Source organism: Caballeronia sordidicola (genome assembly GCF_001544455.2).
Classification (GTDB): domain Bacteria; phylum Pseudomonadota; class Gammaproteobacteria; order Burkholderiales; family Burkholderiaceae; genus Caballeronia; species Caballeronia sordidicola.
Genome location: NZ_FCOC02000002.1, coordinates 459044 through 574386 on the forward strand (window position 1 = coordinate 459044; position 115343 = coordinate 574386).

Consider the following 115343-nt stretch of genomic DNA (forward strand, 5'->3'; position numbering starts at 1 on the left):
TCATGGAAGGCGTCCAGTAGTCGTACCCATGTGTCGGACCGCGATACGCTGCCCGGCGAACACCGCGCACGCTCTTCACCAGTTCCACGATGTTCTCCGGCACCCACATGTCCACGGTTGCGCCCATTTGCTCAAGCACCGTCACATAACGTGCGAACTGGATCATGTCGCCATGTCCCTGCTCTCCCACAACCAGCAGCGTCTTGCCTTGCAGCGGTTCTCCGTGCCACTCCGGAACGCCTGGAACGCTTATCGGCTGATATTTGCTCGAGCGCCAGCGCACTTCATGAAGCGCCCAGCCTTCCTTGAAATTGCCGCGTCTTAGCTCTAGCAACGCCAAGTTGTGCTGTGCATCGGCGTGATCGGGTGCGAGTTCAAGCGCGCGCCGATAGTGTGGTTCCTCTTCCTCGAACAGGCCTTGCGAACCGCGAGCCGCGCCCACGCACACGTGAATCTGCGGGTCATCGCGTAGGGTCAGCGCTTGGCGGTATGCCGCTTCCGCCTCTACGAACCGGCCATGAAGCCCAAGCGTTGTGCCAAGGTTCACACGCGCCTCGAAGTGATTCGGCTTTAAAGCCAATGCACGATTCAGGCTCGCCACCGCCTCGTCGAAACGCTTGAGCTCACGCAACGCATTGCCTTTGCCAAAATGCGCCTCGAAGCTGTCCGGATTGCGGCGAAGCGCTTCCTGATAAGTCTCCAGCGCTTCTTCGTAGCGCTTTGCCGCTGCGAAGGCGCCGCCGAGATTTAGCCGGCTATCGAATAAATCGGGGTCTTGAACGAGCAGTGTCTTGTGCTGCTCAATGGATTCGTTGAAGAGACCTTGTTTTTGCAGCGCCACGCCAAGGTTATTGCGTGCGTTCGTGAAATCGGGATCGATGACAAGCGCGCGCTCATGGCATTCCACGGCATAAGGGAGATCACCCAGCGCCGCTGCCACCAACCCGCGATTGCTCCAGCATGCCGATGCATCCAGTGCGAGGCCAAGGGCACGATCCATCAGCTTCGCCGCCTCTTCGTTTTCGCCACGTTGATGCAGCAAAACGCCCAGGTAATGCAACGCGTCCACGTGATCCGGGCGCGCTTCAAGAACTGTCCGATAACCGCTTTCGGCGTCGGCCATAAGACCGGCCTGATGGTGACTGAACGCGACGGCAAACGGCTCGGAAAGTTGATTCATGGCAGGCGTATTCAGCGAAGTGGATAACCTGTTCATGCTAAATCGCGCCTTACCCGCCAGCTATCGGATCAGTCCGATCCCTTGTTACCCGATTTGAAGTTATGCATTTCTGCAGGCGCAGGTCATTCTTTCTCACCGGGCGAGTGGAAACCCGGTTTGCCGATCTGATCCGGCGTTTGCGGCACGCGGCGAAACCGCGATATGTCGTAACCCATCTCATCCAGCCGGCCGAGAAGTTCGCGATATTTTGCATCGCTGATGGTCGGAGAACGCGCGAAGATCCAGCCGAGCTTGCGATCCGGATATCCAATGATCGTGTATTCATAATCCGGATCAACATAAAGCGTCTTTTGAGTCGCGTAGATAGGCCAGAAAACCCGTACGCTCCATTGCGCGTTGTTTGTGCCGGGAACAATTGAATCTGTGAATTGATAATGCTTCAGCGGGCTGTCAAACGTATTTTCGTGCGCGTAATACGAATCGTCGATCTTGCCGTCATCGCGCAATTTCCATTCGGCGTAACTGCCTACGAAATTCTTCTCGGCAAAGTACGGAATATTCGCAACGATGTACCAGCGGCCCATATAACGCGGCAAATCAACCGAAGGCGCGAGCGTCTCTTCGCTCGTGGCGCGCGGATTCGGATTCGGCGGGGAAGAAATGCATGCGCTCAAGCCAAACATCAGCGCGGACAAAAGAATGACAATGCGAGCAGGACGGACCATATGCGCACCAAGGTATAAAGGCGGATATGCATTGATACGCATATCCGCTCTGACCGGTTTCACGGAATCAACCGTCGCGCAAAATGCGGACCCGGCGCTTCAGATCCGGCGCACCTTTACCTTCTTGCCTTTCACCTTTCCAGCGGACAACCGGTTCACCGCCTTGTCCGCAATATGCCGCGATACAGCCACGTACGTGACCATATCCGTCACGTTGATCTTGCCGATCTGCGAGCCTTCGAAACCGGCGTCGCCTGTGAGCGCGCCGAGGACATCGCCGGGACGGATCTTTTCCTTACGGCCGCCAAGGATTTGCAGCGTCGCCATGGGCGGTTGCAAATGGCCTGGTTTCGCTGGCGTCAACTCGCTCAGCTTGTGCCATTCCACTTCCTTTTTCTGCGCCTGTTCAATCGTACCGACGCGTCCCATTTCGTCCATGCTGGCAAGGCTCAGCGCCCAGCCTTCCTGATCCGCGCGGCCCGTTCGGCCAATGCGATGGACGTGGATCTCGGGATCGGGCGTGACATCCACGTTGATCACCGCTTCCAGTTGCGCGATGTCGAGACCGCGCGCCGCCACGTCGGTTGCGACCAGCACCGAGCAGCTTCGATTGGCGAACTGCACGAGCACCTGATCGCGTTCGCGTTGTTCGAGTTCACCGTGCAGCGCGAGCGCATGAAAACCCTGCGCCACCAGCACATCGAGCAGATCGCGGCATTGCTGCTTCGTGTTGCAGAACGCAAGTGTGCTGACCGGCTGATAATGATCAAGCAACAGGCCTACCGCGTGGAGACGCTCGTTGTCGTCGACTTCGTAGAAACGCTGCTTGATCTTCGAATTCGTGTGCTGTTCCGTGAGCTTGATTTCCTGCGGCTTGCGCAGGAATTGCTGGCTCAGCTTGGCGATGCCTTCAGGATAAGTTGCAGAGAACAGCAAGGTCTGGCGTTCCTTCGGACATTGCTTCGCAACCGCGACAATGTCGTCGAAGAAACCCATGTCCAGCATGCGGTCGGCTTCGTCGAGTACGAGCGTTTTCAGCGCGCTCAATGCCAGCGTGCCGCGCTCCAGATGATCCATCAGGCGGCCCGGCGTGCCCACGGCAATATGGCAGCCATGCTCAAGGCTCGCGATCTGCGGGCGCATGGGCGAGCCGCCACACAGCGTCAGGATCTTGATGTTGTCCTCCGCGCGCGCGATCCGGCGGATTTCCTGCGTCACCTGATCGGCGAGTTCGCGCGTCGGGCACAAAACGAGCGCCTGCACGGAAAAAAGCTTCGGGTCGATCTTCGCCAGCAGCGGCAACGCGAACGCGGCGGTCTTGCCGCTACCCGTCTTGGCCTGCGCGATGAGATCGTGACCCGCAAGCGCGAGCGGCAGGCTTGCGGCCTGGATCGGGGTCATCGTGAGATAACCGAGCTGCTCGAGATTCGTCAGCATTGCTGGCGAGAGCGGCAAGGCGCTGAATGAAGTTGGCGTGGTCATGAGCTTGTGTTGTTACTTGTTCTTACTTCGCCGCAGGTTTCGGCGGGACCGAATTGTCCTGCTCGTAGGTGATGGTGCCGTCGGGTGCGTCGTGGCGCAGCACCTTGTTGCGCGCGCCGCACATGGGGCAACGGAACATCAGGCCCTGGCCTTCGTTCTTGATGAGCACGTCGGCGAGTTGCCATTCGGCGCCGCACGGCTGGTTTCGGCAGATAAACATGATTGAATTGAGCGTAATGAATGGGGTTGCAGCCTGAAAAAGGGCGCCGGACCGGCCGGCGCGCGCTGTTTTCGCGCAATAGAAGCCGAAGTGTACGCGTACACGGTGCGATTGCATCGTTTTACGGCGCTTCACGATTCTTCGCCCCTTGCGGGGCAAATCGATCCGTTAAACTGGCATTCACTAAAACAATGTCCAACCCGTCCTATCGATGCGAATCCTGCACACCTCGGACTGGCACCTCGGCCAGTATTTTCTCGGGCATTCACGGCAAGCCGAACATCAGAAGCTGATTGCGTGGTTGATCGAGCAGACGCGGCTGAATGCGGTGGATTCGGTGCTGATAGCCGGCGATATCTTCGATACCGGCGCGCCGCCAAGTTACGCACGCGAACTGTATTACTCGCTGATTCTGGCGCTTCGTGACGCGGGCGTGGGTTTGACGCTGCTTGCGGGCAATCACGATTCAGTCGCCGTGCTTGAAGAATCCCGCAATTTGCTGACGGCGCTGAATACCGTGGTGATTCCGTCCGTGCAGGACGATCCGAACGAGCAGGTTCGCGTGCTCAATACGCGCGACGGCCATCCCGGCGCGATTGTCTGCGCAATCCCATTCATCCGTCCGCGCGATGTTCTGCAAAGCATCGCGGGGCAAAGTGCACGCGATAAACAGCAGTCGCTGCAAGACGCGATTCATGCGCATTATCAGGCGTTGTTTGCGTTAGCGGAACAGAAGCGTGCGGACCTCGGCGCGCATTTGCCGATCATCGCGACGGGACATTTGACAACGGTCGGCGCGAGTGCGAGCGAATCGGTGCGCGAAATATATGTCGGCTCGCTGGAAGCATTTCCGACCGCGGCTTTTCCAGCGGCGGATTACATTGCGCTCGGGCATATTCATCGGCCGCAAAAAGTTGGCGGGTTTGAGCACATCCGTTATAGCGGATCGCCGATTGCACTGAGCTTCGATGAAGCGCGGCAGCAGAAAGAAATGTTGCTCGTGGATGTTTCCAGCGAAGGGCTCAAGAGCGTCACCACGCTTCACGTTCCATGCTTTCAGCAGCTTTTGTCGGTGAGAGGATCGTTGAAAGAGCTTGAGGCTGCGGTTTCGGCAGCTGCGTCCCAAGCGGTTGCGGGCGAAACGATATGGCTGGAAATCGTCGTCCGCGCCGACGACTATCTCAGCGATCTGCAAACACGCATCCAGAAGATGACGGAGAACATGCCCGTTGAAGTGTTGCGCGTTCGGCGTGAGCGCTCGTCCGCTGCGAACGCGTTTCAATCGCAGGCGAAAGAAACGTTGAACGAGCTGACGCCTGACGACGTTTTAGCTCGCCGCCTGCAATCGGAAACTATTGATGACAACACGCGCTCGCAGCTTTTATCGATGTATCGCGAAGTGGTCGCACAGATTGGCGCGGCGGATGCAGCATGAAGATCTTATCGTTGCGTTTGCGCAATCTGAATTCGCTGAAGGGTGAGTGGAAAATCGATTTCAGCCAGCCGCCGTTTCGCGATAACGGCCTGTTTGCTATCACCGGCCCGACCGGCGCGGGCAAGACAACCTTGCTCGACGCCATCTGTCTCGCGCTCTATCACCGCACGCCGCGCATGGACACGGTTTCGCAAGGCACGAACGAGCTGATGACGCGGCACACGTTCGAATGTCTCGCGGAAGTCGAATTCGAGGTGAAGGGCGAGGGGTATCGCGCGTTCTGGAGCCAGCGTCGCGCGCGCGACAAAGCCGATGGCAATTTGCAAGCGCCCAAGGTCGAACTCGCGCGGCTCGACGGGACGATCCTGACCGAGCGGATTGCCGACAAGTTACGCAAGGTCGAAGAAATCACGGGCCTGGATTTCGGCCGCTTCACCAAATCGATGATGCTCGCGCAAGGCGGCTTCGCCGCGTTCCTCGAAGCGAAAGCGAACGAACGCGCAGAGCTTCTGGAAGAGCTTACCGGCACGGATATCTACGGCACGATCTCGCGGAATGTCTTCGAGCGCACGCGCGAAGAAAAACTCGCGCTTGATACGCTGCTGGTCCGCGCCGATGGCGTTCAATTGCTGACTGAAGAGCAGCGCGATGGTTTGCGGCAGGAATGCAGCGCGCTGGCCGTTCAGGAAACCGCGCTCGGCGAGCGCGCCAATGAAACACGCGCGATGCTCGCGTGGAGAGTGGCGCTATCGGATGCCGAAAAGCAGCTTGAGCAGGCGCTGCTGAACCAGCAGCAAGCCGAGACAAAGATCGCCAGCGCCAAACCTTCGCTTGATCGTCTCGCCACGAGTGAGCCTGCGGAAAAGCTTCGTGCCGATCATGTAGCGATGGTATCGGCACGTGATCGGCATGCGGAAACATTGCGTTTATCCGCGATTGCGAAAGACCAAAAGCATGTCGCTTCGCTTGATGCCGCGCGTGGTTTGCTATCGGCGTCCGTGTTGGGCGCGCGTGTTGCGGAGCTTCGTCAGCATGCGTTGAACACGATTTTGTCGGAGGTCAAAACCGTTCAATTCGCGCTCGATCTGCATCCACATCGAAGCAAACTTGGCGAGCAGATCGTGCTTTGGCAGCATAAATTCGATGCACGCCAGCAGACGTTGAATGACATCGAGGCGACCGATAGGAAGCGCATTGGTTTGCGCTCGCTGATCGATACACGGGCCAGTGAAATCAATGCAAAGCGCATCGCCTTAACTAACGCTTTGGCGACGGCGGAACTCGCTCGCAAGACCGAACGCGAGCAGCGTGAAAAAATCTTACGCACGCTCAACGGCGAAAACGAAGCCGACTTGAAGGCGCGTTGCCAGCGGCTTCAAGACCAGCAGCATCTGTTCCGAAAGCTGGTTGATACGGGTGAGGCAATCGCGCGCGGGGCGCGGCAACTGGGGTTGGATCGTGAAGAACTGGCGCGGAAAAGTGCGTCTGGCCTATTGCTGGCCGAGCAACATGATCGCCTCACGAAAGACATCGAGACACTGACTGAGCAAGTCCACGACAAACGCAAGTTGCTCGATCAGGAGCGGCGCATTCTCGACCTTGCTGGACACCGCGCGGCGTTGCAGCCCGACGAAGCGTGTCCCTTGTGCGGATCGACGGAGCACCCGTCCATTGGCGCGTATCAAACGCTCGATGCTTCCGCGACCGAACATGCGTTGAAGGAAAAGGAGTTCGCGCTGCGTGGAAAAAGCAAGGAGCTTCTTGCCGCGAATGTGGCGATCGCTGAATCGAATGCTGCGGTAAGCGCGCTTAAAAAGCGCATTGATACATGGCTCGAAGATGAGGCGCGACACGCCGACAGTTGGCGAACGATATGCACGCAACTTGAACTTGAATCGGTTGATCGCAACACGCTCGACGCGCTTGTTCAGGAACATGCGTCCGGGCTGAAGTTGGCGCAGGACACGCTCGACGCAGTGGATCAACAGAAGACCATGCTCCAGCAGCACGCGAATGCGGCGAATGTGGCTGAGCGCAATGCAGTTGAACAACAACACGCGCTGAAGATAAGTGAAGAGCGGCAGAACGCGGATGAAAAGTCGCTGAAGGAAATGTCCGATCAAGTCGAGGCGTTAAAAAACGTGTTGCGCGAACGAGAACAAGCGCTTGATACATCCGTACTTGCCGCTGGTTACACACGACTCGATTCGTGGACTCAATGGCAATCCTGGCTTGCCGAACGCGATGATGAATGGAAAGCGTGGCAGAAGGAATCGGAACGTGTTCGCGCGTTGAACCAGCAAGCCGACCGCGCACGGCAGGCGCTTGAAACCGCATCGGCTGAAGCTGGAAAATGGTCGGTGCGCTGGACAGCTTGCGAAAAGGATTTCACCGGATTAGAAGCCGAAGTCATTTCCCCCAATCGCGATCCGGCTGAAGCGTTTTTATTGGCAATACAACGCTACGATATCGCCCGCGATAAGACCGTTTTGCTGGAAGGCACCGAGCGCACGCTCACGACGCGCTTGAACGAAGAAAAAGCATATGCTGAGAAAACAGCGCTTGCATGGTTGAATGCGTTCAGTGGCAGCGTGTTTATCGATGAACAATCGTTTTACGCTGCGCTGATATCGCACGAGGAACGCGGCGAGTTGCAAACGCTGAAACGTCAACTCGATGAACTATCGACTACAGTGCGCACGCTGCGAACGAATGCTGAAAACCGCCGCGCCGAATTATTGAAAGAGCCGAAAACCGAGCAGGATGGCGAAACGATTCAACGGGTGCTCGATGAAATCCTCTTTTCCATGAAGACGCTGAGCGAACAACAAGGCGGCCTTCGCGCGAAGCTTCAAAGCGACGATACGTTACGCGTGGAAAAGCAGGCGCTATACAAGCAAATCGATACGCAGCGCACGCAATACGACCTGTGGCAACGCTTGAGCAGCCTGATCGGTTCCGCCGATGGCGCGAAGTATCGGAAATTTGCGCAAGGCCTCACGCTCGATCATTTGATCTATCTCGCGAACCGGCAACTCATGCAGTTGCATGGACGTTATCAGCTTAACCGGAAGCTTGCGGGCGAACTGGAAATGGAAGTGCTCGATATGTGGCAAGGCGATGCCGCCCGCGATACCCGCACGTTATCGGGCGGAGAAAGTTTCCTTGTGAGCCTCGCGCTCGCGCTGGCTTTATCGGATCTCGTGAGTTTCAAGACGTCCATCGATTCTCTGTTTCTCGATGAAGGATTCGGCACGCTCGACGGCGAGACATTGGAGATTGCGCTCAACGCGCTCGATTCACTGAATGCAAGCGGCAAGATGATTGGCGTGATCAGTCACGTGGAAGCGCTCAAGGAGCGCATTCCATTGCAGATCAAAGTGGCGAAAAGCGTGGGAGTCGGTTTTTCAACGGTGGAGGTCGTGGGCGCTTAAGGCTCCACGACACGCACCGCAATTTGTTTCGCGGCCAGCTTTTCCACGATAAAAAACGGCACGTCCAATCGCCATTCTCCGTTTTTTACTAACGTCTCGTAGTCGAATATAGCCTGGCCGTCTGCGGAACTGAAAACGAGCTTTTGCGTGGCGTTATCGGCGAATGCGCTAGCGCCGCCTATGGCCTGGTAACTCGTATTGCTGCCCACGTGAAACTTCTCGATTTTCCATCGGTTCGGCGCGTGTGGCGGGAACGGTTTTGCGTCGTGGAAACCGAATATATCGTCGTGAGTCAGTACACTTTTACGCAGCGTCGGCCATACGTTCGTACGCAAATAATGCTGGTCGATAAACCGTCCGCTCGCAGCGTTTGCGGCGGCGAATCGTTGCATCGATTGAACGGCGTTCTTTAATATCCCGGCGCACCCGCCCCAAAGGCCCGCGAGAATCAGTTCGATATGCGTGAAATAATCGCGAATGAGGTGGAAGTAATACGGACTTTCGACCCATTCCTGAACCGCGGCCGCTTCACGCTCGGAGAGTAATGCGTCGGCATCGCGAAGAAGGAAGCGCTTGATGGCGGGGTCATCGATAACCTGAAAACGCCACATCAGCGGATGAACACCCGAATCCGGACTCATGAAAACGACGTCCGCACCCGCGTCCTTTAACCTTTGCTGCACGTGTGCGGGAACGGTCGCGTCAAGATACACACGGCACGTCCAGCCTTTGAACAGCTCACGCGTCAATTCGGCATTCAGCACGGCCGGTTCGCAATATCGCGGGTTCGCGCCAAACAATGAATACGCGATGACGTTTTCAGCAGGGTTAGCCGCGTTGAATGCGGGCGGCGCATGATCGGGAATCGGTTCGCTCGGATTGGCGCTGCATTTGGCGTCGGACGCGCGCAGCGAACGCAGCCCGTATTCGCGCATCTCCTCGGTCTTGCCTAGCCAGCCGCATACTTCCACCAGACCATCGAGCCACGTCGGCGCGGCGAGCTTGCGCTGGCTCGCCGGCGCATCGTGAATGCTTTTATAGACTTTATACGCCTGGTCGAACGCATCAATTCGCATCAGGCACAACGCGTAGTCCGGCAGGATTGTCATGTTCCCGGGCGTAAGGGTAAGCGCCTCAGCCGCGAAATTTGCGCCGCTTTGATAATCGCCGGCGGCACATGCCGCACGAAATGCTTCCGCGATTTTGCCGAGGCGTGCTTGAGCCGCCGCGCTTGGCTGCCGCATTCCTCCTGTCTGTCGAGCTGGATGCAAGTTGGGTCGATTCATGAGTTTTTATAAGCTGGCCGGTGGTCGGGCATCGTTTGTGCGCGCCGGACATCAAGCAATGCCGAGACGTTCCAAAGAACCAGCCACTTTAAACGCGCCAACATACATTGCCGACAAGAAGGATCGATTTTCACAATTTCACGTTGCGTAACCAGGCATCGGAGAGATAAAGCATGACCACGCTTCGATTGATTCTTGGCGACCAATTGAACCCGCTGCACGGCTGGTTTTCGGAAACGGACGCCAATGTCATCTACGTGCTGATGGAAGTGCGTCAGGAAACGGATTATGTTTTGCATCACGCGCAGAAGATCCTCGCAATATTCGCCGCAATGCGCGACTTCGCGCACCGGCTGAGAATGGCGGGACATCGCGTACATTATCTCGGCATTGATGATCCAGACAACGAGCAAAGCTTGCCTGCGAATCTCGATTGGCTGATCGGTCATTACCAGGCAAACGTGTTCGAATGGCAAGCGCCGGATGAATGGCGTGTCGACCAGCAAATGGCTAAATATGCGGAGCAATTAGACGTTCCGTGTCAAATGACAGATACGGAGCATTTTTATACGCGACGCAAGGAAGCCGCCGAATATTTCGCCGACAAGAAACAGTGGCTAATGGAAAATTTTTATCGGCGGATGCGAATGAAATATCGAGTTCTAATGAACGCGGACGACAGCCCTTGCGGCGGTCAGTGGAACTTCGACCACGACAATCGAAAATCGTGGCGTGGGATACCGCGCCAGCCGTGCGATCCACGCATCGCGCATGATCATTCGGCACTGTGGAAAACGATTATTGATGCCGGTGTTAAAAGTTTTGGAGAGCCGTGTGAAGATCGATTGCCGTGGCCTTTGAATCGCGAAGAAGCGTTGGCGCAGCTCGATTCGTTTATCGAATTTGCGCTTCCTGATTTCGGCGATTATCAGGACGCGATGAACACGCAAGCACCGCGTCTGTTTCACTCGCTGCTGTCGTTTTCGCTCAATGTGAAGATGCTGAATCCACGTGAGGTCGTCGCGCGTGCGGAGCGAGCGTATCGCGATGGACATGCTTCTCTGCCGGCAGTCGAGGGGTTTATCCGGCAGATCATCGGCTGGCGCGAGTTTATGCGCGGCGTGTACTGGGCGCGGATGCCCGAGTATCGTGAATCGAATGGTTTTGGAAATGTGCTCAAGTTGCCTGTTTGGTTCTGGAACGGTGAAACCAACATGCGATGCCTGAAACATTCGATTGGGCAATCACTCGAAAGCGCGCATGCGCACCACATTCAGCGATTGATGGTTATCGGCAACTTTGCGTTGATTGCCGGGATCAATCCGTTTGAGGTGCACGAATGGTATCTAGGCGTGTATGTCGATGCATTCGAATGGGTCGAGATGCCGAACGTGCTTGGTATGAGCCAATTCGCGGACGGCGGCGGACTGGCGACGAAGCCGTATGCTTCGAGCGCGGCTTATATCGACAAGATGAGCGACTACTGCAAAGAATGTCACTACGACCGGAAAGCGAGATTAGGGGAAACGGCATGTCCGTTTAACGCACTATATTGGGATTTCTTTGAGCGCAATGCCGGGCGGTTAAAGGGGAATTCGCGGCTGGTTATGGTTTATAAACAGTTGGAGAGGATGGATGGTGACGCGAAGGCTGGGATTGACGCGAGGGCTCGTGAGCTTCGGGGGGGATTGGATGAGTTGTGAATCACAAACAAAAAAGCCAGCCACATAAAACGTGACTGGCTTTTCATCATCAATCGATAACGCAAACCCTCAAACGTCGATATTCCCCGCCCGCAGCGCATTCGATTCAATGAACGCCCGGCGCGGTTCAACATCGTCGCCCATCAGCGTAGTAAAAATGCCATCGGCGGCAATCGCATCTTCAATCTGAACGCGCAACAAACGCCGCACTGTCGGGTCCATCGTCGTTTCCCACAACTGCGACGGATTCATTTCACCCAAGCCCTTATAGCGCTGCTTGGTGACATTGCGTTCAGCATCGGCGATCAGCCACTTCATCGCGCTCTTGAAATCGCCAACAGCCATCGACCGTTCCCCGCGCTTGATCAACGCGCCCGGCCCGATGAGCCCCTTGAACGTATTCGCTGTCGTCTGCAATTGCTTGTAATCGGCGGTCAACTGGAAGTCTTCATCGATAACCGAAACCTTCACATTCCCATGATGCCGGCGATTGATATGCAGCGACCGGATCTCGCGCACTGCGTCATAAGCCGGCTCAACCGTCACTTCCGGCTTCAACGGATCGGCACGCAACGCCTCTTGCAACGCCGCGGCCGAAGCCACAGTGGATTCTTGCGTCGACAAATCCAGCACGATGCCGTCCATTACCGCTTCGAGCGCGTTCACGTCATAGAACCGGCTGACGCGATCAACCACAGCCTGCGCCAACAGATAAGCACGCGCGAGCTCGCCCAACGCATCGCCGGTAATCGGCGTAGCGCCTTCGCTCGGAATCAGTTCCGAACCCTGCAACGCGAGCTTCAGCATATGCTGGTTCAGCTCGTGCGTATCCTTCAAATACCGCTCGTCCTTGCCGGCCTTGATCTTGTAGAGCGGCGGCTGCGCAATGTAGATAAACCCGCGCTCCACGATCTCCGGCATCTGCCTGTAGAAGAACGTCAGCAACAGCGTGCGGATATGCGCTCCGTCCACGTCAGCATCGGTCATGATGATGATGCGGTGATAGCGCAGCTTGTCGAGGTTGTAGTCGTCCTTGCCAAGCCCGGTTCCAAGCGCGGTCACGAGCGTCACGATCTGCTCCGACGAAATCAGCTTGTCGAAACGCGCGCGCTCCACGTTCAAGACCTTCCCGCGCAGCGGCAAGATGGCCTGGAACTTCCGGTCACGTCCTTGCTTCGCCGACCCGCCTGCCGAGTCACCCTCCACAATATAAATCTCGGACTTCGCCGGATCCTTCTCCTGGCAATCGGCAAGCTTACCCGGCAAGCCGACGCCATCGAGCACGCCTTTCCGGCGCGTCATTTCACGCGCCTTGCGGGCGGCATCGCGCGCACGCGCTGCATCGATAATCTTGTTCGTGATGATCTTCGCGTCGTTCGGCGTTTCCTGCAGGAACTCCTCGAGCGCCTTTGCCACGACCTCTTCAACCGGCGCGCGTACTTCCGACGACACCAGCTTGTCCTTCGTCTGTGAACTGAATTTCGGTTCGGGCACTTTCACCGACAACACGCACGACAGACCTTCGCGCATGTCGTCGCCGCTTGTTTCGATCTTCGCTTTCTTCGCGATATCGTGATCCGTGATGTACTTGTTCAGCACGCGCGTCATCGCGGCGCGCAGGCCGGTCAGGTGAGTACCGCCGTCGCGCTGCGGAATGTTGTTCGTAAAGCACAACACGCTTTCGTTGTAGCTGTCGTTCCACTGCATGGCCACTTCGACCGTGACGTTGTCCTTCTCGCCGGTCGCGTGGAACACGGTCGGATGCAGCACCTGCTTGGTCTTGTTGATGTAATCCACAAAGCCCTTCACGCCGCCGACAAACGCAAAATCGTCTTCCTTGCCGCTGCGCTGGTCGGTCAAGCGAATCCGCACCCCGTTATTGAGGAACGACAATTCGCGCATGCGCTTGGCGAGAATGTCGTAATGGAATTCCACGTTGCCGAAGATGGTGACATCGGGCATGAAGTGCACTTCGGTGCCGCGGTTTTCGGTGTCGCCCACAACGGGCATGGGCGAATATGTAATGCCGTTTTCGGCCACGAGTTCGCGGTTCTGCACCACGCCCTGGCGGAACTCCATGAAGTGCTTCTTGCCATCGCGGCGCACAGTCAACCGCAGCCATTCGGACAAGCCGTTCACGCACGACACACCTACGCCGTGCAAGCCGCCCGAGACCTTGTAGCTGTTCTGGTCGAACTTGCCGCCCGCGTGCAGTTCGGTCATCACGATCTCGGCGGCGCTGCGCCGGGGATCGTGCTTGTCGTCGAGCTTGAGCCCGGTTGGGACGCCACGGCCGTTGTCGGTCACGGAGATGGAGTTATCGGCGTGAATGGTGACGTGGATGTCGTTGCAATGGCCGGCCAGCGCTTCGTCAATGGAGTTGTCCAGCACTTCGAAAACGAGGTGGTGCAGACCCGTGCCGTCCGACGTATCGCCGATATACATACCCGGCCTCTTGCGAACCGCCTCCAGACCCTCGAGGATCTGAATGGAGGAGGCGCCATAAGCGTTGTCGGGTTGCGAAATTGGGTTTTCAGTCATGAGGTTTTTTCCGGTTCTGCGTCACTACTGGGTCAATACGCGGTCGCTGAGCGATCACTGCGGGGGTGGTGCGCGGCGCTGATCGAGACTTTTCGAAACACCTTAAAAATGCCAAAGGGGCAATGCGCCCCTTGGAAAGTTTTTTGGTTTTGGCCGCATCAGATGCGCATTGGCATCACCACATATTTGAATTCGTCGTTCTCGGGAATCGTGATCAGGGCGCTCGAACTCGCGTCACCAAGACTCACTTGCAGCATGTCGATCTTCAGGTTCGCGAGCACGTCGAGCAAATACGTGACGTTGAAGCCGATGTCCACGCTGTCGCCCTGGTAAGCAATCTCCAGCTCTTCCTGCGCTTCTTCCTGGTCGGCGTTGGTCGACATGATCTTCAACTGGCCCGGCTCGATCAGGCAGCGCACGCCCTTGAACTTGTCCGACGTCAAAATAGCCGCGCGCTGCAGCGAGCGCTGCAATTCCTCGCGGCCAATCAGGAACGTGTTCTTGTGCGACTTGGGGATCACGCGCTGGAAGTCGGGGAACTTGCCTTCCACGAGTTTCGATACGAGTTCGACCTGGCCGAACGTGAACTTGACCTGGCTCGCGGCAATGTCGATGACCAGCGCGTCGTCAATGTCTTCCAGAAGGCGCTGCAATTCCAGAATGGTCTTGCGCGGAATGATCACTTCCTGGCGGGCATACGTGCCGCCCTCGATTTTCATCGATGAAAACGCAAGCCGGTGGCCGTCCGTTGCAACCGCCATCAACTGGTCGCCGTCGACGACCAGCAGCATGCCATTCAGGTAATAGCGAATGTCCTGCTGCGCCATGGCGAAGTGGACCATGCCGAGCAACTGCCGGAATGTCTTTTGCGCAACGGAGAGGCTCGCGCCGAATTCGGTTGCCTGATTGACGGTCGGGAACTCGTCGGCAGCAAGCGTCTGGAGCGCGAAGCGGCTTTTGCCGGAGCGCACGGTCAGCTTCTTGTCGGTGAGATCCAGCGACACTTCGCCCGGCGGCATGGCGCGCAGGATGTCGAGCAGCTTGCGCGCGGCGACGGTGGTCGCGACCTGGTCGCTGCCGGTGCCGAAGTCGGCACGCGTGGTGATCTGCAGTTCGAGATCGGTCGAGAGGAACGACACGTCGGCGCCAGTCTTGGTGATCAGCAAATTGGCGAGGATCGGCAACGTATGACGGCGCTCGACGATTCCGCTCACGGTTTGCAGCGGCCTTAGGAGATTATCTCGTTCGGTCTTGACCAGTTGCATAGAGTTCCTTCGTTGATGTGACGGCCGCCCGCCGCTTTTGCCGCCACTTTCATGGAGGCCTTGCCACCGCATGGATTGCTTTGGGACGGTCTCGTGTCACGTGCCTGCGGTCACTGCCGCCCGCACGTGCCAGGCTTGCGCCAAAACGCCGCCCAGCGCCGCTGGACGGTTAAACCCATATTGTGCCTCAAAACCCGCCCTTACCCCGAAAATGGGGGCAATTTCGTCAATAAACAAGCCCGTTTTCCGACCCGCCGACATGCCCGCGCAGCTAGCCCTTGAGCGTCTGTTCGAGCACGTGCAGTTCGTGGTTTAACTGCGCGTCCGTGCCGCGCTCGGCGGAGATTTTTCGCACGGCGTGAAGCACCGTGGTGTGATCGCGGCCGCCAAACAGTTCGCCGATTTCGGGCAGGCTTTTCTGGGTGAGTTCCTTGGCCAGGTACATGGCGATCTGGCGCGGCCGTGCAATGTTCGCCGGGCGCTTCTTGGAGTACATGTCGGCGACCTTGATGTTGTAGAAGTCCGCCGCCGTCTTCTGGATGTTTTCCACCGAAATCTGCCGGTTCTGGACCGTCAGCAAGTCCTTCAGTGCTTCCTTCGTCAATTCGATGGAAATCTCGCGCCCATGGAACCGCGAGAACGCCAGAATCTTGCGCAGCGCGCCTTCCAGTTCGCGCACGTTCGAACGCAAGTGCTTTGCGACAAAAAACGCAACATCTTCCGACAAACTCACGCCTTCCGACTGCGCCTTGCGCATCAGGATGGCCACGCGCATTTCGAGTTCCGGCGGCTCGATAGCGACCGTCAAGCCCGAGTCGAAGCGCGAGATCAGCCTGTCGTCGATACCCGAAATTTCCTTCGGATAGGTATCGCTGGTAATGATCACCTGCGCCTTGTTCGCCACCAGCGCCTCGAACGCGTAGAAAAACTCTTCCTGCGTGCGCGATTTGCCCGAAAAGAACTGGATATCGTCGATCAGCAGCAGGTCGAGCGAATGGTAGTAACGCTTGAAGTCGTCGAAAGCCTTGCGCTGGTAAGCCTTGACCACGTCCGACACGTATTGCTCGGCATGGATGTAGCGAATCCGCGCGCCGGCCTTGTCCTGCAGCAACTGATTGCCGATGGCGTGAATCAGGTGCGTCTTGCCCAGCCCCACGCCGCCGTAGAGGAAGAGCGGGTTGTACGAAATGCCGGGGTTATCGGCGACCTGGATCGCGGCTGCGCGGGCGAGCTGGTTCGCCTTACCCGTCACGAAGTTGTCGAACGTGAGAACGGGGTTGAGCTTCGAGCGCTCGTAGGCCGAATCGTTTTCGCCGGACGAGGCCGTGCCGCCCGGCCGCCATGTGCGGCGCGCGACGGCGGCTTCGTTGGCGTCGAGGCTCGGCAAGTCGAGGTCGCCGGCGTCGGACTGATCGTTGAGTTGCCGCGATTGCGCGTCCTGAGCCGCTTCCGCGGCGAGCGCGTTGATATGGGCGCTGGCGTTCGCGTGGCCACCATTTGGCCGTTCCGCGGCAGCGTCCGCCTGGGCGCGCGGCTGGAACGCGGGCGAAGGCGAAGGTGACGATGGCACCGGAATGGGCGCGGGCGCGCCGCCCATCGCCTTTCGCGCGGTGGCTTTGGGATCCAGGACGAACTGGATATCGACAGGCGCCTTCCAGAAATCCCGGGCCAGGTCAGCGATACGGCCCGAAAACTGGCTTTTCACCCAGTCGAGCTTGAACCGGTTGGGTGCGGCAATGCGCAGCGTGCTCGCATCGGCATCGAAATCGACGAGGGCCAGCGGTTTAATCCACGTGACGTACTGCTGCGGCGTGAGTTCGCGCTCCAGCAATGCGGAACAGTGTTGCCAAAAATCGGTCATCGAGTGCAGTCGTTAGGGTTTACCGCGAGTCCTGCCGCGGCCCGCGCCGCTATCAGGCGCGAAAGCCGGATGCGTGCGGACAAGCGCGCCCCGAAGTCTTGTCCAGCCTGATTTTGCAGGCGGTACAGCGGACCGGGACTACGTGCGGTTGCTTCGGATTGAGGGGTGATTCTAACGCCAAATGGAATCACGGCGCGAGTTATCCACAGGGACGGACCATCTTGCGAAGCGAATCCGCTGACCTGTGGACTTCGCCCGAAAACGGCCCTCATGCACCGTAACCTATTGACGGTCAATAGGAAAACGGTTTAAATAGCGGGTTCCGCAAAACCCGAATTCCTGTACCACCGGCCGGTGCGTCACTTTTTATGTCGCTTCGTCATGCCGCGCGGTCCGTTTTTACCCAAGTGAGACCAACATGAAACGCACTTACCAACCTTCCGTAACCCGTCGCAAGCGCACCCACGGCTTTCGTGTCCGCATGAAGACCGCCGGTGGCCGCAAGGTCATCAACGCTCGCCGTGCGAAGGGCCGCAAGCGCCTGGCAGTTTAAGGTCGCCGGGTCCAGGTCGCCAAGGTCGCTATTGATATCGACAGCGCCCACCGGCACACGCCCCGACGCGAGCGATGGCCAGGAGGCGCAGCGTACGACGGACTCCGGACAGGAAATCGGTCAGTTGCAAGCACGTGCCGCGTTCCCCAAGGCCGCAAGGCTGCTGAAAACGGATGAGTATTCATCCGTTTTTCGTTTGCGCCCTTGGCGCCGATCCCCGCATTTCGTCCTGTACGGCAAGCCGACGGGCAACGAAGCACGGCTCGGACTGGTTATCGGCAAGAAGTTTGCGCCGCGCGCCGTGACGCGTAACCTGATCAAACGGCTCGCGCGCGAAGCGTTCAGGCTTCGGCGCGCGGAACTCGGCGGCTGGGACATCCTGTTGCGCATGCACGCGAAGATCGACCGCAAGGCCATGCCGAGCGCAAAATCACCGCCACTGCGCGCGTTGTGTCGCGAGGAAATCGACGGTCTGCTCGAGCGTGCCGTGCGCGAAGCCGCGCGACGCGCGTCCGGGCCGGATGCGCCGGTTACTGTCAACGATCCACCCACGCCCGCGGGCTCTTGAGCAGCGCCAGACGGAAAACCGGTCCGGACCTGGGTCCAGGCGTGAATCCTATGCAAACGGCACACATTGCAAAAACGGCGTTGATCGCCTTATTGCGCTTTTACAAGGTTGCGGTGAGCCCCATGCTCGGCGACCGGTGCCGCTTTTACCCATCGTGTTCTGACTACGCGCGCGAAGCAATCCAGTATCATGGCGCCGCGCGTGGATCATTCCTCGCAGCAAAACGTCTGTGCCGCTGCCATCCGTTTTCGGCTGGCGGCATCGATCTGGTTCCCGTGCCACCGTGCGCCGCCGGCTGCGTTCCGCAGGATGGCGTGCCGGCGGCGGGCCCAGTCGCCGACTCTGCCCCGAATCCAGCACATTCGCCTGATCCGTCCTTATCGACGGACAAGGTGGACGTGGTGAGTTCAAACCCAAACGGCGCCCATAACGCGCTTTTCGATCGACACTGAGACAACGCATGGATATCAAACGTACCGTCCTATGGGTCATCTTTTTCATGTCGGCTGTCATGCTGTTCGACAACTGGCAACGTGACCATGGGCGTCAGTCGATGTTCTTCCCGAGCGCCGTTCCGACCAAGACGGCGGCCACGGCAGCACCGGGAACCACGACGCCGGGCACGCACGCCTCCGACCTGCCCGCCACTGCCGGCGCTCCGGGTTCGCCCGCGGCGCCCGGCGGCGCCGCGGTTCCTGGCGCCAACGCGCCGGCCGCCGACGCCGCGCAACTGGTGAAGTTCACCACCGACGTGTATTCCGGCGACATCGACACACGCGGCGGCACGCTCTCGAAGCTGTCGCTCGTGAAAGAAGGCGACGGCAAGCAGCCCGACCTGTACATCACGCTTTTCGACCACACCGCCACGCACACGTACCTCGCGCGCACGGGCTTGCTCGGCGGCGACTTCCCGAACCACAACGACGTGTTCACGCTGGTTCCGGGTGGCCAGACGTCGATGGGTAACGGCAACACGCTGTCGCTTGCATTCGAGTCGGCGGCCAAGGGTGGCGTGAAGGTCGTCAAGACCTACACGTTCACGCGCGGCAGCTACGTGATCAACGTCGACACCAAGGTGCAGAACGTCGGCACCACGCCGGTCACGCCGCGTCTTTATATGGAACTGGTGCGCGACAACTCGCCGGTGGAAACGCCGCGTTTCTCGCACACGTTCATTGGGCCGGCTGTTTATTCCGACCAGCATCACTTCCAGAAAATCGACTTCAGCGATATCGACAAGGACAAGGCAACGTTTACGCCGTCCGCCGATAACGGCTGGATCGCGATGGTGCAGCACTATTTCGCATCGGCGTGGATTCCGCAGCAGGGCGTGAAGCGCGATATCTATGTGCAGAAAATCGATCCGGCGTTGTATCGCGTGGGCGTGCAGCAGCCGTTGCAAACCATTGCGCCTGGACAAACCATCGACGTGAAGGCGCGCCTCTTCGCAGGTCCAGAAGAAGAGCGCATGCTCGAAGGCATCGCGCCGGGTCTCGAGCTGGTGAAAGACTACGGCATGGTGACGATCATTGCGAAGCCGCTGTTCTGGCTGCTCGAGAAGATCCATAGCTATGTTGGCAACTGGGGCTGGGCGATCATCCTGCTCACGCTGCTGATCAAGGCGGTGTTCTTCCCGTTGTCGGCGGCGAGCTACAAGTCGATGGCGCGCATGAAGACCATCACGCCGCGCATGACGCAGATTCGCGAGCGATATAAGGGCGATCCGCAGAAGATGAACGCGGAACTGATGGCGCTCTATAAGACCGAGAAGGTGAATCCGTTCGGCGGTTGTCTGCCTGTGGTGGTGCAGATTCCGGTGTTTATTTCGCTGTATTGGGTGTTGCTGTCGTCGGTGGAAATGCGCGGTGCACCGTGGATCTTGTGGATCCACGATTTGTCGCAAGCCGATCCGTTCTTCATTTTGCCGGTGCTGATGGCTGTATCCATGTTCCTGCAAACGCGGTTGAATCCCACGCCGCCGGATCCGGTTCAGGCAAAGATGATGATGTTCATGCCGCTGGCTTTCTCGGTCATGTTCTTCTTCTTCCCGTCAGGGCTGGTTTTGTATTACGTGGTGAACAACGTGCTTTCCATCGCGCAGCAGTATTACATTACGCGAATGATGGGACAGAAGAAGGTAGCGAAGGCTTGAGGTTCGGTCTTTGACTGCGAACAGTTGAATGAAAACGCCCGGTTTATGCCGGGCGTTTTTTTGTTTATGAGGGGTTTAAAGAGCTTTCCCACATCCGCTTGAAAGGTCGATAAAGCTTGCGAAAGCTCCCCAGCATTCCATTGATTCAGATTTTGAACGAGAGCACTTCACCGTTTACTCCCCGCCCCATAGAACTGGTCAACAAGTTCTTCAAGCAAATACCGGTGATGCGGTGATAGCGCTTCAATCTTCGAAGCGAGTTCGAGCGTTTCTTCGGACGCTGGATACTTCTCATCGTGGGCAATCGGTTTGGGCGTGCTTTGTGGATTGCCGCTTGGCGGCGGTCCGTAATGCAACCAATGTTGCTCAACCTTGAACCACGCTGCGAGCGTAGCCAATTTGTCCGCAGTGGGAATCGAACGCGCAGTCAGCCATTTGTGAGTTGTCTGAGCTGAAACAGGTTCGCCGTGATATCGCAAATTGAAATGCAAGGCGAGATCAGTTGCGCCGCGCATCTTCTCGGGCGCGCGGGTCATCGAAAATTTGAGCCGATCCGAAAAATCGGCTTTCTCTTGGGGCGTTGGCATAGGTCGCGATTGTGCGAGGCAAACGCACTGGCTAAGTCAACCGTCTGCGCTAGATATGGCGCAAGTTTCCGCTTTTTTATCGTGTGCGAGGAAAACAAACAAAATTTCGGGGTTGAATTGCCAGTCCATGCAAAGCCCTTACCCGTGACATTTGCGTACACCGAAATGATGCACATCTCCGACCCATCCTCCAGACCATCATAGCCCACATAAGATAGATTAAGAATTGTCTTAACGTCGTTGGTTAGCTAAGCGAAATCAACTCGCCGCGCTACAATGCCGCGACTCATTTATCGCCGGTTTATTCGAGAAAATCATGTGCAATAACGACTCCGATCCGATCGTCGCGATCGCTACTGCGCCGGGTCGCGGCGGTATTGGCGTGGTGCGGCTTTCGTTCGGGCGAGCGGGCGAAGCGGCCGCGAAACACGCCATGCTCGCGCTGTGCGGCCAGTTGCTCGAAGCGCGTCACGCGACGTATGCGCCATTTGTCGATGCACACGGTGAAGCACTTGATCGCGGTATCGCCATGTACTTTCCCGCGCCTCATTCCTACACCGGCGAGCATGTGCTCGAACTGCAGGGACATGGCGGACCTGTCGTCATGCAACTGCTGCTACAGCGCGCCATAGATGCCGGGCGCGAGTTCGGCCTGCGCCTCGCCGAGCCGGGTGAGTTTACGCGTCGCGCGTTCCTCAATGACAAGCTCGATCTAGCGCAAGCCGAGGCCGTTGCCGATTTGATCGAAGCAAGCACGGAGGCTGCCGCGCGTTCGGCCGGCCGTTCACTCGATGGCGCGTTTTCCCGCCAGATCCATGCGCTCGTGGAAGACGTGATCACGTTGCGGATGCTGGTCGAAGCAACGCTTGATTTCCCCGAGGAAGAGATCGATTTCCTCGAAGCCGCCGATGCCCGCGGCAAGCTCGCACGCATCCGGGCGTTGCTCGACAAAGTGCTCGCCGATGCGCGGCAAGGCGCGTTGTTGCGCGAGGGTTTGTCGGTGGTGCTCGCGGGGCAGCCGAATGTCGGCAAGTCTTCGTTGCTCAATGCGCTGGCAGGTGCGGAACTCGCCATCGTCACGCCAATTGCCGGCACGACGCGCGACAAGGTTACGCAGACCATTCAGATTGAAGGCATTCCGATTCATGTCATCGATACCGCCGGTTTGCGCGACACGCAGGACGAGGTTGAGCGGATTGGAATTGAAAGGACATGGGGCGAGATCGACCGCGCGGATGTGGTGTTGCATCTGCTCGATGCACGCGAAACGCTGAGCGTGGACGACACCGCCATCGCCGCACGTTTTCCTGTTGGCGTGCCGGTCGTGCGCGTGTTGAACAAGGCGGATCTGGCGGGTGTGAAGGCGGCCGCCTCGATCGCCCGCAATGATGTGCGCGAGGTTCGTTTATCGGCGAAAACGGGAGATGGGATTGCGCTGCTGCGCGAGGAATTGCTGAAGATCGCAGGATGGCAAGCGGGCGCTGAGAGCATCTACCTGGCGCGCGAGCGGCATTTGATTGCGCTGCGGGCGGCGCGCGAGCATTTGGCCACAGCGGCGGATCACGCTGATCAAAACGCCCAGGCGCTCGACCTGTTCGCCGAAGAGCTGAGGCTTGCGCAGGATCAGTTGAATTCGATTACTGGCGAGTTCAGTTCGGACGACTTGTTGGGCGTGATTTTTAGCCGGTTTTGTATCGGGAAATGATGGTTCGAGTTGATCGGCACTTCACCCTCGCCAATGAAGTGCCCTGACGCACGCAAGCCTATATCACCCCGCCTTCTTCCAAACCGCCGCAAACACTCCCGCACCCATCAGCAAGACACCGCCCGTCCGGTTCACCGTCCGCTGCACGCTCGGGCGCCTGATCGCTCGCCGCGCCACCGATGCCAACATCGCGTAGCCAAACGCATTCGCCGCCGCCAGCCCGACAAACGTCGCCTCCATGATCGCGATCTGCGAAATGCCGGCCGCGTGTGGATCGATGAATTGCGGCAGGAACGCCACGAAGAAAATGATGCTCTTCGGGTTCAATGTCGTCACAGCATAAGCATGCGCGACGATCCGTCCCGTGCGCAATTCGGCGGGTGGCCGGACCGCGTCGGCATCCATCACGGGTGCACGCCAGAGCTTGATACCCAGATAGACGAGATACACCGCGCCGACCCATTTGAGTATCATGAACAATTCCGCCGATGCCGCGAGCAGCACGCCAAGTCCGAGCATGGAAGCTGTCATTGAAGTGAGGTCGCCCAGAGCAACGCCGGCAGTAGTCGCGAGAGCGTATTTGCGGCCGTGTCCGAGTGCGTACGACACCACGAGCAGCACGGTCGGTCCGGGGATTGCAACAAGTATTGCCGATGCGATCGCGAACGGCAGCCATTGGGCGAGTGTCATATGAGCTCCTGGGAAGAAGCTTCGATTAATCCATGCCGGCGCGTTTCTGACAACAATTTGTGCACAAATAGCGCGCTAGGGCCTTGTTCGGTCCAAGCGTTCCTGGCACACAAGCTGCTCATTGTTCGGCGGACTTCGACCAGCGATCAAGTCCGGTAATGCGAAGTGTCTCCTCCCTCACTCGTGAGGTTTAATGCCCGGTTCTAATGAGCCGGGCATTTTTTATAGCGAACGCGGATTGCGCTGCATCAATTACTTGATTTCATTTAGCCGGTCCACCAATAAGGCGCTTTAATAAATCCACCAAGGTGCGGCAATCTGTCGTGTTGCAAACGCACACAACTCGTGCTTGCTCTTTCAAATTCGTGGTCTACGATAAACGCTGCATATTAATAACTAGCCACTGAATACATAGCTACTTCCCCAGAGACGGTTGCATGGAGGCTATAAATGAAAAAGAGCGCTGCCGCTGCTTTCGCGGTGATCTGCGTGCTTGCCGCAATCACTTCTGTCAAGGCACAAGACAAGCTCATCCAGCCGCAACAAACATTCAGTTTCCTGCCTAATTCGTATGGATGTTTATCGAAGGATAAATTCGATTCCGCCGATCAACACGCTCAAGCCGGCGAACATCAGAAAGTGCAGGAATTCTTTTCCGGGTTTCAATGCCTAGCTACTCCAGAAGACGCGGATTTTCGCGTGGTACGGGTTATTGGCCATGATGTCGAATTCGTGAATGCCGCAAATAGCGATACCCAAGGCATGTGGACCGCGGATCGATTTATCAAGCAATAAGCTCAAAAAACGCTACGCAAAAGCCACAAACAAACCGGCGGCGTTTGCCGCCCGTTTGCATTCAGGCGTACAACCTCAAGCAACAACGTGTGCCAGTTCTGACGCAATCCTTTTGCGTCAACGCCAGTCCTCGCGTCAATCTGCGCAATCAACGAACGCGTTCGGTATCATCACGCGTCGGCGCACGCCAAAAGCGGCGTTCCTCGTCCAAATTCTCTTCCAAATCCCTTTTACGGCCTCCCACCCGAGGCCTTCCGGTGCTGCATGGCCCTTAAATCCACAATCTACAAAGCTGAGCTGCAAATCGCCGACATGGATCGGCATTACTACGGCGACCACGCGCTGACCATTGCCCGGCATCCGTCCGAAACCGACGACCGGATGATGGTGCGCGTCGCCGCCTTCGCCTTGTTCGCGAGCGAGCGCCTGGAATTTACCAAAGGCCTGTCGGACACCGACGAGCCCGATCTCTGGCAAAAGGATCCGACGGGGCAAATCGAAACCTGGATCGAGGTGGGACAGCCGGAAGAACGGCGCATCGCAAAGGCGAGCGGGCGGGCGGATCGGGTCATGGTGATCGCGTACGGCGGCCGGACATCCGAGATCTGGTGGCAGGGCGTGAAGTCGAAAGTCGAACGGATGCAAAACGTCACCGTCTGGTCGCTCACCGACGGCGTTGCCGCGGCGCTCGGCGCGCTGGCGGAACGGACAATGCGGCTGCAATGCACGGTGCAGGACGGCGAGGCATCGCTTGGCAGCGCGAGCGTGGATCCGGTTGCCATCGACTGGACTGTGTTCAAGGGCGCGCCGCGCTAGGCCCAGCCGCGCGTTTCAAACCTCCGGCGGCCCTTTCAATTCAATGAGATTGCCTTCCGGATCGAAGAAATACAGCGATGGGCCAAAACCCTCCGCGCCGTATCGGCGAGCTTCTTCGCCCAGGCGCACGCCGTTTTCCACCAGATGCGACCGCAGCGCGGCGGCGTCGAATGGCTCTACGCGCAGGCAAACGTGATCCACGTTGCACCCCGTGCCCGGCGCGCCGCTTTCTGGCCGGTCAATTCTGGCGCCCACCGCCAGCAGATCGATCAGCGACCGCCCGGCGCGCATTTGTATCAGCCCGAGTTCGCGCTGTTCTTTCTCCACCGGACAGCCGAGCACTGTGGCGTAAAACTGGACCATGGCGTCGAGGTTCGCGCATCGAATCACGACGTGATCAATCTCGCGGATGTGGATTTGCATCGAATGTCTCCGTTTTGCTGGAAATTTTATTCCACAGCGCCGATACAGCGCTTCTGCAAAACCCATGGACGAAAAAAAGCCCGCTCGGTTTGGAGCGGGCTGAATCCATATCAGGAGGAGACATGGAGGAGACAGTTCCAATATTACACAGTGGGTTCGTACGTTGCAACACTTATCGTAGTAAAAACCCCTATGGTGCCGAAGTGTGGCATCTGCGCGTCATTTCTCCATGCGGTCATACGCGTGTCAATGGCTCCGGAATGACAGCGCAAGAACCGGCGCGACCCGGAAAACGCCCGTCATTACAGTAATCACGTACCCTTCGAATATTGAGGAATGTGATGAAACCCAATCAAGCCCCCCTTGCGTTCGCCGATCCCGAATCCCGCTGGAACGCCCTGTCCACCCGGGACGCCAGCGCCGACGGCAGCTTTTTCTATGCAGTGCGCACGACCGGCGTGTTTTGCCGGCCGTCGTGCGCTTCGCGGCCGCCGCGCCGTGAGAACGTCGAATTCTTCGAAAGCACCCAGCAAGCCGAAGCGGCCGGTTATCGGGCGTGCAAAAGGTGTCAGCCCGGCAGTTTGTCGCGGGAACTCGCTATTGTGGAACGCGCATGCAAGGCGCTCGATGCCGATCCGCAGGAGCGTCTCACGCTTGCGCAATTGAGCAGCGTCGTGCATGTCAGCCCGTTCCACCTTCAGCGGCTGTTTTCGCGCGTAGTGGGCGTTTCACCGCGCCAATATCAGGCCGCACGTCGCGCGGACGCTTTGCGCGGGGCTTTGCAACGCGGTGACGATGTCACGCGCGCCACGCAGGACGCCGGTTTTGGTTCGACATCGCGTATGTATGGCGCCGCGCCTGCCGAGTTGGGAATGACGCCGTCGGTTTATCGGCGCAAGGGAGCCGGGCTTGTCGTGTATTTCGCGACCGCGCAGTCCGCGCTTGGCACGGTGCTGGTCGCCGCGACGGCCAAGGGAATCTGCAAGATTGCGTTCGGCGATGAACCCGCGGCGCTCGAAGCCGATCTCGCGCTGGAATTATCGGAAGCCCGGCGGATCGAGGATACGCCGCGCCTGGCGCCGTTTATCGCGCAAATCGATGCCTATTTACGCGGCACCCGCGAGCACTTCGACCTGCCGCTCGATATCAGTGCGACCGCGTTCCAGCAGCGCGTGTGGGACGCACTGCGGCGGATTCCGTACGGCCAGACGCGGAGCTATTCGGATATCGCGGAAGCTGTCGGCTCGCCGCGCGCGGTGCGGGCGGTGGCGAGCGCGTGTGCATCGAACCCTGTGGCGTTGGCGATTCCATGTCACCGTGTGGTGCATAAGGACGGGGCGCTCGCGGGGTATCGGTGGGGAACGGCGCGAAAAGTGGCGTTGTTATCGGCGGAAAAGGAGCACCGGCCGGAAACCGCGCGCGAGACGGCGGAGACTTCCTGATTGAAAACCGCGCTCGAATTGCCGGCGGCGGCATCCAAAGCCGTTCGCCTGCAGCTTCCGTTTGTCGAACCGTATGACTGGCCGCGCGTCCTGCGTTTTTTCGCGGGACGCGCGACGTTGGGCGTGGAAACGGTGGAGAACGGCGCCTATAAACGCGCGATTGAATGGCTGGGCGAACCAGGCACGCTCAGCGTCATACGGCACACGACCAAACCGTGCCTTGTCGCCACGGTGGGCGGACCGGCGGGCCGGCACGCAAAGCTCATCGGCAAGCATTTGACGCGCATGTTCGATCTTCAGGCCGATGCACCCGCCATCGCCGCCCATCTCGCGCGCGATCCGTGGTTTGCGCCACTTACGCAAGCTGCACCCGGCTTACGCGTTCCGGGCGCATGGTCCGGCTTCGAGCTGGTCGTGCGCGCCATCGTCGGGCAGCAGGTCAGCGTAAAGGCGGCGTCCACCATCATTGGCCGGCTTGTCCAGCGCGCCGGCACGCCGCTCCCGGATCATCCTCACCCCGATACCGCCTGGCGCTTCCCCACGCCGGCCGCGCTGGCGACGGCCGATCTCGACAAGATCGGCATGCCGGGCAAGCGCGTGGCCGCGTTGCAGGGCTTCGCGCGCGAGGTCGCGACAGGCGCGCTGCCGCTCGATGACCCTCGCGCTGATCGCGGCGAACTCCGCGCGGCGTTGCTGGCAATGCCGGGCATCGGTCCGTGGACGGTCGAATATGTCGCAATGCGCGCGCTGCGCGACGCCGACGCGTGGCCCGGCACCGACCTGATCCTGATGCAGTCGCTTGCGGCGCGTGATCCATCGATGGCGAAAGCGGCTGTGCTTCGCGCCCGGGCAGAAGCGTGGCGGCCTTATCGCGCGTATGCCGCGCTGCATGTATGGAACGAGATTGCCGATCGCTCGGGATCGGCCAAGGGCGGCTGAGGCGTACGCTCAACATCCACGAACATCCCATAACCCCTCGTAACCCCTCCCATCTCGCGCGGCGACAGCTTCCATGCTCGTGCAGCCGAACCGCAAACGCGACGTCGGTTCGATAAAAATCGCCCCTTGGCAGGTTCTAGCGAGATGCGGCGAAATTCGCGCAAACCCTTACCCGGCAAGGCTTCAAGCACGGCTTACACTGAGATGTTAAAGTGCCCGCTACCCGAAAAATCCGATTTGGCGCGTGCTGTTTTCGCGCCGAGCGCAAACGTCGCAGCAATGGCAAATACGAATTCCGCATCCTCCCCCCGCAGCACTTTCCTGGAACGCCTCTCGGCGCTGACAACGGGCGCGCCCGGCGCCGCTTTGCGGCAGGGATTGCGCGGTATCGAAAAGGAGAGCTTGCGCGTCACACGTGACGGCGCGCTCGCCACAACGCCGCATCCGCGCGCCTTCGGCTCCGCGCTTACGCATCCGCTCATCACGACCGATTATTCCGAAGCGCTGATCGAGTTGATCACGCCAGCCGATCACGACGTGGCGACCACGCTCGAGCATCTGGACGAGCTGCATCGTTTTGCTTATGCGCACCTCGGCGACGAACTGCTTTGGAACAACTCCATGCCCGGCCAGCTTCCCGCCGACCAGGAGATTCCCATCGGCTATTACGGGACGTCGAATATCGGCATGTTGAAGCATGTGTACCGTCGCGGTTTGTCGCTTCGATACGGCCGCACAATGCAATGCATCGCCGGCATTCACTACAACTATTCGCTGAATGAGGACGTGTGGCGCGCGTGGGCGGCGCTCGACGGCCAGAGCGCCACGCGCATGGTCGACTTCCAGTCGGAACGATATTTCGCGCTGATCCGCAACTTCCGGCGCACGAGTTGGCTGCTGATGTATCTGTTTGGCGCGTCGCCTGCGCTGAACCGGCAGTTTCTGCGCGACCGCCCGAACACGCTCGAAACGTTCGATGCCACCACGCGCTATCTGCCATACGCGACCAGCCTGCGCATGAGCGACCTCGGCTATACGAACAATCCGGCGCAAGCCGCGCTGTTGCCGAGCTACGACACGCTCGACGGCTATCTCGACGTTCTCGCAAAGGCCGTTTCCGAGCCGCATCCGCCGTATGAGGCTATTGGCACCCAGCGCAATGGCGAATGGGTGCAGATCAACACAAACGTCCTGCAGATCGAAAACGAGTTCTATTCGACCATCCGGCCCAAGCGCGTCACGCAGCCAGGGGAACGGCCGCTGCACGCGTTGTCGTCGCGGGGCGTGCAGTACATCGAGGTGCGCTGCCTCGATATCGATCCGTTCGAACCGACCGGGATCTCCTTGCAGACGTCGCGCTTCATGGACGCGTATTTGTTGTACTGCACACTCGAAGACAGTCCGCTGCTGCCGCGCGCCGCCAATGAGGAGGCCAACGAAAACTTCGCGCGTATCACGAAGGAAGGGCGCAAGCCGGGCCTGACGCTGGCTCGTGACGGGCGGGAAGTTGCCATGCAAGGCTGGGCCGGCGAACTGCTGGACGCCATTGAACCGGTGGCGCGCGCGCTCGACAACCTGCACGGAATTGACGAGCATGTGCTCGCGCTCGACGCCCAGCGTGCGCGTTTGGCGGATGTATCGCTTACGCCTTCGGCACAAGTGCTTGCGATCATGCGCGAACGCGGCCAGAGCTTCGATGCATTCGCGCTCGATCTCAGCGAAAGTCACGCAAACTATTTCCGCAGCCGTCCGCTCAGCGCGGAAGCCGAACGCAAGATGGAAGCGCTCGCGGCGAAGTCGCTGGAGGATCAGGCCAGGATCGAACGCGACGAAATCGGCTCATTCGATGCATTTGTCGGCGCGTATCGCGCATATACGTTGAATCGCATCAGCGTTTGATCGACGGGCGTCCGCCGAGGCGCCTTTCTCACCTCAAGCAGCTTTTCCCATGCCGCGTAGCTTCGGCAGTGGCAACCCTTACTCCTTTTGCAACAGGACGCAACGCTCGGAAGGCTTACGCACATCGGGTATGAAATTAGCGACGAATCAGGATCCGGATTGATCCGCGCTAATAAAGGAGAAGGGAAGATGAACCTGATGAAAACCACGGGACTGGCTACGGCCGCAGCCGCATTTACGCTGCTTGCGGGATGTTCGACAAACGGTCAGGTCGCCGGTGAAACAATGGAACAGGCCACCTCGCCGCTCACCTGTACCAACAAGGCCGAATGCGACGCGTGGTGGGCCCGTGCGCAAGTTTGGGTCACCAACCATTCGGAATACAAGCTGCAGACCGTTACCGACTCGATTATCCAGACCACGGGGCCATCGGGTGGAAAACGCGCGCTCGCGTACCAGATCACGAAAACACCAAGCAACGAAGGCACGGCGACAATCGGCTTTGCTGCGCATTGCGACAACATGCTCGGCTGCGAACCCAACCCGTGGAAGGCTGGAGCGGATTTCAAGCAATTCGTTCGCGGCGGTCCATCGCAGATGGGCACCCGAGCCGGCGCAACGGCTAGCGGCAACGCATTGCCGCCGGTTTCGCCCACGCCATCGTCCAGACCGATACCGCCCGCCTTGCCGGTCCAGCCCATGCCGCCGACGCTGGAAAGTCAGCCTGGCCAGTCGGGCCAGAATCAGACGCCGGAATAATCGATCGCGGGCCGCTGTTCATGATGAAATGTGGCCCGGCGCATTTTTGGGTGCGGACGGACCTATCGATTCGATAGGTAAAACACTTGCATAGGCATTCTTTTATACGCTGGCGTTTGCAACTCCGTTTATTTGCTGCGAAGCGGTTGCTGTGCGCCAACGGACACGCGCTCAATTTTTACAAATCACGCCAAGCATGCGGTCGAAAGCACAATCCTCGATGCAGGCCGCAAGATAGTGCGGCGCACTATTCCTGCAACCGAAAAACAACATCGGAAAAATTTGGCAAGCTATGCATCTTGAAAATCGATTGCATAGTCAATATTATTCTAAGCACCGAGTTACGCGCCAAGGCGCCACCCGAGACTATGTTCTGACCGACTGAAAGCATCGAATCTTCTCGATGCGCATATGGATTTACCGATGAACCGCGCTGCCCAAACCACCCGCCTCCTCGGCCGACGCTTCGGCCAATCCGTCACATCCGCATTGCTGCATGTTCTGCCGCCGAACCTCAGTTCGTGGAAACTTGCGCTGTATGTGATCGTTTTCTTGCTGCCAGGTGGTTCGTTTGTCGTACTGGGCGCGGCGTGGTTCGAAAACCGGAAGATACGCAAGCCGGCCAAGTCTGCCACTGCCGTTGCTGAACCCCTGCTGTGCAGCGCGAAGCATTGCGACGCCTGACTCATCGCATCAAGCGCATAGCCGCGCGGCGTAACGGCTCGTAACCGAATCCGCGACGCAGGTAAACCCAGTTTCCTTTCAAGCCGTTACCCTTACGTCTGCCCATATGCGCGCCTTGCGCGCGCATCCAGTTACCATTTCGGACCCGTTTCGCTGGCGACAATGCCGTGCCGAAACGCGCAGCCTCCGACAGGAATCCAGAGCAGATGCCGTTCACCCGAATCTCCGTTTTTAATCGTAAAACCGTGCTGGTCATGGTGCTCACGCTTGCCGGCTGCGCCGTCGGACCAAACTACAAGCGGCCCGACGCCGCCATTCCCGCTGCTTACAAGGAAGCGCCGGAAGGCTGGAAGGTTGCGCAACCGGCCGACCGGATCGATCGTGGAAACTGGTGGACCATTTTCAACGACGCGCAGCTCAACGATCTGGAAGGGCGGCTGAACACCTCGAACCAGACCATCGAACAGTTTGCGGCGACGTATCGGCAGGCGCGCGCGCTGGTCTCGGAGGCGCGGTCGGCGTATTTCCCGACTGTGGGGTTATCGGCGTCGGGAACGCGGTCGGGTTCCGGCAGCCGCTCCACGAACTCGCAGTTCTCAAGTAGCGGCGTGAGCAACGCCTTCAGTCTTGGCCTCGATGCATCGTGGGAACCGGACTTATGGGGCACCGTCAGCCGCACGGTAAACGCGCAGCGCGCCGGCGAGCAAAGCGCCGCCGCCGACCTCGCCAACGCACGGCTCTCCGCTCAGGCCACGCTGGCGCAGACATACTTCCAGTTGCGCTCGCTCGACGCGCAACAAAGGCTGCTGGACGATACCGTCGCCGCGTATCAGCGCACGCTGCAGCTCACGCAGAATCAATACGCACAAGGCACCATCGCTCGTTCCGACGTGATCCAGGCGCAGACGCAATTGCAGTCCGCGCAGGCCGCCGCGATCGATAACGGCGTGTCTCGCGCGCAATTCGAACACGCGATCGCGGTGCTCGTTGGCGAACCGGCGTCCACGTTCAGCATCGCGTCATCGCCGCTCGACGCCATTCCGCCCGACATTCCAGCCGACTTGCCATCGTCCATTCTGGAACGCCGCCCGGACATTGCGTCCGCCGAGCGCAAGGCGGCCGCGGCGAACGAGCAGATTGGCGTGGAGATCGCGGCGTTTTTTCCCACGCTGACACTGTCGGCGTCGGGCGGATTCCAGAGTTCCGTGCTGTCGCAATTGTTGCGCGCGCCATCGCAATTCTGGACGCTCGGACCGTCCATTGCGGCCACGCTCTTCGATGGCGGTTTGCGGGCCGCGCGCACGGAAGCGGCGCGCGCCGCGTATGACCAGTCGGTGGCGACCTATCGGCAAACGGTGCTGACGGCGTTTCAGGACGTCGAGGACAATCTCGCGTCGATTCGTATTCTCGCCAACGAGATCGTGGTTCAGCAGCAGGCGGTCGCGTCGGCGCAGCAGGCGCTGGACATTGTGAACAACCAGTACAAGTCGGGCACGGTCGGGTTCATCAACGTGCTCACCGCACAGACCACGGCGTTCACCGCCCAGCAGAAGCTGGCGAGTATTGCGGGACAGCGGATGGTGTCGTCGGTGGGACTGATCAAGGCGCTCGGCGGCGGATGGGAAACCGCTCAGATGAACGAAGAAACCGGCAGCGCGGCAGCGCCCGCTGCGCCGGCCAGTTCGCCGCAAGATTCGAGTGCGGCGCTGAAATCGGGTCCGGTGCTGGCCACGAACGCCAGCACGCCCGGGCAATAAACGCGGCGGCTTACCGGTTCAAAGTCAACTCGACGGAATCCGGTCCGGTATGCCGGCCAAGCAGGTTCAGCAATCCAGCCAGATTCTCACGCGCTTCGGGCGCCGACGTCGCCACGCCGCTGAACGTGCTCGAACCCTGCGATACGGTTCCTTGGCCCGACAGCATCAACGGCCCGCGCGTGGTCGTCAGGTTGATCGTGCCCGCCTGACCTTCCGCCTGAAACACCACGCGATACGACCCGAGCGGCTTCACGCGCGACACGCGCGACGACATGTCATCCAGCGTCACGATCACCTGACCGTACGTGCTGCCTCCCAGAATGCGCCAGTCGGTCCACGTCAGACGCACGTTGCCGTCCGGATCGAGTGTGTTAAAAGGCGCCCCAAGTCCGCTCAGCAAACTCGCCGGCACCGCGATGGAACCAGATGAAAGCGTCGAGCTTTTCGAGCTTGCATCCACAAGAACCGGGTCCGGCATGGCGTCGGTCTGGAACATCTGCATGCGCACGTGCCCGGTAAATAACGGCCAGAACGCCGTGCGCCATTCAATGCGTCCCGGCAGCAAGGTCGCGCCCTCACCGCCGCCGCCGGTTGCGAGCATCAGCGTGGCCGAGCCTTTCCAGAGCGAACCGGCTGGATCGACGAGATTGACGTGACCACCCGTGTTCTTGCCGAACTGCGGCACGATCCACGCGGCGGGCAACATGACGAACAACGTCACGGCGACCGATGCAAAAGCCACCGCGAACCATGGCCAGGCGGCCAGGAGCCGCCGCGTTCCGTAGTTCATTGCGGCTGTGCCGGTTGCAGCGACGCCGTCAGATCCACCTGACCATCCGGTTTTTGCGCCGTGATATGCGCTTCGTTGACCTGCACCTTGTATTGCTTGCGGACGTCGTCGAGCCAGACCGTCCATTCCGGAAACGATACGTTCTTCAACTGAAACTGCACGGCCGCGCCGACCACCTGAACCTGTGTCGCGGGCATGTTGTTGTCGGCGAGCGACTTCGTCAACGCGTCGCGCAGCGCGCCGCCGGTCGGCGTGACGCCTTGCGCGCTGCCCACCAGCGAACGCGCTTCGTTGGCTTGCGCCGTCATCTGCGCAAGCTGCGCCTGCATGCGCGGCAGCGATTCGCGCAAACGCGCACGGCCTTCGTAAGCCGGCGCCCACAGCACCAGATACACAATGACGATGGCCAAAGCCGCGCCGCCCCACATCAGGATGGTCTTTTCGCGCTGGGTCCGGGCGGACCAGAACTCCATGCCGGTATCGGTGATTGCCTGTTTCATTGGCCGCTCCTGACTGACCATTTGCCCGTGTTGCTGTCGATGCTGCCCGTCAGTCCGTTCGCGATCAGACGCCTTTGCAGGCCGGGGTCGACCTTGGTTTCCGGCTTGAAGGTCACGTCGAGTTTCCTGTCGCGATAATCCAGCGCCGCGATGCCGTTCACCGGAATCGGTCCGAGCGCGCGGGCGAAGGCGTCGGCGATCGACAGGAAATCCGTGGGCGACAATTGTCCCGATGCAAGCCGCAGACGGTCGAGTTGGCGCGCCATCTGGTCGGGTGCGTCGAGCACGACCGTGGTTTTCGGAAATGTATTGAGCAGCAGTTCGGTCATCTGCGCGTTGATCGCGTCGCGTTGCCGGCTGAGCTGGATCCACTGGATGTTGATCCCGATCATCGACACGATCAGCGCCCCCGCGAGCAGCGCCACCGGCACTTTCAGGCGCCGCATGGTCGCGCGGTCGAGCCGCCACGGTTGGGCGGCGAATTCGAACTGGCACAGGTCGAAGCGGTTCGCGAGCGCGTTGCGCGCGAGGACTTCGAACGGCAGCGGTTCTGCGCCGGGAATGCCGGCCCGTCCCGAAACCGATGAAAGCCGAGGTTCCGCGCCGGGCACATCGCGCAGCGTGTAGAGCGTCATGGGCTGCGCGCCGGCAAGCGCGCCAAGCGTGGCCGTGGCGGCATCGGCGGGAATCGCGAGACCTTCGCCGAGCGCCGCGTGCTCACCGCGCGCAATCGCGATCTCGACGCGCGGCACGGCGTTTGGCGGCGGCGCCATCGCTTCGCCGACAAGCAATGCGGGCGCGGTTGGAACCACCTCGCCCAGCACGCCCGCGACGAACGGATTGGGCACGTCGGCACCACTTTCTTGCAGCGGCAGGCAACGCATTGCCGGCACGGCCTTCACATTCCGATGCCCGCTATTCGCGAACGCTTCCATCAGGAACCGGAACCAGCCGCGATCGATCACCGCCATCACGCGCGCACCGCTTGCAAGCGCAACCGGATCAACAGCGATATGGCACGTATGCGGGTCCTGGATCAGTTGATCCTCGACCACGTTCGGCAAAGCCTGGCGCAAACGCGGCCCTTTCAATGGCGGCAGCGGCGCGGCGGTCAGCAGCAAATCGCGCGCGGCGACGATCAGCACTGTCGCGCTCGCGCGCGGCAGGAGCCCGAGCGCGGCGCGGCCGGTGCGTTGCGTGACGTTGCGCTTGTCCAGCAGCAAAAACGGCAGCTCCGGCAAATGCCATTCTTCGGAGCGCACCGCCGGATCGCGCGGCGGCAGTAGGACGATCAATGTGCTCAAAGGCCGCTCTCTTCTCTTCGGGTGTTCGAATGTCGTGCTTGAAGCTTATTCATGGTGATCATTCACTGTACTTCGCATCAAAGCTGGTCGCGCACATAAACAATACGCGTGGTGTGCGTCGCCGGATCGCGATACAGCAACGTGGTCCGCTCCACTTCGGCGCGCTCGTGCTCCACGCGGCCGTGGATCAGAAAGTATTTCGTCGTCACATCCATCTGGTTCATATCGATGCCATCCGTCTTCACGCCCGCGCCGGTCAGCGCGAGTTGCACGTTGCCGACATCGTGGAAAAACACGGTCTCGCGCCGCGCAACAAACGCCTGCGCCTGCGAGAGCGACATGCCCGGCACCGTGGCCGCGACCACTTCCGCAGTCGCGGTGTTCATGTTCACCGACGTCGTGGTCGGCAGGACCGTCACGAAAGGCCGCAATTTGTCGACGATTTCCGGCGAAAATCCCGGAACGTCGAGCAACGACTCCACGTTGATCATCTGCAGCGGCGCAACGGGCGCGTTGCTGTCGGCGTCCGAAAGACCGGGGTCGTCGGTGAAATTGCCGCCGCCGGTCCCGCCGCCTTGCGCCAAACCCTGAAGCACCGACTGCTGCGTGTTGTTCGCCGTCCCTATCGTGCTTTGCGTCTGGAACCGCGTCGCCGATTGCGCCAGCCCCGCGCGCAACTGCAGCGCCACGGTTTTCGCCAGCGACCCGTTGAGTCCGAGCAACGTCAGCAAGCGCTGAAACGACTGGATCTCGTCCACGTTGATGGTCAGCAGGCCCGGCGTTGGCGTGGAAACCAGATTGCGCAGGTTGAACTTGGCCTGCGCGTCTTCAATCGATCCCGACAGATACGTCGACGCCCCTTGCTGCGCCCGCACCTCGCCAATCTGCCCGAGAAAATCCGACAGGCGCGTCTTCGCGATCGGCACGCCCCACACGCCGCCGAGATACGTGACGTTCGGCGCGGTATCGGCTTCCGAGCGCAGGATCAGGCGCGTCCAGTCGAGCGCGCTGCGCGAGATCCATTGCGCCTGCGCGAGCAGCCTCTGGTTCTCGATACGCCTGATCTGCACTTCCTGCCGCCACAGCAACCCGGACACGATAATCGCCGACAACGCCACCACCAGCAGCGCGCTGATGATCGCGACGCCTTTTTCACGCCTTTCTGCCGGTTTCGATGCAGCCCGCGCCATGGTCATTCTCCGATCAGGAAAACGCGCGTGATCGGCGCGGCGAGACCGTGCGCGCCGACCGCAATCTGGATGCCTGTCACGGCACGCGGCAACGGCGCGTTGCCGAGTTGCGGCACTTTCAGGTTGTTGTCGTTTTGCGTGATCTGCGAGGTCACGTCCGCCATCCTCATCGTCCAGCCTGTTTTGGGCACGTAGGCGCGCGTGGCGAAGGTCGTGACGCCGGCCATCAACGGAATCGTGGACCAGCCGTCCGCGCCGTCTCCAGCGGATAGCGCCCGCCGCACTTCGCCAATGTTTCCCAACGGCGGCGATGCAAACCTCACGACCACGCCATTGCTCAGCCGGTATCGGATCACCTGCAAGCGCGGCGCCGCGCCCGCCGCATACACGCCGCGCACGATCTGCAGCGAATTTCCGCCAATCGCGACCGCCGCCTGGCCGGCTTCGTCGTCCGTTGCGGCCTGGCGGGCATCGATGCGCATCTGGTCGAACAATTGCTGCACCACGCGCTCGTCTTCCATCGCGTTCGTGATCGTCGTGCGTCCGCGCATGATCTGGTCGAGACCGCGCCACGACAGCACCGCGATCACCGCCAAAATCGCTATCGCGACCAGCATCTCGATCAGCGTGAAGCCACGCTCGCCACGTGAGCGGCGAAGGCGCCGCTCAGAGCGACCGGTTCGTTTCATTCGCCACCACCATGACCATTTGCGCGAGATTGCCGGGCCGGCCGGGCGAGGTGACGGACACTTCCACTTTCCTGAAAATCGGATTTGGCGTAGATGTCACGCGATCCGTGCATGTCAGCCTCAGGTTTCCCTGCGAGCAATCGAATGTCCGCGCGCCGATTTCGGGCCACGAATGCGTGAGCCGCAACTGCGCGAGTTCATTGTCCGCGCTCCATCCGGCGAGCAACCGGTTATGCAAGTCCGCCTCGCCGGTCGCAAGCGATCCCACGGCCCGAAGCGACGCCGCCAGCGCCACCGCAATGATCGCCAGCGCGACGAGCACTTCGATCATGGTGAAACCGCGTGCGTGCTTGAGTGATGGAAGCTTCGCCATCAGCGCACCCGATACCGGCCGTTGCCCGTACCCACAATCGTCGCCCGTCCCACGGCAGAAACAATCGTCACTTCCATGGGGGTATCGATCGCTTCCGTGCCGAACACCAGACGTCCCGCTTCCTGATCCGAGCCCAGGTACTGAATCGTCACGCCGGTCACGCCGCCTTCCCAGCGGCGCGGGCGCAGCAAGTCGTCACGCAGCGGACGCCAGCCGTCTTCGGTACGGACATCGAAACGAAAACCGCCGTCAAGCGGCTGCCACGCAATAGGCCGGGCGCGCACTTGAGCCTCGTCCCCCGCCGATTCGAACAGCAGCGCGAGCCGCTGCGCTTCCTCGTTCAGATCCGTGCGCGGATTGCGCGTGAGTTGCAGCGAAGCAAGCGACACGAGCAACCCCGCAATCACCAACACCACCAGCATTTCCAGCAACGTGAAGCCAGCTTGCGGCCGTGCCTTCGCCGCGCGCTGCGGCTTAAAGGCTGAACGATCCGGCTCGTGCTGCTGGTTCACGTCGGTTACTTCTATAAAAAATGCTTATTGCCACGAGCCGACATCGGCATCATTGCCCTCGCCGCCCGGCTTGTTGTCCGCGCCATAGCTGAACACGTCCACTTCTCCATGCACGCCCGGGTTCAGATATTGATACTGCGCGCCCCACGGGTCGTTCGGCAGGCGTTCGAGATAACCGCCGTCCTTCCAGTTGTTCGGAATCGGATCGTTGGTCGGCTTTTCGATCAGCGCGCGCAGACCCTGCTCCTGCGTCGGATAACGGCCGTTATCCAGCCGATACAACTTCATCGCCTGCATGATCGTGCCTATGTCCTGCTTCGCCGCCACGCGCCGCGCTTCGTCCGGACGGCTCATGATCTTCGGCACGATCAGCGCCGCGAGAATGCCGAGAATGGCGATCACCACCATGATTTCGATCAGCGTGAAACCGCGCTGACGGCGTTTTTGCTGTGTGCCTTGCGCCGTCTGGAGTGCGTCGCGGCGCTTCATCAACATTTGCATGACTTGATCTTCCTTTCCAATTTTGATGTCGTTCACGGCGCGCGTCAGATCGCCGCGCCATGATTTTTTCACTCTCTGTCCGCAGGCAACGCCTGGTTGTTGTGGACAGGAAAGCATTCTATAGGTGCGGCGTAAGGTGATTTCGCCTCGCGCGCCCGCCTCGTTCGATCCCTTTGATCTCGCGCTGCCTCAGCGCACATAAATTGTCGGTCCCGGCGCATTTGGCGGCAGGAACACTTCAGAAAGCGCGCCTTTTCTGTCGATGATGATCGAGCGCTTGCGCACTTCCTTGATCGTCACGCCTTGCGTCAAAGGACCGCCGAGCGAAATCGCGCGCGCCGGTTCGCCGCCGTAGCTGACAATCGCCGCCGCGCCGTGCTGCAAGGCCAGAATGCCGAACAGATGCACGTCCTGGTTCTCCTGACGCTTCAACTGGCCGCCAAACAGCGTGGCCGCGAGTTCCGTGGAAGGCGCGCGCCCCGCCGCTGCTGCGGGCAACGGCGCGCTCTGATGCGATGTCAGCGTGACGATCCACCAGGTCAGCGTCGCGCAGAAAACGGCCAGCGCGGCGAGCGTGAGAAGACGGGTTTGGAGGGCGTTCATAAGGTCGGCTTCTTCACTGCACCAGATTGTTCAATTCGATGATCGGCAACATCACTGCGAGCACGATCACGAGCACGACGCCGCCCATCGCGAGGATCAGGAGCGGTTCGAGCAGGCTTGTCAGGAACATCGTGCGGCGTTCGAGTTCGCGCGCTTCGCCTTCGGATGCGCGGTCGAGCATGGTGGTGACGTCGCCGGTCGCTTCGCCGGAACGGATCAGATGGACCAGCACCGGCGGAAACGTCTTCGTGTTGCCGAGCGCGCGCGACAGCGACGTGCCTTCGCGCACGCGAATAATCGCGTCTTGTACGTTTTCGCTCATCGCGCGATTGCTCAGCGTTTCGCCAGCGGCTTGCAGCGCGCGCAGGATAGGCACGCCGGCCGCCGTCAGGATTGCCAATGTGCTGGCAAAACGCACGGTGTTGTATCCGCGAACCAGTTTGCCGAGCAGCGGCGCAGTCAAGAGCCAGCGGTCGAACGCCATGCGCGGCCCAGGCCGCGCAAGCAATGTCTTGATGAACCAGCTGATTACAATCACGCCGATCAGCATGGCCCACCAGTAATTCCGGACGAAACCGGAAAGCGCCATCATCGCGATGGTGAGGAACGGCAGCGACTGCTTGGTGCTGGCAAAGACGTTCACCACCTGCGGCACCACGTAGCTCAGCAAGAACGTGACAATGCCAAATGCGATCAACGTGACGATGGCCGGATACGTGAACGCAAGCACGATCTTCTGCTTGAGCGCATTACGCTGTTCAATGTAATCCGCAAGCCGCGACAACACGAGCCCAAGCTTGCCCGTATGTTCGCCAGCGGCCACCAGCGCCCGATAAATCTCCGGGAAATCGCGCGGATGCTCAGCAAGCGCGCTGGCAAACGAATGGCCGCCAAGCACTTCGGCGCGTATCGCGGCCATTAGTTCGCGAATGTAATCACGCTCGGATTGCTCGGTCAGGACCGACAGGGTTTCGCCGAGCGGCAATCCCGCAATCAACAAGCTCGCAAGCTGGCGCGTGAGGATGGCCTGCTCGCGCTGCGACAAACGTTTCCCCAGCGACAAACGCTGTTTGCGCTCGCCACGCGTACGAGACCCGGCTGCCTCCACGACAAGCGGCGTGAGCCCTTGCGTACGCAACTGGCTGCGCGCGGAGCGGGCGCTGTCGGCATCGAGCACGCCTGTTTGCGACTTGCCCGCCTGATCGATTGCTTCGAAACGAAACGCCGGCATGGATGTTTAGTCTCCGCCCGTCACGCGCAGCACTTCTTCAAGCGAAGTCGCGCCAGTCGCCAGCCACCGGTTCGCGTCTTCACGCAGCGTGCGCATGCCCTGTTCGCGGCCAGCCGTCAAAATTTCGGCATCCGATGCATTGCGGTGAATCAACGCGCGGATCGGGTCGTCTAGCAGCAAAAGTTCGTACACGCCGCGCCGTCCTGCATAGCCGGAGTTGCCGCATTTATCGCATCCGACCGCGTGCCAATGCATGTGGCCATTTTCCGTGCGCTGTTCCTTGCACACCGGACACAACTGGCGCACGAGCCGCTGCGCCAACACGCCAAGCAGCGACGAAGCCAGCAAATACGGCTCCACGCCCATGTCGGTCAGACGTGTCACCGCCGAGGCCGCGTCGTTCGTGTGCAGCGTGGCGAGCACGAGGTGACCCGTCAGCGACGCCTGCACCGCAATCTGCGCCGTTTCCAGATCGCGGATTTCCCCGATCATGATGATGTCAGGATCCTGCCGCAGAATGGATCGCAACGCGCGCGCGAAAGTCATGCCAATGCGCTCGTTCACCTGCGTCTGGCCAATCCCGCCCAGATCGTATTCGATAGGATCTTCCACCGTCATGATGTTGGTGGTCGCCGTTTCGAGGCGCGACATGGCGGCATACAGCGTGGTCGTCTTGCCGGAACCCGTCGGACCCGTCACGAGCACGATGCCGTGCGGGCGGCCGATCAGCTTGTCGAAATGAACCAGCGTGTCGCGCGCCATGCCGAGCGTTTCGAGGTTCAGGCGTTGCGCGTCTTTTTCCAGCAGACGCAGCACCGCGCGTTCGCCGTGACCGGTCGGCAATGTGGAAACACGCACGTCCACCGGCCGGCCGCCGACGCGCAGCGTGATCCGCCCGTCTTGCGGAAGCCGTTTTTCGGCGATATCGAGCTGCGCCATGATCTTGATCCGCGAGATCAGCGCGCCATGCAGCGCCTTCTTCGGGCGCACGACGTCGCGCAAGGTGCCATCGACACGAAAACGCACGACGGAAGACGTCTCGAACGGTTCAATATGAATATCCGATGCCTGCTCGCGCGCCGCCTGCGTCAGCAACGCATTGATCATGCGAATGATCGGCGCGTCGTCCTCCGACTCGAGCAAATCCTCGATCTCGGGAATGTCCTGCATCAGGCGCGACAAATCGACTTCGCCTTCCACTTCGCCCACCACCTGCGCCGCGCTGCCGTCGTTGCGCGAGTAGGCGGAATTGATCGCCGCGGAAAGCTCGTCCACCGGCAAACGCACAATAGACAGCGCGCCGAAGTTGCGGGCGACTTCGGCGAGTGCGGCGTCGCTGGTTTTGTCGCTGATCCACACTTCAATGCTGTCCGCGTGCTGATGCGCGACGAGAATCTGCCCCGTGCGCGCGAACGCGTACGGGATCAGCCGTGCCGCGAGCGGCGACGGAATACTCGTGGCGACATGTGCTGCTGCGGACAGGTTCAACGTACTCACGGCTTGGCTCCTGCATCGCCATTGAGCGGCACGCCCGGCGCCGGGTTGTTGTTCGGCACGGCGTAGTTGTTCACATTCGCGGGCTGCTGCGGCTGCGGTTGCGGCTGATACGGCTGCTGCTGGCCCGGCGGTTGCGCCTGCTGGTATTGCTGCTGCCCTTGATATTGATCTTGTTGCTCCAGCGACTGTTGCTGGCCCCTTGGCGGCCTGGCCTGCGGCAGGGTCGTACTGCCGCCTTGCGACGGCGAGCGTGTCATATTGTTCCAATCGAACAAGTTCTGCGACGCCACGCCACCCTGGCTCGGGCCAATCGGCGGCGGCGGAAGCACCGGAACGTCGCGATCTTTTTCGATCCGGTTATCGGAGATCGAGTTGTACTGTTGCTGGCGCAGGTATTCGTAGCGATCGTTCGAGATCTGCGAACTGGTGGCCTGATCGCGCACGATGACCGGACGCAGGAACACCATCAGGTTAGTCTTCGTCCGGGTCTTCTGCTCGCTGCGAAACAATTGTCCAATCCACGGAATGTCGCCAAGCAGCGGCACCTTGCTGTTGCTCGTGTTGTACTGATCTTGCATCAATCCGCCCAGTACGACAATTTCGCCATCGTCGGCAAGAATGGTCGACTGGATGGAACGCGTGTTGATAGTCACGCCGCCAGGATTGTTGGTCGTGGTGGTATCGACGCTTGAATCTTCCTGGTAAAGCTGAAGCTTCAGAATGCCGTCCTGCGTGATCTGCGGCTTCACGTGCAGCGTCACGCCCACGTCGCGGCGGTCAAACGTGTTGAACGCGGACACCGACGTACCGGTATTCGCCGTCGGCGTGGCGTACGAACCGGTCACCACCGGAACGTTCTGGCCGACCACGATCTTCGCTTCCTCGTTGTCGAGCGTAATGAGGTTAGGCGTTGAAAGAATGTTGGCGTCCGCTGACGTCGACAGCGCCTGCAGCAAACCGCCAAGTCCGAAGAAGTTGCCGAACTTATGCAGCAAGCCGATGTTCAAGCCCTGCGCGAGCAATCCCGTCTGCCCGGCAAGCGAGGACGGGTTACTGCCCACCGCGTACCCGGCGGCTGTCAGGTCGACAATGTTGCTGCTGCCCGTGCCGAAGTTCGAGCCGCCGTAAATGGCGTTGTTGCCACCGCTCGACAACAGCGCGCCTTGCCACTGAATGCCGAGATTCGCGCCCGTCGTGGCGGACAGTTCAACAATCAGCGCTTCGATATAAACCTGCGGCCGGCGTGCATCGAGTTGATCGATAACGGTGCGCAAGTTGCGATACACCGGGTCCGACGCCGTGATGATCAGCGAGTTGGTTGACGTATCGGCCTGGATCATGCCGTTGCCGGGCTGGTCGTTGCCGCCGCTGCTGTCGTTGTTGTTATTGCTGAAACTCTTGTCGTTGCTCTGGCCACCGCCGCCCATCGGGTTGCTGCTCGATGACGAACTGCTGCCGCCCAGACCACCCGGCAATGGCGGCAAGCCGTTCGTTCCCGTCGACGAATTGGAACCAAGGCCGCTCTGCCCGAACGAGCCTGAACCACCCGACGACCCCGATCCGGACGAAGACGAGGACGAACTGTCGCCGCCCTTGCCCATCATCGCGCGCAAGGTCTTGGCAAGACGCGTGGCGTCCGCGTTGCGCAGCGAGACAACGTGCATGTTGCCGGGCTGCGTGGTCGCGGAGTCGAGCTTGTGCGCAAGCTGCTTCGCCGCTGCCAGCCGCGAACTGCTGGATGCGCGCAGCAACAACGAGTTGGTGCGCGAATCTGCCGTGACGGTGACTTTCAGCGTGGCGTCGGTGCTGCCGATCGATCCTGGATCGAGCAGCTTGCTCATCTGTTCGGCCACATCGAGCGCATTCGCGTTCTTCAGCGCGACGACGTCGACCTGACGTCCCGCCGCTGTATCGATTCCCGCGATGATGCTGCCAATGCGCCGCACATTGTCGGCGTAATCGGTCACGACCAGCGTGTTGTTCGCCGGATAGGCCGCAATCGTATTGTTCGGCGAGATGAGCGGCCGCAACACCGGCAACAGGTTGTTGGCCGACTCGTTGTGCAGATCGAAAACCTGCGTGATGACCTGGTCGCCCCTCGCGGTCGGCGCGTTGCCAACATAAGTGGGTACGCCCTGCAGCTTTGCGTCGGCTTCGGGCACGACCTTCAGCACTCCGTGATCCTGTACGAGCGCGAAGCCCTGCATCCGCAATGCTGACTGCAGCGTCTTCAAGGCCTGATCTTCCGGCACCGGATTTTCCGATACCAGATTCAACTGCCCTTTGACCCGGGGGTCGACGATGATTGTTTTTCCCGTCGCGGCACCGATCGCCTTTGCAACCTGATCGATGTCCGCATTGACGAAATTCAGTGTCACTTGTGCGTGCGCGAGTTGCGTGGTGACAAGACCAGCCACCAGCAAAGCCGTCGCCGCGCGACGCAATGCCATACGTTTTCTTCTCATGGAGTGTGATGTCTAGACCTGCTGATAACGCCGCACCCGACACATCGAATTAAGTGCCAATTCGACACTTTTACCGCCCGATAGTCCGCTGCCAACGTTTCCAGGGCCGATGCCCGGGCAATGCCATATCCCAAAAACGTGAACCATAGCAGCTTTTGATGTCCGTTTTGTCACAAAACTACTATCAATTGGCTGACGACGCACAATTTTCAAAAACACCTGAAGATTCAATTAATTCCATTTTAGAAAGGTAAATTTTTCTCCATGATTTTTGATGCCTACTAGGTATCCGTTTCCCAGCAAGGCATCCCGGAATTGTCATATTTTTGCGGCTTCTCTCGTACAGGCGACGTATCCACATCGGACCGGCTTATAAAGGAAAGATCACACGAAACCTTTGCTTGCAAAAAATTTGCTGCCGGTTGGCGCAGGATAGCTGGCGTATGTCGGATGGCCGAATTTAAAACGAAATAGTCTGCCGGTATGATACGGGCGGATTGACGTTCCGGATGCGCTCTGTTCGGGTGGGTTTTCCCGTGTTTTCAATGCCTTACCACGTGTTACGCAGTCTTACCCGCTTCGCCGGGCACATGGACCTTTTACGTCCGGAGCCTCGCGAAAGGAAAACAGCGTGTGGGCGTCAGGCGCGCCGTTGATCAAGTGGACCTACAGATGATGAAACTAGTGTTGCAATTTCTTGCGCTTGGATTTGGTGGCCTGCTTATGGCTGCGCCGGCGCACGCCGACTGCTTCGACGAAGCGGCCAAATATCAGAAAGTGAACCCGTTGATATTGCGGGCGATTGCATGGCAAGAGTCACACAACCAGCCCGGCGCCATGAACAAGAATGCGAACGGTTCGATTGACTACGGTCTCATGCAGATCAACTCGATCCATCTGGGCCAGCTTGCGCAATACGGCATCTCCACCACCACGCTGATGGAACCCTGCAAGTCAGTGTACGTAGCAGCCTGGCATTTGCGCCAGAAAATGAACAAGTATGGCAACACGTGGCAAGCAGTCGGCGCTTACCACTCGGAAACGCCTTCGTTGCGCGATCAGTATTCAAAGCAGATCATCGCCATCCTCGGGAAGTGGAAACTGTTGACGGCTTCGCGTTGACTCTCCTGAATTTCCAATCTTGTTCAAGCGTTTTTCATCGCATGGCGCGGCGTTCCAGCCGGGTTTGATGCACAATTCCGCGTTCCGGCTCGCCACTTAAACGAGCGATTTTTCTTGAAAGCGCCCCGCTCATTTTGCGGCCGCGCGCGCGAATTCGCGCCTTTCCAAGCCAACGCGATGAATCAGCCATTGCCAGTCACCGTACTTGCCGGTTTGCCAGGCGCGGGCAAAACCACGCTCGTGAACCACCTCCTTGGCGGCAGCCATGCCGATCACGCCGGTCCGCGCATCGCGCTGGTATCGGGCGAAACGGACCACGTTTCCAACGAGATTGCACGGCTCGCGGCGCGGGGCAATGTGGATGCCATCGTGGTGGAAGCGCGGGGTCACGACGATCCGCAGAGCGTCGCGGAAAATCTCGTCTTCGATGACGACATTGCTCAACTGGACACCGTCGTGACCGTGATCGACGCGCAAAATTTCCCGCGCGATTACGCGTCGACAGCCATGCTCGGCCACGACGAAGAAGGCGAGCGCACGGTCGTGGAAACGCTGGTCGCGCAGGTCGAGTTCTGCGATGTGATCGTGATCAACAAGACCGATCTCATCGATAAAACCGCGCTCGCGAAGCTTCGCGACATCCTGCACGCGCTCAACCCGCGCGCTGAAATCATCGGTACGCAGTTCGGCGTCGTGCCATCAAAAGAGGTTGTGAATACTGATCGTTTCGACTTCGATGCAACATCGAGCGCGCCAGGCTGGCTTGCCATGCTCAACGCCGAACCCGGTGCAACGCTCATTGCGGCGAACGAGTCGGGCATTGGCGGCTTTGTGTATCGGGCGCGGCGGCCGTTTCATCCTGAGCGGCTCTGGTCGCTTCTGCATCAGGAATGGACTGGCGTATTGCGGTCCAAGGGTTTTTTCTGGCTTGCTACGCGCAGTGATATTGGTGGATCGCTTTCACAAGCCGGTGGCGCGCTGCGGCACGGGCCGGCGGGCGTATGGTGGGCAGCCCAGGATCGCAATGAATGGCCGACGGGCGACGCCGAGCTGGAGGCGGAGATTGCGGCGGACTGGTTCGGCGACGCGGACGACACGAGCATTGGGGATCGCCGGCAGGAACTGGCGATAATCGGCACGGCGCTTGACGAAGCGCATTGGCGCAGCGCGTTCGATGCGTGCCTCCTCACCGATGAAGAATGGTCGCTAGGCGCTCAAGCATGGGCGTCTTTCGGCGATCCGTTTCCATCGTGGGAAATAGACGATCACGAAGATCATGAGCATGGTCACGATCACGGCGACGAATGCGACTGCGGCGCGCACGGACATGATCACTGACGCACTCGGCGCGTAATTGGCGACTTCGCGCAGCACGCCGAACCCCAAAAAAAACCCGCCGAGGCTTGTTGCCAATGGCGGGTTACGTGCGCTGAATCTACAGTCCAGCGCTGACAATCGGTTATGAGTTACCGTTTGTTCACTGCGTCCTTGAATGCCTTGCCAGCCGTGAACTTGACGGTCTTGGCTGCCGGAATCTTGATGGATTCGCCGGTCTTCGGATTACGGCCGGTGCGCGCTGCGCGCTTGCCCGAGCCGAAGCTGCCGAAGCCAATCAATTGCACGGCGTCGCCCTTCGAGACAGCCTTCTTGACCACTTCGAGCAACGTGTCCAGCGTTTCGCCGGTTTGAGCCTTGCTGGCGCCGGTCTGAGCGGCCACGGCGTCGATCAGTTCCTGTTTATTCATTAAGGTTCCTTTATCAGTTTAGGTTGACACGAACAGCGCGAACGCGCCGATTATACGTGCGCGGGCCTTGCAGTCGAGCACTGGCGCGGGTCCAGCCCCCTGGCCCCCTATTCCGGCAAACCCTCAAGCTTCCGGCAGCCGGGCCACCTCCCTACTCGGCGGTTGTTATCATAACGCAGCGCAAACCCAATCAGGACAAGGGTTTCGAAGATTTACGCGTGATCTGGCAGGGGAAAAACCCTTTATTTCCAAATTGCGCGCACGGGCAATCGCTTCGCACGGTGCACGCAACGCGTCGTTGGTTTTTGCCAACGGTTGCTCAAAAGCCAGGGCGTATCGTGCCCAAAGCCTTGCCCCTATTGGCTTTCTGGGTGCCAAGCGCACCTTCCCGCCGCACGCGACACACGTCGTCTTGCGCGCTATCTCATTAATTGGGTTTTGACCTTGCATGAACGATTTTTCAGGCAACACGTCTCTTCTCGCTGACCGTTCACGCTGGGCTGGACGTCGGGTTTTCACTGTTTTGCAAACACAATTCGATGCCGGGCGGTTTATCGATACATGGAGCGCGTGGCGAGACGATCCACAGCGCTGCGAGCGTCTGCATGTCGTAGCTGTCATGACGCCCGGAGCGATGAAAGCGCCCGATATTCCGGCCGATAAATCAGCGTTGCGGCAACTTCTGGTCGATGCATGGCCAATGCCGGTTCCAGGTCTTCACAGGCTGGAATTTGAAAACGGACGTGTTGTGTTGACCATCGCCGCTGGCGACGCGCCAAGCATGCTGCACAAACTCTGGATGCGCGCGGATTCGTTTTATTTGCGTAGCGGCACGTTCGGGGAGAACTTGCCGTTCATAGCCAAAGCGCTCGCGCGCATTGCTGGCGACTCGGCCACCCTTTGCGCCGAGGCGCACCCACTATTGCCGAGAGCATTGAATGATGCGGGTTTTGCCATCGACGAATCCGCCGCGAATTCCCACCGTGTGAGCGCGCGATTCGCGCCGCGCTGGCGTGTGCGTCGCCATGAACCGCCCGTTGCATCGCCGTGTGCGTTAGAAGAAAGCACCCGCCATGCGATCGTCATCGGCGCCGGACTTGGCGGTTGTGCGATCACTGAGCGGCTTGCGTCGCGAGGATGGCGGATCACGTTAATCGACCGCCACGAACGCCCTGCCCGCGAAGCGTCCGGCAATCCCGCAGGCGTGTTCCATCCGGTCGTCTGGCGCGACGACAGCATCGCCGCGCGGCTCACGCGCGCCGGATTTCTCTACGCGCGCAACCGATGGTCCGTGCTTGAGCAACACGGCCACGATCTCGGGCGCAGCCGCAACGGCCTGTTGCAGATCGCGGATTCAGCGGAGGACGCACGCGCTATCGCGTCGGCGATTACACGCTTTGGCTTGCCAGGCGTCTATGTGAGCGCAGCCGATGAAACCGAAGCCGCGCGCCTCGCTGGCCAGCCGGTATCGCGCGCGGGATGGTTTTTTCCTCATGGCGGCTTTATCTCGCCAGCGGCCGTTTGCGCGGCGCAATGCGCTGCGGCAGGCGATCGGCTTGCATCGCGCTTCAACACGCAAGTCGAACGAATAGAACGCAAAAATGGTGTATGGACGGCCTTCGATACGACCGGCCGTGCCATCGCCCAAGCGCCGGTCGTAATCCTGGCGAATGCCTACGATGCGCAACGCATCGCTGGCCTGCACGGCCAGCCGACGCGCGGCGTCCGTGGGCAGCTCACGCTGCTGGACGCGAGTCCGCTCGACGGCCTGCGCGTTCCCCTTGTTGGCGATGGCTATGCCGTGCCGCTCGATGACCACAAGACCCTGACCGGCGCAACCTATGATATCGACGACACCAATCCGCTTATCGAGCCATCGGGCCATGATGAAAATCTGGAGCGCGTAACCAGGATGCTGCCGGCATTGAGCACGTTCGCGCCCGATCCGGCCACGCTGAAAGGCCGGGTCGCGTTCCGGTGCGTGACGAGCGACCGCATGCCAATGATCGGTTCCTTCGCCGACGAAACCGCCGCCCGCGCCGATGCCGCCCGCCTTGCCGGTGCATGGCCGCTCGATCTGCCGCGCACGCCCGGCTTATATGGCGCGTTTGCTTTCGGGTCGCGTGGCCTGATCTGGGCTGCGCTAGCGGCCGAACTCATCGCGGCCCAACTGGAAGGCGAACCGTGGCCTATTGAGCGCGAACTCGCCGAAGCGGTCGATCCTGCGCGCTTTTTCCTGCGGGCATTGCGGCAACGCGAATTCATGTGACACGGTAAAAATCTTTTCCACTGCAACCTGTGGATAAGTTGGCAGATTGCCGGCTGATGAGCTGTGCACTCGCTGTGGGCGTAAACGGGACAACTCGTTTGCGCGCCGAAACACGCCAAAGTTGTTCGGAGTTCGCTATCTGGCGCGCACACATTCGCCCCGTGCTTATGCGTTCCACAACTAATTGTTAACAATAAGAAAAAGCAGGTTATCCACAGAAAATCGCCGTTCTTGTTAACTACTACTACGTATATATAAACAAAACTTGTAAACCTTAAAACACGCGTCATCGGCGATGCTCAAAGTCGAAAAACGCCGGTTTCGCTAATCCCGCACCAGCGGGTTTACGGTAGTTATTTCCTCGCGGCGACACATCAAAACCCATTGTTACCGCTTTACTTCAGCACTTGTTGACCGAGCCTTGGTCAGGCCAAGAGCTATGGCACAATCGCCGTTCTTTCGTTTGGCCGCCTTGCCGGCTTATCGCTTCAGCTACATTTCGCGCTAGCGCGCGGACTAGACACAAACGCTGTGAACTCCGCAGCCGCGCCACTTGACCAACGTGTCGAACCGGCTTTATGCGACAACGCCGTGCACCCTGTGCCACGCATCGTTCGCCGCGAACAAAAAACGTCTCTTTACCGCCCATCCGCACTAGCTGCAAAGGAGAAGTCCTCACAATGAAGTCGGCCTTTTCATTCCTACCTGCCTGGCCGCTTACACCCGACGCCATTTTTTGGGCCGGACTCGCGCTGCTTGCCGCCGGTCTCTGCGGCGAATTGCTCTGGCGCGCCTGGCGCTTGCCGAGGATTACCGGATATGCCGTCATCGGCCTGATTGCGGGAAATGCAGGCTTTGGTGTTATCGATGTCAGTTCCGCCGGTCTCTCTCGCGTGCTGCTCGACGTTGCGCTCGGCTTGCTGTTGTTCGAACTCGGCAGCCGGCTCGATTTACGCTGGATCCGTCGCAATCCGTATCTGATCTTGTCGAGCATTGCCGAGAGCACGCTGACATTCGGTTTTGTTTTGATCGCGCTGACGCTGTGCAAGGTGCCGACCATGCCTTCGGTCGTAATTGCAGCGATTGCAATGGCTACGTCGCCGGCCATGGTGATCCAGCTTCGCACCGAACTGCGCGCCGAAGGCCAGGTCACGCAGCGCCTTCTGACGTTGACCGCGCTCAACAGCATGTATGCGGTGGTCGTGGAAAAACTCGCGGCCGGCGTGCTGCATCAGGAAATTTACGGCAACACGCTTGCGACCATCGTGCAGCCGCTTTATCTGCTGCTCGGTTCGCTCGTGCTGGCGCTCGCGCTCGCGCTTGCTTGCAACCTGCTGTACCGAAGGCTCAACACCAACGACGAACATTCGTTCGTTGCCTTGTTCGGTCTCGTGCTGCTCGCCATTGCGCTCGCGCATGTGTTCAAGCTTTCGACGATTCTTGCGTTGCTGGCAGCCGGGATCATCGTGAAGAACTCGAACGAGCGGCCGCAACTCTGGCCAACGCACTTTGGCACGGCGGGCTGGCTGCTTACCGTGATCCTGTTCGCATTGACGCTGACAGCGTTCGAATGGCGCGATATTGCGCTTGGCGGTATGGCGGCGCTTGCGCTGATCGTGGCGCGGTTTATTGGCAAACTGGCTGGCGTGCTGATCTTCGCCAAGCCGAGCGGGCTGAACTGGAAGCAGGGCGCGGCGCTCGGCGTGGCGCTCACGCCGATGTCGGCGCTTGCGTATCTTCTCGTCGACGACATGTACGTGCTGTATCCCGATTACGACCCCACACTGCGCGCAATCGTGATGTGTTCGATCGTCGTGTTGCAGATCGTCACGCCGTTTCTGGTGTATCGCAGCTTGTCGGCGGTCGGCGAGCGGCGCGAATAAGTTGCCGGGTGCAAGTCGTTTTAACCGTCATCCATGGCTGGATGACCCAGGCTTTGTCAATCAAGAGGCACCATGTCACTCGAACCTTTCATCAATTCGGAGCCGTTCACCTTCGGGGTCGAACTCGAGATCCAGGTCGTCAACACGCACGACTACGACCTGACCAAGGCCGCATCCGACCTGATGCGCCTGGTCAAGGACGAAAAGATTCCCGGCAGCATCACGCCGGAGATCACGGAAAGCATGATCGAGTTGTCCACGGGCATCTGTACGACGCATGAACAGGCTCTGACCGACCTGCGCCGGATCCGCGACACGCTCGTGGCCGCGGCTGACCACCTGAACGTCGGACTGTGTGGCGGTGGCACGCATGCCTTCCAGCAGTGGAGCGACCGTCAGATCTTCGATACCCCCCGTTTCCAGTACCTCTCCGAACTCTACGGTTATCTCGCGAAGCAGTTCACGGTGTTCGGTCAGCACGTGCACATCGGTTGTCCGGATCCGGATAGCGCGCTTTTCCTGCTGCATTCCATGTCGCGCTTCATTCCGCATTTCATCGCGTTGTCGGCATCGTCGCCGTATGTGCAGGGTGTCGATACCGGTTTTCACTCCGCGCGCCTGAACTCCGTGTTCGCGTTTCCGCTGTCCGGCCGCGCCCCGTTCACGCTGACCTGGGACAGCTTCGAGGAATATTTCTCGAAGATGGTCAGCACCGGCGTGGTCAACAGCATGAAGGATTTTTATTGGGACATCCGCCCGAAGCCGGGTTTTGGAACCATCGAAGTGCGTGTGATGGACACGCCGCTATCGGTTGATCGTGCGGCGGCGATCGCCTGCTATATCCAGACGCTCGCGCGCTACCTGCTGCTGGACAAGCCTTTGACGCTGAAAGAGGACGACTACCTCGTCTACACATTCAATCGTTTCGAGGCGTGCCGGTTTGGCCTGGAGGGAAGTTGTATCGACCCGCAAACCGGCGAACGGCGCACGATCGCGGAAGACATTCTTGCGACGCTCGATGTGATCGCGCCTCACGCCGATGCCCTCGGTTCGCACGAAGCACTGCGCCAGGTCGGTGACATAGCACGCAGCAATATGAACGATGCGACCTGGCTGCGCGGCGTTTTCGATCGTGAACGCTCGCTTCATGAAGCCGTTCGCCAGCAATGTTTGCAGTGGCGCGAATAAAGGAATCTGCAAGGAAGTAAGGTCAAGGGGCTCGAAAACAGCGTGTAAAACCCCGAGCCTTTTGTACAAACCCGCTAACCGCGGGTTTTTTTTCGCGGTTTTCGTTTCGCGAATTTCAGTCTTCCGGCGATCCCCAAATTAGATTTTCGAACCGATAACCCGCCTCTAAGGTTTACCTTCACGAAGTCGTATACATACGTAATAGTAGTTAACAAGCATCCGGTTTTTCTGTGGGCAACTGCTAAAAACGTCGTTTACTCAACAGTTTGGAGTGCGCATAACCTTATGGCGAAAGCATGGATGAGCGCGGGCAACCCGGGATAACGCACGAACCGTTTTTGATGCGCCCGGGGTTATCAAGAATCGGCGCACATCGGATAATGAGGTTACCCACAGTCTTATCCACATGCTTTCGTGAATAACTAAGGTGTACGTTTCTTCCGCCTCGCTTAGAATGTCGGCTTTACCGGCGTGAATGGGCAGTAATCCGGTGAAATAAAAGCGCTCGACGGTATGGAACAGGAGCTGCGAAGATGAAATGTATGATCTGGACGACGAACGAGTAGGGCTGGTTGGTTCGTCCGAATTTTGAGACGGTGGTAGATAAGATAGGATTCGCCGGTCGGACTAGCCGGCGATCGAGCCAGCAGCGGCTTTGGCAAAACGGAGCGGGGTCTGACGTTTTTGCCGGTATTCAAAGTTGCTGCCGAACATCAGATAAGCATCAAGAAAGACGAAGCGAACGACTATGAGCGAAGGCGTATACGGAGAGCAGGCCACAGGGCGGGTGACCCACGGCTTGCTGCGGTTGAGCACGGCGATGCGCAGCCAGGCATGGGAATGGGCCGAAGGGGCGGGACTCACGCCAACCCAGGGTGAGATTCTCGTGCTGTTGATGCAGCGGCGCGGACCAATGCGGCTTGGCGAAATCGCGCGGGAAACGGCGCTGACCGCCGCGACCACCAGCGACGCTGTCAGCACGCTGGAAAGCAAGGGTCTGGTCGAAAAGCGCCGCGCTATAGACGACGGCCGCGCGCTTGCCGTGCGCCTGACTGCGCGCGGAAGGACAGCCGCCAAAAAGGCGCTGGTCTGGCCGGAATTCCTGACGAAGGCGGTTGGCACGCTGAAGGCCGACGAGCAAACGCAGTTGTACAGGAGCTTGCTCAAGACCATTCGACAACTCGAAGTCGTGCAGCAGATTCCGCCGCATCGCATGTGCCTGAGCTGTACGCACCTCGAAGCAAGCAAGAACGTCAAGAAAACGCCACATCACTGCAATCTGCTGAACATCGACATGGGCGACACCGACTTGCGTCTTGATTGTTCGGTATACGAAGAAGGTGATCTGGCCAAGCAGAAGAAGAACTGGAAGATTTTCGCGCAGATCGCGTGATGGTTTCTGACCGGGCTTCCCGGTTTTAGACTTGACTGGTTTGAAAAGACGGCTCTGCGTGAGTCGTCTTTTGTCATTTTTGCTTTCCGCCTGAGCGCGAAGCTTTCAAGTCTCGGTTAGACTATTTTGAAGCGCCTGATCGAAGCACTCAATGCTCGATCTGGCGTTTGCGTGCGTGCGCCGCCTGGCCGCGCCCGTCTTTATCCTGCTTGCTGGCTTATCCTGGATGACCGCTGATGAAACGTGAAGTCCTGGCGATACGCCACGTCCATTTCGAAGATCTCGGTAGCCTGGAGCTGGTGCTGGGGGATCGTGGACAACTGGTGCGTTACCTTGATGTCGGCCGGGCCCGCATTGAAGCGCCGGATCCGCTCGATACCTCGTTGATGGTCGTGCTTGGCGGTCCCATTGGCGCTTACGACGACGCGCTTTTTCCCCATCTGAATCCCTTGCTCGCGATGCTTGAAAAGCGCATTGAGGCGGGCTTGCCTACGATTGGCATTTGCCTGGGTGCGCAATTGATTGCTCGTGCGCTGGGCGCTCGCGTTTATCCGGCGGCGCAAAAAGAGCTGGGTTGGAAGCCGCTCACATTGACCGATGCCGGGCGTGCGTCCGCGTTGCGGCATCTTGAGGTGGATGGCAAATCCACGCCCGTTCTTCACTGGCACGGCGATACCTTCGACCTTCCTGCGGGCGCGACGCTGCTGGCATCGACTGATGTTTGTGCGAACCAGGCATTCAGTTGGGGCGGCCATGTTCTTGGCCTGCAATGTCATCCCGAGGTATTGGTCGACCGGTTCGAAAGCTGGCTTGTCGCGTATCCGGGCGAAGTGGCGGAAAGTGGCGGCGACGTGGTCACCTTGCGCGCGGAGACGGCGCGCCATGGTCCTGCGCTTGAGCGTGCGGCGCGCAAGATGTTTGGCGAATGGCTCGATGGCGTTGAGCCTTCCAAATGAAGCGGGAGCATTGACCCATGAATCTTGTTATCGATGCTGTGCTTGCTGGCGACATTGCGCCGCTTGGCACGCGGGGCAAGCGCAGTGCGATTCGCAAGACGGCGCTTGCGGCGCGTGTCCATGTGGGGGAAACGGGGCTTGAAGGTGATCGTCAGTATGAGCGCAAGCACCATGGTGGCCCGGAGAAGGCGCTGCACCATTACAGCCGCGATCACTACGCCGCATGGCGTGATGAATGGCCGGAACTGTCGGCGGGATTGGAGCGTTTTGACGCGCCGGGTGCTTTCGGAGAAAACATCTCGACGAAGGGCCTGAATGAAGCTGATGTGTGTGTTGGGGATGTGTATCGGCTTGGCACGGTGATTGTGCAGGTATCGCAGCCGCGCCAGCCGTGCTGGAAGCTCAACTTGCATTTTTCCCGCGATGACATGTCAAGGCGTGTACAGGATACGCGCCGCACGGGCTGGTATTACCGGGTGCTGGAGCCGGGAGAAGTAGCTGCTGGTGACGTTATGGAAAGGTTGGCGCGGCCGCATGCTGAATGGAGTATTGAGCGTTTGTTGCGGGTGTTCTACGTCGACCGTGATGATGGTGTGGCGCTGGAAGAGATGGCGGCGCTTGAGGCACTGACGCCGTCTTGGCGCGCCACGGCGGCGAAGCGTCTGGAGAGTGGCAAGACGGAATCCTGGGCGATGAGACTTAACACGCCATCCGGCGCGATATAAAAGAAAAGCATTCAAGAAAGGCAACGCGAAGAGACTAGCGATTTCCAATTTAGCTGCCACGGACACTGGCGGCGAAGCGTGTGGGTATCTGTGGCCGGAGGGGGAGGGTTTCAACTGTCTGTGGTTTTACGCTGAGCGTTCTTTTGAAGTCCCAAGCAGATGGAATGCGCGCTTGGTCCACATAAGAATTAGCGGTTGAAAGGCGTTTTCTTTGCTTCATTTCTTTTCGCAAAAACCAACCCTCATCAAGCACCAGCGCGACCCCTTGTGCATGGAAAAAACCGAAGTGCTATTCTAAACCGCGAAATCCGCCGTCCATTTCACGCCGTCCATTCCACATCGGATCTCCCATGAGTGCACTATTCTCCCCATTCACGCTGCGGAGCGTAACGCTTCCGAACCGCATTGTTGTATCGCCGATGTGCCAGTACTCTGCGGAACGTGGAGAAGCAACGGCATGGCACATGATCCACTTGGGAAGCTTGGCGCTATCCGGCGCTGGCATGCTGTGCCTGGAAGCCACGTCGGTGGAACCGGAAGGCCGCATCACCCCGGGCGACCTGGGCCTGTGGGACGACGTAACAGAAGCGGCCTTGAAACCAGTAATCGATGCCATCCGCAAGCATTCGCACATCGCGATCACGATGCAACTCGGCCACGCTGGCCGCAAGGCATCGAGCGCGGCGCCATGGGACGGCGGCCAGTTGATTCCAGTATCCGAGGGCGGCTGGATGCCATTCGCGCCATCGGCAATTCCGCACAAGGAAGGTGAAACGCCGCCGCTGGCGCTCGATTCAGCCGGCCTCATCCGCATTCGCGACGCTTTCGTGGCAACGGCAAAACGCGCCGCGCGCCTGGGCCTGGACGCGCTCGAAGTACACGCCGCGCACGGCTACCTGCTGCATCAGTTTCTCTCGCCGCTCGCAAACCAGCGCACCGACGAATACGGCGGTTCGCTCGAAAACCGCATGCGTTTTCCGCTCGAAGTGTTCGACGCCGTGCGTGCCGCTTTCCCCGCCGATAAACCCGTAGGCCTGCGTGTATCGGCGTCGGATTGGGTCGAGGGCGGCTGGGATCTGGAGCAGACCATTGTGTTCGTGAAGGAATTGCAGAAGCACGACGTGGACTGGATCGATGTATCGTCGGGTGGCGTTTCGCCTTTGCAGCAGATTCCGCTGTCGCCGGGTTATCAACTGCCGTTTGCCAAGGCGATCAAGGAAGCAACGGGCGTGAACACCATGGGCGTTGGCTTGATCACGGACCCGCAGCACGCTGAAGAGATCATCGAGTCGGGGCAGGCCGATCTTGTCGCGCTTGCCCGCGCGCTGCTCTACAATCCGCGCTGGCCGTGGCACGCGGCGGCTCAACTGGGCGCAACGGTGGAAGCGCCGCCGCAATACTGGCGCTCGCAGCCGCGCGACCAGAAGGCGCTATTCGGCGATATTTCCTTCGGCCAACGATAAAACCACAGCACGCCAAGCAACGGAATTAAAGGAGCGGTTGAACTCGTGCGCGCCTAGCGTGTACGATGCCGATGTTCACCTGCCGACACGCAACCAGGCGTTCAACAAATCGGCAGGGAAGGAAGCCAAGCAACGCGGCGCCTCGCATCAGGCCGCCGCGTTTTTTTAATCCACGTTCCGGTTCATCACCGTTCGCGTGAAGCCGGTTCGGGGCGAAGTTGGAAGCGTCTTGCTAAGCCAAACCGATTCGTTTTAAAGGATTCAGTCGATGAGTTCACGGAGGGTCGCTGTCCGCCGTTCGGGCATACACGGCAAGGGCGTGTTCGCCGCTGTGCCACTCGCCAAGGGCGAGCTGATTATCGAGTACAAGGGCGAACGCATTTCGTGGAAAGAGGCATTGCGCCGTCATCCACACAACCCGGACGAGCCGAATCACACGTTTTATTTCGCGCTTGAAAACGGGAAGGTGATCGACGGCAAGGTCGATGGCAACAGCGCGCGCTACATCAATCACTCGTGCGCGCCGAATTGCGAAGCCGAAGAGAAGGAAGGGCGCGTATTCATTCACGCGCTGCGTGCGATCAAGGAAGATGAAGAGCTGTACTACGACTACGGTCTCGTCATCGACGGTCGCATCACCAAGAAGCTGAAGAAGGAATACGAGTGCCGCTGTGGCGCCAAGAAGTGCCGTGGCACCATGCTGGCGCTGAAGAAGTAAGCGGGCGACCCTGTTGCATGCTGTTCATGCTGTTGTATGCGAAAGCGCCACGGCTTGACCGCCGTGGCTTTTTTATGCAGGCGCGGGCTTCAAGGGCATGCGCACGATAAACCGCGCGCCGCCTTCCGGGGCCGGGGCGTCTTCATAGTGCACGCTGCCGTCGTGCAGCACCATGATGTCGTGGACGATGGCAAGACCGAGTCCTGCGCCGCCTTCCACGCCGTGGCCGTCGCCACGAAAGAAGCGCTTGAAGAGATCCGGCTGCTGTTCCGGCGACACGCCCGGGCCGTTGTCTTCCACCACTATTTCGCCGAACCGCTGGCCTTTAGCGTCGGTCGTTTGCGTCACGGTGAGCGTCACGCGCGCGCCTTCCACGCGAGAAGTGGGGACGTATTTCAACGCGTTATCGATCAGATTGGCGATCACTTCGCGCACCAGCACGAGATTGCCACGCACGATCAGCGGATATTCGTTTTCAGGATCGTCAAGACGCTGGAAGCCCATGTCCACATGCGCGTTGAGCGCGCGCGGCACCCATTCCGCGCCGGTTTCGAACGCGAGCGCCGCGTAGTCGAAATCGGTAAAACGCGCGGCCTGTTCACCCGGCTCGGCGCGCGCGAGCGACAGCAATTGATTCGACAAACGCACGGCGCGATCCGCCGATGCCCGCAGTTCCTTCACCGCTTCCAGCACCTTCGCTGGATCCTTCGCGCTCGCGGCCTGTTCGGCGTGCAGCTTCACGGCGGTCAAGGGTGTACGCAGTTGGTGCGCGGCGTCAGCGATGAATTTGCGCTGTGCATCCAGCGCTGTCTTCAGGCGATCGAGCAGGCCGTTCATGGCGCTCGTCAGCGGACGGATTTCGATGGGCACGAACGATTCGTCGACTGGTTCCAGCGATGTATGCGTCTGCCGGTTGAGTGTATCGGCGAGATCGGTCAATGGATTGAGCTGCTGGTTGACCACGCGCCAGACGATTACCCAGCCCGCCAGCAGCAGGAGCAGCAGCGGCATCATGATCGCGACCATGAATTCGACGGCGATCCGGTATCGAGAGCCCACGCGCTGCGCCACTTCGACCACGATAGGATTGCCGTGTGTCTGGTCCACGCGCACCTGCGCCGCGCGTACGCTCGTGCCCTGATAGGTTGTTTCGAAAACGTAGGCGTAGTGAATCCGCCGCACGTTCGTGCCAGTCAGCGGCAGATCGGTCTCGCCGGCGATTTCGTTTTCACCGTCGCTGATCCGGTAGATCAACTGTTCCACCGGGTCGGAAAACATCGCGCGGGCTAGCGGCGGAACGGTCAGAGGGGCGTCGACGCCAGCAAGCTGAATCTGCTTGGAGATGGCGGTGGCGAGATCGGCAAGCGAACGGTCGACCACGTGCTGCGTGTATTGCCACGCAAGCCAATAGGCCATCAGGCCGCTCATCAGCGCAAGCAGGGACAGCGGCGCCGCAAGACGGCGCAGCAGCGAGCGCCGCAGGCTTGGCGGCTGGCTCGAAGACGTTGTTTTCGACTGCGCCAGATGCAGCCAGTCGGCGCGGTCGAAACGTTCGTCGGCGGTGCGCCGCGGAGGGAATCGCAAGGTACTGAGTCTTTACTCGTCGGGCGGGTGGGCCACGGACAAACCGCTTACGCGGCTGGCCGGATTTCCTGCAGCAAATACCCGAAGCCACGTACCGTCACGATTTCCACGCGGCAGTTTTCGAGCTTCTTGCGAACCCGGTGCACGTAGACTTCAATGGCGGTATCGCCGAGATCGCCGCCAAAGTGCGTGAGGTGATCCTGCAATTGCGCCTTGCTGACCACGCGGCCATGGCGCAGCAGCAGCATTTCCAGCACGGCGAATTCGCGCGGCGACAGTTCGAGCGGTTTTTCATCGTTGAAAATGCGGCGATCCACGCCCGACAAACGCAAACCACCCAGCGATACTTCCGGACGCGGCACGTCGCCATGCGGGCCGCTACGGCGCATCACAGCGCGAATACGCGCTTCGAGTTCCGCGGGTTCGAACGGCTTGAGCATATAGTCGTCGGCGCCGCTGTTCAGGCCCTGAACGCGGTCATGCAACTCGTCGCGCGCGGTGAGGATGATCACGGGCGTGTGACGATTGCCTTGGCGAAAACGCGACAACAGCGTCATGCCGTCGATACCCGGCAAGCCGAGATCGAGAATCACCAGTTCATGACGGTTTTGCGTGAGCGCTTGCTCCGCGAAAATGCCGTCGTGAACCATATCGACGGTAAAACCGGCTTGTTCGAGACTGCTTTGAATGCCGCGTGCGATAGGGCGGTCATCTTCAATCAGAAGGATTCGCATGGAAGTCGCTCTTATACGATATGGGTTAGGCTCGATTGCACGCTGCGGCTGCCAGCCGGAAATCGCACGTGTTGCATACCGCGGCGGCGTCCGGGGCAGGTCAGCAATCCTTTCTTATTACGCCAAATGCTGCATTGCACATTGCCTTGCAGCGGTTTATTGCGGCTCGACACTCGCCAGTTCCCATTTGCGTCGAATTGGCCGCATCGGGTTTTTGTTGCGCTTCCAGGCTTTTTCAGTTTGAATGCGCCGCCAAAACCGCATGCGTGGTGATTGTACAGGGTCGCCCTGTACCGCCAACGAAGTGACGTAACCGAGGGCGCAGCGTTGCAGTTAAAGCTTACACATCGATCAGGAATCAACTTTCCATATGTAAGGATAAGTCGATTCAGGCTTGCATATCACTTTGTTTTTGCTTTCGAATGACGGTGTGACATGTCTTTTAGCCGTGGTTATTGCGGTTTTTGGATGTCATCGTTTGTAATACGAAGGTTACGGATTCATGGCGGATCGATTGACTTTATTGTGATGGTTATGCGAGTCCCGGATCTTTTCTCCTTCGCAATGTCGGGCCTGGCGACGCATTATCTTGCGTCCGGGCACGGTAAGCTTGCGTCCTTTCAGATCTAACGCAGGCTTTCCCATGATCGATCTCGATCACTTCGATCTCGCGCTACTCGACGTTCTGCAGCGCTCCGGCCGCGCCACGCATCAGCAACTGGCCGAGGAAGTGCCGTTGTCGCCGTCCCAGATCGGGCGGCGGCTTCAGCGGCTGGAGGCGACTGGCGTGATCGATGGATACCGTGTGGTGCTGCGTCCGGAAAAGCTCGGACTCGGCGTGACCGCGTTTACGAGCCTGAAGCTCAAGCATCACGGCGATACGGTCATCGACCAGTTCCAGCAGCAGATCGAGACATTGCCGGAAGTGCTGGAATGCCACGCGACCGTGGGCGACGCCGATTATTTGCTGCGCATTGTCGCGCCCGACCTGAACGCGCTTTCCACGTTCGTCATGAAAAAACTGATGCGTGTGCCCGGCGTGGACAGCGTGCGTTCGAACATCGTGTTGACTACGTTCAAGCGCAATGGACCGTTGCCGCTCGGGCATCTTGCGCCGAAAGATATCGACTAAAAGGAATCAGGCCGGTTCGCTGAGCAAATCGACGTACGCAACCGGCACCAGATCCGCGCTCGATACACCCAGCTTCGCGAATAATTCCTCGGCTTCCTTCTCGCCGCCTTCTTCGTCGTCGTCCTGGCCGAGCAGCACTTCCAGTTCGATAAAATCGCCGAGTCCGTCAACCCGATCCAGATGCACGCGCGTGCGCCCGACAATATAAACATGGCGCTCCTTGTTGACGATCCCGCGCGTGTTCAGCGCCTGCGCGAGCAGCGCGTGCATGGCTTCCGGGTTCGTCACCGGGCTGCGCGAGTAATACGAAACCTTCGGACCGTCGCGGTCATCGCGCTGATAGAAGATCAGTTCGGCGGGCGTGTTGTCATCGAATTGACGCAATTTGAGGCGGCCGTTCGGCACGTCGTAGAAAAAATCCTGCTGGCGATAGATCATCGGCGGTTCAGTGGCGAGCGCAGCCGCGCGCGCGAGAAGCTGGTCGAACTGATGCGCGCGAGCCTTGATTTCAATGTTGCGTGCCATGTTTGCGTATTCCTGTTGACGTGGGCGCGAGAGGCGCGACCCTCAGACTAACAAAGTTTGGCGGCCGCGAGTCTTCTTCGCCGTTACGTCGCCCACTGGTCTTCGATCAGACGTAACGCCGCAGCAATGCTCGGCTCCTCGCGGCGCTCCGCTAACACGATGAACGACAACTGCGTCGGCACCGTGACGCCTTCCACGATAGTGAGCGCATGCGCGTGCGCTTCCGCAAGCGCAATGGAATCGCGCACGAGCGTGAGACCCACGCCCGATTTGACGAGATCGAGCATGGACGGCTCCTGATCCACTTCAGCGACCTTGACGGGCTGAACGCCGTGGGCGTTGAAGAGACGGGTCAGCAGACGGTTATGCGCCGATTCCGCTGGCGTCCAGATCCAGGGCAGACGGGCAAGCGCGACCCAGTCGGGCGTGCCGGTCTTCGGATGTGTCGTCCGGTTGACGCGATCCTTCCATCCGGCCGGCGCGAGCACGCGATACAGATAAGGCTTGAGCTGTACGACATGAAATCGATGCGCATCGCGGGGTTCATCGATTGCCGGATCGCCGATGTAGAACCCGACATCCAGGTCGCGCGCTTTCAGGCGCTCCAGCACCCAGCCCGACATGCCGTGCCTGAGCGCGGTTTCAACGCGCGGATACGTCTCCACCAGCGCGCGCAAGAACCCGCCCAGCCGGAGAAATTCGGGATCGAGGATCGTACCTATGGTCAGCCGCCCGCTGATTTCGTGCCGCAGCGCGGCGGCGACGCGCCGCACTTCGCTCGCGGCGTTGAGCGCGCGCTCCGCGTGTGGCAGCAGCGCTTCGCCGTCGCGCGTGATGATGAGTCCGTGCGACGTCCGCACAAACAGCGTCACGCCAAGCGCTTCCTGCAGGTTCTTGATCTGCAGGCTGACAGCGGGCTGCGTTACATGCAGTTGCAACGCGGCTCGCGTGAGATTGCCCTCGCGGGCGACGGTTATAAAGGCACGGAGAAGAGTGAGGTCCATGCCTGATATTAACGTGGCTTATAAAGCTATTGAAGATATCTGATTGGATTGCTGCGGTGCGACCGCAGTAGGGTGTGCAGAAAGTACGGTTCAAAACTTGGATGAACGGCCCCATATCGAGCCGTGCAGGAGGCGAAAATGAAACAGGACGCGCGTAAGCTCGAGGGCGAATTCGACTACATCATCGTGGGCGCGGGGACGGCGGGGTGCGTGCTTGCCAACCGCCTGACCGAAGACGCCGATGTAAATGTCCTTCTGCTGGAAGCGGGAGGCCGGGATAACTATCACTGGATCCACGTGCCGGTCGGTTATTTGTATTGCATCGGCAATCCGCGCACGGACTGGCTGTACAAGACGCAGGCGGAACCGGGACTCGACGGCCGCTCGCTTTCCTATCCGCGTGGCCGCGTGCTGGGCGGTTGTTCATCGATCAACGGCATGATCTACATGCGCGGCCAGCGTGAAGACTATGACGACTGGGCCGCCATCACCGGCGACCGCGATTGGTCGTGGGATTCGGTGCTGCCCGTATTCAAGCGCAGCGAAGACCATCATGGTGGCGCGAACCAATGGCACGGAACGGGCGGCGAATGGCGCGTCGAAAAGCAGCGGCTCAAATGGAAAGTGCTGGAGACATTTGCGGAAGCTGCGCAACAGACGGGTCTTCCCGCAACCGACGATTTCAATCGCGGCGACAACACAGGCGTGGGTTATTTCGACGTCAACCAGCGCAGCGGGATTCGCTGGAATGCAGCGAAGGCCTTCTTGCGGCCCGCGATAAAACGCACCAATCTCACCATCATTACGGGTGCCCATACGCAGCGGCTGGTCATGGAAGGCAAGCGCTGCGTTGGCGTGGAATATCGAGGCGGCGATACGGACTATCTTGCGCGCGCCCGTTGCGAAGTGATCGTCAGCGCGGGCGCTGTGAACTCGCCGCAGTTGCTGGAACTGTCCGGCATTGGCAATGGTGCGCGGCTGCAGAAAATGGGTATCGATGTGATTCAGGATCTGCGTGGTGTAGGCGAGAATCTGCAGGATCATCTACAACTTAGGATGGCTTATAAAGTACGCGGCGTGCGTACGCTCAACACGCTCTCGGCGAAGTGGTGGGGCAAGGCATGGATCGGCTTGCAGTATGCGGTCATGCGCAGCGGACCCATGTCGATGGCGCCGTCGCAACTGGGCGCGTTCGCCAGGTCGAATCCCGACGACCCAAGCATTACCCGGCCGGACGTCGAGTATCACGTGCAGCCGTTATCGCTGGACCGGTTCGGCGAGCCGCTTCACGCATTCAACGCGTTCACGGCTTCGGTATGTCCGTTGCGGCCTACGTCGCGTGGAAGCGTTCACATTGCGTCGCCGGATGCGAGCGTCGCCCCGCTTATTGCGCCCAATTATTTGTCGACGGATCGCGACCGTGAAGTTGCCGTCAACGCTTTGCGCCTGACTCGGCGCATCGTGGCCGCGCCCGCGCTCGCGAAATATTCACCGGAAGAGATCTTGCCCGGCACATCGTTTCAAACCGACGCCGAACTCGCGGTCGCTGCGGGAAAAATAGGAACGACCATTTTTCATCCGGTCGGCACGTGCCGCATGGGGACGGATAACGATCCCGCCGCCGTTGTAGATAGCCGGTTGCGCGTAATCGGCGTCGACGGATTACGCGTGGTCGACGCGTCTGCCATGCCGACCATTACTTCGGGCAATACGAATTCACCGACCTTGATGATCGCGGAAAGGGCAAGCGAGATGATTCGCGCGGACCGGCGGTTCCTGGGTTTGCGCGCGCGAACGGTGGTATCGAGTATTGCGTGAATTGTTTAGCGTCCTGCTGCAATACATAAAAGCATTCATTAAAGAGCCTGGCTACATAAACCAATAAAACAAAGCGCCAAACTAAGTGCAAATCCCGATGATTGCGCTGCATCATTGGCGCGACAATACCCCGTACGTCTTTGATGCGCCGCATGTCTGCACGAGCGTTGTGCGGCACGCAAAAAGTGCAGCAGATGCAAGCCAGCACAATGCCAGCACTGCAACACTTGCCTGGTAAAAGTACCCGCACGAACGCAAGCGAACCACTTCGGCAGAACCCAAGGCCTGCGCCAAAAGCGCGTCTGCCAAAGGCTGAAACAAAGGTCGGGCCCAGGCTCAAACCAAGCACGGAAGGGGACATGATTCTCGGCGATACGATTCTGGAAACCCGCGGCCTGACAAAAGAATTCAAGGGCTTCACCGCCGTGAACGACGTGAACCTGCGTGTGCGCCGGGGTTCAATCCACGCATTGATCGGTCCCAACGGTGCGGGCAAGACGACTTGCTTCAACTTGCTCACCAAGTTTCTCGAACCGACCGCGGGACAGATCGTTTTCAACGGCGCCGACATCACGCGCGAACGTCCCGCGCAAATCGCGCGTCGCGGCGTGATCCGCTCGTTTCAGATTTCCGCTGTATTCCCGCATCTGACGGTCATGCAGAACGTGCGTATCGGCTTGCAACGCTCGCTCGGCACATCGTTCAAGTTCTGGAAAAGCGAGCGCGTGCTCACTGAACTCGATGACCGCGCCATGGACCTGCTCACGCAAGTCGGCCTGACCGATTTCGCCGATACCACCACGGTCGAGCTTTCATACGGTCGCAAGCGCGCGCTGGAAATCGCCACCACGCTTTCAATGGAACCCGAACTCATGCTGCTTGATGAGCCCACGCAAGGCATGGGTCATGAAGACGTGGACCGCGTGACGGCGCTGATCAAGAAGGTATCGGCGGGACGCACCATCTTGATGGTCGAGCACAACATGAACGTGATCGCCGGGATCTCGGACACCATCACGGTCCTGCAACGTGGCGAGGTGCTGGCCGAGGGCAGCTACGCGGAGGTATCGAAGAATCCGCTTGTGATGGAAGCCTATATGGGCAGCGCCGACGCCGCTCTGGCCGGAGCGCACGCATGAGTACGATCGTGGAAGAACGCCGCGCGCAGCGCTCGCGCGATGGATCGGCTGGGGAGCCCGCGCTCGAGCTTGCCGGCGCGCAGGCGTGGTATGGCGAATCGCATATCCTGCACGGCGTGGATCTGAAGGTGAACCGCGGCGAAGTCGTCACTTTGCTCGGGCGCAATGGCGCGGGTCGCACGACCACGCTGCGCGCGATCATGGGCCTGACCGGACGGCGCACCGGGTCGATCCGGATTGGGGGGCATGAGACGGTTGGCATGTCGACACACAAGATCGCCCATTACGGTGTGGGTTATTGCCCGGAAGAACGCGGGATTTTCTCGAGCTTGTCGTGCGAGGAAAACCTGATGCTTCCGCCGGTAGTAGGGAATCCGAAGGAAGCCATGTCCATCGATGAAATCTATTCGATGTTTCCCAATCTCAAGGAACGCCGCAATAGCCAGGGGACCCGGCTTTCTGGCGGCGAACAGCAGATGCTGGCCGTTGCGCGCATCTTGCGCACGGGCGCAAACCTGCTGCTGCTCGACGAGATTTCGGAAGGGCTTGCGCCTGTGATTGTGCAGGCGCTTGCGCGAATGATCCTGATGCTCAAGTCACGGGGTTACACCATTGTGATGGTCGAACAGAATTTTCGTTTCGCGGCGCCGCTCGCCGATCGCTTCTACGTCATGGAGCACGGGAAGATTGTCGAGCACTTCAATGCCGGGGAACTCGAAACGAAGATGCCGGTGCTGCACGAACTGCTCGGAGTTTGACGGGTTCGGTGCAACAGCATGCGGGCAGCAGCAAGAACAACAAACTCAACGGAGACTGTAATGAAGAAGAAGACCCTCGCGCGCCTCTCGGGTATTTGCCTGGCCGTTGCAACGGCTACTGCGTCGCTCATGGCGGGCAATGCTCACGCCGCCCCTGGCGACACCGTAAAGATCGGCTACATCACGGACCTTTCGGGTCTTTATGCGGACATCGACGGCCAGGGCGGCCTTGAATCCATCCGCATGGCGATCGCCGATTTCGGCGGCAAGGTGAACGGCAAGCCGATCGAGCTTGTGTACGCCGATCACCAGAACAAGGCGGATATTGCGGCATCGCGCGCACGCGAATGGATTGATCGCGATGGCGTGAATGTGATCATTGGCGGGACGAATTCGGCGACGGCATTGTCGACCAACCAGGTCGCCGGCGAAAAGAAGATCCCGTACATCAACATTGGTGCGGGCGCCGATAACCTCACCAACGAGCAATGCACGCCGTACACGGTTCACTACGCATACGACACCATGGCGCTCGCCAAGGGCACCGGCTCGGCCGTGACAAAGCAGGGCGGCAAGACGTGGTATTTCCTCACGGCGGATTATGCGTTCGGCAAGGCGCTGGAAAAAAACACGTCTGATGTAGTGAAGGCGAATGGCGGGCAAGTGCTGGGCGCGGTACGTCATCCGTTGTCGGCGTCGGACTTTTCTTCGTTCTTGCTGCAGGCGCAGGGATCGAAGGCGCAGGTGCTGGGTCTGGCCAACGCGGGTGGCGACACCATCAACTCGATCAAGGCCGCGAAGGAATTCGGCATCACCAAGCAGATGAAGATCGCCGCGTTGCTGATCTTCCTGACCGACATCCACAGCCTGGGCCTCGAAACCACCCAAGGTCTGGTTGCAACCGATAGCTGGTACTGGAACAAGGACGCGACCACGCGCGCCTGGGCGCAGCGCTACTTCGCAAAAATGAAGAAGATGCCCACGAGTCTTCATGCAGCCGACTACTCAGCCGTCACAACTTACCTGAAGGCGGTTCAGGCGGCGGGGTCAACGGACAGCGACAAGGTCATGGAGCAGTTGCACAAGGCGAAGATCAACGACTTCTACGCGAAGAACGGCTATATCCGTGCAGATGGCAGCATGATTCACGACATGTATCTGATGGAAGTGAAGAAGCCGTCGGAGTCTAAAGAGCCGTGGGACTACTACAAGATTACCGCGACCATTCCGGGTGATCAGGCGTTCGCGACCAAGGCTGAATCGCGCTGCACGCTGTGGAAATGAGCGGCCGGGAATGACCGCTTTGCGGATTCGCGTGCTACGTGAATCCGCATGATCGATCGACGCATGCCTGCATGATCGGGCGGTATGCGTCGAAACACCTTTGATGGCAGGTTCAATGGAAATTTTCGGCATTCCGCTTGCGGCGATGATGAGCCAGTTGCTGCTCGGGCTGGTAAACGGTTCTTTCTACGCCATCCTGAGCCTTGGCCTCGCGGTGATCTTTGGCCTGCTCAACGTGATCAACTTTGCGCATGGTGCGTTGTTCATGCTGGGCGCGATGCTCACGTGGATGGGTTTCTCTTATTTCAACGTACCGTACTGGCCGATGCTTCTGCTCGCGCCGCTCATAGTCGGTGTGTTTGGTATCGTCATTGAACGGACGATGCTGCGCTGGCTCTACAAGCTCGACCATCTCTATGGACTCTTGCTCACGTTCGGCCTCACGCTGGTCATTGAAGGCGTATTTCGTTCGGTGTACGGATCGTCCGGGCAGCCCTACGATGTTCCCGGCTTGCTCGCCGGCGCGACGAATCTCGGGTTCATGTATTTGCCGAACTATCGCGCGTGGGTTGTGGTGGCGTCGCTCGCCGTATGCTTCGCGACGTGGTTCGTCATCGAGAAAACGCGTCTGGGCGCCTATCTTCGTGCGGGCACCGAGAACCCGAAGATGGTCGAGGCATTCGGTATCAACGTACCGCTGATGGTCACGCTCACCTACGGCTTTGGCGTCGCGCTTGCCGCGTTCGCGGGCGTGCTCGCCGCGCCCGTGATTCAGGTTTCGCCACTGATGGGGCAGTCGATGATCATCACCGTGTTCGCGGTGGTCGTTATTGGCGGAATGGGTTCCATCATGGGCTCGATACTCACCGGCCTCGGACTCGGCGTGATCGAGGGCCTCACGCGCGTGTTCTATCCGGAAGCGTCCGCGACGGTCGTCTTCGTCATCATGGCGCTGGTTCTGCTCGTGCGCCCGGCGGGACTTTTCGGCAAGGAAAAATGATGTTGAGAAAAGTACTCTACGGCGTGTTGCTGGCGGGCCTGATCGCGGCGCCGTTCATGGGCGTCTATCCCGTCTTCATGATGAAGGTGCTGTGCTTCGCGCTGTTCGCGGCGGCGTTCAATTTGTTGATCGGCTATACGGGCTTGCTCTCGTTCGGCCACGCAATGTTTCTCGCAAGCGCCGGCTACACGGCCGGATACGCAATACAAACCCTCGGTTTCACGCCGGAACTCGGTGTGATTGCGGGGACTGCGGTGGCGACGTTGCTTGGGTTGATCGTTGGCTTGTTTGCAATCCGGCGACAAGGCATCTACTTCGCGATGGTCACGCTCGCGCTCGCGCAGATGGTCTATTTCGTGTTCCTGCAAGCGCCGTTCACGCACGGTGAAGACGGCCTTCAAGGCGTGCCGCGCGGCAAGCTGTTTGGCGCAATCAGCCTCGGCTCGGACCTGACGCTCTATTACATCGTGCTGCTCGTGATGGTGCTGGCGTTCGGATTCATCGTGCGGATCGTGCATTCTCCGTTTGGACAGGTGCTGATCGCGATCAAGGAAAACGAGCCGCGCGCAATCTCGCTGGGATACGACACGTCGCGTTTCAAGCTGCTGGCGTTTGTCTTGTCGGCGGGTCTCGCGGGATTGGCTGGCGCGCTTCAGACGTTGGTGCTCGGTTTTGAAACCCTTGGGGATGCTTATTGGACCATGTCGGGTCTCGTTGTATTGATGACGCTGGTCGGTGGAATGAGCACGATGTTCGGCCCTTTGCTCGGCGCTTTTATTATTGTTGCGCTGGAAAATCGTCTCGGCGATATCGGTAGCGGATTGACGCGGCTCACCGGTATCGACTGGTTCAATTCGCTTGGCGAGTCCGTGACGATCGTGACGGGGCTGATCTTCATAGCGTGCGTGCTGCTCTTCAGGCGCGGAATCGTGGGTGAGATCATCGCGCGGTTTCGGCCGTTGCGCGGGTAGCTTCGACTATTCGTTGGTAATCCGAATTAACGCTTGGTTTGGAACATTTTTCTGCCTCTTAAGCCGGGCACGGTTGAGCAGACGCCCAATTAAGGTGCTTTTGTGCACCACTAGGGTAAATGCTAGGTTGTCGGTAATCGTTGTCCAATCTAATATCCGTTTCAGTTCTGCAGCACCCGATTTTTGAGGTGGAGAACGAGGAGACAACGAGGCATCAAGTGCCCGACCTAAAGCGCTGTTGGATGATTCCAACAGCGCTTTTTATTTGTACTTCGCATTTCCGCATTCAATTACCGCTTGAAGTTCATTCGCGGCTTTGCCGTTGTGCTCCATTTATTTATCGATTATTCGTGCGGGTTTTCCCGCGTATTTTCCAATGCGCGCTGCAGCACACGTTTGCCCATTCCATTCCCTTCAAAACCCTTGCCCCATGCGGCCTCAGTCCGCTACACTCGTATTCACCGACCGCGTGGTCGGGATATAAAAACCGTAAAATCGCGGGCAATGAACAAACACTTTTACGGGGTATATCAATGAAGTTGGCTTTACGCTGGATCTCGGCGGCGCTGTTTGCCGCGAGCGCATCTGCAGTGATCAGCACGCAAGCTTTTGCAGACGTAAAAATCGGGGTGACGCTGTCCGCAACAGGTCCGGCTGCGTCGCTGGGCATTCCGGAAAAGAACACCATCGCGTTGCTGCCGAAAGAAATTGCCGGACAGAAGATGCAGTACATCGTGCTGGACGATGCGACGGATTCCACGCAGGCCGTGAAGAACGCACGCAAGCTGACAAGCGAAGATCACGTCGACGCACTGATTGGTTCTACCGTCGTTCCCAATTCGCTGGCCATGATCGACGTCGCTTCGGAAACGGCGACGCCCATGATCTCCATGGCGGCGGCCGCGACGATCGTGGAACCCATGGATGCCAAGCGCGCCTGGGTATTCAAGACGCCGCAGAACGACATTCTGATGGCGACGGCCATTGCATCGCACATGTCGAACCATGGCATCAAGTCGGTGGCGTTCATTGGTTTTAGCGACGCATACGGCGAAAGCTGGTTCAAGGAATTCACGAAGGCCGCCGATCTCGCGAAGATCAAGGTGGTCGCGAATGAGCGGTTTGCACGTAACGATGCGTCGGTAACGGGGCAGGTCCTGAAGGCAATGTCGCAGAACCCGGATGCCGTGTTGATCGCGGGCGCGGGAACGCCGGCCGCATTGCCGCAAAAGACGCTGAAGGAGCGGGGCTACAAGGGCAAGATCTATCAGACGCACGGCGTTGCGAACAACGACTTCCTGCGTGTGTGCGGGAAGGATTGCGAAGGGACGTTCTTGCCGGCCGGACCGCTGCTGGTGGCCGCGCAGTTGCCTGATTCGAACCCGGTGAAGAAGTCCGCGCTGGCGTACAAGCAGGCTTATGAAGGCGCGAATGGAGCGGGTTCGGTATCGACGTTCGGCGGTCATGCGTGGGACGCCGGCCTGTTGTTGCAGCGGTCTATTCCGATTGCGTTGAAAGCAGGGCAGCCCGGGTCGCAGGCATTTCGCGAAGCGTTGCGCGCGGCGATTGAAAGCACCAAAGACCTTGCCGGTTCGCACGGTATCTTCAACATGAGCGCGTCGGATCACTCAGGGCTCGATCAACGTGCGCGCGTGATGGTGGAGATCGTCGGCGGTCAGTGGAAGCTCGTCAAAGACTGACGGCGAGCCGGCACGACCCTACGAATCCATTAAAGGCGCGTTGCTTCGAACGCGCCTTTTTTGTAGCTGGCTTTACTGATTCGGCCTTATGACTAACGTTTGTCGGAAATAGATCGAGCGGCGGTTAAGAAAGACCGCTCGACGCAGATTTATAACAACTCGCAGTAGCGTACACGGCGTGCGCGATGGCATAGCGTCTGGAGACGATGCAATGAAAAAGATCAAAGAGCAACTCGCGTGCGCGGTGCTTGGCGGCACGCTTGCGTTGAGCGCGGGCGCGGCGCTCGCGCAGGTGAAGATTGGCGTGACGCTCTCGGCGACAGGGCCGGCGGCGTCGCTCGGAATCCCCGAGAAAAATACTGTCGCGCTGTGGCCGAAGGAGATCGGCGGGAAGTCGGTGGAGTACATCGTGCTCGACGATGGATCGGACACAAGCCGCGCCGTGCAGAACACGCGCAAGCTGATCGATGAAGATCATGTCGATGCCATCGTCGGTTCCACGGTCACGCCGAACTCGCTTGCCATGCTCGATCCAGCGAGCCAGAGCAAGACGCCGATGATCTCCATGGCTGCGTCGGCCGCGATCATCTCGCCGATGGACGCCAAGCGCACGTGGGCGTTCAAGACACCGCAAAACGACAGCCTGATGGCCGACGCCATCGCGGACTATATGGAGAAGCATGGCGTGAAGACGGTGGGCTTTATCGGCTTCGCGGATGCTTATGGCGACGGCTGGTACAGCGTGTTCAACACGGCCGCGGCGGCGCATAAGTTGAAGATCGTCGCGAACGAACGCTTCGCGCGCACCGATACTTCCGTCACGGGCCAGGTGTTGAAGACGCTTGGCGCGAATCCCGATGCGGTTTTGATCGCGGGCGCAGGCACGCCGTCGGCGCTGCCGGCGAAGGCGCTGAAAGAGCGGGGCTACAAAGGCAAGGTCTATCAGACGCACGGCGTGGCGAACAACGATTTCCTGCGTGTGTGCGGGAAGGATTGCGACGGTGAATTGCTGCCGGCCGGTCCCATTCTCGTCGCCGATCAGTTGCCCGATAGCAACCCTGTGAAGAAGTCGGCGCTCGCGTACAAGGCGGCCTATGAGAAGGCTTATGGCGCGGGTTCTGTATCGACGTTCGGCGGTCATGCGTGGGACGCCGGCCAGATGCTGCAACGGGCCATTCCCGAAGCGCTCAAGACCGCTCAGCCGGGCACGGAAGCGTTTCGCGCGGCCTTGCGCAACGCGCTTGAAAACCTCAAGGATCTTCCGCTCGCGCATGGCGTGATGAACACCACGTCCGCCGATCACAACGGCCTCGATAATCGCGCGCGCGTGATGGTGCAGATCGTCGATAGCAAGTGGAAGGTGCAGAACGACTGACATCGCCGTGAGCTTGCGCGCCGGGTATTTTTGGCGCGTTAGCGTTCCGGAGCTTTGCTAATGGCCTGAGCGTTTCGCGTACAGCGACAGGCCATGCTTTCGATGGGCTGATCCGGCAGCCCCGTTTCAGAATGTTCTCAAAGAGGAAGTATGGACTTATCGATTGCGGCGATTCTCGCGCAAGACGGCATCACCACGGGCGCGATCTACGCATTGCTCGCGCTCGCGCTGGTCCTGGTGTTTTCGGTGACGCGTGTCATCTTCATTCCGCAGGGCGAGTTCGTGGCGTACGGCGCCTTGACACTCGCCGCGCTGCAAACGCAGAAGCTGCCGGCTACATGCTGGCTGCTTGTCGCAATGGGCGTGGGCTGCTTTGTCGCCGAAATAGCGGGGATCGCGCGGCATCCATCGCGGCACAGGCAGATCGGCCGGACGCTCGCCATTCTTGCGGGCAAGTATTTGCTGTTTCCTATCGCTGTGTATGCGCTTACGCGAAGCGTCGCTGCACAGCCGCTGCCGATGATCGCGCAGATTGCATTGACGCTGCTGATCGTGATTCCAATGGGACCGTTCGTGTATCGGCTGGCATATGAACCGATTGCCGAAGCCAGCACGTTGTTGCTGCTGATCGTGGCGGTCGCGGTGCATTTCGCTATGGTCGGCTTGGGCCTCGTCATGTTCGGCGCGGAAGGTTCGCGCACAACCGCGTTCTCTGACGCAAGCTTCAATCTCGGAAGCGTGTCCATCTCGGGGCAAAGTATCTGGGTGGTCGGCACGGCGGTTGTGTTGATCGTCGCGCTGTACTTTTACTTCGATAGAACCCTCTCCGGGAAGGCGCTACGCGCGACCTCCGTGAACCGGCTTGGCGCGCGTCTGGTGGGCATTGGCACGACGCAGGCTGGCAGGCTGGCGTTCACGCTTGCGGCCGGTCTGGGCGCGCTCTGCGGCATTCTCGTCGCGCCGATCACGACTATCTACTACGACTCGGGGTTTCTTATTGGCTTGAAGGGATTCGTGGGCGCGATCGTGGGCGGTCTGGTGAGTTATCCACTCGCGGCGGCCGGCTCGCTGCTGGTCGGATTGCTGGAATCGTATTCGTCATTCTGGGCGAGCGCTTATAAAGAGGTGATCGTGTTCACGCTGATCATTCCGGTGCTGTTGTGGCGGAGTCTCGCAAGCCCGCATTCGGATGAAGAAGAGGAGTGACGCGATGAAATTCCTGATGCAGAAGAAGTTGTTCGTCGTGTTCCTGGTGCTGGTGTTTGTTCTGCCCGTTCTGCCGCAGCCTGTGCGCATGCCCGAGTACTGGATCACGCTGCTCAATTACATCGGCTTGTATTCCATTGTCGCTATCGGGCTCGTGCTGCTGACCGGCATTGGTGGGATGACGAGCTTCGGCCAGGCGGCGTTCGTGGGCGTGGGCGCTTACTCGACGGCCTATCTCACCACGCAGTTTGGCGTGTCGCCGTGGCTTGCGTTGATCGTGGGCGTGGTGTTGACGGCGGTGATCGCGTTGCTGCTTGGCATGGTGACCATGCGCCTTTCCGGGCATTTCCTGCCGCTTGGCACGATTGCGTGGGGTTTGTCATTGTTTTTTCTGTTCGGAAACCTCGAATTCCTTGGCAAGTACGACGGCATCAACGGCATTCCGATTCTTAATCTTTTCGGATGGCATCTCGAGTCGGGGCGTTCGATTTATTACCTGATCTGGGTCGTGGTGTTGCTGGCGGTCATATCGGTTCAAAACCTGCTCAATAGCCGGCCGGGCCGGGCAATCCGCGCGTTGCGCGGCGGCGGCACAATGGCCGAGGCCATGGGTGTGAACACCGCGTGGATGCGCGTGGTGATCTTCGTCTACGCCGCCGTGCTCGCGGCTATCTCGGGTTTTCTCTATGCGCATTTACAGCGCGCGGTGAACCCGACGCCGTTCGGCCTGAACCACGGCATCGAGTTCCTGTTCATGGCGGTCGTGGGCGGCGTATCGCACGTATGGGGTGCGGTGCTCGGCGCGACGATCCTCACCGTTCTGCAGGATTACCTGCAGACGTTGCTGCCCAAATTGCTTGGGTCGAACGGAAATTTCGAAATCATCGTCTTTGGCGTATTGATGGTGTTGTTGTTGCAGTACGCGCGGCAAGGCGTCTGGCCATTTGTGGCACGGCTGTTTCCCAGCGGCCCGCGTGCCCGCGTGCCTGATCACGCTGACGCGTTGCCCCAGCGCGTCAAACCGGTTGCAGGCGAGCCGCTGCTGGTCGTCGATAAAGCCCGCAAGCAGTTCGGAGGTCTGGTCGCCGTCAACGACGTCAGTTTTCAGGTGAAGGCGGGCGAGATCATCGGCTTGATTGGTCCTAACGGGGCGGGGAAGTCCACCACGTTCAACCTGGTGACCGGCGTATTGCAGGCCACGAGCGGCGCGATTACGTTTCAGGGCGAGCGTATCGATGCGCTGACGTCACGTGAAATTGTCAAGCGGGGTATCGGACGAACGTTCCAACATGTGAGATTGCTATCGGGCATGACGGTGCTTGAGAACGTCGCTATTGGCGCGCACCTGCGCGGCAAGACGGGCGTCTGGCGCAGCGTGGTTCGATTGAACGCGGCAGAAGAGACGGGGCTGATGGCAGAGGCGGCAAAACAAATCAAGCGCGTAGGCTTGGAAAGGCATTTCTACGATGAAGCCGGAAGTCTGGCGCTTGGACAACAGCGAATACTCGAAATCGCCCGCGCACTATGTTGCGATCCATGTTTGTTATTGCTGGACGAACCGGCAGCGGGTTTGCGTTATCAAGAAAAACAGCAACTCGCGGATTTATTGCGACGCTTAAAAGCCGAAGGCATGAGCATTCTTCTTGTGGAGCACGACATGGATTTTGTGATGAACCTCACCGACCGTCTTGTAGTAATGGAATTTGGTACGCGGATCGCGGAGGGTTTGCCGCAGGACGTGCAAAAGGATCCGGCCGTGCTGGAAGCTTATTTGGGTGGAGTGGATTAATGGCCGATGCAGTCCTTCAGGTAGACGGTTTGTCCGTTCGATACGGCAAGGTCGAAGCCCTTCATAATGGAAAACTTGTGGTCGACGCAGGGCAGATCGTTTCCGTAATCGGACCTAATGGCGCGGGGAAGTCCACTTTACTTAACGCGGTCATGGGTGCGTTGCCATCGGCGGGATACGCCAAGGGCGTGATTCGCTACCGCGGCGAAGATATCTCCGCGCTTCCCATTGAAAAACGTGTTTCACGTGGAATGTGTCTTGTCTCGGAAAAACGCGAACTCTTCGCGAGTATGACCGTCGAGGACAATCTGGTGCTGGGCGCTTATCGGCGGAAGCGGGCGGGTGAGCGCCACTATCTCGATCAACTTGATCACGTGTTCGACTTGTTTCCCCGATTGAACGAGCGACGCAAGCAGGCTGCTGGCACTCTATCCGGCGGTGAGCGGCAGATGCTCGCCGTTGGGCGTGCGTTGATGGGCAAACCCGATCTCCTCATGCTCGATGAGCCCAGCCTGGGACTTGCGCCGTTGATCGTTAAGGAGATTTTCCACATCATCAGCGCGCTTCGTCAGACAGGCGTTGCCACTTTGCTTATCGAACAAAACGCACGGGCTGCGCTTCAGATTTCCGATTACGGATATGTGCTCGAAACCGGGGAGTTTGCAATGGAAGGGGCTGCGACCGCATTGGCGCACGACCCAAGAGTCATTGAAACCTATCTAGGCTTGGCAAAAAAAGTCGCATAGCGAAGATTCCGTGCCAATTCGAACGGGCGTGTTTCACGTGAAACACGCCATTTTTTTGCTCACGCGGTTTAGGGCCGAATCGACGCAAAAGCTAACCGGTATAATTCTTTGATATCTCTTTCGAAGGTCCGCCACCTCGCGCGGGAATCCATGCTTTATCCAACTGAATTCGATGTGATCGTCGTTGGCGGCGGTCACGCTGGAACCGAAGCGGCATTGGCCTCCGCCCGCATGGGCGCGGCCACGCTTTTGCTGACCCATAACATCGAAACGCTGGGCCAGATGAGTTGCAATCCGTCGATAGGCGGTATCGGCAAAGGGCACCTGGTCAAGGAAATCGATGCACTTGGCGGCGCAATGGCCGCCGCAACAGACGAAGCCGGCATCCAGTTCAGGATATTGAATTCGTCGAAAGGGCCGGCCGTACGCGCAACGCGAGCGCAGGCCGATCGCGTTCTCTATAGGCAGGCGATCCGCCATCGGCTTGAGAATCAACCGAACTTGTGGCTCTTCCAACAAGCCGTAGAGGACTTGATGGTCGACGGCGACCGGGTTGTTGGCGCGGTAACTCAGGTTGGCGTGCAGTTCCGGGCGAGGGCCGTCGTGCTTACAGCCGGGACTTTCCTCGACGGGAAGATTCACGTGGGTTTGAATAACTACACCGGCGGACGGGCGGGAGATCCGGCTGCCGTATCTTTGTCGGCACGGTTAAAGGAACTGAAGCTTCCGCAAGGTCGGTTGAAAACAGGCACGCCTCCGCGTATCGATGGCCGTACGATCGACTATTCGAAACTGGAAGAACAACCGGGCGATCTTGATCCAATTCCGGTTTTCTCGTTTCTTGGTCGCGTTGAACAGCATCCGCGCCAGGTTCCATGCTGGGTTACGCATACTAATGAGCGCACGCACGACATTATCCGATCTGGATTGGACCGCTCGCCGATGTACACCGGCGTGATCGAAGGTGTTGGTCCGAGGTACTGTCCGTCGATTGAAGACAAGATTCATCGGTTTGCGTCGAAGGACTCGCATCAGATCTTCTTGGAGCCAGAAGGGCTGACCACGAATGAGGTTTATCCGAACGGGATTTCCACGAGCTTGCCATTTGACGTTCAACTGGAGTTGGTCCGATCAATGAAAGGTCTGGAACACGCGCATATCCTGCGTCCAGGTTACGCCATTGAATACGACTACTTCGATCCGCGCGGCCTGAAGGCGTCGCTTGAGACGAAAGTAATCGATGGATTGTTCTTCGCAGGACAAATCAACGGCACGACGGGATACGAAGAAGCGGGCGCTCAAGGCTTGTTGGCGGGGATAAACGCTGCGCTTCAGGTCAGCGGCCGGGACGCGTGGTGCCCACGCCGGGATGAAGCCTATCTTGGCGTCCTTGTAGATGATCTTGTCACTCAGGGCGTTTCGGAGCCTTATCGCATGTTCACGAGCCGTGCGGAATATCGGCTTTCGCTGCGTGAAGACAACGCGGACATGCGCCTGACGGAGATTGGTTGGAATCTTGGCGCCATCGATGATGCGCGTTGGAACGTCTTCAACGCAAAGCGCGATGCTGTTTCACGTGAAACACAGCGCCTCAAGACTACGTGGGTCACGCCGAAGACGTTGCCCGTTGACGAGGCTATCGCATTACTCGGCAAAGCCATCGATCATGAATACAGTCTTGCGGAATTGCTGCGCCGTCCTGGCGTGAAATACGCAGATGTATGCGCGTTGCGCGGCAACACTTCCGGACCGCAAACGCCGCTCGCGGAAGATCCAGTCTTGCTCGGACAGATCGAGGAGCAAATTGAGATCGCGGTGAAGTATCAAGGCTACATTGATCGACAAGCCGGGGAGATCGAGCGAAACGGTTCGCACGAAAACACGCGTCTTCCCGACGAGTTCGACTACGCCGAAGTACGTGGGCTTTCATTCGAGGCGCGTCAAAAGCTGATTCAGCATCGTCCGGAGACAATCGGGCAGGCATCGCGCATTTCTGGCATTACACCTGCGACTATTTCCTTGTTGATGGTTCATCTGAAACGCACATTCGGCGGCAAAGATAATTCCACGGGAAACAACCGGGTAGGGCGCGATGACGCCCAATCCGCGTCGTGATGCAGCGCAACACCGGCGAGACCGGACTCAGCGCGGTTTTGGACGAGGGAATTGAGGAACTCGCAATTGACGTGACGCAGACGCAGCGCCAGAAGCTGCTCGATTACGTTGCGCTGCTCGGCAAGTGGAACGCGGTGTATAACCTCACCGCGATTCGCGATCCCCGCCAGATGTTGATCCAGCACATCCTCGATTCGCTTGCGATCATTCCGCATATCGCCCAACAGGGCCGCGCCTTAACCGCACTGGACGTTGGATCGGGTGGTGGCTTACCGGGCATCGTGATGGCGATCGTGCTGCCCGACTGGCAGATCACGCTGAACGATATTGTTCACAAGAAAACCGCATTTCAATCACAAGCGAAGCTTCAACTTGGGCTCACGAATCTGTCCGTCGTGACGGGGCGCGTCGAGAAACTGCGTCCGGGGGCAGAAGTCTCAGGTCTTTTCGACGTAATCGTCTCGCGCGCGTTCGCAGAGCTCTTTGACTTCGTTACACTTGCGCGTCATCTGGTTGCCGACAACGGTCGCATCTGGGCGATGAAAGGCGTTCGGCCCGAAGGCGAGATCGAGCGTCTTCCCGCCGATGTGAAAGTCCTTAGTATCGAGCGCTTGCGCGTGCCCATGCTCGACGCCGAGCGCCACCTGATCGAAATTGAAATCGGAGCGGCCCAATCTTGAACACTGCTGTCGACATCTCAAGCAAGCCCGAAGTCCAGTCAGCAAAGAAGGGACATATCAAGATGGCGAAGATTTTCTGCGTCGCGAACCAGAAGGGCGGCGTTGGAAAGACCACGACGGCGGTCAATCTGGCGGCAAGCCTCGCGGCGCTGGATCAGCGCGTCTTGTTGATCGACCTCGATCCTCAAGGCAACGCCACGATGGGAAGCGGTATCGACAAAGCCGCTGTCGAGAATACTGTCTATGAAGTGCTGGTGAACGGCGTCACGGTGCGCGAGGCGCGTACCCGTACTGACGCGGTGAAATACGATGTCTTGCCGGCGAACCGGGAACTTGCAGGGGCGGAGGTTGAGCTCGTAGGCGTGGAAAATCGTGAGCGCGTGCTGCGTCGCGCGCTGGCCGAGGTCGAGGCCGACTACGATTTCATCCTCATCGACTGTCCGCCGGCGTTGTCGCTGCTGACGTTGAACGGGTTATGCGCAGCGCATGGCGTTGTCATTCCCATGCAATGCGAATACTTCGCTCTCGAAGGTTTGTCGGATCTGGTCAACACGATCAAGCAGGTTCACGCGAATCTGAATCGCGATCTGAAAGTGATCGGATTGTTGCGCGTGATGTTCGATCCGCGGATCACGTTGCAGCAACAGGTATCCGATCAGTTGAAACAGCATTTCGGCGATAAGCTTTTTGACGTTGTCATTCCGCGAAATGTCCGTCTGGCGGAAGCGCCCAGCTACGGATTGCCTGGCGTGGTGTTCGACCGGGCGTCGCGTGGTGCGCAGGCGTATATCCAGTTCGGCACTGAAATGATCGAGCGCGTACGCGCGCTTTAACGGACAGGGCGGCAAGATGGCGGAACGAGGAAGCAAGATGAACGCGACGATGAAAAAGAAGGGCCTGGGACGCGGGCTCGAAGCGCTCTTGGGCGGCAGTTCGGATATCACCGAAGCCGTTCGAAGCGAGGGCCAGCCGAGCGTGCTGCGCCTCGATTCCATGCAAGCCGGCAAATACCAGCCGCGTACGCGCATGGACGAGGGCGCGCTGCAGGAGCTTGCGTCGAGCATTCGCTCGCAAGGCGTGATGCAGCCGATCCTAGTGCGTTCCATTGGCGACGACCGCTACGAGATCATCGCGGGCGAACGGCGTTTTCGCGCGGCGAAGCTGGCTGGACTCGAAGAAGTGCCGGTGCTCGTGAAAAACGTGCCGGATCAGGCCGCCGCGGCCATGGCGCTGATCGAAAACATCCAGCGTGAGGATTTGAATCCGCTGGAAGAAGCGCAAGGCATCCAGCGTCTGCTCGATGACTTCAATTTCACGCACGAGCAAGCTGCCGAATCGGTCGGGCGCTCGCGAAGCGCTGTATCGAATCTGTTGCGCTTGCTGAACCTCGCCACGCCGGTTCAAACCATGCTGCTTGCTGGCGATCTCGATATGGGCCACGCACGCGCGCTTCTCGCCGTCGACGCCGCCACGCAGATCCAGCTTGCCAATCAGGTGGTGAACAAGCGCATGTCGGTGCGCGAGACAGAGAAGCTGGTTTCATCGACGACCAAGGAAGCGCCCGCCACCAAAGCACGCCTCGCCAACGACGGCGGCCGCGACACGCGCCGGCTTGAAGAAGAACTCTCGGACCTGTTGTCCGCCAACGTAAAGATCAAGATGGGCGGGCGAGGGCGCGGCAAGCTGCAGATCGATTTCGGCGATCTCGACGCACTCGAAGGCATTCTGGGGCGCTTGCGTACTGGCGTCGTCAGCGACAAGGCGCCGGCCACGGACAACGCATCGGCGGCGCAAGCTTAGCCAGATGCAGCCGCCAGCGGACGCAAAGCCTGCCCGGTTGAATCTGGCGGCATCAAAAGCATGGGCGCTGATCGCGAAAGAGCCGGTTCTCGCGATCCTGATCGTGGCATTGATCGCGCTCCAGATCGTGCATCCGAAGCCGTGGGCCGATTTGCCCACGTTGATCGACTGGCAGACCGTGCTGACGCTCGCCGGTTTATTGATGCTCACGAAAGCCGTCGAATTGTCCGGTTTCCTGATGTGGATGGCGCATCGCGTTGTGCATCGGATCCATGGCGAGCGTGGCCTCGCTTTCCTCCTGATTGGCCTCGCCGCCGCGCTGTCCACGCTGCTTACCAACGATGTCGCGCTCTTTGCCGTCGTGCCGCTCACGCTTTCGCTGCATAAACTCGCGCCGCTTCCCGTCAAACGCCTCGTGATTTTCATCGCGATAGCCGTGAATGCCGGATCGATCCTGACGCCGCTCGGCAATCCTCAAAACCTGTTCCTCTGGCAGACCAGCGGCGTGTCGTTCGGCGCGTTCGTGTGGGCGCTCCTGCCTTTGTGCGCGGCCCTCGTGGCTATGTTGTACGTGCTCGCCGCGCTGCTGTTCCGCAATCGTCCACTCGATCTTTCCGGCGGCAAGGAATCACACAAAGTCGATGTCCCGCTGTGCTCGGTCGCGGGCGTGGCGTTTCTCGCGTTCGTCGTTCTCGCCGATGCACACCACGCGGGCCTCGGTCTCGCCGCTGTCGGAATCGGATTTTTGCTGTGGCGGCGTCAGGTCGTGCTGAAGATCGACTGGCTGTTGCTGCTGATCTTCGTGCTGATGTTCATTGTGCTGCGCAGCGTGGCAGCATTACCGTGGGTGCATCACGCGATTGCGAGCCTCGGGCTCGATACCCCGCTCAAGGCGTATGCGGCTGGCGCGGTGTTATCGCAGGGAATCAGCAACGTGCCTGCCGCGATCATGCTCGCCGAATTCTCGAAAGACTGGCGCGCGCTGGCATTTGGTGTGAGCGTCGGCGGATTCGGAATCGCGATTGGCTCGCTCGCCAATTTGATTGCGGTGCGTTTGTCGGGCGAGCGCGGCATGTGGGGACCGTTCCATCTCATCTCGATCCCGTTCTGGATCGTCGCCGCAATAGTCGGAGCGTGGCTCGTCTGAGCGATTCAGGGGACGGGTGCGCATTGAAAACAGACACAACTTTGGCCTCCTTTCAGTCGCGCCCGCAGTCGTTGTTCATACAAGCGAAATCTCTGATTTGAGACGGTTTTTTCAGTCGTTGCCGGTTGTTTTTTGATGACCCTAAGCTATTGAATCCGTGACAACAATCGCTTACAATCGCCCGGATTTAACAGCTTAGCGACCCCGAAAGCGTAGCGTAAGTTGTTGCTGAATCCGGCAGCAAATTAACGGCAAATGCGCAGGTTGTGACTGACTTTAGTGAGATGTGTGATGACGGTGCGAGAGCAGGATCGAGCGCCGGAAGGCGGAAACGAAGGGCATGTTTCAGGCCCTGCCGCAAATTTGACTGGCCGTACTCCAACCAGTTCAAATTCCACACCGGTTTCCCAAGGTCAGGCGAGCCATACGTCGAATCATCCGTTCGACGATTCGTGGGACGCCGAAGCGAAAGATAACAATACTGTCCCGCTGACGCGGGCAGAGGCGGAGACGCTGTTTGGTCCCGAGGTGAGTCGTTCATCGCGTGTCACGCCGTTTAAGGTCGTGGCGGCGCAAATGGTTTTGTCCCTGGTTGCGACGTTGGTCTGGTGGCTGTTTTACAGCCCGCCGGGCACTGCTGTGCCGGGCGCTGTAGCGCTTTCCGCGTTCCTCGGAGGCGCGATTTGCTGGGTGCCGAGCGTGTTGTTCGCAGCACGGCTGAAGGCGAAGAGCGGCGCTGAAACCATAGCGAGCTGGGTGATCGGCGAAGCCATGAAGATGGGTGCGACGATTGCGATGTTCGTCGCCATTGCGTACGGTTTCAAGGGCGTTCTTTGGATACCGCTGCTGGTGACGTACCTCATTGCACTGAAGACGTACTGGATAGCAATGGCCTGGAAGTAAGGCGCAACTGACAGACTTGACGTGTCAGGTAAGTGACCTGCTGACGGCAATAGAGCAGATTAATACGTGCGGACTGCTTCATCTCCTGCACGCGGGTTCGTGCCCTGCGGATCGCCCGACGTGGCGGTTTGAGGATCACACGGGCAGCGAACGATTTTCGACAATTTGGGTGGCTTTAAAGTTATGGCAGCTAGCGAAGGAACGCACGCGATGGATCCGTCGGAGTACATCGCGCACCATTTGCAGAATCTCTCCACTTCTTCGCAGACGTCGATTTTCGACATCCACGTCTGGAATCTCGACACGTTGTTCTGGTCGATCGTTTGCGGCGTCGTCACCATCATCATTCTTGGTCTGGCCGCGCGTAAGGCCACGTCCGGCGTGCCAGGACGTTTCCAGTGCGCAATCGAGATGCTGGTCGAGATGGTCGAAGACCAGTCGAAGTCGATGATCCACGGCAACCGCCGCTTTATCGCCCCGCTCGCACTCACGGTGTTCGTGTGGGTTGCGCTCATGAACTCGCTCGACTTCATCCCCGTTGATCTGCCCACGCGCGTGATTGGCTGGCTTGGCCTGACCGAGACGTTCCCGCATATGCGCGTGGTCCCGACGGCCGACCTGAACGGCACGCTGGGTATTGCGATCGGCGTGTTCGTATTGATGATTTACTACAACTTCAAGATCAAGGGCGCCGGCGGCTTCGTGCACGAACTGCTCTCGGCTCCGTTCGGCGCGCATCCGCTCCTGTGGATCCCGAATCTTGCACTGAACATCATCGAGTTCGTCGCCAAGACGGTTTCCCTCGGCATGCGGCTGTTCGGCAACATGTACGCAGGCGAACTGTTGTTCCTGCTGATCGCCCTGCTCGGCAGCATGTGGCACTTCGGCGCGGACGCTTCTGTCCTCGGCTTCCTGGGCCACGTGGTTGCGGGAACGGTCTGGGCGATCTTCCACATTCTGATCGTGCTGCTGCAGGCGTTTATTTTCATGATGCTGACGCTGGTGTATCTCGGCCAGGCACATGACGCGCACTAAGCAGGGAAGATGCACAGTAGTCCGGTAGGCCGCTGCAAGACAGCGCGGCGGCAAACCACAGCAGAATCCGTATCGAGTTTCAATTTTTTATAAATCTAAGTTCCAAAGTCTTTTCACATAGGAGTAGTCATGAACGCTTTCATCGCCAACATCCAGGGTCTGACCGCCATCGGTATCGGCATCATCATCGGCCTGGGTGCAATCGGCGCCTGTATCGGTATCGGCCTGATGGGCGGCAAGTACATTGAAGCATGTGCCCGTCAGCCGGAACTGATGAACCCGCTGCAAACCAAGATGTTCCTCTTGGCTGGTCTGATTGACGCGGCGTTCCTGATCGGCGTTGGTGTGGCAATGCTGTTTGCGTTCGCAAACCCGCTGCTGTCGAAGCTCGCCGCAGGCTGAGTTTCCTCGGAAGTGTGCGCTTGAGCCTTGGGGCGTCAAGTGCAGGACGGAACGGGCGACGGCGCTTAGTCGATGTACTCCTCGCGATGCAAGCTCGCGATGCAACCCTCGATCAGGCGCCTTGCCGTTTCACTCTCCGGATTAGCAACGTTTAAGGAAACACCGTGAATCTCAACGCAACCCTGTTTGCGCAAATGGTCGTGTTTCTGATCCTCGCGTGGTTCACGATGAAGTTCGTGTGGCCGCCGTTGATCAACGCCCTGGATGAGCGCTCGAAGAAGATCGCCGACGGCTTGTCAGCCGCCGAAAAGGGCAAGGCCGAACTCGAAGCCGCACATAAGCGCGTCGACCAGGAACTCGCGCAAGCCCGTAACGACGGCCAGCAGCGCATTGCGGACGCCGAAAAGCGTGCAGTGGCTGTCGCCGACGAAATCAAGGCTAACGCTCAGGCCGAAGCTGCGCGCATCATTGCACAAGCGAAAGCCGACGCAGACCAGCAAATCGTGAAAGCGCGCGAAGCATTGCGCGGCGAAGTCGCGGCATTGGCCGTGAAGGGCGCCGAGCAGATCCTGAAGCGCGAAGTCGATCAATCGGTTCACGCCGACATGCTGAATCAACTCAAAACCGAGCTCTGATCATGGCCGAACTTGCAACCATCGCCCGACCGTACGCTGAAGCTTTGTTCCGCGTGGCCGAAGCGGGTGAGCTCGCCGCCTGGTCTGACTTCGTCGAGGAGCTGGCTCAGGTTGCGCGTCTGCCTGAAGTGCTGTCCATCGCGACGAGCCCGAAAGTGAGCCGCGACCAAGTCAGCGAGCTGTTGTTGTCGGCGGTGAAATCCCCGCTCGCCAAGCAGCCGGAGGCGAAGAACTTTGTGCAGATGCTGGTGGACAACCACCGGCTGACGCTGATGCCCGAAATTGCCGTGCAGTTCGACGAGCTGAAGAATTCCCGCGAAGGTGCGGCCGATGCGCTGATTGTCAGCGCATTCCCGCTGGAAGGCGCACAGTTGACCGACCTTGTCGCGAATCTCGAACGCAAGTTCCATTGCAAGCTGAAACCTACTGTTGAAGTCGACAAGTCGCTGATCGGCGGCGTTCGCGTGACGGTAGGCGACGAAGTACTCGATACCTCGGTCCGCGCGCGCCTCGCGAGCATGCAGACGGCGCTGTCCGCCTGACGCTTTTTGCGCCGGCGCGGTTAAGAATTGACTATCTGGAGTGACTAATGCAACTCAATCCCTCTGAGATCAGCGAGCTGATCAAGAGCCGGATCCAGGGCCTGGAAGCGAGCTCCGATGTTCGCAACCAAGGCACTGTGATTTCCGTGACCGACGGTATCGTGCGTATTCACGGTTTGTCGGACGTGATGCAGGGCGAAATGCTCGAATTCCCGGGCAACACCTTCGGCCTCGCGCTGAACCTCGAGCGCGATTCGGTTGGCGCCGTGATTTTGGGCGAATACGAACACATTTCGGAAGGCGACATCGTCAAGACGACGGGCCGCATTCTCGAAGTGCCGGTTGGCCCGGAACTGCTCGGCCGCGTGGTCGACGCTTTGGGCAACCCGATCGACGGCAAGGGTCCGGTCAACGCAAAGATGACCGACGCTGTCGAAAAGATCGCGCCGGGCGTGATCTGGCGCAAGTCGGTTTCGGAGCCGGTGCAAACGGGCCTCAAATCCATCGACGCAATGGTGCCGGTTGGCCGTGGCCAGCGCGAGCTGATCATTGGCGACCGCCAGTGCGGCAAGACGGCTGTCGCCATTGACGCGATCATTAACCAGAAGGGCAAGAACCTCTTCTGTATCTACGTTGCGATTGGCCAGAAGGCTTCGTCGATCATGAACGTGGTTCGCAAGCTGGAAGAAACCGGCGCGCTGGAATACACGATCGTGGTCGCGGCTTCGGCTTCGGAATCGGCCGCCATGCAATATCTGGCGCCGTACGCCGGCTGCACGATGGGCGAATACTTCCGCGATCGCGGTCAGGACGCGCTGATCGTATATGACGATTTGACCAAGCAAGCCTGGGCGTATCGTCAGATTTCGCTGTTGCTGCGCCGTCCGCCGGGCCGTGAAGCGTATCCGGGCGACGTGTTCTATCTGCACTCGCGTCTGCTGGAACGCGCTGCTCGCGTGTCGGAAGACTACGTCGAGAAGTTCACGAACGGCGAAGTGAAGGGCAAGAGCGGTTCGCTGACGGCACTGCCGGTCATCGAAACGCAAGCTGGCGACGTGACTGCGTTCGTTCCGACGAACGTGATCTCGATTACCGACGGCCAGATCTTCCTGGAAACCGACCTGTTCAACGCCGGTATCCGTCCTGCGATCAACGCGGGTGTGTCCGTGTCGCGAGTCGGTGGCGCAGCGCAGACCAAGGTCATCAAGAAGCTGTCGGGCGGTATTCGTACCGACCTCGCGCAGTATCGTGAACTGGCTGCGTTCTCGCAGTTTGCGTCGGACCTTGACGAAGCGACCCGCAAGCAACTGGAGCGCGGCCGCCGCGTGACGGAATTGCTCAAGCAGCCGCAATATCAGCCGCTGCAAGTGTGGGAACTCGCTATTTCGCTGTTCGCCGCGAACAACGGTTATCTGGACGATCTCGAAGTTGCTCAGGTACTGCCGTTCGAAAAGGGTCTTCGCGACTATTTGAAGACGAAGCACGCGGACATGATCAAGCGCATTGAAGATAACAAGGACTTGTCGAAGGACGACGACGGCGCATTGCATACCGCGCTGAAGGACTTCAAGAAGTCGGGCGCTTATTGATTTCGGTACCGATCTTCGGATTTGGTCGAAATTTGAAGCGGCGCGGGCCGCTTCTGGAACAAATGAAGCATCCCGCGCCACTTCGATCGAGGAGTAAGCAATGGCTGGAATGAAGGAAATCCGCGGCAAGATCAAGAGCGTGCAAAACACGCGCAAGATCACCAAGGCTATGGAAATGGTGGCTGCGTCGAAAATGCGCCGCGCGCAGGAGCGCATGCGCGCAGCTCGCCCATATGCCGACAAGATCCGCGAAGTTGCCGCACACATGAGCGCTGCGACGCCTGAGTATCGCCATCCGTTCATGGTTGAGAACAAGGGCGCGAAAGCGGCCGGCATGATCCTCGTCACGACCGACAAAGGTCTGTGCGGCGGCATGAACACGAACATCCTTCGCGCCGCGCTCCTGAAGTTCAAGGAGCTGGAGCAGAAAGGGCAGACGGTTGAAGCATCCGCGATTGGCAGCAAGGGTCTGGGCTTCCTGAACCGGCTGAAGGCCAAGACCGTGTCGCAAGTCACGGCGCTCGGCGACACGCCGCACCTGGAAAAGCTGATCGGCGCGATCAAGGTTCAGCTCGACCTGTATTCGGAAGGCAAGATCAGCGCGGTTTATCTGGCGTTCACGCGCTTCGTCAACACGATGAAGCAGGAAGCCGTGATCGAACAATTGCTGCCGTTGTCGGCAAGCGATTTCGCGCGCAAGGACGGCCTCGACAAGACCAGCGAACCGGTCACGCCGAAAACCTCGTGGGATTACATCTACGAACCGGATGCGCAGACCGTGGTCGACGAACTGCTCGTGCGTTATGTGGAAGCGCTCGTGTATCAGGCGGTGGCGGAAAACATGGCGTCGGAGCAATCGGCTCGCATGGTCGCGATGAAGGCCGCGTCGGATAACGCGAAGACCGTGATCGGCGAATTGCAGCTCGTGTACAACAAGAGCCGGCAAGCAGCGATTACGAAGGAATTGTCAGAGATCGTCGGTGGCGCTGCAGCGGTCGGTTGATCGTCCAGGCGTCGAATCGAACTGCGCCTGTCGCGCGAGTGAAGAATCAAGTATCTAAAGGAAATGCGATGAGTACTACTGCTTTGGTAGAAGGCAAGATCGTACAGTGCATCGGCGCAGTGATCGACGTGGAATTCCCGCGTGCCGACATGCCGAGGATTTACGACGCGCTCGTTTTGGAAGGCTCGGAACTGACGCTTGAAGTCCAGCAACAACTGGGCGACGGCGTGGTCCGGACCATTTGTCTGGGTGCATCGGACGGATTGCGCCGTGGCACGGTCGTGAAGAACACGGGCAAGCCCATCAGCGTGCCGGTCGGCAAGCCGACGCTTGGCCGCATCATGGACGTGCTGGGTCGTCCTATCGACGAAGCCGGCCCGATCAACACGGACGTGACGCGCGGGATTCACCAGAAGGCGCCGAAGTTCGACGAACTGTCGCCTTCAACGGAACTGCTCGAAACCGGCATCAAGGTGATCGACCTGATCTGCCCGTTTGCAAAGGGCGGCAAGGTTGGCCTGTTCGGCGGCGCCGGCGTGGGCAAGACCGTGAACATGATGGAACTGATCAACAACATCGCTAAAGAGCACGGCGGTTATTCCGTGTTCGCCGGTGTTGGCGAGCGTACCCGCGAAGGGAACGACTTCTATCACGAAATGAAGGATTCGAACGTTCTGGACAAGGTCGCGCTGGTGTACGGCCAGATGAACGAGCCGCCGGGCAACCGTCTGCGCGTGGCGCTGACCGGCCTGACAATGGCCGAGCATTTCCGCGACGAAGGTCTGGACGTGCTGTTCTTCGTGGACAACATCTACCGTTTCACGCTGGCTGGTACGGAAGTGTCGGCTCTCCTGGGACGTATGCCATCGGCTGTGGGTTATCAGCCTACGCTGGCTGAAGAAATGGGCCGTCTGCAGGAACGGATTACATCGACGAAAACCGGCTCGATCACCTCGGTGCAAGCCGTGTACGTTCCCGCCGATGACTTGACCGACCCGTCGCCGGCGACCACCTTCGGTCACCTGGACGCAACGGTCGTGTTGTCGCGTGACATTGCTTCGCTGGGTATTTATCCGGCTGTGGATCCGCTCGATTCGACCTCGCGTCAGATCGACCCGAACGTGATTGGCGAAGAGCACTACAACATCACGCGCGGCGTGCAGCAAACGCTGCAGCGCTACAAGGAATTGCGCGACATTATCGCAATTCTGGGCATGGACGAACTCGCGCCGGAAGACAAGCTCGCGGTTGCGCGCGCTCGCAAGATCCAGCGTTTCCTGTCGCAGCCGTTCCACGTCGCGGAAGTCTTCACGGGCTCGCCCGGCAAGTACGTGCCGCTGAAGGAAACCATCCGCGGCTTCAAGATGATCGTTGAAGGCGAGTGCGATCATCTGCCGGAGCAGGCGTTCTACATGGTCGGCACCATCGACGAAGCCTTTGAAAAGGCCAAGAAGATTCAGTAAAGCGGGCTGGGCGCGGGAACTGTAAAAAGACCGCGCCCTATTGGAGTCGATATGGCAACTATTCAAGTAGACGTCGTCAGCGCGGAAGAGCAGATTTTTTCCGGCCGGGCGAAGTTCGTTGCGCTGCCGGGCGAAGCAGGTGAACTCGGTATCTTGCCGGGCCACACGCCGCTGATCACGCGGATTCGTCCGGGTGCGGTGCGCATTGAAGCGGAGAACGGCGAGGAAGAGTTTGTGTTCGTCGCGGGCGGTATTCTCGAGATTCAGCCGGGTGTGGTAACGGTTCTCGCCGATACCGCGATCCGTGGTCAGGATCTCGACGAAGCCAAGGCAGTCGAAGCGAAGAAGCGCGCGGAAGAAGCGCTGCAGAACACCGGTTCGAACCTCGAGTACGCAACCGCGCAAGCGGAACTCGCGTACGCGACGGCTCAGATCGCGGCGATTCAACGGCTGCGGAAAATTCGCGGTCAGCATTAAGCTTTTCAGTAGTTTCAGCTTCGGGAAAAAGCAGCCTTCGGGCTGCTTTTTTTATGGCCGCGGCGAGCATCCGTCCGTGCATTTCTGCATATCCAACAGGCAGGTATTCACCGCTCATTGCGGGTAACACTCAATGCCGTGCATCTTCTGCGCGATGCACAATTAGCCTTCCGAATGGCTTTCACGCCACCACGCCGCGCAGCGTTCCACATCAACGGAGGAGACCTTCGACATGGCTACCCCATCGACGCACACCGGGCCACAGATCGAACCACTCGACGGCCTGTCCTACGTTCGCGGCTCGACCGATATCCCGCTCAGCGAAGCCACGGTTTCACGCTTTCTCCTCGATACCACCGCGCGATTTCCCGACCGTCCGGCAGTGGTTTTCCGCGAGCAGAGCGTTCGCTGGACATGGCGCGAATTCGCCAATGAGGTGGATGTCCTCGCGTCGGGCCTGCTGCAACTCGGCGTTGTTGCGGGCGATCGGGTTGGTATCTGGTCGCCGAATCGTGCCGAGTGGCTGCTGACGCAATTCGCCACCGCGAGGATCGGTGCGATCCTGGTGAACATCAATCCGGCGTATCGGCTGGCCGAGCTGGAATATGCGCTGAACAAGGTCGGCTGCAAGGCGTTGATTGCGGCGGAACAGTTCAAGTCATCGAAGTATCTGGAGATGTTGCAAACGCTCGCGCCAGAACTCGCGACGGCTGAGCCCGGTTTTCTCAACGCCGCCCGATTCCCTGATTTGAAAGCCGTGATCCGCATGGGCGAAGGCTCGACGCCCGGCATGCTGCGTTTCCCCGATGTCATGTCGCGCGGCCGCGAACGGCTTGACCGAACGCAACTCGATGCACTGGAATCAAAACTCAGCGCGTTCGATCCCATCAACATCCAGTTCACGAGCGGCACGACCGGCAATCCCAAAGGCGCGACGCTCACGCATCACAACGTGCTGAACAACGGCCGCTATATCGCGCACTCCATGTTGCTCACCGAGCAGGACTCGCTCTGCATTCCCGTGCCGCTTTATCACTGCTTCGGCATGGTGCTGGCGGTTTTGGCGTGTGTATCGGTGGGCGCGGCGATGGTCTTTCCCGGCGAAGCCTTCGATCCTGCTGCCACACTTGCCGCCGTAGATGAAGAACGCTGCACCGCGCTTCACGGCGTCCCGACCATGTTCATTGCCGAATTGGATCTCCCAACCTTCGGCCAGTACGACCTGAGCCGCTTGCGCACCGGCATCATGGCGGGCTCGCCTTGTCCTATCGAAACCATGAAACGCGTGGTCGCAAAGATGAACCTGCGCGAGATCACCATCGCGTATGGGATGACGGAGACGAGCCCGGTATCGTTCCAAAGCTCGACCACCGATCCACTCGATAAACGCACGACAACCGTCGGCCGGATCCAGCCGCATCTGGAAGTGAAGCTCGTTGATCCGCTTGGCGATATCGTCCCGGTTGGCGAGACGGGCGAACTTTGTACGCGCGGCTATTCGGTGATGAAAGGCTATTGGGCCGACGAAGCGAAGACGCAAGAAGTGATTATCGACGGCTGGATGCACACCGGCGATCTCGCCACGCTCGACGCGCAAGGATATTGCAACATTGTCGGACGGTTGAAGGACATGCTGATCCGCGGCGGCGAGAACATTTATCCGCGCGAGATTGAAGAATTTCTCTTCCGCCATCCAAAGATCCAGTCTGCGCAAGTTTTTGGCGTTCCCGATGAAAAATACGGCGAGGAAGTATGCGCGTGGATTGTTCTTCGACAGGGCGAGTTCGCTACGCCGGAAGACATTCGCGAGTTTTGCCAAGGGCAAATCGCGCACTACAAGATCCCGCGACACATCCGTTTCGTAGATGAACTTCCCATGACCGTCACCGGGAAGGTCCAGAAGTTCATCATGCGCGCGAAGATGATTGATGAACTGAAGGTCACGGAGGCAAAAACCGCCTGAGATCCGTTGCTGGCGTATAAAAAATGGTCGCCGGAACAATCGCGGCGACCATTTCATTTCCACGCAAACGTTTGTGCAGACGAAAAAAAAGCGGGCCTGGAGCCCGCTAAAAACCACACGCTACGGGGTTAGCGCGAGGAGACCAAAGGTGGGAAGGGTCGAGATGCTTTTTCTCGACCAACGAGCCCAACAAACATGTCCCAGACATTGGGTTTCGGAACCTTTCCGACCGACAAGCGCAAGCAGGCGTGTTGCTCTTTACCCACATTGAACTCGATCACATATGTGTTGAGACCGTTGAAGTGATTGTGGGCGAATAATTCAGGCATCGCCGTAACAAAGTGTTTCAGGTTGTAACCCTTGAACCGCAAGGCTTCGGGCTGTTTTCGTCGAAAAATTGTCTATAGACGTATTAACCAGTGTTTTTAATCACGACCGCTTCAAGCGCATTTTCTTGATTTTAAGCACAATCGAAATCCGCTGAACTGATCGGACTGCAACACTCGCATGGAGACAATCCGCATGACCATCGACGCAGACCTGCTCGCGTATTACGCGAAGGTCGCTGAAGCTTTTCCCAAACTTCCCGCCAACGCCGATGCGCGGGCCATGCGCCAGCAGTTCCAGGACGTGGCGCGCGCGTTCGCAACGCCGCGTCCCGCCGGCGTCAAGGTGGATGAGATCGTGTTGCCCCTTGATGGGCGTGACCTGCGGGCGCGTGTGTATCGGCCGGGGCCTGCCAGCGTGCCGTTGCCGCTCGTCGTTTATTTTCACGGCGGCGGCTGGGTTCTCGGCGATCTGGACACGCATGACGTGATGATCGCGCGCTTTGCGCTGGATTCGCACTGCGCGGTGGTCAGCGTGGATTACCGGCTGGCGCCCGAGTTCGCGTTCCCCACGCCCGTGGACGACGCGCTGGACGCGCTGCTTTGGCTCGCCGAGCATCGTTCGCGGATGGGATTCGCCACCACGCGCCTTGGCGTAGCCGGAGATAGCGCGGGCGCCCATCTCGCGGCTGTCGCGGCACGGGCGGCGAACGACCGCGTGGCGGGCCTCGTGAGCGCCCAACTGCTGATCTATCCGGTCGCGCGGTGCCGTTTCGAAGGCGGAAGCTTTACCGCGAATGCCGAAGGGCCGGGCCTCAGCGCGGAAGAGATGAAGTGGTACTGGTCACAATTCCTGACCACGCAGCCGCCCGCCGACGACGACGTCCGCGCGTTTCCGCTCGCCGAATCCTACGATCGAACGCCGGCGCGGGCGTTGATTGTGGGCGCGGCCTACGATCCGCTTTATGACGACGCCCACGAATTTGCACGTTTTCTGGAAGCAAACGGCGGCCGCGTGGAAGTAATTGATGCGCACGACATGACGCACGGCTTCGGACGAATCCAGGCGCATTCGAAATCCGCGGAAGCATGGATGAAAAAAACGTCAAAACGCTTCGGTGAATTGTTACACGCGCCGCGTTGACTTTTAGACGTCCAGCGCCATTGGATTACGTGACGCTTACGAGCGGATTTGTAAGCGTCACGGGCTGACTATTTGAGCCATTTATCGAAGATCGACTGGTACTCGCCAGTGGATCGCGACAAATGCAGCCACTGGTCCACATACTGCTGAAACACCACGTCCCCACGCGGCAGCAAGTACGCTTTTTCGGCGAATTGAAACGGCTTGTCCGGATGCACCGAGCAAAGGCCGGGGTTGAGTTTTTGCTGGAGCAGCGTTTCGGACGCGTCGGTGACCATGACGTCGGCGTGACCATCGAGGATCTGCTTGAAGATCGTCACGTTGTCCGGATATTCAATCAATTGCGAGTGCGTGAGAAATTGCTTCGCGTATTTCTCGTTCGTGCCGCCCGGATTCACGATAGTGCGCACGCCCGGCTGATCGATCTGCTCAACGGTCTGATATTTATCGGCATCCGCGCAGCGGACGATTGGCGTCTTGCCGTCGACCATATATGGCTGCGTGAAGAACGCGCGCTTCTGGCGATCCAGCGTGACGGAAACACCGCCAACTGCAATGTCGCATTTCGCCGTGAAATCGCTCATCAGATTGGACCACGACGTCTTCACGAACTCCGGTTTCACGTTCAGGGAGCGCGCGAGGTTCTGCACCATGTCGATGTCAATGCCTTCGAATTGTCCGTCCGGCCGCAGGAACGAGTGCGGCTTGTAGTCGCCTGTTGTGCAGATGCGCAAGCTGCCGCGCGCAAGGATTTCATCGAGCCGGGAAGCAGGCGCCGTGTTGACGGACGGCGCGCTCGCCGCGGGCTTGCCGGTGATGCTGCCCGCCTGCACGGTCTGCGCGCATGCGCCGGTAGCGACGCCGAACGCCAGGACGAATACGGCGGCGCAAAAGGCGAAGACTCTCATCGATACTCCTTGTTGGACGTTTTGAGCGGCTGATCATATCGATGCAACCGCGCATTGGATATTGGCTAATGCCCCGGACTTGAGCCACGGCAGAGGTGGCCGAATTCCCGTGGCCGCCTCCGGTAGAATGGCCTTTTGCCCAAAGCCCGAGCTTGAGCCACGTGCCTTCCACACTTCTGAACGATACCTTCCTTCGCGCGCTGCAGCGCCAGCCGACCGACTACACGCCGATCTGGCTGATGCGTCAGGCGGGCCGCTACCTGCCCGAGTACAACGCCACGCGTTCGCGCGCCGGCAGTTTCCTCGGCCTCGCGACCAATCCGGATTACGCGACAGAAGTCACGTTGCAACCGCTCGACCGTTTCCCGCTCGACGCCGCGATTCTTTTCTCCGACATCCTGACCATCCCCGACGCAATGGGGCTCGGACTCAATTTCGTGCAAGGCGAAGGTCCCCGGTTCGAGCGTACGGTGCGCACGGAGGAAGATGTGGCGAAGCTGGCTGTGCCGGCTATCGACGCCACGCTGGGTTACGTGACCGACGCGGTATCGCAGATTCGCCGCGCATTGACCGACGCACAAGGCCGCCAGAAAGTGCCGCTGATCGGCTTTTCGGGCAGTCCGTGGACGCTCGCCTGCTATATGGTGGAAGGCGGCGGGTCGCCCGATCATCACACGGTCAAGGCGATGGCCTATACGCGGCCCGACCTGATGCACCGCATTCTCGACATCAACGCGCAGGCCGTGACCGCGTACCTGAACGCGCAGGTCGAGGCGGGTGCGCAAGCCGTGATGATCTTCGATACCTGGGGCGGCGCACTGGCCGACGGCGCGTATCAGCGCTTCTCTCTTGAGTACATTGCGAAGGTCGTCGCGGGCCTCAAGCGCGAACACGACGGCGTGAAGGTGCCTGTCATTACCTTCACCAAGGGCGGCGGCTTGTGGCTTGAACAGATTGCATCCATAGGCGTGGATGCCGTTGGCCTCGACTGGACCGTGAACCTTGGCCAGGCGCGCGAAAAGGTGGGCGGCAAGGTGGCGTTGCAGGGAAATATCGATCCAACTGTGTTGTTTGCATCGCCTGCGGTGATCCGAACGGAGGCGCGCGCTGTCCTCGACAGCTTCGGCAACCATCCGGGCCATGTATTCAATCTGGGCCACGGGATTTCCCAATTTACGCATCCGGAAAACGTCGCTGAACTGGTTGATGAAGTGCATCGGCACAGCCGGGCGATTCGTTTAAAAAACTGAAGCCTGATCAAAAAAGATTGCTGCCTTGCGGCATGAAAAGCTTACGCAAGACGGTTCGCCGGGTGGCAATAGTGCCTTGAAACGTCCGTGGATCGGCTGTTCGGCCAATGTCAAGGTTGACTTATGCACATTTTGTACGTTGCGGCGCGCAAACCTCAATTCAGACCAAACTTACCGGTCGAAACTGTGAATTGTGACATCAAGTGCATGATTAATAAGAGATATCTTGATTTGGTGCGTTATGTGGGGTACCGAACACAACTAGCGAGAACAAGGTTTTTTGCGGGTGTCAACCAAAGTTCTCAACAAAGTTATCCACAGGGCTGTGGAAAGCTGCGAAATCTCAAAAATAATCCATGGCTTAGCGGCGATTGTGATGTTTCACTTTAACTTCGCGGCGCTCAGGCTGACGTTCACGTGGAAACATTGCGGCGCTATGACGCGCGGGCGGTGCCGCAATTGAGCGTCTTTGTCCGCGTCGCGCTGGATCATCCGCTGGCGACGCTTTTCGATTATCGATACACCCTAGAATCCGCGCCGCTGCCCGGCATGCTGGTGCGGATTCCGTTCGGACGTCGCGACGCAGTCGGCATGATCTGCGAGGTCACGGACCACAGCGACGTGCCGGCGGACAAGCTACGCGACGTCGCCGCCATCTTCAGCGCACTGGCGCCGCTTGCAAAAGAGTGGCGCGCGCTGACGCTTTTTGCCGCGGATTATTATCAGCGCGGCTTGGGCGAAGTGGCATTGCCCGCACTGCCGCAAGTCTTGCGCGACGCCTCGCGTTGGGCGAAGTTGCTCGCGCCGGAAGAGCGCTACAGGTTGACGGCCGAGGGGCGCGCTAATCTTCCTGACGGGTTGCCGGCGCGCGCAACGGCGCTGCGCCGTCTCGCCGGCGCATTGGCTGCAAATCCTACCCTTCCGGCCGCCGATGCCCGCTCGTTGCATCCGAAAGCCCGCGCTACGCTGGACGAATGGCAGTCGCACGGCTGGGTAAGGCTGGAAAGAGGCGATGTCCCGGCCGAGGACATTGCGCTCGAACCGCAACTCGAAAAGGCCGCACTACTTCATACCGGCGGCGCGCTTTTGCCGCAACTCACGGCCGAACAAACCGAAGCCGTCGATGCCATCCGGCACGCGAAAGGTTTTGCCGCGTTCCTGCTGCATGGCGTGACGGGCAGTGGCAAGACGGAGGTTTATCTCCACGCGCTGGCCGATCTGCTCGCCGCACGACCCGACGCCCAGGCGCTCGTGCTTGTCCCGGAAATCAATCTCACGCCGCAATTCGAGGCTGCGTTCCGCACTCGGTTCGCCGCGTTGCCGGAAGGCGCCATCGTCACGATGCATAGCGGCCTGGCCGAGGGCGAGCGCGCGCGCAACTGGCTCGCGGCGCACACCGGCCGCGCGCGGCTTGTGCTGGGCACGCGGCTCGCCATACTCGCATCGATGCCGAAGCTGGCGTTGATCGTCGTGGATGAAGAACACGATCCCGCGTACAAGCAGCAGGAAGGCTTGCGCTATTCGGCGCGGGATCTGGCGGTGTATCGGGCGAAGGAAATCGAGATTCCCGTTGTACTCGGGTCCGCTACGCCGTCGCTGGAAAGCTGGTGGCAGGCCGAGCAGGGCAGATACACCAGGCTCACGCTCACGCGCCGCGCCGTGGCGACAGCCGTTCTGCCAAGCGTGCGGCTAATCGACCTGGAAGAGGAAAGGCAGCGTGGACGGGCGTCGGTGGAAGGCTTGTCCGGGCCGTTGATCGCTGCGATGAAAACCCGTCTCGAACGCGGCGAGCAAAGCCTTGTGTTCCTCAACCGGCGCGGCTACGCGCCCATTCTTTCCTGCGACGCCTGCGGCTGGGTTGCAGGCTGCCCGCGATGCAGCGCCTACGTGGTGCTCCACAAGCCGGAGCGCGCGCTGCGCTGTCACCACTGCGGCTGGGAATCGCGCATTCCGAAGTCCTGCCCGGATTGCGGCAACGTTGACATTGCTCCGATGGGGCGCGGCACGCAACGCGTCGAAGAAACGCTGGCGACGGCGGTGCCGGGCGCGCGGGTTCTGCGTATCGATGCCGACAGCACGCGGCGCAAAGGCAGCGCCCAAGCGCTCTTTTCCGATGTCCACGCCGGTGAAGTCGATATTCTTGTCGGCACGCAGATGATCGCGAAGGGGCACGATTTTCAGCGCGTGACGCTGGTCGGCGTGCTCAACGCCGATACCGCGCTTTTCTCCCACGACTTTCGAGCCAGCGAGCGGCTTTTCGCACAATTGATGCAGGTAAGCGGGCGCGCCGGGCGCGCGGGATTGCCTGGGGAAGTGATGATCCAGACGCGTTATGCACGGCACGCGCTTTATCACGCGCTGGCTCGACATGATTACGTCGGCTTCGCCAATTCGACGCTGGCCGAACGGCGCGACGCGCATTTGCCGCCGTTTGTCTATCAGGCGATGTTGCGGGCCGAGGGAAGGACGCTTGAAGTCGCGCTGGACTTTTTGGGCGCGGCGGCGGCGGAGTTTGCCGCGCTGGCCGGGACTGAGCGGGTGACGGTGTATGACGCGGTGCCGCTGACCATTGTGAAGGTCTTCAACGTGCATCGCGCGCAGTTGCTGCTCGAATGCGCTTCACGCGCGGTATTGCAGAGCGCTCTGCGGGCGTGGCAGCCGGCGTTGCGCGGAATCAAGGTGAAAGGCCTGATCCGATGGAACGTCGAGGTCGATCCATTGGACATCTAGGCCGCGAGGGAGCGGCCTGCGGGGTGCGGCCTGCAAGCGCCCGCTTTAACGCGCTACGTCCACGCCAGGCGCGAAAGCGCCGCCCTTCATGTCGCGGCTGTCGCCACGGTTTTCACCGTCCGGACGCTCCACATGCGGTTGAGCTCCGCGGATGAACAACACCACGCACATTGCGACCATCGCCCATACGATCATAAAAACCATCCAGTTGCTCATATCCTCTGCTCCCCGAACCACGGCTGATTAAATTCGGCCGCTCTGGATTCGTCGCTACTTTGGCCGTACCCGAGTTATCGGCAGCAAGCAGGATTTAATTAGGGTGATGCTGAAAAATAGCCATTCGCGGGAATCGTAGGCACGCGCTGGCTTCGTCGCTATCCTCAATTACCCCTAATCCCTTGTCCTATATGGTTTTCCATAGGTGCAACCCGTCTCTAAAAGTCGGTTGCACCTTTTTTATGTGCGAGTTACGATTCGGCCACTTTTCAAGCTATCGCCGGCTCCTCAAGTCGGCAAGGAACGAGTTATGGCGAGCACCACCCTGGGCGTTAAAGTCGATGATCTTTTGCGTACCCGCCTGAGAGACGCCGCAACGCGGCTCGAGCGTACGCCGCACTGGCTCATCAAGCAGGCGATCTTCGCGTACCTGGAGCGCATCGAACATGGACAGTTGCCGCCGGAACTGTCCGGTGCACTTGGCGCGGCCGATTCGCTCGAACCTCCTGCTCACGCCGACTCCGACGAAGACGGCGCGCCTCATCCGTTCCTCGATTTTGCCCAGAACGTCCAGCCGCAATCGGTGCTGCGCGCGGCGATCACGGCGGCGTATCGGCGGCCGGAGCCCGAATGCGTACCTTTCCTGATCGGGCAGGCGCGGTTGCCGGCAGGTGTCGCCGTCGAAACGAACGCGATGGCGACAAAGCTCGTCGAAGCGCTGCGTAAAAAGCAGACGGGCGGCGGCGTGGAAGGGCTGATCCACGAATTCTCGTTGTCGAGCCAGGAAGGCGTCGCGCTGATGTGTCTTGCCGAAGCCCTGCTGCGTATTCCCGATCGCGCAACGCGCGATGCCTTGATCCGCGACAAGATCAGCAAGGGCGACTGGCGCTCGCATATGGGCCAGGCGCCGTCGTTGTTCGTCAACGCGGCGACGTGGGGCTTGATGATCACCGGCAAGCTCGTGACCACGAACAGCGAAGCTGGGCTGTCGTCGGCGTTGACGCGCCTGATCGGGCGCGGCGGTGAACCGCTGATCCGCAAGGGCGTGGATATGGCCATGCGCCTGATGGGCGAGCAGTTCGTCACGGGCGAGACGATCTCGGAGGCGCTCGCCAACAGCCGCAAGTTTGAAGCGCGTGGATTTCGCTATTCCTACGACATGCTCGGCGAAGCCGCGACGACAGAAGAAGACGCGCTGCGCTATTACGCGTCGTACGAACAGGCGATTCACGCTATTGGCAAGGCGGCGGGTTCGCGCGGCATTTATGAAGGCCCGGGAATTTCCATCAAGTTGTCGGCGCTGCATCCACGATACTCACGCGCGCAGCAAGAACGCACGATGACCGAGTTGCTGCCGCGCGTGAAGGCGCTGGCGTTGCTCGCGCGCCGTTACGACATTGGCTTGAACATCGACGCGGAAGAAGCGGACCGGCTGGAAATTTCGCTCGATCTGCTCGAAGCGCTGTGCTTCGATCCGGAACTGGCCGGCTGGAACGGGATTGGTTTCGTGGTGCAGGCTTATCAGAAGCGCTGCCCGTTTGTTATCGATTATCTGATCGATCTGGCGCGTCGCAGCCGGCATCGTTTGATGGTGCGGCTGGTCAAGGGCGCGTACTGGGATTCGGAAATCAAGCGCGCTCAAGTCGATGGCCTCGAAGGTTATCCGGTCTATACACGCAAGATCTATACGGACATCTCGTATGTGGCATGCGCGAAGAAGTTGCTTGGCGCGCCCGATGCCGTTTATCCGCAATTCGCCACGCACAACGCGTTCACGTTGTCGGCGATCTATCACCTGGCTGGCGGCAATTATTATCCCGGGCAATACGAGTTCCAATGCCTGCATGGCATGGGCGAACCGCTGTACGAAGAAGTCACCGGGCGCGACAAGCTCAACCGGCCGTGTCGCGTGTATGCGCCGGTCGGCACGCACGAAACGCTGCTCGCGTACCTCGTGCGGCGCTTGCTCGAGAACGGCGCGAACACCTCGTTTGTGAATCGCATTGCGGATAAGGCGATTCCCGTCAGCGAGCTCGTGCAGGATCCCATCGAAGAAGCGTCCAAGCTCACGCCGCTCGGTTTGCCGCACGCGAAGATCCCGTTGCCGCGCCAGTTGTACGGCGGCGAGCGCCTCAATTCGATGGGCTTCGATCTGTCGAACGAGCACCGTTTGGCTTCCTTGTCGTCGGCACTGCTCGCGAGCGCGAATCATCCGTGGCGAGCGGCGCCAATGCTCGAAACCAACGATGTGATAGAAGGCGTTGCGCACGATGTCCGCAACCCGGCCGACTTGCGCGATCTGGTGGGAACGGTGACGGATGCATCGCCGGAACACGTCGCTCTGGCGCTGAACAACGCCGTGGCCGCCGCGCCGATCTGGCAATCGACGCCTGTAGATGAACGCGCCGATTGTCTCGCCCGCGCCGCCGATCTGCTCGAAGCGCAGACGCATACGCTGATGGGTCTGGTCGTGCGGGAAGCCGGCAAGTCGCTGGCGAATGCCGTGTCCGAGATTCGCGAGGCGATCGATTTCCTGCGTTATTACTCGGCGCAAATCCGGGGCGAGTTTTCCAACGATACCCATCGGCCGCTTGGTCCGGTTGTCTGCATCAGCCCGTGGAATTTTCCGCTGGCAATCTTCATGGGACAGGTCGCCGCGGCGCTCGCCGCCGGCAATCCGGTGCTCGCCAAGCCTGCCGAACAAACGCCGCTGATCGCTGCGCAAGCCGTGCGCATCCTGCGTGAAGCCGGCGTGCCGGCTGGCGCGGTGCAACTTCTGCCGGGCAATGGCGAAACCGTGGGCGCGGCGCTCGTCGCCGATCCGCGCACGCGCGCCGTGATGTTCACCGGTTCAACAGACGTGGCGCGCCTCATCAACAAGACCCTGTCCGAACGGCTCGATCCTGATGGCCGCCCGATCCCGCTGATCGCCGAAACGGGCGGGCAAAACGCGATGATCGTCGATTCGTCGGCGCTTGCCGAACAAGTGGTCGCGGACGTGTTGCAGTCGTCGTTCGATTCCGCCGGTCAACGCTGTTCCGCGCTGCGGGTTCTTTGCCTGCAAGACGATGTCGCCGAGCGCACGCTCGAAATGCTCACCGGCGCGATGCAGCAACTTGCGATGGGCAATCCGGATCGTTTGTCCACGGATGTGGGGCCTGTAATCGATGCCGAAGCCAAGCAAAGCATCGACTCGCACGTTGCATCGATGCGCGAAAAAGGCCGCAACGTCGTGCAGTTGCCGACGCCCGACAGTTGCGCACAAGGCACGTTCGTTCCGCCGACGTTGATAGAACTGGATTCCATCGATGAACTCAAGCGCGAAGTGTTCGGGCCCGTCCTGCATGTGGTTCGGTATCGGCGCGCGCAACTTGATAAACTGCTCGACCAAATCAAGGCGACGGGTTACGGGCTGACGCTGGGCATCCATACACGTATCGACGAAACCATCGCGCACGTCGTCGGCCGCGCGCATGTGGGCAATATCTATGTGAACCGGAACGTGATTGGCGCGGTGGTCGGCGTGCAGCCGTTCGGCGGCGAGGGGTTATCGGGCACGGGACCGAAAGCAGGCGGCGCGCTGTATTTGCAGCGTCTTCTCGCCAAGCGCCCGACCGGTTTGCCGAAGTCGCTGGAAAGCGTGCTGATCGCGGACCAGACGGTTTCGAACGATACGCCCGCCGCGCTCACCGCATTGCGCGACTGGGCCATCGCCGAACGCGATCCGCAAACGGCCGCGCGTTGCGACGGCCATCTGCAACACGTCATGGCCGGCGCGACCGCCGTGCTGCCCGGTCCCACCGGCGAGCGCAACACATACACGCTCGGCGCGCGCGGCATGGTCTTGTGCGTGGCGTCGACGGCAAGCGGCGCGCGCGCTCAGTTCGCAGCCGTGCTGGCAACGGGCAATAAGGCGCTGTTCTCGGGCGCGGCTGGCGAGCAACTCATGGCGGCGCTCCCGGCATCGCTCAAGGCGCATGCGTTGGTGCGCAAGAACCAGGATGTTCCTTTCGACGCCGTCCTCTTCGAAGGCGACAGCGACGAACTGATGGCGCTGGTGAAGGACGTCGCAAAACGCCCGGGACCGATTGTCTCGGTGCAGGGTGTATCGGCGGGAGCGTTTGCCGACGAAGCCCACGACGGCGAGCAGGACTACGCGCTCGAACGGTTGCTGACGGAGCGCTCGGTGAGCGTGAACACGGCGGCCGCGGGCGGCAATGCGAATTTGATGACGATCGGCTGAGCCTGACTGAACTTGCAGGCGCGGCGGATTGGCTCAAACAACGGCAGCAGGCACGGCGACACCGGCACGCGCTGCCACTTACATGGGAATCAGGAGAGTTTATGGATTACACGATGAAGAAGCTGGCAGCAGCGATGTTGGTGACGGGGTTGTCGGTTGCTGCAACGGCTCAGGCGCAAACGGCTGAGGACGTGAAGGTGGGTTTCGCTGGCCCGATGACCGGCGCGCAGGCGCATTACGGCAAGGATTTCCAGAACGGCATCGTCCTCGCGGTTGAGGATTTCAACGCAACGAAGCCGGTGATCGGCGGCAAGCCCATCCGTATCGTGCTCGATTCCGCCGATGACCAGGCCGACCCGCGCACCGGCACGACCGTCGCGCAAAAGCTCGTGGATGACAACATCAAGGGCATGCTCGGTCACTTCAACTCGGGCACTACGATTCCTGCTTCGCGCATCTACGCGAACGCCGGCATTCCCGAAATCGCGATGGCGACTGCGCCGGAATACACCACGCAGGGTTACAAGACCACGTTCCGCATGATGACCTCCGACACGCAGCAAGGATCGGTGGCGGGCGAGTTCGCGGTGAAGACGCTGAAGATGAAGAAGATCGCGATTGTCGATGACCGCACGGCTTACGGCCAGGGTCTTGCCGATCAGTTCGAAAAGGCGGCGAAGGCGGCGGGCGCGACGATCGTTGATCGTGAATATGGCAACGACAAGGCCGTCGACTTCAAGGCCATCCTGACCAAGATCAAGTCGGCGAATCCGGACCTCGTGTACTACGGCGGCGCTGATTCGCAAGCGGGCCCGATGGTCAAGCAAATGAAGACATTGGGTCTTCGCGCGCCGTTGATGGCAGGCGAAATGGTCAAGACCGACACGTTCCTGAAGATCGCCGGCGACGCGGCCGACGGCACGGTGGCGTCGCTTGCTGGCTTGCCGCTGGATGAAATGCCGGGCGGCGCTGCATATGTCGCGAAGTACAAGACGCGTTTTAACGAAGACGTGCAGACGTACTCGCCTTACGCGTATGACGGCGCAATGGCCATGTTCACCGCCATGAAGACGGCGAATTCGACCGATCCGGCCAAGTACCTGCCTATGCTGGCTAAAACCGACATGCCTGGCGTGACGTCGAAGCAGCTTGCTTATGACGCGAAGGGCGATTTGAAGAACGGCGGGATCACGCTGTACAAGGTCGTTGGCGGCAAGTGGACGACGCTGCAAAGCGTGGGCGGGAAGTAAGGGTATTGGTGTGGTGTGATGTGAGAAACCCCGCGGGCGTTTTGCTGCGGGGTTTTTTACATGGTCAAACGTTGAAATCCTCCTCCCAATACTCGTTCTCCCGGCGTGCATCGCTGCCTCGTGCTTCTTCAGTTTTCCTGAGTTCCACGCGACGGATCTTCCCCGAGATGGTTTTCGGCAATTCGTAGAATTCGATGCGCCGAATGCGCTTGTAGGCCGCGAGTTTCTGCGCCGCGAATTTCAATATCTCTCCAGCGGTTTCCCTGGTCGGTTCGTAGCCATTGCGTAACGCTACAAACGCCTTCGGCACCGATAACCGCAGCGGATCAGGACTCGGCACCACCGCCGCTTCACCAACCGCCGGATGTTCGATCAGCACGCTTTCCAGTTCGAACGGGCTGATGCGATAGTCTGCGGCCTTGAAGACATCGTCGGCGCGGCCTACGTAGGTGAAATATCCATCGGCGTCGATGGATGCCACGTCGCCCGTGCGGTAATGGCCGCCGCGCATTGCGTCTTGCGTTTTCGATGGATCGTCCACGTAGCCGTCCATCAGGCCCAAGGGATTCGGGTCGAGGATCAGCGCGAGTTCGCCTTCCTGCGCGGGGTTGTCGTCGTGATCGAGCAGCGTGATCCTGTAACCCGGCAACGGCCTTCCCATCGATCCTGCTTTCATCGGCTGGTTAGGCGAGTTGGCGATTTGCGCCGTGGTTTCGGTCTGGCCAAACCCGTCGCGCAACGTGAGGTTCCAGGCTTTCTTCACGCGCTCGATGATCTCCGGATTCAACGGTTCGCCCGCGCCCACGACCTCGCGCAAATGCACCTGATACGCCGATAAATCTTCCTGGATCATCATGCGCCAGACGGTCGGCGGCGCGCAGAGCGTGGTGACCTGGTGCTTGACCAGCGCCTCGAGCGTGGACCTGGCGCTAAAGCGCGGGGTGTTGTGGATGAACACCGTCGCGCCCGCGTTCCACGGCGCGAACACGCAACTCCACGCGTGCTTCGCCCAGCCGGGTGAACTGATGTTGAGATGGACATCGCCGGGTTTCAGGCCGATCCAGTACATGGTCGAGAGATGGCCGACCGGATAGCTTTGATGACTATGCAGAACCAGTTTCGGACGGCTCGTCGTGCCGCTCGTGAAATAAAGCAGCAGCGGATCGGTCGCGAGCGTGCGCCCTTCGGGCTCGAATGACGGGCTTGCGTTGAAGGCATCGGCGAAATTCAGCCAGCCTTCGGGCAATGCTGTGCCTTCAGGAATGGCGACCGCGATGCGGGTCTTGTTTTTATCGATGGCGTCGAACTTCGCCGTTTCACTCGATGCCACGATCACGTGCTTGACTTCGCCGCGCGTCATGCGATCCGCGATGTCGGCCGGCGTCAGCAACATGGTTGCCGGAATGGTGACGGCGCCGAGTTTCATCGCGGCGAGCATGGTTTCCCAGAGCGCGGGCTGGTTTGGCAGCATCAGCAGGATGCGGTCACCGCGCTGCACGCCGTGCTGTCTCAGCCAGTTCGCAAGCTGATTCGATCTCGCCGATAACTCCGCGTACGACAGCTTGATTTCGTCGCCATTGTCCTCCACGATCCACAGCGCCGGGGCAAGGTTGCTGCGCGCGTATTCGTCGAACCAGTCGAGCGCCCAGTTGAACTCGGTCAGTTCCGGCCACGCGAAGTCCTTGTACGCGGTTTCGTAGTCGTCGCGATGACGCAGCAGGAAGTCTCTTGCTTGCAAAAATGCTTGCGATGCCATGATCTTGCGTCTCCGTCAGTTTTGTTTGTCTGCTTGCTATTTTTGCCGCAATTTTTCGCCTTGCTCCCTGATCTGATCGAGTGTCGCGGCCGGCGTGCTCGCATCTTGCGGAATCCTGATTTCGATCACCGATGGCAAGCCGCTTTTTATCGCGCGCTCGAATGCCGGCATGAATTGCGCAGTCGCTTCAACACGCTCGCCGTGCGCGCCGAACGCACGCGCATAGGCTAGAAAATCGGGATTCGTCAGCGCGGTTCCGTGCACGCGATTCGGATAATGGCGCTCCTGGTGCATGCGGATCGTGCCGTATTGCTGGTTGTTCACCACCACGAATATCACAGCGAGCTGGTATTGCATCGCCGTGGCCAATTCCTGGCTCGACATCATGAAGCAGCCGTCGCCGGCGAACGCCACTACTACGCGTTCCGGATACAACGACTTCGCTGCGATCGCCGCCGGCACGCCGTAGCCCATTGCGCCGCTGGTGGGCGCCAGTTGCGACCGGTAATGCCGATACGCGTAATGCCTGTGCAGCCACGTCGCATAATTTCCTGCGCCGTTTGTCACGATGGAATCAGCGGGCAGATGCATGCTGAGTTGCTCCATGATCTCGCCGAGCTGGACATCGCCAGGCATGGGACGCGGTTTGCGCCACGCGAGATACGCGTCGTGCGCTTCATCGATTGCACCGCTCCATGCGATGTTTGCCGGCGGCTCCAGGGAAGCCAGGGCCGCCGCCATTTCCGGCATGCCCGATACGATCGGCAGATCGGCGGAGTACACGCGGCCGAGTTCTTCCGCGCCCTGGTGAATGTGGATCAGCGTCTGCCTTGTCTTCGGAATGTCCAGCAGCGTGTAGCCGCCGGTCGTCGATTCGCCCATGCGCGGGCCGAGTATCAGCAGCAGATCGGCGTCGCGAATGCGCGCGGCGAGTGCAGGATTGATGCCGAGGCCGACATCGCCTGCGTAATTTGGATGGTTGTTGTCGAGCGTGTCCTGAAAGCGGAATGCGCAGCCTACGGGCAGCCGCCATGCCTCCGCGAAACGGGCGAAATTGGCTGTCGCTTCCTGCGTCCAGCCGCTGCCGCCTGCAATCACAAACGGTTTCTTCGATGCCGCGAGCAGTTCGCGCACGCGCTCGATCTGCGCGGGCGCGGGTGCAGCGGCGACACGCTGGTAGCGCGGCGCGGCGGGGACGGCTTCGCAGGCCTCGCTGAGCACGTCTTCGGGCAATGCGAGCACGACGGGGCCGGGTCGGCCGGATGTTGCCGTATGAAATGCGTGGCTGAGGTATTCGGGAATGCGTTTGGGGTCATCGATTTGAGCGACCCACTTCGCCATTTGCCCGAACATGCGCCGATAGTCGATTTCCTGGAAGGCTTCACGATCCATGTGTTCGCGTGCGCACTGGCCGATTAGCAGGATCATTGGCGTGGAGTCCTGGAAGGCCGTATGCACGCCGATAGACGCATGCGTCGCGCCGGGACCGCGGGTGACGAGCGCGACGCCTGGGCGGCCGGTCAGTTTGCCGATGGCTTCGGCCATGTTCGCGGCCGCTGCTTCGTGACGGCAGACGATGGTCTGGATGCGGCTGGTTTCGTCGTGGAGGGAATCGAGGATGGCGAGGAAGCTTTCGCCTGGGACGCAGAAGACGCGTTCGACGCCGTGGGTCAGGAGGGCATCGACAACGAGGCGTGCGCCGGTGGTGAGGGGATTGGAGGAAACGCCAGCAGATGCCATTCGATGAAATCTCCCGGAAGGGCTTGCGCGACGGGGCGTGGATTTTTGTAGCTTACGCTTGGGCGGGGCGCTGGCGCTAGGCCGGGGTTATGCGAGTGGCCCGCCCCCGAGTGCGAACGAAACCTATAGTGAGGCGGCAGCCCTCGCCGCTGTGTCATAAAGCCCGGAAGCATTGCGCAGCAACTGTGCCGCTTCGCCGATCTGCTCGTTCGAAAGCCCGCTTTCCTTCAACGCGCTGATCAAGCAACTCTCCCTCACCTCCCGATACTTCCCGCACAGCTCCTTCCCCGCCGGCGTTGCCGAAAACAACACCTCCTTGCCGACTTTTTCACTCGCCACATAACCCCGCGCCATCAGCTTCTTCAAGGCATAGCTCGCGACGTGCGTGTCCTCTATATTGAGAACAAAGCAGATATCGGCAATCTTCTTCTTGCGGTCACGATGACTGACATGATGCAGCAGCGATACCTCCACGGCCGTCATGTCCTTCGCCCCCGCTGCCGACATGCATCGCACCATCCATCGGTTGAACGCATTGCCAGCCATGATCAAACCGTACTCGAACTCGGACAATTCCGCGCTGGTTTCGGATACGAGGTGCTCAGACGAAACAATCTTGGTCGGATGGCGAGGCATGGCGCTTAACGGAACAATGTGGCGTCGAGTGTAGCGTACCAACCCAAATTTCAATAATTAGCGGACACACTTATTGATAAATTGTTGATAATTTATTGACAATGTACATTCCGATGATCGCATCGAGGCACGACCTCGACTACCGGCAAGGTCAGCATGACATCACCCAAAATTCATCCGCTTGGCGACAGCGCGCTTGTCTGCGAAGCGCCCGCGCCCGCCACGCTTGAATGCCAGCGCCGAATGTGGGCGCTCGCCGACGCGGCGCGGCTCTGGCCGCACATCGTGGAGGTGGTGCCGGGCATGAACAACCTGACGCTGGTCTTCGATCCGCTGCAACTGGAGCCAACCGGTCTTGCCCAGCAACTCAAAAACGCCTGGGACGAGGCGCACGAGGCGGATGTCGGGACCACTGAAATTGAAATTCCCGTGCGTTATGGCGGGGCGGACGGACCGGATCTCGCGTCGCTCGCGAAACACCTGAAACTGGGTATCGATGAACTCGTGAAACGGCACACGCAAGCCGACTACATCGTGTTCTTCCTGGGTTTTCAGCCCGGCTTTGCCTATCTCGGCGGTCTGGATCCAACGCTGCACGCGCCGCGTCACGCAAAACCGCGGCTGGAAGTGCCGGCGGGATCGGTGGGAATCGGTGGCGAGCAGACGGGGATTTATCCGGCGGCATCTCCCGGCGGCTGGCAGTTGCTCGGACGCACGGACGTGAAGCTCTTCGATCCGGCCCGCAACCCGCCCACGCTGATGCAGCCAGGCGATCACGTGCGTTTCACCGCGCTGGAGGTGCTCGCATGATCGATGTGATTCGCGCGGGCATGCTGTCTTCAGTGCAGGACCTCGGGCGCCACGGCTACAGGCATCTGGGCGTGAGTTCGGGCGGTGCGCTCGACGCTTTATCGCTGGAAATCGGCAACCGGATCGTGGGTAACCGGCCGGATGCGGCGGGTATCGAATTGACGCTTGGGGCCGCGACCCTGCGCTTCACGCGGGCAACACGCATTGCGATCACTGGCACGGATTTCGGCGCGACGCTCGACGATAAACCCGTCTACTCCTGGTGGAGCCTGCCGGTTCAGGCTGGCCAGGAACTGACGCTGCGCGGCGCGAAACACGGCATGCGCGGTTATGTGTGCGTGGCGGGCGGTATCGACGTATTGCCCATGCTGGGGTCGCGCAGTACGGATCTCGGCGCGTGTTTCGGTGGCCTTGGCGGCCGGGCATTGCGCGACGGCGACCGTCTTGCGACCGGCGTGCCGCAGTCGCAAAAGAACGACGCGTTCTCGCCGGCGGGCGTCGCATTTGGCGTAAAAGCCCCCGCGTGGTGCAAGTTCGTGTACGTCGAAGAGCCGTTGCGGCGCGGCAAACATACGCCTGGCAACGCATGGTCGCTGCCGGTCCGGGTTTTGCGTGGCCCCGAATACGAGACCTTTACGAGCACGGCGCAGCGGGATTTCTGGAACGAGGAATGGACCATCACGCCGAACAGCAACCGCATGGGTTTCCGGCTTGCCGGGACGGTGCTGGAACGTACCGATAAAGCCGATCTCCTGTCGCACGCGGTGCTGCCCGGCACGATCCAGGTCCCGCCGAACGGCCAGCCCATCGTGCTCATGGGCGACGCCCAGACGACCGGCGGGTACCCGAAGATCGGATCGGTGATCCGGGCGGATTTGTGGAAACTTGCGCAGGCGCGGTTGAACGGCGGTGTGCGCTTTATCGAAACCACGATGGAAGCCGCGCGCCACGCGCTGGCCGAAGAGCGCATGTACGTGAAACAGGTCGAAGCGGCGATCGCGATGCACGCCGAGCGGCTCGACGGTAAATCAACCTGAAAGGAACGACCATGGAAATCGATCTGAACGCCGATCTCGGCGAAGGCTGTGGCTCCGACGAAGCGCTGCTCGATCTGGTGAGTTCGGCGAATATTGCGTGTGGCTGGCATGCGGGCGGAGCCGTGGCTATGCGCGATTGCGTGCGCTGGGCGGTCGCGAAAGGCGTGGCGATAGGCGCGCACCCAAGTTTCAACGATCCCGAAAATTTCGGGCGCAAGGAAATGGACATTCCGGCGTCGGATATCTATGCGGGCGTGTTGTATCAGCTTGGCGCGCTGGCCGCGATCGCAAAGGCTGAAGGCGGCAAGGTCGCGCACGTGAAGCCGCACGGTGCGCTCTACAACCAGGCCGCGAAGAATCCGGAAATTGCAGAAGCAATTGTCTCCGCTGTTCACGATTTCGATCCATCGTTGCTCGTGTTCGGCCTGGCGAACAGCGATCTCGTCGATGCCACCCGCAAGGCGAACATGGCGGCTATCGAAGAAGTCTTTGCGGATCGTGGATACCGGGCGGACGGGTCGCTTGTTCCGCGCAAGGATCCGGGCGCGCTGCTGGACGACGAAGACGCCGTGCTCGCGCGCACGCTCGCGATGGCGACGGAGCGGCGCGTGCAGGCGGTCAGCGGCGAATGGGTGCCTATCAACGCGCAAACCGTTTGTCTTCACGGCGATGGCGCCCATGCGCTTGCCTTCGCCAAGCGGATTCGCGGCGCGCTGGAAACGGCGGGAATCGCGGTTCGCGCCGCGCATGCGGTTGCTGCGTGAACTGAGCGCAGCGCCTCTAGATTGATTGAACGCCTCGGGTCAACACGAGGCGTTTTAGCAAGCGGCCATAGAGCCGCTTTTCGTCAAGCCGATGGAACGGACGGCTCAAAGCAAGCGGTCTGTCCAGCGGCGGAAGGTAATTTACCGAGCACTGGAGATCTTATGGGAACCGCTGTCAACCTATGGCCGCTGATTGGAGTGGCCGTCATCATCGTGGGATTTATCCTGCGCTTCAATCCCATGCTGATCGTGGCCGCCGCCGCCATTATCACGGGACTGGCGGCGCATTTCCCGATCGATCGTATTCTTACTGCCATCGGCGCGGGGTTTCTCAAGACGCGCAATATCCCGCTGATCATTTTGCTGCCGCTTGCCGTGATTGGTTTGCTCGAACGGCACGGCCTGCGTGAACGCGCGCAAATCTGGATTTCGGGCATCAAGGCAGCGACGGTCGGGCGTCTTCTGATTGTGTATCTGCTGATTCGCGAATTGACGGCGGCCGTTGGCCTGACCGGCCTTGGCGGTCATCCGCAGATGGTGAGACCGCTCCTCGCGCCCATGGCCGAAGGTGCGGCCGAAGCACGTTACGGCAAGATCTCCGATGAAACGCGCTACACGCTGCGCGCGTATTCCGCGGCAACGGACAACGTCGGCTTGTTCTTTGGCGAAGACATTTTCGTAGCGTTCGGGGCGATCGTGTTGATGACCACGTTCCTGCGCGAAGCGGGCATTGTGGTTGAACCGTTGCACGTTGCCGTCTGGGGTATTCCGACCGCCATCTGCGCATTCCTGATCCATGGTTTCCGGCTGTGGCTGCTTGATCGGCGGCTCACTCGCGAACTTGGCGCGCTGACCAAGAACGTTCGCGGAGAAACGGCATGACGCTCACGATCAACTATCTGTTCTATTTGCTCGGCATTGTGCTGGTGATCGTTGCGGGCATGATTTACGTCGATAAAACCCATCCGCGCCGCCTCACCGCCGGCACGTTCTGGCTCGTCTACGCACTGATTTTCCTGATTGGCGACTGGCTGCCGGTGAATGTTGTGGGCGTGCTGGTCGTAGCCATGGCGCTGATCGCCGGTTTCGGCGGTGTGACGGCCGCAAAGCCCAAGATGCTCTCCGATGAAACCCGCCGCAAGACCGCCATTCGTCTTGGCAACAAGCTGTTTGTGCCAGCGCTGACCATTCCAGTGGTGACCGTGGTGCTGACGTTGGCGGCGAGCCATTTGGTATTTGGCGGCACGCCGCTGCTCGATCCGAAGAACGTCACGCTGATTGGTTTTGGGGTTGGCTGTATCGTCGCGCTGGCTGTGGCTTGCGTGATGACGCGTGACACCGTTGGGCAATCGATGAAGGAAACGCGCCGGCTGGTCGATGCGCTTTCGTGGGCAGCGGTGTTGCCGCAGATGCTGGGCATGCTTGGGCTGGTGTTCTCGGACGCGGGCGTGGGCAAGGCGGTCGCGCATGTGACGACGGCGTATGTGAATCTGGATTATCGGTTGGTCGCGGTGGCCGTTTATTGCGTCGGGATGGCGCTTTTTACGATGGTCATGGGGAATGGCTTTGCGGCTTTTCCGGTGATGACCGGCGGGGTGGGTGTGCCGATTCTGGTTGGGGTGTTCCATGGCAATCCCGCGACGATGGTCGCTATTGGGATGTTTTGCGGGTATTGCGGAACGCTGATGACGCCAATGGCCGCGAATTTTAATATGGTGCCGGCAGCGTTGCTCGAATTGCCAGATAAAAATGCGGTAATTAAGGTTCAAGTGCCAACGGCAATGTCGTTGTTGGTTGTTAATGTGTTTTTGTTGAATTGGTTGATGTTCATTTGAGAAATTTTCGATGCGGGCGAATTTTGGGCGGGGTCATGCTTTTTAGGGCAAAGCCCTAAAAAGCATGACTTCAACCCCAACCCGCCCAAGCGCCAGCGCCCGTTAAACCCCGAATAACCCCCCTTTCTCCTCCCTGATCACCCAATACCCACTGGCGCCTTTTCGCAATAATCGCTGCACTGGATCAGAACGTCAGGTCTTCATCGAAGACCGGCTGGACCGGAGCGCACCGACGTGGCAGAAGAAAGCGACCTCGAAAAGACCGAATCCGCCACTCCCAAGCGCCTGGAAAAGGCGCGGGAGGAGGGTCAGGTCGCGCGCTCGCGGGAATTGGCGTCGTTCGCGTTGCTATCGGCGGGATTTTTTGGCATCTGGGGCATGTCCGGACCCATCAGCCAACACCTGCAATCCATCCTGCGCGGCGCATTCACGTTCAACCACAACACCGTACTCGATACAAACCAGATGCTGATCGGCGCAGCCGCCGCCGGCAAGGAAGGTTTCTTCGCCTTGTTCCCCGTGCTCGCGCTGACCGCACTCGCCGCCGTCACCGCGCCCATGGCGCTCGGCGGGTGGCTGCTCACCACCAAACCGCTCGCACCGAATTTTGGGCGGCTCAATCCCGTCAGCGGCCTCGCCAAGATCTTTTCCGCGCAAGGTCCAATCGCGCTCGGCATGTCGATCCTGAAGACGTTGGTCGTCGGCGGATTGGCCGGCTGGGCGATCTGGCACAGGAAGGAGGAAGTGCTCAGCCTCGTGACAAAGCCGCTGAATCTTGCCCTCGCCGACGCCATGCATCTGATCGTGGTGTGCTGCGGCATGGCGATCGCGGGCTTGTTTCTGGTCGCCGCGCTCGATGTGCCCTACCAGCTCTGGACGCACGCGAAAAAGCTGCGCATGAGCAAGGAGGAAGTGAAGCGCGAACATCGTGAAAGCGACGGCGATCCGCACGTGAAGGGCCGCATCCGCGCTCAACAGCGTGCGGCCGCACGCCGCCGGATGATGACCGCAATTCCGACAGCGGACGTGATCGTCACGAACCCGACGCATTTTGCCGTCGCACTCAAATATGCCGATGGTGAAATGCGCGCGCCCAAAGTGGTCGCGAAGGGCGTGAACCTCGTGGCTGCGCGCATCCGCGAACTCGGGCGCGAACACAACGTTCCGCTGCTCGAAGCGCCACCGCTCGCGCGTGCGCTGTATCACAACGTCGAGATCAATCGCGAGATTCCGGGCGCGCTTTACGGCGCGGTCGCGCAGGTGCTGGCGTGGGTCTATCAGTTGCGCAAATTCAAGGAAGACGGCGGGGCGTGGCCGGAGGAACCGGACAACCTCGACGTCCCGCCGGAACTCGATAAAGGCAGCGTCCCCGAATCCGAAGCCGATCAGGAAGCCGCAGAAGCCCTGGCTAAAGACGCCGATAAAAACGAAACAGAAAAAGGAAAAGGAAGCAAAGCATGAACGCGCGCGCCGGATTTTTCTCGAAGCGCCCCGAGGCGTTGGGACCACAGAACCTGAGAGCGCTGGCCGGACCTGTGCTGATCTGCATGATCCTCGGCATGATGATCCTGCCGTTGCCGGCGTTCCTGCTCGACCTGCTGTTCACCTTCAATATCGCGCTTTCCGTGATGGTGCTGCTCGTCAGCATGTACACGCAAAAGCCGCTGGATTTCGCGGCATTCCCCGCCGTGCTGCTGTTTTCCACGTTGCTGCGTTTGTCGCTGAACGTGGCGTCCACGCGGATTGTCCTGCTCGAAGGCCACACCGGACCCGATGCCGCCGGCCAGGTGATCGAATCGTTCGGCCACTTCCTCGTGGGCGGGAATTTCGCGGTCGGTATTGTCGTGTTCGTGATCCTGATGATCATCAACTTCATGGTGATCACGAAGGGCGCCGGGCGCATTGCGGAAGTCGGCGCGCGCTTCACGCTCGATGCAATGCCGGGCAAGCAGATGGCTATCGATGCCGACCTGAACGCCGGCCTCATCAACGAAGATCAGGCGAGAAAACGCCGCGTGCAGGTGGCGCAGGAAGCCGAGTTCTACGGATCGATGGACGGCGCGAGCAAGTTCGTGCGCGGCGACGCGATCGCGGGTTTGCTGATCATGGTGATCAACATCGTGGGCGGATTGATTGTCGGGATGTTGCAGCACGACATGGA

At 59.6% G+C, this 115343-nt stretch carries 97 protein-coding genes and 1 pseudogene (2 of these 98 running past the window's edge); 65 read left to right on the forward strand and 33 right to left on the reverse strand.

The features are described 5' to 3' along the window. The 4 genes from AWB64_RS05305 to AWB64_RS05320 form a co-directional block, all read right to left on the reverse strand. Positions 1–1180, reverse strand: partial view of a tetratricopeptide repeat protein gene (locus tag AWB64_RS05305; RefSeq protein WP_063493165.1) — the 5' portion only. It extends 572 nt beyond the left edge of the window; 1180 of the gene's 1752 nt are visible here — the first part of the coding sequence; the start codon lies at positions 1178–1180; the stop codon falls past the left edge of the window. 122 nt (positions 1181–1302) lie between these two features. Beyond that, positions 1303–1905, reverse strand: a complete 603-nt coding sequence (locus AWB64_RS05310) for a lipocalin family protein (protein ID WP_060817553.1) — start codon at positions 1903–1905, stop codon at positions 1303–1305. A 99-nt stretch (positions 1906–2004) separates the two neighbouring features. Beyond that, positions 2005–3387 (reverse strand): ATP-dependent RNA helicase DbpA, encoded by a 1383-nt coding sequence (gene dbpA / locus AWB64_RS05315; protein ID WP_060817554.1) that lies wholly within the window; start codon positions 3385–3387, stop codon positions 2005–2007. 22 nt (positions 3388–3409) lie between these two features. After that, entirely contained in the window at positions 3410–3607 is a 198-nt protein-coding gene (locus AWB64_RS05320) for a hypothetical protein (RefSeq protein WP_047895277.1), read from the reverse strand. Between the two features lie 211 nt (positions 3608–3818). Here AWB64_RS05320 and sbcD point away from each other — a divergent pair, with 211 nt between their 5' ends. Next, positions 3819–5042: an exonuclease subunit SbcD gene (gene sbcD / locus AWB64_RS05325; RefSeq protein ID WP_060817555.1), complete on the forward strand. Its 1224-nt coding sequence runs from the start codon at positions 3819–3821 to the stop codon at positions 5040–5042. Further along, a complete protein-coding gene (locus AWB64_RS05330) occupies positions 5039–8476 on the forward strand; it encodes an AAA family ATPase (RefSeq protein WP_060817556.1) in 3438 nt (1145 codons plus the stop codon). The genes sbcD and AWB64_RS05330 overlap by 4 nt, the downstream gene beginning before the upstream one ends. Here AWB64_RS05330 and AWB64_RS05335 read toward each other — a convergent pair. Further along, a complete protein-coding gene (locus AWB64_RS05335) occupies positions 8473–9720 on the reverse strand; it encodes a hypothetical protein (RefSeq protein ID WP_063493159.1) in 1248 nt (415 codons plus the stop codon). The genes AWB64_RS05330 and AWB64_RS05335 overlap by 4 nt on opposite strands. Before the next feature lie 215 nt (positions 9721–9935). Between AWB64_RS05335 and AWB64_RS05340 the strand changes: the two genes are divergently transcribed. Beyond that, complete coding sequence (locus AWB64_RS05340; RefSeq protein WP_060817558.1) at positions 9936–11465, forward strand: cryptochrome/photolyase family protein; 1530 nt, start codon at positions 9936–9938, stop codon at positions 11463–11465. 69 nt (positions 11466–11534) lie between these two features. Here AWB64_RS05340 and gyrB read toward each other — a convergent pair whose 3' ends face one another. The 3 genes from gyrB to dnaA all read right to left on the reverse strand — a co-directional run bounded on the left by gyrB (position 11535) and on the right by dnaA (position 17132). Beyond that, positions 11535–14006, reverse strand: a complete 2472-nt coding sequence (gene gyrB / locus AWB64_RS05345) for a DNA topoisomerase (ATP-hydrolyzing) subunit B (RefSeq protein ID WP_060817559.1) — start codon at positions 14004–14006, stop codon at positions 11535–11537. A 158-nt stretch (positions 14007–14164) separates the two neighbouring features. After that, positions 14165–15271 (reverse strand): DNA polymerase III subunit beta, encoded by a 1107-nt coding sequence (gene dnaN, locus AWB64_RS05350; RefSeq protein ID WP_060817560.1) that lies wholly within the window; start codon positions 15269–15271, stop codon positions 14165–14167. 271 nt (positions 15272–15542) lie between these two features. Continuing rightward, entirely contained in the window at positions 15543–17132 is a 1590-nt protein-coding gene (gene dnaA / locus AWB64_RS05355) for a chromosomal replication initiator protein DnaA (protein ID WP_060817561.1), read from the reverse strand. Between the two features lie 418 nt (positions 17133–17550). On the opposite strand from dnaA, the gene rpmH reads away from it, so the two are divergent. From rpmH to yidC, 4 genes and pseudogenes are all read left to right on the forward strand, one after another. Continuing rightward, positions 17551–17685, forward strand: a complete 135-nt coding sequence (rpmH, locus tag AWB64_RS30780) for a 50S ribosomal protein L34 (RefSeq protein WP_006998755.1) — start codon at positions 17551–17553, stop codon at positions 17683–17685. Positions 17686–17809: 124 nt separating this feature from the next. Next, positions 17810–18253 carry a ribonuclease P protein component gene (rnpA, locus tag AWB64_RS05360; RefSeq protein ID WP_082850385.1) on the forward strand — a complete coding sequence of 148 codons (444 nt, stop codon included), beginning with the start codon at positions 17810–17812 and terminating at the stop codon, positions 18251–18253. A 50-nt stretch (positions 18254–18303) separates the two neighbouring features. After that, positions 18304–18534: pseudogene (yidD, locus tag AWB64_RS32185) on the forward strand (membrane protein insertion efficiency factor YidD); the annotation flags it as partial. Positions 18535–18713: 179 nt separating this feature from the next. Next, positions 18714–20405 carry a membrane protein insertase YidC gene (gene yidC / locus AWB64_RS05370; protein ID WP_060817563.1) on the forward strand — a complete coding sequence of 564 codons (1692 nt, stop codon included), beginning with the start codon at positions 18714–18716 and terminating at the stop codon, positions 20403–20405. Between the two features lie 167 nt (positions 20406–20572). Here the strand turns inward: yidC and AWB64_RS05375 are convergent, their stop codons facing one another. Then, the gene (locus tag AWB64_RS05375; RefSeq protein ID WP_060817564.1) at positions 20573–20992 is read right to left on the reverse strand and encodes a hypothetical protein; all 420 of its coding nucleotides are present in this window, start codon (positions 20990–20992) and stop codon (positions 20573–20575) included. A 316-nt stretch (positions 20993–21308) separates the two neighbouring features. Here AWB64_RS05375 and mnmE point away from each other — a divergent pair, with 316 nt between their 5' ends. Further along, positions 21309–22697: a tRNA uridine-5-carboxymethylaminomethyl(34) synthesis GTPase MnmE gene (gene mnmE / locus AWB64_RS05380; protein ID WP_060817565.1), complete on the forward strand. Its 1389-nt coding sequence runs from the start codon at positions 21309–21311 to the stop codon at positions 22695–22697. Positions 22698–22760: 63 nt separating this feature from the next. On the opposite strand, the gene AWB64_RS05385 is transcribed toward mnmE, so the two are convergent. Next, positions 22761–23387 carry a LysE family translocator gene (locus AWB64_RS05385; protein ID WP_060817566.1) on the reverse strand — a complete coding sequence of 209 codons (627 nt, stop codon included), beginning with the start codon at positions 23385–23387 and terminating at the stop codon, positions 22761–22763. Between the two features lie 450 nt (positions 23388–23837). On the opposite strand from AWB64_RS05385, the gene sap1 reads away from it, so the two are divergent. Both sap1 and AWB64_RS05395 read left to right on the forward strand, forming a co-directional pair. After that, positions 23838–24182, forward strand: a complete 345-nt coding sequence (sap1, locus tag AWB64_RS05390) for a surface attachment protein Sap1 (RefSeq protein WP_060817567.1) — start codon at positions 23838–23840, stop codon at positions 24180–24182. A gap of 264 nt (positions 24183–24446) precedes the next feature. Next, positions 24447–24998 carry a YaeQ family protein gene (locus AWB64_RS05395; RefSeq protein ID WP_060817568.1) on the forward strand — a complete coding sequence of 184 codons (552 nt, stop codon included), beginning with the start codon at positions 24447–24449 and terminating at the stop codon, positions 24996–24998. Between the two features lie 15 nt (positions 24999–25013). On the opposite strand, the gene AWB64_RS05400 is transcribed toward AWB64_RS05395, so the two are convergent. Continuing rightward, positions 25014–25421, reverse strand: coding sequence for a VOC family protein (locus tag AWB64_RS05400; RefSeq protein ID WP_060817569.1), 408 nt, complete (start codon positions 25419–25421; stop codon positions 25014–25016). 341 nt (positions 25422–25762) lie between these two features. Here AWB64_RS05400 and ada point away from each other — a divergent pair, with 341 nt between their 5' ends. The 6 genes from ada to AWB64_RS05430 all read left to right on the forward strand — a co-directional run bounded on the left by ada (position 25763) and on the right by AWB64_RS05430 (position 32901). Further along, the gene (gene ada, locus AWB64_RS05405; RefSeq protein ID WP_060817570.1) at positions 25763–26863 is read left to right on the forward strand and encodes a bifunctional DNA-binding transcriptional regulator/O6-methylguanine-DNA methyltransferase Ada; all 1101 of its coding nucleotides are present in this window, start codon (positions 25763–25765) and stop codon (positions 26861–26863) included. Beyond that, positions 26864–27802, forward strand: coding sequence for a DNA-3-methyladenine glycosylase family protein (locus tag AWB64_RS05410; RefSeq protein WP_082850368.1), 939 nt, complete (start codon positions 26864–26866; stop codon positions 27800–27802). A 279-nt stretch (positions 27803–28081) separates the two neighbouring features. After that, a complete protein-coding gene (gene gshA / locus AWB64_RS05415) occupies positions 28082–29701 on the forward strand; it encodes a glutamate--cysteine ligase (RefSeq protein WP_060817786.1) in 1620 nt (539 codons plus the stop codon). A 198-nt stretch (positions 29702–29899) separates the two neighbouring features. Then, positions 29900–30460, forward strand: a complete 561-nt coding sequence (locus AWB64_RS05420) for a hypothetical protein (protein WP_060817787.1) — start codon at positions 29900–29902, stop codon at positions 30458–30460. Between the two features lie 423 nt (positions 30461–30883). Further along, positions 30884–31144, forward strand: a complete 261-nt coding sequence (locus AWB64_RS05425) for a hypothetical protein (protein WP_060817571.1) — start codon at positions 30884–30886, stop codon at positions 31142–31144. A gap of 206 nt (positions 31145–31350) precedes the next feature. After that, complete coding sequence (locus AWB64_RS05430; RefSeq protein ID WP_060817572.1) at positions 31351–32901, forward strand: efflux transporter outer membrane subunit; 1551 nt, start codon at positions 31351–31353, stop codon at positions 32899–32901. Between the two features lie 10 nt (positions 32902–32911). Here the strand turns inward: AWB64_RS05430 and gspN are convergent, their stop codons facing one another. The 12 genes from gspN to gspD form a co-directional block, all read right to left on the reverse strand. Next, positions 32912–33691 carry a type II secretion system protein N gene (gene gspN / locus AWB64_RS05435; RefSeq protein ID WP_060817573.1) on the reverse strand — a complete coding sequence of 260 codons (780 nt, stop codon included), beginning with the start codon at positions 33689–33691 and terminating at the stop codon, positions 32912–32914. Next, positions 33688–34191 (reverse strand): type II secretion system protein M, encoded by a 504-nt coding sequence (locus tag AWB64_RS05440; RefSeq protein ID WP_060817574.1) that lies wholly within the window; start codon positions 34189–34191, stop codon positions 33688–33690. Before AWB64_RS05440 ends, gspN begins: the two co-directional genes overlap by 4 nt. Beyond that, entirely contained in the window at positions 34188–35495 is a 1308-nt protein-coding gene (gspL, locus tag AWB64_RS05445) for a type II secretion system protein GspL (RefSeq protein ID WP_060817575.1), read from the reverse strand. Before gspL ends, AWB64_RS05440 begins: the two co-directional genes overlap by 4 nt. Before the next feature lie 77 nt (positions 35496–35572). Then, on the reverse strand, positions 35573–36685 hold the full coding sequence (gene gspK / locus AWB64_RS05450) for a type II secretion system minor pseudopilin GspK (RefSeq protein ID WP_244163932.1): 1113 nt from the start codon (positions 36683–36685) through the stop codon (positions 35573–35575). Positions 36686–36687: 2 nt separating this feature from the next. Continuing rightward, the gene (locus AWB64_RS05455) at positions 36688–37374 is read right to left on the reverse strand and encodes a PulJ/GspJ family protein (protein ID WP_075643240.1); all 687 of its coding nucleotides are present in this window, start codon (positions 37372–37374) and stop codon (positions 36688–36690) included. Then, positions 37352–37747: a type II secretion system minor pseudopilin GspI gene (gspI, locus tag AWB64_RS05460; RefSeq protein WP_060817578.1), complete on the reverse strand. Its 396-nt coding sequence runs from the start codon at positions 37745–37747 to the stop codon at positions 37352–37354. Before gspI ends, AWB64_RS05455 begins: the two co-directional genes overlap by 23 nt. Then, positions 37747–38259, reverse strand: a complete 513-nt coding sequence (locus AWB64_RS05465; RefSeq protein WP_244163934.1) for a GspH/FimT family pseudopilin — start codon at positions 38257–38259, stop codon at positions 37747–37749. Before AWB64_RS05465 ends, gspI begins: the two co-directional genes overlap by 1 nt. 24 nt (positions 38260–38283) lie before the next feature. Continuing rightward, a complete protein-coding gene (gene gspG, locus AWB64_RS05470) occupies positions 38284–38748 on the reverse strand; it encodes a type II secretion system major pseudopilin GspG (protein WP_099050494.1) in 465 nt (154 codons plus the stop codon). A 201-nt stretch (positions 38749–38949) separates the two neighbouring features. After that, the gene (locus AWB64_RS05475) at positions 38950–39363 is read right to left on the reverse strand and encodes a type II secretion system protein N (RefSeq protein WP_060817579.1); all 414 of its coding nucleotides are present in this window, start codon (positions 39361–39363) and stop codon (positions 38950–38952) included. Positions 39364–39376: 13 nt separating this feature from the next. After that, entirely contained in the window at positions 39377–40594 is a 1218-nt protein-coding gene (gspF, locus tag AWB64_RS05480) for a type II secretion system inner membrane protein GspF (RefSeq protein ID WP_060817580.1), read from the reverse strand. 6 nt (positions 40595–40600) lie between these two features. Beyond that, entirely contained in the window at positions 40601–42091 is a 1491-nt protein-coding gene (gene gspE, locus AWB64_RS05485) for a type II secretion system ATPase GspE (protein WP_060817581.1), read from the reverse strand. Beyond that, positions 42088–44541 carry a type II secretion system secretin GspD gene (gspD, locus tag AWB64_RS05490; RefSeq protein ID WP_082850369.1) on the reverse strand — a complete coding sequence of 818 codons (2454 nt, stop codon included), beginning with the start codon at positions 44539–44541 and terminating at the stop codon, positions 42088–42090. Before gspD ends, gspE begins: the two co-directional genes overlap by 4 nt. Before the next feature lie 690 nt (positions 44542–45231). On the opposite strand from gspD, the gene AWB64_RS05495 reads away from it, so the two are divergent. Both AWB64_RS05495 and AWB64_RS05500 read left to right on the forward strand, forming a co-directional pair. Beyond that, entirely contained in the window at positions 45232–45678 is a 447-nt protein-coding gene (locus AWB64_RS05495) for a lytic transglycosylase domain-containing protein (RefSeq protein WP_060817790.1), read from the forward strand. A gap of 177 nt (positions 45679–45855) precedes the next feature. Further along, the gene (locus AWB64_RS05500; protein ID WP_060817791.1) at positions 45856–47016 is read left to right on the forward strand and encodes a GTP-binding protein; all 1161 of its coding nucleotides are present in this window, start codon (positions 45856–45858) and stop codon (positions 47014–47016) included. Between the two features lie 128 nt (positions 47017–47144). Here AWB64_RS05500 and AWB64_RS05505 read toward each other — a convergent pair whose 3' ends face one another. Further along, positions 47145–47423, reverse strand: coding sequence for an HU family DNA-binding protein (locus AWB64_RS05505; RefSeq protein ID WP_031364544.1), 279 nt, complete (start codon positions 47421–47423; stop codon positions 47145–47147). 448 nt (positions 47424–47871) lie between these two features. On the opposite strand from AWB64_RS05505, the gene mnmC1 reads away from it, so the two are divergent. The 8 genes from mnmC1 to AWB64_RS05545 all read left to right on the forward strand — a co-directional run bounded on the left by mnmC1 (position 47872) and on the right by AWB64_RS05545 (position 58018). After that, complete coding sequence (gene mnmC1 / locus AWB64_RS05510) at positions 47872–49692, forward strand: FAD-dependent 5-carboxymethylaminomethyl-2-thiouridine(34) oxidoreductase MnmC1 (RefSeq protein ID WP_060817582.1); 1821 nt, start codon at positions 47872–47874, stop codon at positions 49690–49692. Between the two features lie 680 nt (positions 49693–50372). Further along, on the forward strand, positions 50373–51575 hold the full coding sequence (locus AWB64_RS05515; protein ID WP_060817583.1) for a cation:proton antiporter: 1203 nt from the start codon (positions 50373–50375) through the stop codon (positions 51573–51575). A 72-nt stretch (positions 51576–51647) separates the two neighbouring features. Next, on the forward strand, positions 51648–52763 hold the full coding sequence (locus AWB64_RS05520) for a YbdK family carboxylate-amine ligase (protein WP_060817584.1): 1116 nt from the start codon (positions 51648–51650) through the stop codon (positions 52761–52763). Between the two features lie 748 nt (positions 52764–53511). After that, a complete protein-coding gene (locus AWB64_RS05525; protein ID WP_060817585.1) occupies positions 53512–54156 on the forward strand; it encodes a MarR family winged helix-turn-helix transcriptional regulator in 645 nt (214 codons plus the stop codon). Positions 54157–54392: 236 nt separating this feature from the next. Beyond that, positions 54393–55112, forward strand: coding sequence for a glutamine amidotransferase (locus tag AWB64_RS05530; RefSeq protein ID WP_060817586.1), 720 nt, complete (start codon positions 54393–54395; stop codon positions 55110–55112). A gap of 17 nt (positions 55113–55129) precedes the next feature. Next, positions 55130–55837 carry an MOSC domain-containing protein gene (locus AWB64_RS05535; RefSeq protein WP_060817587.1) on the forward strand — a complete coding sequence of 236 codons (708 nt, stop codon included), beginning with the start codon at positions 55130–55132 and terminating at the stop codon, positions 55835–55837. 350 nt (positions 55838–56187) lie between these two features. Next, positions 56188–57300 (forward strand): NADH:flavin oxidoreductase/NADH oxidase, encoded by a 1113-nt coding sequence (locus tag AWB64_RS05540; protein WP_060817588.1) that lies wholly within the window; start codon positions 56188–56190, stop codon positions 57298–57300. 268 nt (positions 57301–57568) lie between these two features. Then, positions 57569–58018 (forward strand): SET domain-containing protein, encoded by a 450-nt coding sequence (locus AWB64_RS05545; protein WP_060817589.1) that lies wholly within the window; start codon positions 57569–57571, stop codon positions 58016–58018. Between the two features lie 72 nt (positions 58019–58090). Here the strand turns inward: AWB64_RS05545 and AWB64_RS05550 are convergent, their stop codons facing one another. Continuing rightward, positions 58091–59542, reverse strand: coding sequence for a sensor histidine kinase (locus AWB64_RS05550; RefSeq protein WP_060817792.1), 1452 nt, complete (start codon positions 59540–59542; stop codon positions 58091–58093). Between the two features lie 107 nt (positions 59543–59649). After that, the gene (locus AWB64_RS05555; RefSeq protein ID WP_056356328.1) at positions 59650–60336 is read right to left on the reverse strand and encodes a response regulator transcription factor; all 687 of its coding nucleotides are present in this window, start codon (positions 60334–60336) and stop codon (positions 59650–59652) included. A gap of 643 nt (positions 60337–60979) precedes the next feature. Here AWB64_RS05555 and AWB64_RS05560 point away from each other — a divergent pair. Further along, positions 60980–61468: an Lrp/AsnC family transcriptional regulator gene (locus AWB64_RS05560; protein WP_060817590.1), complete on the forward strand. Its 489-nt coding sequence runs from the start codon at positions 60980–60982 to the stop codon at positions 61466–61468. A 6-nt stretch (positions 61469–61474) separates the two neighbouring features. On the opposite strand, the gene AWB64_RS05565 is transcribed toward AWB64_RS05560, so the two are convergent. Then, the gene (locus AWB64_RS05565; RefSeq protein WP_060817591.1) at positions 61475–61993 is read right to left on the reverse strand and encodes a class IV adenylate cyclase; all 519 of its coding nucleotides are present in this window, start codon (positions 61991–61993) and stop codon (positions 61475–61477) included. A gap of 83 nt (positions 61994–62076) precedes the next feature. Further along, positions 62077–62997 (reverse strand): LysR family transcriptional regulator, encoded by a 921-nt coding sequence (locus AWB64_RS05570; RefSeq protein WP_060817592.1) that lies wholly within the window; start codon positions 62995–62997, stop codon positions 62077–62079. A gap of 138 nt (positions 62998–63135) precedes the next feature. On the opposite strand from AWB64_RS05570, the gene AWB64_RS05575 reads away from it, so the two are divergent. The 27 genes from AWB64_RS05575 to AWB64_RS05705 all read left to right on the forward strand — a co-directional run bounded on the left by AWB64_RS05575 (position 63136) and on the right by AWB64_RS05705 (position 94007). Next, positions 63136–64815 (forward strand): GMC family oxidoreductase, encoded by a 1680-nt coding sequence (locus AWB64_RS05575; RefSeq protein ID WP_060817593.1) that lies wholly within the window; start codon positions 63136–63138, stop codon positions 64813–64815. A 359-nt stretch (positions 64816–65174) separates the two neighbouring features. Next, positions 65175–65954, forward strand: a complete 780-nt coding sequence (locus tag AWB64_RS05580; RefSeq protein WP_060817594.1) for an ABC transporter ATP-binding protein — start codon at positions 65175–65177, stop codon at positions 65952–65954. Next, positions 65951–66712, forward strand: coding sequence for an ABC transporter ATP-binding protein (locus AWB64_RS05585; RefSeq protein ID WP_060817595.1), 762 nt, complete (start codon positions 65951–65953; stop codon positions 66710–66712). Before AWB64_RS05580 ends, AWB64_RS05585 begins: the two co-directional genes overlap by 4 nt. 60 nt (positions 66713–66772) lie before the next feature. Next, entirely contained in the window at positions 66773–67996 is a 1224-nt protein-coding gene (locus AWB64_RS05590) for an ABC transporter substrate-binding protein (protein WP_060817596.1), read from the forward strand. Between the two features lie 115 nt (positions 67997–68111). Beyond that, the gene (locus AWB64_RS05595) at positions 68112–68996 is read left to right on the forward strand and encodes a branched-chain amino acid ABC transporter permease (protein WP_060817597.1); all 885 of its coding nucleotides are present in this window, start codon (positions 68112–68114) and stop codon (positions 68994–68996) included. Next, positions 68996–69967, forward strand: coding sequence for a branched-chain amino acid ABC transporter permease (locus AWB64_RS05600; protein WP_060817598.1), 972 nt, complete (start codon positions 68996–68998; stop codon positions 69965–69967). Before AWB64_RS05595 ends, AWB64_RS05600 begins: the two co-directional genes overlap by 1 nt. Before the next feature lie 533 nt (positions 69968–70500). Continuing rightward, the gene (locus tag AWB64_RS05605; protein ID WP_060817599.1) at positions 70501–71667 is read left to right on the forward strand and encodes an ABC transporter substrate-binding protein; all 1167 of its coding nucleotides are present in this window, start codon (positions 70501–70503) and stop codon (positions 71665–71667) included. A gap of 211 nt (positions 71668–71878) precedes the next feature. Continuing rightward, the gene (locus tag AWB64_RS05610; protein ID WP_060817600.1) at positions 71879–73042 is read left to right on the forward strand and encodes an ABC transporter substrate-binding protein; all 1164 of its coding nucleotides are present in this window, start codon (positions 71879–71881) and stop codon (positions 73040–73042) included. 150 nt (positions 73043–73192) lie between these two features. Beyond that, entirely contained in the window at positions 73193–74248 is a 1056-nt protein-coding gene (locus AWB64_RS05615) for a branched-chain amino acid ABC transporter permease (RefSeq protein ID WP_060817601.1), read from the forward strand. Between the two features lie 4 nt (positions 74249–74252). After that, positions 74253–76037 (forward strand): branched-chain amino acid ABC transporter ATP-binding protein/permease, encoded by a 1785-nt coding sequence (locus AWB64_RS05620; RefSeq protein ID WP_060817602.1) that lies wholly within the window; start codon positions 74253–74255, stop codon positions 76035–76037. Then, positions 76037–76783, forward strand: coding sequence for an ABC transporter ATP-binding protein (locus AWB64_RS05625; protein WP_060817603.1), 747 nt, complete (start codon positions 76037–76039; stop codon positions 76781–76783). The genes AWB64_RS05620 and AWB64_RS05625 overlap by 1 nt, the downstream gene beginning before the upstream one ends. 150 nt (positions 76784–76933) lie before the next feature. Further along, complete coding sequence (gene mnmG, locus AWB64_RS05630) at positions 76934–78898, forward strand: tRNA uridine-5-carboxymethylaminomethyl(34) synthesis enzyme MnmG (RefSeq protein ID WP_060817604.1); 1965 nt, start codon at positions 76934–76936, stop codon at positions 78896–78898. Continuing rightward, positions 78898–79578: a 16S rRNA (guanine(527)-N(7))-methyltransferase RsmG gene (gene rsmG / locus AWB64_RS05635; RefSeq protein WP_060817605.1), complete on the forward strand. Its 681-nt coding sequence runs from the start codon at positions 78898–78900 to the stop codon at positions 79576–79578. Before mnmG ends, rsmG begins: the two co-directional genes overlap by 1 nt. Before the next feature lie 62 nt (positions 79579–79640). Then, positions 79641–80411, forward strand: a complete 771-nt coding sequence (locus AWB64_RS05640; protein ID WP_060817793.1) for a ParA family protein — start codon at positions 79641–79643, stop codon at positions 80409–80411. 37 nt (positions 80412–80448) lie between these two features. Next, complete coding sequence (locus AWB64_RS05645) at positions 80449–81378, forward strand: ParB/RepB/Spo0J family partition protein (RefSeq protein WP_060817606.1); 930 nt, start codon at positions 80449–80451, stop codon at positions 81376–81378. Positions 81379–81382: 4 nt separating this feature from the next. Beyond that, positions 81383–82525 carry an SLC13 family permease gene (locus tag AWB64_RS05650; RefSeq protein ID WP_060817607.1) on the forward strand — a complete coding sequence of 381 codons (1143 nt, stop codon included), beginning with the start codon at positions 81383–81385 and terminating at the stop codon, positions 82523–82525. A gap of 291 nt (positions 82526–82816) precedes the next feature. Next, entirely contained in the window at positions 82817–83428 is a 612-nt protein-coding gene (locus AWB64_RS05655; protein WP_060817608.1) for an ATP synthase subunit I, read from the forward strand. 183 nt (positions 83429–83611) lie between these two features. Beyond that, entirely contained in the window at positions 83612–84463 is an 852-nt protein-coding gene (gene atpB, locus AWB64_RS05660; RefSeq protein ID WP_060817609.1) for a F0F1 ATP synthase subunit A, read from the forward strand. A 129-nt stretch (positions 84464–84592) separates the two neighbouring features. Then, positions 84593–84865, forward strand: a complete 273-nt coding sequence (gene atpE / locus AWB64_RS05665; RefSeq protein ID WP_047895197.1) for a F0F1 ATP synthase subunit C — start codon at positions 84593–84595, stop codon at positions 84863–84865. A gap of 164 nt (positions 84866–85029) precedes the next feature. Beyond that, positions 85030–85500 (forward strand): F0F1 ATP synthase subunit B, encoded by a 471-nt coding sequence (locus tag AWB64_RS05670; protein ID WP_060817610.1) that lies wholly within the window; start codon positions 85030–85032, stop codon positions 85498–85500. A 2-nt stretch (positions 85501–85502) separates the two neighbouring features. Then, entirely contained in the window at positions 85503–86042 is a 540-nt protein-coding gene (locus tag AWB64_RS05675) for a F0F1 ATP synthase subunit delta (protein WP_047895195.1), read from the forward strand. A gap of 47 nt (positions 86043–86089) precedes the next feature. Continuing rightward, positions 86090–87631, forward strand: coding sequence for a F0F1 ATP synthase subunit alpha (atpA, locus tag AWB64_RS05680; protein WP_060817611.1), 1542 nt, complete (start codon positions 86090–86092; stop codon positions 87629–87631). A gap of 100 nt (positions 87632–87731) precedes the next feature. After that, the gene (gene atpG, locus AWB64_RS05685) at positions 87732–88634 is read left to right on the forward strand and encodes a F0F1 ATP synthase subunit gamma (RefSeq protein ID WP_060817612.1); all 903 of its coding nucleotides are present in this window, start codon (positions 87732–87734) and stop codon (positions 88632–88634) included. A 68-nt stretch (positions 88635–88702) separates the two neighbouring features. Further along, positions 88703–90097: a F0F1 ATP synthase subunit beta gene (gene atpD, locus AWB64_RS05690; protein WP_060817613.1), complete on the forward strand. Its 1395-nt coding sequence runs from the start codon at positions 88703–88705 to the stop codon at positions 90095–90097. 51 nt (positions 90098–90148) lie between these two features. Further along, positions 90149–90574: a F0F1 ATP synthase subunit epsilon gene (locus AWB64_RS05695; protein WP_056356279.1), complete on the forward strand. Its 426-nt coding sequence runs from the start codon at positions 90149–90151 to the stop codon at positions 90572–90574. A 232-nt stretch (positions 90575–90806) separates the two neighbouring features. Next, positions 90807–92537: an AMP-binding protein gene (locus tag AWB64_RS05700; RefSeq protein ID WP_060817614.1), complete on the forward strand. Its 1731-nt coding sequence runs from the start codon at positions 90807–90809 to the stop codon at positions 92535–92537. Positions 92538–93059: 522 nt separating this feature from the next. Continuing rightward, positions 93060–94007, forward strand: a complete 948-nt coding sequence (locus AWB64_RS05705) for an alpha/beta hydrolase (protein WP_060817615.1) — start codon at positions 93060–93062, stop codon at positions 94005–94007. A 68-nt stretch (positions 94008–94075) separates the two neighbouring features. Here the strand turns inward: AWB64_RS05705 and AWB64_RS05710 are convergent, their stop codons facing one another. Continuing rightward, positions 94076–94915 carry a transporter substrate-binding domain-containing protein gene (locus tag AWB64_RS05710; RefSeq protein WP_082850371.1) on the reverse strand — a complete coding sequence of 280 codons (840 nt, stop codon included), beginning with the start codon at positions 94913–94915 and terminating at the stop codon, positions 94076–94078. 161 nt (positions 94916–95076) lie between these two features. Between AWB64_RS05710 and hemE the strand changes: the two genes are divergently transcribed. Both hemE and AWB64_RS05720 read left to right on the forward strand, forming a co-directional pair. Further along, the gene (gene hemE / locus AWB64_RS05715; RefSeq protein ID WP_060817616.1) at positions 95077–96165 is read left to right on the forward strand and encodes a uroporphyrinogen decarboxylase; all 1089 of its coding nucleotides are present in this window, start codon (positions 95077–95079) and stop codon (positions 96163–96165) included. A 417-nt stretch (positions 96166–96582) separates the two neighbouring features. After that, complete coding sequence (locus AWB64_RS05720) at positions 96583–98895, forward strand: primosomal protein N' (RefSeq protein WP_244163937.1); 2313 nt, start codon at positions 96583–96585, stop codon at positions 98893–98895. 45 nt (positions 98896–98940) lie between these two features. Here the strand turns inward: AWB64_RS05720 and AWB64_RS31490 are convergent, their stop codons facing one another. Beyond that, positions 98941–99090 (reverse strand): hypothetical protein, encoded by a 150-nt coding sequence (locus AWB64_RS31490; RefSeq protein WP_167353896.1) that lies wholly within the window; start codon positions 99088–99090, stop codon positions 98941–98943. Between the two features lie 331 nt (positions 99091–99421). Between AWB64_RS31490 and putA the strand changes: the two genes are divergently transcribed. After that, positions 99422–103354, forward strand: a complete 3933-nt coding sequence (putA, locus tag AWB64_RS05725) for a trifunctional transcriptional regulator/proline dehydrogenase/L-glutamate gamma-semialdehyde dehydrogenase (RefSeq protein ID WP_060817617.1) — start codon at positions 99422–99424, stop codon at positions 103352–103354. A gap of 101 nt (positions 103355–103455) precedes the next feature. Beyond that, a complete protein-coding gene (locus AWB64_RS05730; protein WP_060817618.1) occupies positions 103456–104604 on the forward strand; it encodes a branched-chain amino acid ABC transporter substrate-binding protein in 1149 nt (382 codons plus the stop codon). Between the two features lie 64 nt (positions 104605–104668). Here AWB64_RS05730 and AWB64_RS05735 read toward each other — a convergent pair whose 3' ends face one another. From AWB64_RS05735 to AWB64_RS05745, 3 genes are all read right to left on the reverse strand, one after another. Then, a complete protein-coding gene (locus AWB64_RS05735; protein ID WP_279616248.1) occupies positions 104669–106363 on the reverse strand; it encodes an AMP-binding protein in 1695 nt (564 codons plus the stop codon). Between the two features lie 33 nt (positions 106364–106396). Then, positions 106397–108100, reverse strand: a complete 1704-nt coding sequence (locus tag AWB64_RS05740) for a thiamine pyrophosphate-binding protein (protein WP_060817620.1) — start codon at positions 108098–108100, stop codon at positions 106397–106399. Between the two features lie 123 nt (positions 108101–108223). Further along, positions 108224–108736, reverse strand: a complete 513-nt coding sequence (locus AWB64_RS05745) for a winged helix DNA-binding protein (RefSeq protein WP_060817621.1) — start codon at positions 108734–108736, stop codon at positions 108224–108226. A gap of 156 nt (positions 108737–108892) precedes the next feature. Between AWB64_RS05745 and pxpB the strand changes: the two genes are divergently transcribed. The 7 genes from pxpB to flhA form a co-directional block, all read left to right on the forward strand. After that, the gene (gene pxpB / locus AWB64_RS05750) at positions 108893–109546 is read left to right on the forward strand and encodes a 5-oxoprolinase subunit PxpB (RefSeq protein WP_060817622.1); all 654 of its coding nucleotides are present in this window, start codon (positions 108893–108895) and stop codon (positions 109544–109546) included. Further along, the gene (locus AWB64_RS05755) at positions 109543–110583 is read left to right on the forward strand and encodes a 5-oxoprolinase subunit C family protein (RefSeq protein WP_060817623.1); all 1041 of its coding nucleotides are present in this window, start codon (positions 109543–109545) and stop codon (positions 110581–110583) included. Before pxpB ends, AWB64_RS05755 begins: the two co-directional genes overlap by 4 nt. A gap of 11 nt (positions 110584–110594) precedes the next feature. Continuing rightward, entirely contained in the window at positions 110595–111347 is a 753-nt protein-coding gene (gene pxpA / locus AWB64_RS05760) for a 5-oxoprolinase subunit PxpA (RefSeq protein WP_060817624.1), read from the forward strand. Positions 111348–111509: 162 nt separating this feature from the next. Next, positions 111510–112229: a DUF969 domain-containing protein gene (locus AWB64_RS05765; RefSeq protein ID WP_060817625.1), complete on the forward strand. Its 720-nt coding sequence runs from the start codon at positions 111510–111512 to the stop codon at positions 112227–112229. After that, the gene (locus AWB64_RS05770) at positions 112226–113182 is read left to right on the forward strand and encodes a DUF979 domain-containing protein (protein ID WP_060817626.1); all 957 of its coding nucleotides are present in this window, start codon (positions 112226–112228) and stop codon (positions 113180–113182) included. Before AWB64_RS05765 ends, AWB64_RS05770 begins: the two co-directional genes overlap by 4 nt. Before the next feature lie 234 nt (positions 113183–113416). Beyond that, positions 113417–114643, forward strand: a complete 1227-nt coding sequence (gene flhB, locus AWB64_RS05775) for a flagellar biosynthesis protein FlhB (protein WP_060817627.1) — start codon at positions 113417–113419, stop codon at positions 114641–114643. Beyond that, positions 114640–115343, forward strand: the beginning of a protein-coding gene (gene flhA, locus AWB64_RS05780; RefSeq protein WP_060817628.1) for a flagellar biosynthesis protein FlhA. Its footprint extends 1393 nt past the window's final position; the window shows 704 of its 2097 coding nt (coding positions 1–704); its start codon is at positions 114640–114642; the stop codon falls past the right edge of the window. The genes flhB and flhA overlap by 4 nt, the downstream gene beginning before the upstream one ends.

Bases quoted from the DNA above. Each gene is read 5' to 3' on its own strand.
- AWB64_RS05580 (WP_060817594.1), top strand. From the start codon at position 65,175: ATGATTCTCGGCGATACGATTCTGGAAACCCGCGGCCTGACAAAAGAA.
- AWB64_RS05425 (WP_060817571.1), top strand. From the start codon at position 30,884: ATGAACCGCGCTGCCCAAACCACCCGCCTCCTCGGCCGACGCTTCGGC.
- sbcD (WP_060817555.1), top strand. From the start codon at position 3,819: ATGCGAATCCTGCACACCTCGGACTGGCACCTCGGCCAGTATTTTCTC.
- gspD (WP_082850369.1), bottom strand. From the start codon at position 44,541: ATGGCATTGCGTCGCGCGGCGACGGCTTTGCTGGTGGCTGGTCTTGTC.
- AWB64_RS05515 (WP_060817583.1), top strand. From the start codon at position 50,373: ATGAAGTCGGCCTTTTCATTCCTACCTGCCTGGCCGCTTACACCCGAC.
- AWB64_RS05340 (WP_060817558.1), top strand. From the start codon at position 9,936: ATGACCACGCTTCGATTGATTCTTGGCGACCAATTGAACCCGCTGCAC.
- AWB64_RS05695 (WP_056356279.1), top strand. From the start codon at position 90,149: ATGGCAACTATTCAAGTAGACGTCGTCAGCGCGGAAGAGCAGATTTTT.
- gshA (WP_060817786.1), top strand. From the start codon at position 28,082: ATGGCAAATACGAATTCCGCATCCTCCCCCCGCAGCACTTTCCTGGAA.
- AWB64_RS05500 (WP_060817791.1), top strand. From the start codon at position 45,856: ATGAATCAGCCATTGCCAGTCACCGTACTTGCCGGTTTGCCAGGCGCG.
- gyrB (WP_060817559.1), bottom strand. From the start codon at position 14,006: ATGACTGAAAACCCAATTTCGCAACCCGACAACGCTTATGGCGCCTCC.
- atpA (WP_060817611.1), top strand. From the start codon at position 86,090: ATGCAACTCAATCCCTCTGAGATCAGCGAGCTGATCAAGAGCCGGATC.
- AWB64_RS05475 (WP_060817579.1), bottom strand. From the start codon at position 39,363: ATGAACGCCCTCCAAACCCGTCTTCTCACGCTCGCCGCGCTGGCCGTT.
- AWB64_RS05700 (WP_060817614.1), top strand. From the start codon at position 90,807: ATGGCTACCCCATCGACGCACACCGGGCCACAGATCGAACCACTCGAC.
- pxpA (WP_060817624.1), top strand. From the start codon at position 110,595: ATGGAAATCGATCTGAACGCCGATCTCGGCGAAGGCTGTGGCTCCGAC.
- dnaN (WP_060817560.1), bottom strand. From the start codon at position 15,271: ATGCAACTGGTCAAGACCGAACGAGATAATCTCCTAAGGCCGCTGCAA.
- mnmE (WP_060817565.1), top strand. From the start codon at position 21,309: ATGTGCAATAACGACTCCGATCCGATCGTCGCGATCGCTACTGCGCCG.
- AWB64_RS05505 (WP_031364544.1), bottom strand. From the start codon at position 47,423: ATGAATAAACAGGAACTGATCGACGCCGTGGCCGCTCAGACCGGCGCC.
- pxpB (WP_060817622.1), top strand. From the start codon at position 108,893: ATGACATCACCCAAAATTCATCCGCTTGGCGACAGCGCGCTTGTCTGC.
- AWB64_RS05330 (WP_060817556.1), top strand. From the start codon at position 5,039: ATGAAGATCTTATCGTTGCGTTTGCGCAATCTGAATTCGCTGAAGGGT.
- AWB64_RS05420 (WP_060817787.1), top strand. From the start codon at position 29,900: ATGAAAACCACGGGACTGGCTACGGCCGCAGCCGCATTTACGCTGCTT.
- AWB64_RS05320 (WP_047895277.1), bottom strand. From the start codon at position 3,607: ATGTTTATCTGCCGAAACCAGCCGTGCGGCGCCGAATGGCAACTCGCC.
- AWB64_RS05675 (WP_047895195.1), top strand. From the start codon at position 85,503: ATGGCCGAACTTGCAACCATCGCCCGACCGTACGCTGAAGCTTTGTTC.
- AWB64_RS05560 (WP_060817590.1), top strand. From the start codon at position 60,980: ATGATCGATCTCGATCACTTCGATCTCGCGCTACTCGACGTTCTGCAG.
- AWB64_RS05310 (WP_060817553.1), bottom strand. From the start codon at position 1,905: ATGGTCCGTCCTGCTCGCATTGTCATTCTTTTGTCCGCGCTGATGTTT.
- mnmC1 (WP_060817582.1), top strand. From the start codon at position 47,872: ATGAACGATTTTTCAGGCAACACGTCTCTTCTCGCTGACCGTTCACGC.
- AWB64_RS05570 (WP_060817592.1), bottom strand. From the start codon at position 62,997: ATGGACCTCACTCTTCTCCGTGCCTTTATAACCGTCGCCCGCGAGGGC.
- AWB64_RS05740 (WP_060817620.1), bottom strand. From the start codon at position 108,100: ATGGCATCTGCTGGCGTTTCCTCCAATCCCCTCACCACCGGCGCACGC.
- AWB64_RS05710 (WP_082850371.1), bottom strand. From the start codon at position 94,915: ATGAGAGTCTTCGCCTTTTGCGCCGCCGTATTCGTCCTGGCGTTCGGC.
- gspI (WP_060817578.1), bottom strand. From the start codon at position 37,747: ATGGCGAAGCTTCCATCACTCAAGCACGCACGCGGTTTCACCATGATC.
- AWB64_RS05745 (WP_060817621.1), bottom strand. From the start codon at position 108,736: ATGCCTCGCCATCCGACCAAGATTGTTTCGTCTGAGCACCTCGTATCC.
- yidC (WP_060817563.1), top strand. From the start codon at position 18,714: ATGGATATCAAACGTACCGTCCTATGGGTCATCTTTTTCATGTCGGCT.
- AWB64_RS05615 (WP_060817601.1), top strand. From the start codon at position 73,193: ATGGACTTATCGATTGCGGCGATTCTCGCGCAAGACGGCATCACCACG.
- atpE (WP_047895197.1), top strand. From the start codon at position 84,593: ATGAACGCTTTCATCGCCAACATCCAGGGTCTGACCGCCATCGGTATC.
- AWB64_RS05525 (WP_060817585.1), top strand. From the start codon at position 53,512: ATGAGCGAAGGCGTATACGGAGAGCAGGCCACAGGGCGGGTGACCCAC.
- rpmH (WP_006998755.1), top strand. From the start codon at position 17,551: ATGAAACGCACTTACCAACCTTCCGTAACCCGTCGCAAGCGCACCCAC.
- AWB64_RS05535 (WP_060817587.1), top strand. From the start codon at position 55,130: ATGAATCTTGTTATCGATGCTGTGCTTGCTGGCGACATTGCGCCGCTT.
- AWB64_RS05730 (WP_060817618.1), top strand. From the start codon at position 103,456: ATGGATTACACGATGAAGAAGCTGGCAGCAGCGATGTTGGTGACGGGG.
- AWB64_RS05545 (WP_060817589.1), top strand. From the start codon at position 57,569: ATGAGTTCACGGAGGGTCGCTGTCCGCCGTTCGGGCATACACGGCAAG.
- atpB (WP_060817609.1), top strand. From the start codon at position 83,612: ATGGCAGCTAGCGAAGGAACGCACGCGATGGATCCGTCGGAGTACATC.
- AWB64_RS05590 (WP_060817596.1), top strand. From the start codon at position 66,773: ATGAAGAAGAAGACCCTCGCGCGCCTCTCGGGTATTTGCCTGGCCGTT.
- AWB64_RS05645 (WP_060817606.1), top strand. From the start codon at position 80,449: ATGAACGCGACGATGAAAAAGAAGGGCCTGGGACGCGGGCTCGAAGCG.
- AWB64_RS05455 (WP_075643240.1), bottom strand. From the start codon at position 37,374: ATGAAACGAACCGGTCGCTCTGAGCGGCGCCTTCGCCGCTCACGTGGC.
- AWB64_RS05595 (WP_060817597.1), top strand. From the start codon at position 68,112: ATGGAAATTTTCGGCATTCCGCTTGCGGCGATGATGAGCCAGTTGCTG.
- AWB64_RS05625 (WP_060817603.1), top strand. From the start codon at position 76,037: ATGGCCGATGCAGTCCTTCAGGTAGACGGTTTGTCCGTTCGATACGGC.
- AWB64_RS05385 (WP_060817566.1), bottom strand. From the start codon at position 23,387: ATGACACTCGCCCAATGGCTGCCGTTCGCGATCGCATCGGCAATACTT.
- AWB64_RS05395 (WP_060817568.1), top strand. From the start codon at position 24,447: ATGGCCCTTAAATCCACAATCTACAAAGCTGAGCTGCAAATCGCCGAC.
- AWB64_RS05565 (WP_060817591.1), bottom strand. From the start codon at position 61,993: ATGGCACGCAACATTGAAATCAAGGCTCGCGCGCATCAGTTCGACCAG.
- atpG (WP_060817612.1), top strand. From the start codon at position 87,732: ATGGCTGGAATGAAGGAAATCCGCGGCAAGATCAAGAGCGTGCAAAAC.
- AWB64_RS05765 (WP_060817625.1), top strand. From the start codon at position 111,510: ATGGGAACCGCTGTCAACCTATGGCCGCTGATTGGAGTGGCCGTCATC.
- AWB64_RS05770 (WP_060817626.1), top strand. From the start codon at position 112,226: ATGACGCTCACGATCAACTATCTGTTCTATTTGCTCGGCATTGTGCTG.
- AWB64_RS05620 (WP_060817602.1), top strand. From the start codon at position 74,253: ATGAAATTCCTGATGCAGAAGAAGTTGTTCGTCGTGTTCCTGGTGCTG.
- AWB64_RS05755 (WP_060817623.1), top strand. From the start codon at position 109,543: ATGATCGATGTGATTCGCGCGGGCATGCTGTCTTCAGTGCAGGACCTC.
- AWB64_RS05530 (WP_060817586.1), top strand. From the start codon at position 54,393: ATGAAACGTGAAGTCCTGGCGATACGCCACGTCCATTTCGAAGATCTC.
- AWB64_RS05440 (WP_060817574.1), bottom strand. From the start codon at position 34,191: ATGAAACAGGCAATCACCGATACCGGCATGGAGTTCTGGTCCGCCCGG.
- sap1 (WP_060817567.1), top strand. From the start codon at position 23,838: ATGAAAAAGAGCGCTGCCGCTGCTTTCGCGGTGATCTGCGTGCTTGCC.
- AWB64_RS05655 (WP_060817608.1), top strand. From the start codon at position 82,817: ATGACGGTGCGAGAGCAGGATCGAGCGCCGGAAGGCGGAAACGAAGGG.
- dbpA (WP_060817554.1), bottom strand. From the start codon at position 3,387: ATGACCACGCCAACTTCATTCAGCGCCTTGCCGCTCTCGCCAGCAATG.
- AWB64_RS05430 (WP_060817572.1), top strand. From the start codon at position 31,351: ATGCCGTTCACCCGAATCTCCGTTTTTAATCGTAAAACCGTGCTGGTC.
- AWB64_RS05520 (WP_060817584.1), top strand. From the start codon at position 51,648: ATGTCACTCGAACCTTTCATCAATTCGGAGCCGTTCACCTTCGGGGTC.
- gspG (WP_099050494.1), bottom strand. From the start codon at position 38,748: ATGAAGCGCCGCGACGCACTCCAGACGGCGCAAGGCACACAGCAAAAA.
- AWB64_RS05585 (WP_060817595.1), top strand. From the start codon at position 65,951: ATGAGTACGATCGTGGAAGAACGCCGCGCGCAGCGCTCGCGCGATGGA.
- atpD (WP_060817613.1), top strand. From the start codon at position 88,703: ATGAGTACTACTGCTTTGGTAGAAGGCAAGATCGTACAGTGCATCGGC.
- AWB64_RS05575 (WP_060817593.1), top strand. From the start codon at position 63,136: ATGAAACAGGACGCGCGTAAGCTCGAGGGCGAATTCGACTACATCATC.
- AWB64_RS05650 (WP_060817607.1), top strand. From the start codon at position 81,383: ATGCAGCCGCCAGCGGACGCAAAGCCTGCCCGGTTGAATCTGGCGGCA.
- AWB64_RS05400 (WP_060817569.1), bottom strand. From the start codon at position 25,421: ATGCAAATCCACATCCGCGAGATTGATCACGTCGTGATTCGATGCGCG.
- AWB64_RS05335 (WP_063493159.1), bottom strand. From the start codon at position 9,720: ATGCGGCAGCCAAGCGCGGCGGCTCAAGCACGCCTCGGCAAAATCGCG.
- gspK (WP_244163932.1), bottom strand. From the start codon at position 36,685: ATGGCGCGGGCTGCATCGAAACCGGCAGAAAGGCGTGAAAAAGGCGTC.
- rsmG (WP_060817605.1), top strand. From the start codon at position 78,898: ATGCAGCGCAACACCGGCGAGACCGGACTCAGCGCGGTTTTGGACGAG.
- AWB64_RS05640 (WP_060817793.1), top strand. From the start codon at position 79,641: ATGGCGAAGATTTTCTGCGTCGCGAACCAGAAGGGCGGCGTTGGAAAG.
- AWB64_RS05705 (WP_060817615.1), top strand. From the start codon at position 93,060: ATGACCATCGACGCAGACCTGCTCGCGTATTACGCGAAGGTCGCTGAA.
- AWB64_RS05375 (WP_060817564.1), bottom strand. From the start codon at position 20,992: ATGCCAACGCCCCAAGAGAAAGCCGATTTTTCGGATCGGCTCAAATTT.
- AWB64_RS05605 (WP_060817599.1), top strand. From the start codon at position 70,501: ATGAAGTTGGCTTTACGCTGGATCTCGGCGGCGCTGTTTGCCGCGAGC.
- dnaA (WP_060817561.1), bottom strand. From the start codon at position 17,132: ATGACCGATTTTTGGCAACACTGTTCCGCATTGCTGGAGCGCGAACTC.
- putA (WP_060817617.1), top strand. From the start codon at position 99,422: ATGGCGAGCACCACCCTGGGCGTTAAAGTCGATGATCTTTTGCGTACC.
- AWB64_RS05540 (WP_060817588.1), top strand. From the start codon at position 56,188: ATGAGTGCACTATTCTCCCCATTCACGCTGCGGAGCGTAACGCTTCCG.
- AWB64_RS05600 (WP_060817598.1), top strand. From the start codon at position 68,996: ATGTTGAGAAAAGTACTCTACGGCGTGTTGCTGGCGGGCCTGATCGCG.
- AWB64_RS05495 (WP_060817790.1), top strand. From the start codon at position 45,232: ATGAAACTAGTGTTGCAATTTCTTGCGCTTGGATTTGGTGGCCTGCTT.
- gspF (WP_060817580.1), bottom strand. From the start codon at position 40,594: ATGCCGGCGTTTCGTTTCGAAGCAATCGATCAGGCGGGCAAGTCGCAA.
- mnmG (WP_060817604.1), top strand. From the start codon at position 76,934: ATGCTTTATCCAACTGAATTCGATGTGATCGTCGTTGGCGGCGGTCAC.
- AWB64_RS05610 (WP_060817600.1), top strand. From the start codon at position 71,879: ATGAAAAAGATCAAAGAGCAACTCGCGTGCGCGGTGCTTGGCGGCACG.
- AWB64_RS05555 (WP_056356328.1), bottom strand. From the start codon at position 60,336: ATGCGAATCCTTCTGATTGAAGATGACCGCCCTATCGCACGCGGCATT.
- AWB64_RS31490 (WP_167353896.1), bottom strand. From the start codon at position 99,090: ATGATCGTATGGGCGATGGTCGCAATGTGCGTGGTGTTGTTCATCCGC.
- gspN (WP_060817573.1), bottom strand. From the start codon at position 33,691: ATGAACTACGGAACGCGGCGGCTCCTGGCCGCCTGGCCATGGTTCGCG.
- ada (WP_060817570.1), top strand. From the start codon at position 25,763: ATGAAACCCAATCAAGCCCCCCTTGCGTTCGCCGATCCCGAATCCCGC.